We start from the raw sequence: 110,999 nt of genomic DNA on the forward strand, positions 1-110,999 counted from the left end.
ACCGAGGTTGACGCCCACGCGCAGGGCAATGAAGGCAACGATGTTGTGGCTGATGAACTTGAAACCGGAGATAAAGGACAGGGCCGCGTAGCCGATGACGAGCGGAACCTGGAAGCGCGCGCGTTTCCAGCCGCTTCCATATTTATCACTCATTGCGGCGCCCGGAATGGCCATGACGGCCAGAGCGAGCATGACCACGGAGGCAATGCCGCCCCATGCCTCGGGCGAGAGGTTGAAGGTCTCCGAGATGGTGGGGCCTAGGCGCAGGATGATTTCCCGGTCATAGGCGTTCAGGATCCAGATGAGCCAACACACCAGAAGGGATACCCAGGAGTATCTATGGACGGATTTCAGGGACAGGCGGGAGCGTTTTGGCGAGGAGGACACAGCGGGCTTTCTGCTCAGGCGCCGAAGCGCGGTTCGGGGAGCCCTTGGACGCCCAGGCCGGATACAGCAAAGAGTGAGCCGCGCTGCTGGCCGTCTTGGGGGAAGCGGGGAAGCGGCGGCCGCGCCATGGATGTGACGAACAGCGTGTCAAGATTGGGGCCGCCGAAGGCGAGGCTGGTGACCTTCAGGACCGGGGTTTGGATGACCCGGTCCACCGTGCCGTCAGGTGCGTACCGGATGATTTTTCCGCCGTAGACCAATGCCTGCCAGAGGTAGCCCTCGGCATCAACGGTTGCCCCGTCCGCGGCGCCGCCGCTGCTCGTGTCCACGGTGGCAAAGGTGCGCCGGTTGCTCGCCTGGCCGGTTGCCGGATCGTAGTCATAGGCCCGAATCAGACCGGTCCAGGTGTCGGCGAAGTACAGGATGCGCCCGTCCGGGCTGAAGCACGGACCGTTGGACACCACGATCCCGCTGTCCAGGATGTTGAGCTCCCCCTCCGGGGTGTAGCTGTACAACTTTCCGCTGGCCTGCTCCTCCAGCGTGTCCATCGAGCCGAAGACGAAGCGTCCCTGCCGGTCCACCTTTCCGTCGTTCAGCCTGTTGTCGGGGAGATCGGGTTCGGGGTTAATGATCAGTTCCTGCACGCCGTCCGCGACGCCGACCCGGTGGAGTCCACTCCTCAGCGCGGCCAGGAAGAAACTGTTGTCCCGGGAAACCGCCATGGAGCCGATGGGCTCCCCCACATCCCAGGAGCGGAGCTCCCTGCCGTCATGGGTGGCACGGAAAATACGCCCGTCGGCACTGTCGATCCAGTGCAACCGCTGGGACTCCGCATCCCAGATCGGGCCTTCGCCCAACGTGGTTTTTATGTCGAGCAGCACCTCAACGTGCGGTGATTGGAGCATGACAATATGGCCCTTCTGGGATCTGGGTGGTGCTGGAAAGGGTAATCGGCGCTGGGTGCGCGGTGGTGGCGTTACTGCCTACGTTGCCGGCGGGTCCGGCCGGCAGCCGCAGCTTGTCCCCAAGTGGAGATGGTGGTCGCACACCTCGTGGGCGTAGGTGCTGCGCGGGGTGGTGATCTGGTCCAGCAGCAGGTAAAAGGCCAGTTCGGCCATCTTTTTGACCGGCTGCACAATGGTGGTCAAACCGATCAGCCGGGAGCGGCTGTGGGGTAGTCCGTCACCGGCGGCCACAGCGAGGTCCTCCGGGATGCGAAGGCCCAGGGACAGTGCGTGTTCCATCACGCCAATGGCGATTTCATCTGAGCCGCACACAATCGCCCGCGGCGGAGCCGCTGAGTTGAGCAACTTTTCCGCTGCCACCAGCCCTCCTTCGGAATTGAGCCGGGTGCTGATTTTCCGGTCCCCGGAAATGGTGATGCCCGCTGCCGCTGCCGTACGGACAAACGCCTGTTCCCGGGCCAGCGATGCGGTGGAGAAGCGCGGACCAATGACAGTGGCAATTTCCGTGTAGCCATGGCCCAGGATATGGGACATCAGTTCGGAGGCAGCGGCGTCGTCGTCAATTCCCACGAAGTCGCCGGGACTGTGCTCAGAGCGCCGGGACAGATAAACGTAGGGAATGCGTTTCTGCCTCAGGGTGCGCAGCGCACGCGAGTCTTCGCGCAGCGCCGCAGTGATGATGACGCCGTCGACGTTGCGCGCCGCCAAGGTGGACGCAATCTGAGCAAGTGACTCCGGGTCATCCTGGGTGGTGGCAACAAAAACCTCGAAGCCCTCGGCCGCTGTGGCGGTGATGATGTGCTGGGCCCAGCCGGTATACATCTGGTTGACGATATTCGGAAGGATCAGACCCACAACTCGGGTGAGCAGCGGGTCGGGAAGATTGCCGTGGCCGGCAGGGCGAAAACCGAGTTCGTTGGCAATTTTGACAACGTGCCGCCGGGTTTCGGCCGAAACCCCGGGTCTGCCGTTCATCACGTAGCTGACGGTCGCCGGGGATACGCCGCAAGCACGCGCGACGGCGGCGGCGGAGATCTTGCTGATTCTCGCCGACGCCTCTGCCGATGTCTGGGCGGGCGCAGCGGCGGCGATTTCCCTGCCGGTCATGCTGCCTCCTCCGCGGCTCTGCGATCATCGATGTGACGGGCGCCACTGTGTCCATTAGAGGGCACGCAAGAGGGTTAAGCAACGTTAAGTAAATTCTTCAAGCCGACACACTTGGAGTTGTGCCGGCCGGCCGTGAGCCTGTGCAGTCCTGGCTCGGGTACCGCCAGGCTCGGGTCGGCGGTTAGTACTTCTTCGAATCGTCCAACAGCGCAGCGATCGCGTCGAGGGTTTCATTGTCCACATCGGCCAGCGTGCGGGTGGCGAATTCCTTGACCTTCGCCCGGCGCATGGCGGCCAGCAGTTCCAGTTCGTGCTGGATCCGTTCCGGGACCGCTCCGTCGGAGTTGAGCAGGTAGTCCGGATTGACCTGGAAGAATTCAGCCAGGGCAATGAGCACTTCCGGCGGCTGCCTGACGGTGGCGTCTCCGGTCTTAATATGATGCCACCGGGTCCGGGAGAGCTTTACGCCTTTTTCAAACAGGGCCGTCTGAATGTCCTGAAACTCATAGGGCCTGCCCTCGGCCGTCACCATCACATCGAGAAGCAGGTCGATTTTGCGGGCAAGAATCTGCGAATTCCTCAGGTTGCGCTGGGCAGCACCTTCAGCGGCCATGGTGTATTTCGCCTCCGAAACGTACGTCGATTAAGTCTTTGCCGGCATTCAGGCCCAGGGAACGGCACCAGACCTGGACTGATTGATTCCACAACTGCGGAGCGGCGTTCCACTCCAGGGTGTGGTGGGCGCCTTCAAACTCAACGAATCGCACAGGTTGGCTTTGCCTGGACACGAACATTCGGGAGAGCTCTACCGGAACGGATTTATCCTCCGTCCCATGCAAAATCATAGTAGGAATAGTTGAATGTTTTTGCATGTACGTGCCGGGCATCTCTTTCCACCGGATGACAGGGTCCCCCTGGGGCCGCAGCAGGTTCACTGTGTGCGGCAGCAGTTTGGCAATGATGCGCGGGCAACCCAGTCCCTGCAGCTGTGCAGAAATGATCGCCGGCCAGTCAAGCGCCGGTGAGACCAGGACAACTCCCGCCGTACTGTTGTCCGCAGCATGGGCAACGGTGCGGAGCACGATGGAGGCTCCGAGAGACCACCCGACAAACACGACGGCACGGGCCCCGCGGGCCAGCGCATAGCGTCTTGCGGCTTCGATATCCCGCCATTCGCTGATGCCCAGATGGCTGTGGTCCGGTTCCGGCGAGACATCCAGCGACGTGCGGTAGGACGGCAGCAGCGAGGTGCAGCCGAGGCCGGCAAAAGCTTCCACTCCGCGCAGGCACTGGCTGCGCGAACTGCCCAGCCCGTGGACGTGAATGACCCATACGCCGCTGCTGGCTTCCGGGGAACCGGGCGGAATGACCCAGGCCGGAAGCCCGGCAATCAGTGTTTCTTCATGCGGGTAGCCGAAATCGGCCGGGCTCTCGCCCAGATGGCCGCTGAGCTGCCCGCTGCCGTCCCGGAGAAGGTCAGAGGCGCTGCCTCGTTCCACGACCCGCCGCAGCCGGTCCCCGGCAATGGTTGCCGGGCCAAGAACCACGAGATCCCCTCCGGATGCAGCGCGCATGCTCAGCCGGCCCGGATGGGCGGCGAAACCGTCGGGTGAAAATTCCAGGTATTCCCGGCCTGCAGCCTGCCCGCTTCCCTGTATCGGGACCAGGCGCCTGCTGCGGCCGGCGTCGGTAATTTTGGCACGCAGCAGCGATCCGCCGAGGGCCGCAAGGGCGCCGGCTGCAACGGCCGCCACGGCGGCCACCCCCGCCACGGCGGCAGGGGCCGGCAGAACGATCCTGCCCATCAGAGCATGCGCCCCTGCTTCAGGCACAGCGCCTCCGCCTTGCGCAGGGCAGCTGCCTCATCCGGTGATAGTTCCGCGGATCCGGATACAGCCAGCCAGTCATGGATTTCAATGACCAGCCGGTGAATGACGTCGGTGGTCTCGCGCGCACTTTGCCGGGGAACGGCCACCGTGTCGGCCCCGGTTCCCATCAGGCTGACAGCCGGAGTCCGGGCAACCGTTCTGTTCCAGAGGGCCTTCAGCTGCGGCTCGAGTTCCCTGAGCTGCCGTCCCATAGTGATGTCGCTGATGATTCTCCCCAGCGGCGGAACAGCCAGGCCCACGGACAGCAGGACCACCGTCAGGGGATTAAGCACGTCATAGATGCCCCCGACGGACCTCATAACGCCCTCCTGCCCCGTCACATGCGTTACGTCCATGACAATGACGGATGAGCACAGCAACAGGCCGACGCCGCATCCCGCGCCGATGATGCTGAAGCCGGCCCGGAAACGCCTGCGCCTCATTTTGGGAACGTTCCCGACGCAGGTTCGCAGCGTCGCCGCCATCACGGCGAAGATGTACAGGTACTGGATCGCAGAGTAGAGGGCAGCGGCGGGCTGGTCTCCGTAGTCGAGCATGAATTGTGTGGAGGGTGCCGGGTTGTCGATCCGGGCGAAGCTCACCACCATGACGGCAATCGTGACCACGGCGCCGACCCGGCCCCATCTCCCTCCTCCGCCCCGGCTGCTGCCGGCGGTGGCGCCGAGGGTTATGGCGCGGGACAGGTAGAAAATACCAAGAATGAGCAGGATGTTGGAGACGAGGTCCAGTCCATTAGCCCAAGGGGAATGTTCCGCCGCCCACAGATACACCTCGTTGATGTTGGTGGTCAGCGACGCCGCGATGACCACCGCAGCCTTCAGCATGGAGTTGTCCCGGCGGGCACGGGCGCGGAGGGAAAGGGTCAGGACCAGCAACCACATGAAGGTCGCCACGAGCAGGCTCATCATTCGAAGTATGCCTCGTATCTGAAAATCTCTTGGGTGGATTCCCGGATTGCGGCCGCCAGGAGGTCGGCCAGATGTTCGGCAGTTGCTTCCAGATCGGACCGGAAATCGCCCCGGGCCAGGGCTTTGGCAACCACCTCGCCCGATAATTCCTGAAAAATCTTTATGCCCTGCCAGGTGGCACCTTCGTATTCATCGTGACGAAGGATCATGTGTGAAAGTTCGTGGAGAATCATCTGCTGCCGGTGCAGCATTCCCCTGGTGACCGAGTGGTAAACCACGTCCACCTGTTCCCGCGGAATCCAGAGGCCGCAGATTTTCTTTCCGGTGAGCTTTTCACTCTCGACTATCACTATTCTGCGTCCGCGGAGTTCTTCAACGTGCCGAATCAGCGATTCCAGGGTGATCCGCTCGGGCAATCGGAGACGGTCAAAGGCGTCTTTGGCGGTTTGGCGCAGCTGCTCATCCATGGGAATCCTCAATGTACCTGATTCCCCTCACCGGGCTAGTTCGGAACATGTTCCGATCATGTATTATGAAACGACCGGCCCGCGGCCGGGCATTGCGAAAGTTGGGGGACTTGCGAGAGTTTTCGCAGCTATGCCCGGCACGGGCCGGTTTCATTTCTCGGTGAATTGATCAGCCGCACTCACGGCTGCGGGGCTGATTGTCCTGTCTCAGTACAGCTAGTGGCTGAGTTTCAGTCCCACGACCCCGCCGACGATCATCATGAGGAACACGACCTTCAGCAAGGATGACGCCTCAGCACCGGTCACCATTGCATAAACAACGGTCAACGCTGCGCCAATTCCCACCCAGACCGCATAGGCCGTGCCGGTGGGCAGGTCCCTCATCGCATACGCAAGGCCGGCCATGCTGGCCAGCAGCGACGGGATGAACACCAAGGTCGGTCCGAGTTTGCTGAAGCCGTCGGATTTGCCCAGGGCAGTTGCCCAAACAGCTTCCAGCACACCGGATATGACAAGAATGATCCATGACATGGGAATCTCCAATGGGCCGTCTTGTCGCACACCGGGTACGGCACCCATCGTCCGGGAGGCTCACTGTTATAGCGAGGCTCTGCCTTAAAGCTCTCACGCCGCACGGCCCGGGTCGAATTTGGTGAGGTATCTGACCGTGGCTACGCTGATCGGACAGCGGGGAACGAGCAGACAAGGCTGGTGAGTGCAGTGGTGGCAGCAGGCCGTACATCAGGTGCCGCCGCAGCTACCCCGCGCGCCGTTTTGTCGCTCCTCGGTTTATCCGCCGTCATTGCCGGGCTCCTCACCATGCATATCTGGGTGGGCGGATTTGGAGCCTCTTCCCACCACGGGACTGTGGCGGTGGGCGGCACAGCAGCCGGACCTGCCGCGGCACCTCCGGGAACCGGGCACCTTCCGGCACCGGCCGCCCTCATCGGCGCCGCAGCCGCGGATCATGACTCCATGCCCGGCTGCGCAGGCAGCTGCGCCGACGAAGCGGCCTTCGGCATGTGCATGCTCGCACTGGTCATCATGGGTGCATTCGCACTGCGCACTCCTTCAGGGTGCGCGCCTGCCTTCTCGCTGGCCAACAGGGGTCCCCCCGCACTGCCCCGGGCGTTCCGCCCGGCCCCGTGCCCTTCACTCACTCAGCTCTGCATCAGCCGCACGTAAAATCCGCGTCCTTTGGACAGCGCACAGCAGCCAATGCACCCACAACCTGAGTATTGAAGGATTTATCCAATGAAACGCCATACATCCCAGCCCCCGCATGCCTTGTCCGCGCTCGCCCTCGCCGCCGCCCTGGTTCTGGCCGGATGCGGACAAAGCGGTACCGGTGACGCAGCCTCCGGAACAGCGGACTCCAGCGCAGCGGAAACCGCCGCTCCGGATTCCGCTGCCGCAAACCACAATGATGCCGACACGATGTTTGCTCAAATGATGATCCCGCACCATCAGCAGGCGGTCGAGATGAGCAACATGATGCTCGCCAAGGACGGCCTCAGCCCTGAGATCGTGGATCTGGCCAGCAGGATCAAGGACGCCCAGGGGCCGGAAATCGAGACAATGACCCGCTGGCTGGAGAGCTGGGGAGAACCCGCGGACCCGGCCGACGGCATGCAGGGGCACCAGCACACGGGGTCCGTGGACACCATGGAGGGAATGCTGAGTGAAGAGCAGCTGTCCCGACTCAAAGAGGCCCGGGGCGATGACGCATCGCGGATGTTCCTGGAGTCCATGACGGCCCACCACGAGGGCGCCGTCAGCATGGCCCGGGACGAGCTTGAGGGCGGCCGCAATCCGGAAGCCCTGGAGCTGGCCGGGACCGTAATCAGCACGCAGCAGGCCGAAATAACAGAAATGGGCAAGCTGCTCGCAGCCCTCTAGGCGCCGCCAACCGCTCGGGTTGGACGACTGACCCCTGCACCGGTGGGCGGCGGGGCCGGAGTTCCGGCCCCGCCGCCCATGGTGTTAAGGGGATGGTTCCCGGCGCGGATCCGGGCTAGGCAGGCGCCGGGCTAAACAGGCGCCGGGCTAAACAGGCGCCGGGCTAGGCAGATCCGGGCTAGGCGAGCGTGAGGAAGAGTTTTTCCATGTCGGCGCGGTCGGCCGTGGAGTCCTCGTTGGCGAGGCACTGCTCGAGACCGGTGGCAATGATGGAGAATCCCGCACGGTCAATGGCCTTGGACGCTGCCGCGAGCTGCGTAACCACGGCCTTGCAGTCGGTGCCCTCTTCCAGCATGCGGATGACGGCATTGAGCTGCCCGCTGGCCCGCTTGAGCCTGTTGATGGCTGGTTTCATGTCGTCTGACTCCAGGTGCACGGTGGCCCTCCTCGGTAGATGTTTCTCCAATGTTATACCCCAGGGGGTTTATTCAAGCACGGCAAAAGCCGATTTGAATACCCCCGGGGGTATGTGCCAGACTCGAAGCGGCGGATGAACGCCGCCAGCCACCTGCACCAGAGGAGAAACACATGTGCCGCGCAGTTCCCTGCCGCAAGTGCCGGAAGATGACGTGGGCCGGATGCGGACAGCATGTCCAGCAGGTCATGGCCCATATCCCCCGCGCCGAGCGCTGCACCTGCGATCCGAACGCGCCGAAGGCCTCCCCGTCAAAGGGCTGGCTGACGCGGCTTCTCGGTCGCTAACCGAAGTAGCCGTCATGCACCGGAGGCATGACGGCACAGGGAAACCCCGTACCCCTCCGGGTATCACTATTCGAATCCAAGGAGACAAATGCTTCTCGAACGCATCTATGACGAGGACCTCGCCCAGGCCAGCTACCTCATCGGCTGCCAGGCCAAGGGCGAAGCCCTGGTGGTGGACGCCCGCCGCGACATCGAGGTGTACCGCCGGCTCGCTGCCGCCAACGGCATGAAGATCGTTGCCGTCACTGAAACGCACATCCACGCCGACTACCTCTCCGGCACGCGTGAACTTGCCGCCGCCACCGGCGCGCAGATCTACGTTTCGGGCGCAGGCGGCGAAGACTGGCAGTACGGCTTCGACGGCGAGCGCCTCTTCGACCAGTCCGCGATCACGCTGGGCAACATCACCGTCAAGGCGCTGCACACCCCCGGGCACACGCCGGAACACCTGTCCTTCCTGATCACCGACGGTGCCTTCAGCGACAGCCCCGGCTACCTCCTCTCCGGAGACTTTGTATTCTCCGGAGATCTGGGCCGCCCCGACCTGCTGGACGAGGCCGCAGGCGGCGTCGACACCCGCTTCGACGGAGCTCACGATCTGTTCGTCTCCCTGAAAGAGAAGTTCCTGACCCTGCCTGACTATGTTCAGGTCTTCCCGGGCCACGGCTCGGGCAGTGCGTGCGGCAAGGCGCTGGGCGCCCTCCCCTCCTCCACCGTGGGCTACGAACGCAAGTTCGCCTGGTGGGGCCCGTTCCTTGCCGCAGACGACGAGGCAGGATTCATCGACGCACTGCTCGACGGACAGCCCGATGCACATGCCTACTTTGGCCGGATGAAGCGCCAGAACCGCCAGGGCCCCGCAGTGATGGGAGAGCGCACGCCGCTCGCCGAAATCCCGGTGAAAACAGTTGCCGCCCGTCTGGCAGCCAACGAAATCTCACTGGTGGACACCCGTTCCCACAACCTGGTCCATGAGGGCACGGTGCAGGGGGCTGTGAATATCCCCGCCGGCACCAAGTTCGCCAGCTTCGGGGCCTGGGCGCTGGACCCCGAACAGGATGACCGACCGGTGATCCTGCTGGCCGGGGACCGGGAAACAGCCATGGACATGTGGGACCACCTGGTCCGCGTAGGCATCGATGGGGTCACGGGATACCTGACCACACTCGACGGGCTGCCGGTCTCCACGCCCCGCACCATTTCCCCGGCGGAGCTGGAAAGCTTCGACGCGGCGCTGGTGCTGGACGTCCGCAACAAGACCGAACATGCCGCCGGCCATGTGCCCGGTTCCGCACAGCTCAGTGCCGGACGCGTGCTGTGGAACACCGACCAGCTGCCGGCAGACGGGACCATCGTCACCTACTGCCAGTCCGGTGTCCGCAACTCCGTGGCGGCCTCGGCCCTGCGCCGTGCCGGGTTCGACGTCGTCGAACTCGAAGGCAGCTACGCGGGCTGGGATACCTGGAACCGGCAGCAGAACGCCTAACCCGCCAATCCTCCGATAGAAAAGAACCCCATGAACAACACCCCGCAGACCGTAATCCCCGAAGACCTCAAGGGCTGGATCTCCTCCGGCGACGACGTCGTGGTGCTGGACGTCCGTTCCGCCGCCGAATTCGAGACGCTGCACATCAAGGGCTCCTACAATGTGCCGCTTCCCCTGCTGGCTGAACACACCGATGAACTCGCCGCGAAGCTGGACACCAAAGTGGTGCTCGTCTGCCAGTCAGGTGTCCGTGCCTCCGAAGCCAGGAAGAACCTCGCCGGCGTCGGCTTCAACGACGCCCACGTTCTGGTCGGCGGCGTGCCCGCGTTCCATCAGGCCGGAGGCGAGACCGTCGAAGGGACCAAGCGCTGGGACCTGGAGCGCCAGGTACGCATGGCGGCCGGCTCCCTCGTGATTGCGGGACTGGCGGGCGGAAAATTCCTGTCCCCGAAGATCCGCACCGTTGCCGGATTTGTCGGTGCCGGGCTGACCTTCTCCGCAGCCAGCAACACCTGCGCCATGGGCAAGGCACTGTCCGCGATGCCGTGGAACAAGACGGCCAACGAACCCACCCGTGAGTCCGTTATTGCCCAGCTGCCCGCCGTGAAGAGTTAGCCCCATGACCGCCACCCTCGTTGCGACCCTCCTGCTATCGGTACTCATCGGCCTCTCGCTCGGTCTGCTCGGCGGCGGCGGGTCCATTCTCACGGTTCCGATCCTGACCTACGTTGCGGGGATGAACCCCAAGGAGGCCATCGCCGCATCGCTCTTCGTTGTCGGCGTCACCTCCGCCGTCAGCGCCGTCACCCATGCCCGCAAGGGGCGCGTAAAGTGGCGCACCGGACTCATCTTCGGTGCCGCCGGCATGGCCGGTGCCTTTGGCGGCGGCCTCCTCGGCGGGCACATTCCCGGAACCATTCTGATGATCGCCTTCGCCCTGATGATGGTCGCCACCTCCCTGGCCATGATCCGCGGCCGCAAGGACGTGTCGGCGGCGGCCCACAACAATGACCTGCCCGTCGGCAAGGTCATCCTCGAAGGCCTCGTCGTTGGCCTCGTCACCGGGCTGGTCGGTGCCGGAGGCGGTTTCCTCGTAGTGCCCGCACTGGCGCTTCTCGGCGGCCTGTCCATGCCCGTTGCAGTGGGCACATCGCTGGTTGTCATCGCCATGAAGTCCTTCGCCGGGCTCGGCGGTTACCTCACCAGCGTCAGCCTCGACTGGGCACTTGTCGGCGGGGTCACCGCTGCCGCCATCCTCGGGTCGTTCATTGGAGCCCGCCTCGCCGGACGCATTCCCGAGGCAGCCCTGCGCAAGGGCTTCGGAATCTTTGTGCTGCTCATGGGCGTCTTTGTCCTGGTCCAGGAGCTGCCTTCCCCTGCCAACGCCGTGGTTGGGGTTGGCGCCGCAGTGATCGCCGCAGCCGCAGTGGTGTGCTGGTTCTTCGTTCCGGCCTGCCCGCTGCGCAAGGTGCTGGCTTCTCCGAAGGTCCCCAGCCCCGCCGAACGTACCTCAGAACAGGCCTCTTCCTAACAGGGAGTTCCGGCCGCAGATTGGAGCCCGCCCCGGCTATGCGGGGGCGGGCTTCGCTGTTCCCTCCCTTCTCCGGGCAGCGGCGACCAGCTCCCGCACCTGCGGCGCCACCTCACGCCCGAAGCGGGCCAGATCCTCCGCACTGTCGGTGCCGAGGAGAAACCCGGAAATGCCGTGCGCCAGGGCGATATCCGCCAATTCCCGCGCCCACTGACCGGGAGGGCCCTGGAGCAGGCCGCCACCGGCGGCGGAGAAGCTGCCGTTGATGTTCAGCAGCCGGCGCACGACGGCGGGATCCCTGCCTGCTGCTGCGGCGGCGTCGTCAATTGCCTCGTTCATCGCTGCCAAATCGGCCGGGCCGCCCGGCAAATAGCTCAGCGTCGGCACCCATCCGTCCCCCGTTTCCCCCGTAAGCCGGAGCATGCGGGGTTTGTAGGCGCCGATCCAGATGCCGACGCCGTGCGCCGGCGCCGGCCCGCGCTTGGCCCCGTGCGCCCGGTGAATCTTTCCGTCCACCCGCAGCGGGGTGCGTTCGGCCTCGTCCCAGATGCCCCGGATGATGCTGATCGCTTCCGCAAGTCCGGTGACGGCATCCCCGGGTTCCAGCCGCTCTCCCCCGACGGCCACAATGGCGTCCCAAAAAGCTCCGGCGCCGAGCCCCAGTTCAAACCTGCCGCCGCTGAGCAGGTCCAAGCTGGCGGCGCTGCGGGCCACAATCACGGGCTGGCGCAGCGGCAGGTTCAGCACGTTGGTGGCCAGCGTAATCCGCTCGGTGCGGGCAGCCGCATAGGACAGCAGAGTCCATGTGTCCAGGAACCGCGGCTGGTACGGGTGGTCCTGGAAGGTAGCCAGGTCCAACCCCGAAGACTCCGTTGCGACAGTCATTTCCACAGCCCGGCGGGGAGGGGCGGCCGCCGGCGTAATGAACGAACCAAACAGCAGGTCGCGGCCGTAGTCGGGCATGGTGTGCTCCTCGGAAGCTCGGCAGGTGGCGGCTGAGGGAGCCCAGTGTAAACCGCTGCGGCGGAGCTACACCGGGTGGGTCAGGAAGATCCATTCCGGGCAATCCGCGCTGACCGGACGCCGGTCCCAGTCGCCCCAGGTGCGGTCGACCGTCAGCCCTGCCGATTCCAGGCCCGTCAGGATGTCTTCCCGGGAAGGAAATCTCAGGGTTTCCGTTGTGGTCCGGGAGTTGCCGTCCCGGATCCAGTGGTCGGTGTGGGTGACCAGGTCACCGTCGCGGCGCACTTCCGTGCGGACCGTCCCCTGCCCGGTGCTCCGGCCCGCCGTCGTCCAGTTCCGCCAGGCTTCCGCCGCGGGATTGCGCGTTTCAAAGGCCAGCCGGCCGCCGGGCTTCAAGGCCCTTTTGGCGTGGGCAGCCGCAGTTGCCCACGCTGCGTCGTCCAGGAAGTACTGGGCAACGTGTCCCGTCATCAGGACCAGATCGGCCCACCCGGCCGGCAGCGTTTCGGCCGTTCCGTGCAGCCACGAAACGGCGGCCGCGTGTTCCTGCTGCTGCGCGAGCGCAAGCATGGTCCGTTCCGGCTCGACGCCGGTGACGTCGTGCCCCCGGCCAGCCAGCAGACTGCATAACAAACCCGTTCCGGCGCCGACGTCGGCCACCCGCACTGCACCCAGCCCTTCGGCCAGGTCCAGGTAGAAGTCCAGGTCGCGGCGGTCCCGGCTGTCGGCATCGTAACCGGCGGCGAGCTCCGGAATGGCGTAGTAGTTCCCCGGTTCCACGGCCTACCCCCGAACCAGGTTCTCGGCCAGGGACAGCCCGCGGCGGCCAAATGCGGAAAGCCGGGGAAGCAGCAGCGTGGCCATGCCGCATTCCGCTGCGGCGCCGTCGTGCGTTGACCGGTCTCCCACCATGAGCACCCGGTGCGCCGGCAATTCCAGACGTGCCAGCGCCAGCTCGAAGATCCGGGGGTCCGGCTTCTGGACTCCGTGTTCATAGGAAAGCACGTAGTCCTCAATGAGGGCGCCGGCGCCCTGTTCCTTCAGCAGCGGACGGATGTCGAAATGGATATCGCTTAGCACGGCGATGCGACATCCCAGCTCCCGGAGCTTTCCGAGCGTGGGCAGCGCATCCGGGTAGAGCGGGCGGAATCCGGAATACTCATCCACGTGCAGCAGGCTTTCGGCGAGCTCCTCGTCAACACCCGCACGTTGAAAGTGCAGTGCCTCGGCGGCGAAGTACCTGGCGCTGGAAGTGTCCGCATGAAGCTGCGCGGCGGCAACGTCCGGATCGTGTTCATGCCGGTTCAGGGCGGCGCAGATCCGGTCCGTTTCCGGGGAATCCGGGCGCCCCAGCCTGGTCCCGGCGGCCACGACCCGTTCACGGAGCGGCGGATCGTGCACCAGGGTGCCGCTCCAGTCGAAGATCACTGCATCAAAGGCCGTCATGCGGACAACCTATCCAAAGCTCAGGCCCAGCACCTTCCGCAGCCCGTCCGGGCGCAGGGCATCTTCCCTGTCCCGCAGGCCGATCTTCTCTGCAACGCGCCGGGAGGCCACATTGCCGGGATGAATGATGGCAACCAGCTGCTGAACCTGCAGCTCGTCCCGGGCGAAGTCCCGGCAGGCAGCCGCCGCTTCCGTTGCGTAGCCCCGCCCCTGCACTTCAGGGCGCATGTGGTACCCAACTTCCAGTTCAGCCCGGCCGTTAACGTCCTGCCAGGTCAGGCCGCAGTCCCCCAGGAAGGTGCCGTCGGAGCTTTCCACGATCCACAGCCCATGGCCGTGCTCCGCGTAGTTCTTCTCGTTCCAGGCGATCCAGCCCAGCGCTTCACTCCGGGTCTTGGGTGCCGGGTAGTAGGTCATCACGGCGGGATCACCAAGCAGCGCTGCCATATTGTCCAGATCAGCGGGGGACATTTCACGGAATCGAAGCCGGGAGGTGGGAGGGGGAAGCATCCCCACACCCTATGCCCCCGCACCGCGTTTCGTCTCCAGGCTGAAGACCTGCACCACTGACGGGCGCGGAACCCGGACGTCACCCGGCGCGGGCGTCCCGCCGTCGGCCACGTAATCCGGAAAATAGGAGGTATGCGCGCCGTAGCTGCCGTCCTCGCCCGGGTGCTGCACGGCCACGAACACCATGGATTCCTCATCGTGGATCACCGGTCCGCAGGTTTCACCGTCACGCGGCACGGACAGGAACTGCTCCACCCTGCCGCGGTCACTTCCGGAGAGCCCCACCTTGAACAGTCCGTCGTTATAGCCAATGCCCGACGGCGCGCCGTCGGTGGAGATCCACAGGTTGCCGGCTGAATCAAAGGCCAGATTGTCCGGGCAGGAGATGGGGCTAACCTTGTCCTGCGGATAGCCGCTGAAATAGGTGACGTCACCCTGGGCCGGGTCACCGCAGAGCATCAGCAGGTTCCAGCGGAAGTCGGTGGCCGTGGCGTCGTCGCGGGCCTCGGTGATCTCCACGATGTGTCCGTCGCGGTTTTCCCGCCGCGGGTTCACCTCGTCAGCGCGTGCACCGGCGTCGACGCCGCGCTTGGAGTTGTTGGTGCAGGCCACATAGACGCGCCCGGTGGCGGGGTTGGGTTCCACGTCCTCGCAACGGTCCATTTTGGTGGCCCCGGCCTTGTCCGCCGCGAGCCGGGTGTAAACCAGCACTTCCTCCACGCTCATCCCGGCCACCGCTGATTTGCCCCGCACCACCAGCGGCAGCCAGGTGCCCTGCCCGTCGAATCCGCCGTCTGCGGGAACCGCTCCGGTGCCGTCGATTTCCGACTCCGGTGAATTGCCGGCAAACCGTGCCACGTACAGGTCGCCTTCGCTGAGCAGCGTCATGTTGTGGCGCTTGTCGTTCTTCCGGTACTTGTTCTTCGAGACGAACTTGTAGAGGTAGTCGAAGCGCTCGTCGTCGCCGGAATAGGCCACGGCCTTTCCGTTGCGGGCAATGATGACGTTGGCGCCCTCGTGCTTGAACCGGCCCAGGCTGGTGTGCTTGCGCGGCACCGAATCCGGGTCCTCGGGGTCCAGCTCCACGATGTAGCCGAACCGGTTCGGCTCGTTCCGGGTTTCCGGGGTGCGGGCGTCAAACCGCGGGTCCTCCTGCTCCCAGCCCATGGCCGTGGGATCACTGCCCAGCCCATACCGCTTGTCCTCTGCACTGGTGCCCTCGGCGCGGAAGAAACCGTTGAAGTTCTCCTCTCCGGAGAGCACAGTTCCCCAGGGAGTGCTGCCGCCGGCGCAGTTGCCCAGTGTCCCGGCAACGTACCGCCCCTGCGGGTCGGCGGCGGTTTTCAGCAGATCGGAACCGGCTGCGGGTCCGGTGAGTTCAAAAACAGTGTCCAGGGTAATGCGGCGGTTCAGCCGGGCGCCGCGGACGTAGGACCAGGGCTTCCCGCGGTTGCTGCGTTCCAGTTCCACCACTGACATGCCGACGGCGTTGCGGAAGATGTTGCGCCGCTGCAGTTCCTCGGCGGCGGAAGCCGGAGCCGCGGGGAACATGATCTCCGGGTTGACGTACTCGTGGTTGCAGACGAGCAGCCCCTTCTTGCCGTTCGGCTGCCGAAGAATTTCCAGATAGTCGTTGTTGTAGCCGAACTGGCGGGCCTGCGCGGCGGGGGTCTGCCCGGCGAAGGCGAACTCGGGCGAGTCGTCGAAGAGCGGGTCTCCCCAGCGAAGCAGCGGTTCCCAGTCATACCCTGCAGGCACGTCGAAGCTGTCCGCTGCAGCGTCCACGGGTGCGATCGGAGTGAAGGCCAGGCGCCCCGCCTTCGGCCCGCGGCCGGGCGGTGCCGCTGCCGCCGGCGCCGCCGGGCTGCTCAGCGCCAGTACTGCCGCGCCCAGCACCCCGACCGCTCCGGCACCGAGTGCGGTCCGCCGGGAGAACTCCGCGGAGACGATGTCCCGGAAGTAACTGTTGGCGGAGGTGTTGCACACCGCCTTGCTGCAGGCGTTGTCGCATTTCAGGGCGCAAGTGACGGCGCTGCGCTTGCCTCTGGTGTGTCCCAGCATAGGCAGCAGCCGTTTCTTCGGGGCGGAACTGGCAGCGGCAGAGTCGGGGTTCAGCAAGTCGGTCAAGGTCGGGCCTTCCATCCGGCGGGTGTGTCGCTGCCCACGCTGACAGCGTTAGGTGACGCGAAGGAGACCGGCGGTTTAACCCGGGGTGAACAGAAAGTGCTGCCTGTTTTCCTTGAATCGGCCGAGTAGCAACCTAGGTTGACAGTCCGGAAGAGAGCAACGTAGGTTGACAGGCATGGAGTCATCCCGGACGGCGACTGTTGCCGCAGATACCAGCGATCCGCGTGCCGGACTGCGGGCCGTGGCAGCCCTGCGGGTACTCGCGGATACCCTCGAGCTGCGCCAGGTCGAGGCTGCCCTGCACGCCGGAATGAACTGGCAGGCCATTGCCGATGCCTTGGGTGTGACACGCCAGGCAGTGCATAAGAAGTACTCCAAGCGCGTTGACCCCTCGATCCTCAAGCCCAGGAGCCATGGATGAACAAGTTCACCCGCTATGCAACAACCAGTCAGACGCTCTCGCTGACGGCGATGGAGGAAGCCTCGCGGCGGGGTCTTCGGGAAGCCGACCTTGAGGACATGTTCCTGGCACTGGTACTCAATGACCAGCCCGCCGGCCAGGTCCTCCGTGACGCGGGTATCAGCATTCACTCGGCCCGGACGGCCGTCGAGGCATACCAGAAGGATCAGATTGCGTCCCTGGGCATCACCGCCGAGCTCCCGCCGCCGGGAGACATCGTCTTCCACGAAACCGGCGGGTACGCCTGGTCCAGGCGCGCTTCGGACCTGCTCGGCCGGGCAGGCCAGAAAGGACGCACGGGAGACGCTTCCGCAGTACTCCGCGAACTCCTGAACGAGCCCAGCGGACTAATCACCGGGGTGCTGCAGCGGCTCGGGACGGCACCGGCGAAGATTCTGGCGGAACTCGAGCGCACCGAATCATCCATTGAGTCACCGAAGAAACCGGCAGCAGGCAGCCGGGGCGAGGCCACCGGTTCGTTCGAGGCCTTTGTCCCGGCCCCCGTCGAGGATGTCTGGGCGCTGCTGTCCGATCCGGCCCGCATTCCGGAATGGGAACCGGGGATCGGCTCGGTGGAGGATACCGGCGGCCCCCTCCTGCCGGGCCACACGTGGACCGCGCACGCCACCCTGACCAGTCCGGACGGCAAACCCCTGAAGGTCCACGAGAAATTCCGGCACCGGGAAATCGAACTCCTGGAAGCTCGGCCGCCGGCACAGGTCACCTGGCACTTCACTTTTCCGGACACCCGCGCCAGCAGGCCCACGGTCATCTGTTTCGAGCTCGCCCCGGCTACGGGCGGAACCCAGGTCAGCATCACCTTGACCTGGTTCCGGCATCAGGGCTGGCGGGCAATGATCGGCACGCTTCTGGCTCCGCTGCAGCGCTTCCTCGTCTGGATCAAGCTGTCCCAGATCGGCAGCTCCGTCAGCCGTGTTTTCCGGCAGTCATAACCGGCTGGCTGGAACTATCGCCTGGCGGGGGATGTGCGGTAGAGGCGGCGCAGGTACCGCGTGTGGAGGAAATCCCGTTTCACCCATGTCCGATAGGAAAGCCCGGGCTCCAGATCAAGCTGCTGCCACAGTCTGCCACCGTACAGGACGGATCCCGCGGTGATGGCGATAAAAAAGAGAAAGGCTTCCGCCGCGGAAATTTCCCAGATAACCAGAAGCGCCGCATAGCTCCAGCCTGTCGCGACGCCCGTGCCCAGCCTGGGAATCCACTTCATCTCGGGGATGCGCGCCGGGCCGCCCGCGACGCCCAGGCTTAACCCGACAAGAATGATGACACTTAGCTGCAACGCATGCATGGTTCTGTCTCCCCGTGGATCGGCCGCGACTTTCCCCGAACTGCTTCGTAGGTGCGAGGCTACCAAACGCCCCTACTAGACAGGGGTAGGGCAGGGGCCGGGCCGGTTCAGAGCCGGGCGGGGTTTTCCGTGCACCTTGTATCTCGGCTCGCCGCGGGGTCAGCCTTAAGGAACCGTCACCGAAGTCCGCGGTCAAAGGAGCGAGCATGAAACCCATCCCAAAACTGCTTGCGGCCTCAGCGGCGCTTTGCCTCAGTCTTTCCGCCTGCACCACTGCCGGAAACGAAGCTGCTCCATCCCCCGAACCGACCACGACTCCTTCTTCATCACCCAGTTCTTCTTCATCACCGCCTACGTCTTCAACAGCGCCCGTGTCTCCTTCAGCCCCGTCTTTTTCATCGCCCAGTTCCTCTTCAGCACCGGCTGAGTCTTCTTCACCGCCTGCGTCTTCAACAGCGCCCGGGTCTCCTTCAGCACCCGCTTCCCCTTTACCGGCGACGCCGCCCGCCGGTACTTCGGGGACGGAAGGGAGCACCGCTCCGCCCCTTCCCACTGCCGGCCCCGGTGGAAAGTCTGCGCTCGAAATGACGCCGGAGGAGGCCGGCTATGCCGTCATGGCCGGGGTAATCACCCTGGGAGAGTACTGCGCGAGAGACACATTCTGGACGTCCGGAGACACCCAGATGTGCTATTACTACAACAACCCGGAGTTCCTGATGCCGCCGGACTACCGTGAAACGTCCTGGCGCGACAGCCCTACGCGGCATTGGTTCACCTACGACGAGGCGTACGAAGCTTGGCAGTCCGGGATGCCCTACTACGTGGCTTTCTGCCTCAGCTATGTGCCGGTGACAGCAGGCGGTGTTTCTCAGTGCGAGGGCATTCAGGCGGGAACTGTGGATGCCTATACCGGCGAGTACATAGGCCCTTAGAGCGAACCGGATTGCCAGGATGCAGCCCGGTGCTGGCTGAGAAACCCGCCATTCCTCCTCAGAATGCCGGCTTCCTGCGGGTCCCGGCGCACGCGTTCCCACTCTCTGTGGCGCATGTGCACTTCTGTGACCACAGCAGCCACGGGAGGCCACTTACGGTGGGAACCCGTGCGGTGCGGGGAATGAACTAATGGACCCCGGCGTCCCAGGACCGCCCGGACCGCCCGGACCGGCCGGAAGCTGCGCATAGACCCGCGCCAGCCTGTCCAGCCACCACCGGGTCACGTCCGGACCGGCGGCATACCGCTCCAGCAGCTCCTCCGACACAGGCACTTCACGCACCGCCAGCGCACCGCCGTCGGGCAGCAGCGGCTCCGCGGTGACATCGCCGTCCATCAGTGACAGAGTGCCCAGCCCGCAGGCATACGGCAGCTGTGGCAGGGAGGCGGCCAGCGCGACGCCGGCGCGGATGCCCACGGAGGTGTCAAGCGCCGAGCTGACGACGGCGGGCAGGCCGGCTGCCGCCACGATGGACAGGGCCCGGCGCACACCGCCCAGCGGCGCCACCTTGACCACGATCAAATCAGCAGCGTCTTCACGGGCCACCCGGAGGGGATCGGTTTCCTTGCGCACGCTTTCATCGGCGGCAATCAGCACCGGAACCCCGCGGCGCGCCAGCTCTTCCCGCACCGCACGCAGTCCGGCGATATCCGGAACAGGCTGCTCGGCGTATTCCAGCCCCGCCTCGGCCAGTGTTTCCAGGGCGCCGACGGCGGTGGGCACGTCCCAGCCCCCGTTGGCGTCCACCCGGATCCCGGCGCCGGGGAGCAGCCGCCGGACCTCGGCCACCCGCGCCAGGTCCTCGGCAACGGTTTGGCCGCGCTCGGCCACCTTCACCTTCACGGCGGACACGGCGCCGAACCGGGCCAGGACCGTTTCAACCTGATCCACGCCGACTGCGGGCACGGTGCCGTTAACCGGCACGGAGGTCCGGACCGGTTCGGGGTACCCCTCCCCCGCCGCCTCCAGGGCGGCCGCCAGCCAGGGAGCGGCTTCGGCGTCGTCGTATTCGGGGAACGGGGAAAACTCGCCCCAGCCAGCCGGGCCGGGGAGCAGCAGCGCCTCCCGGTGCAGGATGCCGCGGAATTTCACCCGCATGGGCACCGACACAACGCGGGCATCGGCGAGCAGTGCGGACAGGTCCGGACGGAAGCCGGTCACCGGGGGAAGATCAGGAGTAGCCACCCAGCCAGCCTAGTCCCGGCACCCGTCCGCAGGGTCATGACGGCGGTCACAGCGGTCGTTCAGCCAAGTGCCAAGTTCCAGTGGCAGACTAGGAGGCAATGAATACCCGCAATCTCCTGAACAGCCGCGCTCCGACCCGGCGACGGCCAGCCCACAACGCCGCTGTGTTCCTCTTCGGGGCACTGCTGTGCGCGGCCGCCGTGGCCGTGACCTACTGGGCGTTTGTCCGCACCACCACCGGCCAGCTGGCCGATGAGTCGGCCTGGCGCGAAGCCGAGGTGGCGATGCCCGCCTCGCCGCTTCCGGTCCTGGAATTCCTGGACAATTTGCCGCTGCTGTCGGTGTTCATTGCGGGTGCGGTGGTGCTGGCCGTGACGGTGCGACGGCGGCGGCTGGCCCCGGCGGTCATCGCCCTGAGCACCTTCGCGGCCGCGAACATCAGCAGCCAGCTGCTGAAGCGGCTCTTTTTTGACCGGCCCGACCGCGGGGTCATCACCCTGGACTTCAATTCGCTGCCCTCCGGCCACACCACGCTGGCTGCCTCTGCTGCCGCGGTGGTCTTCCTTCTCGCGTCCCCGCGCTGGCGCCCGGCCGTGGCAGCTGCGGGCGGCAGCTACGCCGTACTCGCCGGAGCGGCCACCTTTGTTAACCTCTGGCACCGCCCGGCCGACGTCGTTGCCTCCTTCCTGGTGGTGGGCACCTGGACGCTGATCGGCGGACTGGTCATGATGCGGACAACGCCGGACTGGAACTACTGGCCGCCCGGCGGCCGCAGCCGCGGCGGGTCCCCGGTGTTTACGGCCCTGTGCGCGGTTCCGGGCCTGCTCGCCCTGGTGCTCGCGGTGGGCGCCTACCTGTACGCCACCAGCGGCACCACGGTGCTGGGCAGCAGCGAATCCATGCTGCTGTACTTCTGGTCCGGGCTGAGCCTGATTGTCGGAGTGGGCTACGTTCTCAGCGCCCTGGCCTGCTGGTTGTTCTCTATGCAGGCGGGAGACCCGGCCCGCTGACAGGTCCTGCCGGTCCTGCCGGTTCGCCCGCCGGATTTCCGGCCGGCTGCCCGTAGCCTGGCCGACCCTTGGGCACCCACCGCCACAGCGCGGCGGCCCCCAGCAGGCCCAGCACAGCAGTGGCTCCGATGCCGGCCGAGAGACTCGCCAGCGCGGTGACCGCCGAGAGCAGCGCCGGTCCGGCCATCGTGCCGCTGTCAGCGAGCAGCCGCCAGATCCCCAGGAACTGCGGGCGTCCCGGGGAAGGCGAGAAGTCCGCGCCCAGCGTCATGACAATTCCGGATCCGATGCCGTTGCCGAATCCCAGGACCAGGGACACCAGCAGCAGGCCGGTGCCGCTGGCGGTCAGCGGCATCAAGGCCAGGCCCGCGGCCATGGTGAGCATGCACGGCACCGCCACCCAGCGCCGGCCCTTCAGGTCCATGACCTTGCCCGCGGGATAGAAAATCAGCATGTCGATGGCGCCGGAGACCCCGTAGATGAGGGCCGTCTGCGTGGGGTCCAGGCCAATGTGCTGGGCCCACAGGGGAATCACTGCCTGCCGGGAGGCCCGCACTGCGGCAATCAGCAGGATCCCGAGGCCCAGGGTCCGGAACACCCGCCCGTGGCTGTGCAGAACGGAGCGGACGGTGGGGGCCGGGGCCGGCGGCAGTGCGCCGGTGCCGGCACCCGTGCCGCCGCCGCGAGAACCTGCCCAGCCGCGAGAACCTGCCCCGCCGCCCGCGGTCCCGGCTGCCGGCAGGCGAAGTTCGGGAACCTTCAGGCTGATGACGCCCGCCAGCAGGGCGCCTGCGGCGCCCACCCAGTAGGCGCCGGGCGTGCCGGCAAAGTGAATGGCAGCGGCACCGGCAAACGGCCCGGCAAACACTCCTATCCGGTTCACTCCGCCCAGCGTGGACAAAGCCCGGGCCCGGAAATGCACCGGCACCGCCTCGGTCAGGTAACTCTGCCGTGCCAGCCCGAACACCGATCCGGCCATGCCCACCATGAACACGGCCAGGGCAAAGAGCCACAGCGCGGGCGCCAGGGCCGCGGTGACCATGGCAGCCGAGCACCACAGGGACGCGATAACCAGCGCCCACTTTTCCCCGAAACGGGTGGTGAGCACGGTGGCCGGAACATTGGTCAGCAGCGATCCGACCCCGGTCAGCGTGATGACCAGCGCCGCCAGCGCCACGGTGGCCCCAAGATCCCGCGCCGTCAGCGCGATAACCGGCAGGATGGCACCGGTGGCCACCCCGTACAGCAGCGTCGGCCCGAACGCGGGGACGGCTATGGTTTTGAGGCTGAAGGAATCGGCAGGCACCGATTCAGGGTACCGCCCTTACTGCTTGAGCCATTTCCACCGGGCCAGGGTGCGCAGCCGCAGAAGCAGGGCCCGCGACTGCTCCGGCCCGTACGGCAGGATCGGAATGGCCTTGGTCATGTCCACCGAAGCCTGGTCCATGGCGCTGCGGGTAACGGCGACGGCGGTGCGCATCTTGTTCATCTGGGTGGTCACAAAGTCCACGGTCACGGGCTCCCCGTGCCCGGGCACAAAGACGCGATAGAGGTCGTCAAGGGCCGTGATTTTGCCCAGCGTCCGGATCCATTCCTTGGGAAACGAATCCTCGAAGGACGGGTCCGCGCCCTGCTCCACCAGGTCTCCGGTGAACAGAACGTCGCCGGCTCCGACGAGCAGGTCATGGTCGGTGTGGCCGCGGCCCAGGTGGAACAGCGTCACGGAGATCCCGCCCAGATCCAGGTCCACCGGAGCTCCGTCCACGAGCCGGGTGGGCGCCAGGATTTCGGTATGGACGCCGGTGCCGGCTGCCATTTCCGCTTCCAGGGCGACGACGGCGGGACGCTGCGAGTCGCCGTGCTCGGTGATGGCGGCAGCGCAGCTGCTGGTGGCCCAGATGTCCTCCACCCCGTTGGCGGCGAGGACGGCGTTGCCGAAGTAATGGTCAAAGTGGGCGTGCGTATTGACGGCAATCAGCGGCAGGTCCGTGCGCTCCCGGACCGCCTCGAGGATGGCGCACCCCTGCCGCGGCCCGGCACCGGTGTCGATGATCAGCGCCCGCTCATCGCCGATCACCAGACCCGTGTTCATCCCGAACCCGGGGTTGGTGCGTACCAGCACCCGCGGAGCGACCTCCCGCCACGTTGCGGTGTCCTGTCCGGCTGCGTCCGTCATGGGTCCGTCCTTTTTGGTCCGTTGGCTGGATGTCGCCTCCAACCTACCGCGGCGGTGCTGCGGGGGCGGCGCGGAACGGCAAATGTTGCGTCCGCCCGCCCCGGGCCCGCTTACAGGTCTGCGAGCACGCTGCCCGGATTCTCGATGGCGTCGGCAACGTAGCGCAGGAAGCCTCCGGCGGTGCCGCCGTCGCACACCCGGTGGTCGAACACCAGGGTCAGTTCGGTCAGCTTCCGCACGGCCAGTGCTCCGTCCACCACCCATGGCTTGTCGATGATGCGGCCGATGCCCAGGATGGCCGATTCCGGATAGTTGATGATCGCGGCGCTGCCGTCCACCCCGAACACTCCGTAGTTGTTCAGCGTGAAGGTGCCCGAGGTCAGCTCGGCCGGCGTGGCCCTGCCCGCCCGCGCGGTGGCGGTGAGGCGGCGGATCTCGGCGTCCAGCTCCCGGGCGCTCATGGTGTCGGCCCGCCGGATGGAGGGGACCATGAGCCCGCGGTCGGTCTGCGCCGCGAAGCCCAGGTTCACGCCCTCGTAGGAGGTGAGCTGCGCGCCCTCCGCCGGGGAGGCCGCCGGATCAAACCGGGTGTTGAGTTCGGGGAACTTCGCCAGCCCGGCCAGGACAAACCGGGCGAGGAAGGCCATCAGGCCCGGAGTGGTGTCCGGATTGCGCCGCTTGAGGTCCGCACGCAGCTCAAGCAGGGCGGTTGCATCCACGTCCACCCAGACGGTGGCCTCGGGAATGCTGCTGCGGCTGGCGGTCAGGTTCGCGGCGACGGTCTTGCGCAGCCCGGTGACCGGGGTGCGCGAGGCGACGTTCAGCCCGGTGCGCGGGTCGACGGCGGTTGTGGCGGCGGGCTCGACGACGGCGGTCACGACGGCAGCGGCGCCGACGCCTGCTGTTCCGACGCCTGCTGTGCCCGCCACGGTCCCGTTGCTGCCGGCGGCCGCGAGGGCTGCCTCAACATCGGCGCGCAGGATCAGCTGATCCGGACCCGAACCGGAGATCTCGGCGAGCCGGAGGCCGCCGTCCCGGGCCAGCTTGCGCACCAGCGGAGAGATGCACCGCGGCGCCTGAGCGGGGTCTCCGGAAGCGGAAGCACGTGCCGGAGCGGCAGCGGCTTCGGCCGGCATCGCTTCGGTGAGGATTGCTTCAGCGGGGATTGTCTCAGCGAGGATTGCTTCTGCAGGAATAACCGCCGGTGCCGTCCGAGACCGCCGGGTCCGGCGCGCCACGGTGTGTCCGCCCGGGGTGCCATAGCCGATCAGCACGTTGCCCGATCCGGCCTTTTCCTCCTGCCGGTACGCTTCGCCGTCGGGATCGCTCTGTCCGGGGGCAGGGCTTGCCGGGGCAGCAGCAGGCGCCGGGGCCGCTTCGGCTGCGGCAACCGAAGCCGACGGCGACACCGAAATCAGGGGACGGCCAACGTCGAGTGTCTGCCCGGCTTCGCCGTGAAGCTGGGCAACGGTACCGGCGAACGGTGAAGGCACCTCGACCAGTGATTTGGCGGTCTCCACCTCGGCCACCGGCTGGTCAACCAGGATTTCATCGCCCACGGCCACCAGCCAGGTGACCAGTTCGGCTTCGGTCAGGCCTTCGCCCAGGTCCGGGAGCAGAAAGGTGCGCACGCTCATCGGTCCTCCCACTGAAGTTCGTCAACGGCGTCAAGAATCCGGTCCACGCTGGGCAGGAACCAGTGCTCCAGCTTGGGGGCCGGGTAGGGAATGTCGAATCCGGTGACGCGCAGCACGGGTGCCGCCAGCGAATGGAAGCAGCGTTCCTGCACCCGGGCCACGATTTCCGAGGCCACTGACGCAAAACCGGGAGCTTCCGAAATGACCACCGCGCGCCCGGTCCGGCGGACCGACGCAGTGACGGTCTCGTCGTCGAAGGGCACGATGGAGCGCAGGTCGATCACTTCCAGGGACCGGCCCTCAGCGGCAGCGGCCTCGGCGGCAGCGAGGGCGGTCGAGACGGACGGGCCGTAGGCAATCAGTGTTGCGTCGGTGCCGGCGCGGGCCACCGCGGCGGTGCCGATGGCGCCGGGCCGGGGGCCGCCGTCGTGCAGTGGAGCATCTGCTGCTGAACCGCCGGGAGCATCAAAGCGGCTGCGCAGGGCGGCCAGATCGACATCCTCCTTGGTCCAGTAGAGCTTCTTGGGTTCCAGGAACACCACGGGATCGTCCAGCCGGATCGCTTCACGCAGCAGGGTGTAGGCATCGGAAACCGTGGCGGGCGCGACGACGGTCAGGCCCGGCGTGTGGGCGTAGTAGGACTCGGAGGAGTCGCAGTGGTGTTCCACTCCCCCGATGCCGCCGGCGTAGGGAATCCGGATTACCAGCGGCAGCCGGACCTTGCCGCGGGTGCGGTTGGCCATTTTCGCGGCGTGGCTGACCACCTGTTCAAAGGCGGGGTAGGCGAAGGCATCGAACTGCATCTCGACCACGGGGCGCATGCCGTTCATTGCCATGCCCACCGCCATGCCCATGATGCCGGACTCGGCCAGCGGGGTGTCGAAGCAGCGTTCCTCCCCGAAGCGCGCCGTCAGCCCGTCGGTGATGCGGAAGACGCCGCCCAGCGGGCCCACGTCCTCGCCGAACATCAGCACTGAGGTGTCGGCGGCCATCTCGTCGGCCAGCGCGGTATTCAGCGCCTTGGCGAAGGTCAGGGACTCAGGTGCCGCGGCGGCGGGTGCGGGGGCTTCCGCGGTTTGGGGAACTGTCATGGTGCTCATCTTTCAGCCGTCCTGGCGCGAGAGTTCATCGCGCAGCTGGGCGGCCTGTTCCTCAAGCTGCGGTGTGCGGCGGGCATAAACATGGGCAAAAAGCTCCTGCGGATCGGGCTCGATTTCAGCGTTCAGTCCGTCGCGCATGTGGGCGGCCACGGTTTCGGCGTCTTCGGCGAAACGGGCTTCAGCGTCGTCGTCGAGCAGGTTCAGGTTCTGCAGGTAGGTGCGCATCCGGGTCATCGGGTCCCGGGGAACCCATTTCTCCACGTCCTCGCGGCTGCGGTAGCGGGTGGCGTCGTCGGCGTTGGTGTGTGCCTGCATCCGGTAGGTGTGCGCCTCCACCAGTGACGGACCGGAACCCTCGCGGGCCCGTTCCACCGCGGCACCGAGTACGGAGAGCAGCGCGGCCAGGTCATTGCCGTCCACCCGCTCGCCGGGCATGCCGTATCCAATGGCCTTGTGCGCCAGCGACGGCGCCACCGACTGGTTTTTCAGCGGAACGGAGATGGCGTATTCGTTGTTCTGCACAAAGAACACCACGGGCACGTGGAACACGGCCGCGAAGTTCAGGGCCTCGTGGAAGTCCCCCTCGCTGGTGGCGCCGTCGCCGCACATGGCTAGCACCACGGTGTCCTCGCCGCGGAGCTTGGCGGCGTGCGCAACCCCGACGGCGTGCAGCAGCTGCGTCGCCAGCGGCGTGGCCTGCGGTGCCGTGCGGTGCTCGTAGGGGTCGTAGCCGGAATGCCAGTCGCCGCGCAGCAGCGTGAGCACCTGCAGCGGCTCCACGCCGCGGGCAATCACGGCCACGGTGTCGCGGTAGGTCGGAAAGAGCCAGTCGGTCGATTCCAGAACGACGGCGGCGGCCACCTGGCAGGCTTCCTGACCGTGCGAGGAGGGATAGACGGCAAGCCGGCCCTGGCGCACGAGCGCGTTGGCCTGGTCATTGATGCGGCGTCCGGCAACCAGCCGGGCGTAGGCCTGCAGGAGGGTGTCGCCGTCGGGCAGCGGGTACCTGTCGTCGTGGCGGTGGTGGCCGTCCTGATCCACGAGCTGTACCGGAACCTCGGAGGGCAGCAGGTGGGAAGAGGTGTCGGTGCGGGCGTCGGAACGCGGGGAGTCCCGGCGGGGATCTTCCATGGCGCCTAGGGGCGGATTGCCCGTTGAAATAGTCATTTTGCCTCCGTCAGCGGCCATCCCCGGGCTTCTTTGCCGTGGATGTTCTGTTATCCCAGTATGCTGACGGACCCTGATTCGTATCCACACGGCGCCAAAACGGCAGATGATTCCTCTTCATACGGCTAGACTTGTGGACAGATTGCACATGTGAACTGGATTACAGGAGGGGTGCGTAGACACTATGCCGCGGGACACATCTGAACAGGCGCCGCTTCCCCGACTGGATGACATCGACCGGAACATCCTCGCCGAGCTCACCGGCAACGGCCGGGCCTCCGTGACCGCGGTGGCAGAGGCCGTGCACATCTCGCGGGCGCATGCCTACTCACGGATCGCGAGGCTGACCGAAACCGGCGTGCTCAGCCGCTTCACCGCCGTCGTCGATCCGGTCAAGGCGGGCCTGCGCTCCTCTGCCTACGTAACCCTGAAGGTCCGCCAGCATTCCTGGCGGGAACTGAAGGAGCAGTTGCGGGCGGTTCCGGAAATCCACCATATTGCCCTGGTGGGCGGCTCCTTCGACGTCATCCTCCTGGTGCGGGCCGAGGACAACATCCACCTTCGGCAAGTGATATTCGACCAGCTGCAGTCCATGCCGGGCGTCCTGGACACGCAGACCTTCCTGGTATTCGAGGACCTGGACTCGCGCTAGGGCCCGGCGGGCGGAACCGCACAGCACTCAAACACAGCGGCGGCCCCGCACCCGAAACCCGGGTGCGGGGCCGCCGCTTCAGCATTCAGGGGATCAATCTTCGTCGTGCCCCTGGTCCATGCTCATCTGGTCCTCAGCGGGAGGTGTCTCCCCCGGCGGAACTCCGCCGCCGGGCTCGAGACCGGTGATGTTGCCCGCGGCAGGATCAGGATTGGCGTGCTTGCCCTTTTCGGTGCTCGGCGCCGCATTGCCATTTCCTTCATGCGAGCTGTCCTGCAGGTTTTTCCCGGCGTCCTTGGGCTTGTCGGGGTTGGCCGGGTCATTATTCGGATCGTAACTGTCCGCCATCAGGGCCTCCGTCTGTTCAATGACGACCGCCCGCCGGCGGAACCCGGCGGGCGATCATCAGCATGCTGATCATTAGCTCCAACCTAGTCCCGGCCGGGCGATGAATCAACCCGGCGGACTTCCGTCAGGAGAACAGCTGCTCGCCGATAAACCCTCCTTCCCGTGCACCGGGAGGCACTGCAAATACGGCGGATCCCACCGGGACGGTCCACTCGTTGAGGATGTCCAGCTGGTCCAGCCGCTGCTGAATGGGCACAAACTGGCGGTCGACGTCAGCCTGGTAGGAGACGAAGATCTGCCCGGAATTCGAAATCCCGCCCTCTGTGCCATCCGCCGCGGTCGGAGCGTCGTCGTAGTTGTACGGCCGCCGGAAAATGCGCTGCCGCTCATCATCGGGCCTGGCCCGGCGAAGATGGGAGGAATCCGCAATTACCGGGAAGCCGAGCCTGCTGCGGGCGGTGAAATCCGGTTCGTCATGTTCCGAGCTACCGGTCAGCGGCGCACCGCTGGCCAGAGTGCGCCCAACGCTCTCTTCGCGTCCGCGTCGGTCCAGCTCATCCCAGGTGTCCAGGTTCATGGCAATGCGCCGGATGACCAGGGACGTTCCGTTCTCCAGCCAGGGTTTGACCGCCGCATCTCCCCACACGACACGTTCGAACTCCGCGCTTCCCACCCGCGGATTGCCGCTTCCGTCCTTCTGGCCGAAGAGGTTGCGCGGAGTTTCACCCGCCTGCCCCGAGCCGTAGGCGTGCAGAAATCCGGGCTGAACCCAGCGCAGGGCGGCGAAGGAACGGCTGTCCTTCAGCAGCATCCTGCGGGCGTGGGCCAGGGCCAGGGGATCATCGCCGCAGATCTGGATCAGCAGGTCCCCTCCGGAGTACTCCGGCTTCAACCGGTCAATGCCGAACGCGGGCAGCGGTTTCAGCCAGGGCGGTGACTTATCCGGTGCTGCCAGCGCCACCAGTGCCGGACCGAACGCGAAGGTGACAGTCAAACCCGCAGGTTGTACGGCCAGTTCCGGCTCGGTGTCGGCCAGTGCCGGGCGCCCCTGGGTCAGGGCGGCGGCATCCTCGGTGAGAAGCCGCAGCAGCGCAGCCAGCCGCTGCGCCGTCAGGCCCGGCTTCAAATCCAGCGCCAGGAACACGGCGTGGGCCTGCGCCGGCGTTTCAATACCCGCCTGCCGCGCTCCGTAAAAGGGCACCACCGTTGTGCCGTTGACTCCGGTTGCGTCGAGTCCGGAGTCCCGGCCCTCCGCTGCAAGCTGCCCGGCATCCCCTGCCTCCGCCCCTCCGGAAGCGGTGCGTTGGGAGCTGTCCCGCCCGCCGGAGAGCTTGATCCCCACAGCTGCCAGGGCACCGAGCCCGGTTGCCGCACCCCCGAGCAGCAGGTGCCGCCGCGTGGTGTTCGGTGCCTTCTCAGCCTCTCGTGGATCGGTCTCCCGCGGACGGGTATCCCCTGGATCGGTGTCGTCGCTGGTCACGGTTAGCCTCCGTGGTAGCTCTCGTTGGCTCCGGCGAAGTCCTTTGCGGGAGCCGTGAACTCGACAGTGCTGCCGTCGGAGAGCGTCAGCGTGAAGGGGATCTCCTCCCCTGCAAGCACCGGATTCTTAAGTCCCATCAGCATCAGGTGATTGGCTCCGGGTTCCAGCACGAAGGTTTCCCCGGCCGGGATGGTGAATCCGCCTCCGCTCTCAGCCATGACTGCGGTTCCGTCAGCCTGCTGCACCGTTTCGTGCGGCTCTACGGAGGCCGCTGCCGGTGACGCCGCGGCCACCACCTGCACTTCCTCGGTGCCGCTGTTGGCCAGGGTGCCGAAAGCACCGGTCATTCCGCCGTCTGCTGCCTTCACCCACGGGTGGGCCATGGTGAGGGGTGCCGCCGCGTCCGCAGCAGCATCCGGGGACCCGGCAGGCGCGGCCTCCGGGGCGGAGGCGGTGCCGGAAGGTGCGGCCGGAGCCGGATCGGACGTGTCTGCCGCGGACGTGCAGCCGCTCGTCAACCCTGCTCCGAGGAGGGCGGCGGAAAGGACCAGCAGCACAGAGCTGCGGGAAGAAGAAATGGACATGGTTTTGCTCCTGTGGTCGGGCGCGCCGGGTCGCCTGGCTGCCGGATACTTTTGGCCGGTCGAGCTGGCTCCGGATTATTTTGGGGCGCCGGAAGGTGGAGGAACGCCGCGTGGACGCCTCCGAAGATGTGGTCGAGAAGCTGCGCCTGTGATGCACAGCCGTAATGCGGCAGCACTGAAGCTGCCGGGAGGTACTCCGGGAGCAGCCCGGGGAGGTTGCTCCCGGGGCTGCCGGGAGGTTACTCGGTCCGGCCGCGGCGGCGGCGGGAAACCACCGCGTACACGGCGTAAATGAGCAGGCCCGTTACGCCGCCGAGGATGCCGGGAACCAGCCAGGCCGGGAGCCCGCCGTCGTTGGATGCATCAGCGCTCTCGCTGCCTTCAGCGCCTTCGGAGGCGCCGGCGTCGGGCGTCTCGTCCCGCTCCTCTGAGTCCTGGGAGTCGGACGGGAGCGCCGTGGCTGCTGATCCCGCCACCGCGTCGGCTCCGACAAGGAACTCATAGCTGCCGGTGATCGGGTGGCCGTCGGAGGACACGGCGCGCCAGCGCACCGAGTATTCCCCGTTGGGCATCTCACCGGGCAGCGGCTGGACGAGTGTTTCACGGTTCAGGACGGGGGCGCTTTCCGCCCAGTTCCGGCCATCGGCGTCCAGGACCTGGATCTGGTTGCCCAGGTCCATCAGGGCGGAGCTGAAGGTGAGCTCCAGTTCCGCCGGCGCTGCGTCCAGCCGCTCTCCGGCTGCGGGAATGGTGCTTACCAGCTCATCGTGGGCTGCGGCAGCCGGGGCGGTGGCCAGGGCGGTGCCGCCGCCGGCGAAGATCAGAGCTGCAAGGAACAGAGCCCGGACCATCAACGGCCGGCGGGCGGCGCGGACCTGGGGGGAGGATAAATACGAGGGGGACACTACGGGGGACGTTACAAGCGACATGGCTGCTTCCTGCGCCGGCTTTCTGCCGGCGTCTGCTGGTGGGAAAGCCCCGCACCAGGCAGGTGCGCGGCTAGAAGGACACAGCAGCAGCAGGCGGTCCCCGGTGCCTCATCGCCAGCAGTGGCACGCCGAGGTTCCGGAACGGCTCGGCCGGAATCAGCAGGGAAAGCTTGGGGATCCTCGGGCCGAGCGGCAGCGGGAGGAACAGCGGCAGGATGGCGGTGATGCGCAGCCGCATGGCCTCCAGGATGCGCAGCAGTGCGGCCTCGCCGTTCCGGATGAGGGCAACGGTGGCCGCGGCCGCCAGCAGGTGTCCGAGCCACATCAGCGCAGAGGAATGCCCGGCCGTTGCCACTCCGGCGCCGGTCTGCCCGGCATCGGCCAGTTGGCTGAGGGCCGCAGAGTCGCCATGGAAGGCATGGCCCGCATGGCCCGCGGCAGGGCTGGCGGCTGCGTCGGATGTACCGGCAGCTGCGGGAGGGAGCCCCGCACCGCCAACGGTGAACAGCAGGTGGAAAATGCCCTGGCTGGCCAGGACCGCCCCCGTGGTTCCCGGAAGGGACAGGGACCGCCCTGCCAGCGCACAGGAAACCATCGCCGACAGCGCCAGGCAGAACAGCACGATGGACGGGGGCGGGATGACTCCGCCGGCCAGGACATGGGAGGCAGCGGCAACGGCCGTGGCCGCTAGTGCTGCGGCCCAGCCGCGCACCAAGCGTGCGGCACGCGTGCTCATGATCCCTCCCGGATACGGCTCGGGCCGGTCGGCAGGTGCTTCTCCGGCTGCAAGACATTCTTCCCGTATTTCTACAGGTTGTCGAATATTGCGGCATCCGGTCCGCTTGCTGCATCCGCATCGCCGGAGCGGCACTCCGTTAGGGTGGGTCGCATTACCGGCAGAGCTCACATCACCGGAAGAGCAAGGAGCAGCGAATGAAACCCGGCATGAGGACAGTACTGGCCGTCGGCGTCCCGGTCCTGCTGCTGGCGACTGCGTGCGAAGCAGGGACGGCGGAAAGCCAGCCCCAACAGGAAGCACCAAGCTGGGCGGCCGAGATGCAGAAGCTGCAGTCCGAACTAGCGTCGTCGCATGAGGATGGCGCTCCTGAAGAGAAGCGCGCCGGCGGCGGGACGGCCGGTCCGGAGGCACCCAACCAGCTCAGGCTTGACCCCCTGCTTACCGGGCCGCTGGATGCACGGTTCATCTGCGATGCCGGCACCGCCGTCGTCTCCATCAGCGGCGGACCTGACACCGAGGTCCCCTGCGGACCGGTCAAGGTCATCAGCGGGATCAATCCGTACGAGGAAGGCACGGGCATCTCCATCGAGGTCCGCGCCGATCAGGAGCTGCACTGGGCCGTGGAGTTTTACTGAGTCAGTCCTGGAAGGCAGGTTTGCGCTTTTCCAGGAAGGCGGTAAACCCCTCGGCGTAGTCCCTGGTGCCGCTGAGGATGCCCTGGGCCTTGTTCTCTTCCTCCATGGCGGTCCACAGCCCAATCCGGGAGTCCCGGATTTCGGCCACGAGCGCCTTGGAGATCCGGTAGGCGCCGCCGGAGCCGGTGGCCACGCGTGCCACGATGTCGCGGGTGCGTTCCTGCAGCTGGTCTGCCGGGAAGGACCGGCTGAACAACCCGGCCGCCACCGCTTCGGAGCCGCTCATCAGGTCCCCGGTATAGATCAGGTCCAGGGCACGGTGGGTGCCGAGCCGTTCGGTGAAAAGCCAGTGTCCGCCGGAATCCAGGGCAGCTCCCAGGGCGGCGAACGGCGAGCCGATCTTCGCGTCCTCCGCCACATAGACAACATCGGTGGCCACCAGCAGACCGAGGCCGACGCCGAGGCAGGCCCCTTGAACGGCAGCGAACGTCGGGGCCGGAAAACCCGCCATCTTCTGCAGCAGCGGAGTGACCAGTTCTCCGAGATACTCATAGGCGTCGTCGTTGGCGGGGTCGACGGCGGAGATGTCCCGCCCGGCGCAGAAGGCCCTGCCTTCTCCGCGCAGCAGCAGCGCGCGCACCCCGGGGACGGCGGCGTCGTCGTACGCCTGTGACAGCTGTGCCAGCGCCTCCTCGTTCAGGGAGTTCAGCTTCCGCGGCGAGTTCAGGACAATTTCGGCGATGCCGTCGGTGATGCTCAGTTCGATCATGAGGATGCTCCGTTCCTTCAGAGACTAGGCGTCGTAGTCGACGGTGACGTCGGGGCTGGTGGGACGGCTTTGGCAGGTCAGGATGTAGCCCTTTTCCAGTTCGTCGGGTTCCAGCGCATAGTTCTCCTCCATCTCCACGGTGCCGGTGACCACCTTGGCCCGGCAGGTGCCGCAGACGCCGCCGGCGCACGCGAACGGAACGTCGGGACGGACCCGGAGCGCGGCATTGAGGATGGTTTCGCGGGCGTGGGTGGGGCTGGCAACCTTGCCCTGCAGACCGTCCAGCCGGAACGTGATGTTGTAATTGTCGGCGTTCGGGTCGGCGGTGACGGGCCGCCCGGACTGGCCTTCGGGCCGGTTGGGCTGGCCGGTGGTGAAGAGCTCAAAGCGGATCTTCTCGGCCTCGACGCCGCGGCTGGCCAGGGTATCGCGGCACATCTGCACCAGTTCGAAGGGCCCGCAGAGGAACCATTCGTCCACGTTTCGGGTGGGCAGGACCGAATCGATCAGGGTGGCCAGCTTCTCGGCGTCGATCCGCCCGGAGAGCAGGGGTGAGATGCGCTGTTCGCGGGAGAGCACATGGTGCAGGGCGAACCGGGACGGATACTTGTCCTTCAGGTCCGCCAGCTCCTCCAGGAACATGACGTCCATGGCAGCCTTGTTCGCGTAGACGAGGTCAAAGCGGACAGTGTCGGAGGCCGCCAGCACGGTGCGGGCAATCGAGATGACCGGGGTGATACCGGAGCCCGCGGCCACTGCCACAAAGACGTCCTCGCCGGTGAGGTCCATGTCCTCGGGGTGGTTCAGTTCGTTCATTGGATGCTTGGAAATAAAGCCGCCGGAGGGGCTCATGACGTCCAGCACGTCGCCGGCTTTGAGGAACTCATTGGCCCAGGTGGAGAACTTGCCGCCCAGGTCACGCTTGATCGCCACCCGGATTTCACCGGGCCTGGGTTCGGCGCAGATCGAGTAGCTGCGCCGGATTTCCTGGCCGTCCAGAGTAGTGCGCAGGGCAACGTACTGGCCGGGCAGGTAGTCGTAGGAGCCTTCGAGCGCCTCGGGCACGGCAAAGGTGACTTCCACGGCGTCGTTGGTCAGGCGCCGGACCTCTGAGACCGTCAGGGGATGGAAGGCGGTGCGGCGCGTCGGCGCCGGTGCCGCCGGCGCTGCGGCTGGAACGGAAGTTGTCATGGGTTAGAGCACCTTGAAGTAGTCGAAGGGTTCGCTGCAGTCCTGGCAGACGTAGAGGGCCTTGCAGGACGTGGAGCCAAAGCGGGTGAGTTCGCGGGTGTTGAGGGAGGAGCACTGCGGGCACTTCACGCTCAGGCCCAGCCGGACCGGACCGGCGGCGGCTTTGCCGGTGGGCGGGGCAATGCCGTAGGCGTTGAGCTTGGCCTTGCCGGCCTCGCTCATCCAGTCGGTGGTCCAGGCCGGCGCGAGGACCAAATCCACCCGGACCCGGCCGTAGCCTGCAGTGTTCAGCGCGGCGGTGACGTCCTCGCGGATGGCATCCATTGCCGGGCATCCCGAGTAGGTGGGGGTGATCGTCACGGTGACGGCATCCGGCCCGGTCAGTTCCACGCCGCGGAGGACGCCCAGGTCCTCGATGGTCAGCACCGGAATCTCGGGGTCGCACACGGTGGCGGCAATGTCCCAGGCCTGCGCGGCGGCCGGCTCGGCGGGACGGAGTTCCTCGACCGTGCTCTCCAGATCGGCCATGGCTGCTACCAGCTTGCGCCGGGATGCTCGCGGGCGAGGACCTGCATCTCGGCCAGCAGGTATCCCAGGTGTTCGCTGTGCTGTCCGCGGCGGCCGCCTCCCGGGGCAGCCGGAACCTGCGGCACCTCAAGATCGGCCTCGCGCAGGACGGCGCCGATGCCGGCGTCGAAGTTCGCACGGAGCGAGGACGGCAGGACCGCGGCACCGCTGCCGGCGAGGGCGCGCACGGCGTCGTCGTCCTCGAACAGCTCACCGACGTACGGCCAGGTCAGTTCCAGGGCCCGCGTGATGCGGCGCCGTGATTCCTCGGTGCCGCCGGCCAGGCGCAGGATCCACTGGGCGCTGTGGTCGCGGTGATAGCCGACCTCCTTGACCGCCTTGGCGGAGATGGCGGCCAGGGTGGCGTCGGTGGAGGACAGCAGCGCGCGGTAGAGCTCGAACTGGTAGAAGGAGACCACCAGCTGGCGGGCGATGGTCAGCCCGAAGTCGCCGTTGGGCTGCTCGAAAAGATGCGCGGAACGGAACTCCCCTTCGCGGCGCCAGTAGGCCAGATCATCTTCGGTCCGGCCGGTCGCCGAGCCGGCGTAGGTGAGGAAGGACCGGGCATGCCCGAGCAGGTCCAGGGCGATGTTGCCCAGGGCCACGTCCTCTTCCAGTTCGGGGGCGCGGGAGATCCACCAGCCGAGGCGCTGGGCCAGGATCAGGGAGTCGTCGCCCAGGCGCAGCGCATAATCGGCGACGTCGGCCGGCGCCTTGGTGCCGGAGGCGGCAATGTCCTCGGGCCGCAGGGCGTTGCCGGGGGTGATGCGGGTGGCGCTGTCCGAGCTCACAGGTGCTTCACCCCTTCGGACTTGGTGTAGTACGTGGCATGCCGGTAGTCCTTGCCCTGCGGGGATTCGAAGAACTGGCCCTTGGAGTCGGGGTCGGAGGCAATGATGGCCGACGCCGGCACCACCCAGAGCGATACGCCCTCGTTGCGGCGGGTGTACAGATCGCGGGCGTTACGGACCGCCATGTCAGCGTCGGGTGCGTGCAGCGAGCCGGCGTGGACATGGGACAGTCCGCGCGAGGAGCGGACAAAAACTTCCCACAGCGGCCAGGCCGCGCTCACGCCCGCAGCGGCATCTTCGGCCGCTGCCCCCGGCTCCGCGGAAGTCTGCGTGCCCACGGGCTTGGCGCCGTCGTCGCCCGTTGTTGAACCGGAAACCATGCTTATGCCACCTCGGTCTTTCGTGCCTGTTTTGCCGCGTATGCGGCTGCTGCTTCGCGCACCCAGGCGCCGTTTTCGTGTGCCTCGCGGCGGCGGGCCAGACGCTGCGCGTTGCAGGGTCCGCGGCCGGCGAGGACTTCCTTGAACTCATCCCAGTCCAGCGGAGCGTGCTCCCACTGCTTGGTGTCCTCGTTGTAGCGGATCTGGTCATCGGGCAGGGTCAGCCCGAGGACCTTGACCTGCTCCACGATCATTCCGACAAAGCGGGAGCGCAGTTCATCGTTGGAGAAACGCTTGATGTTCCAGGCCATGGACTGCTTGGAGTTGGGCGAATCGTCGTCGGGCGGGCCGAACATCATCAGCGACGGGGCGTACCAGCGGTTGATGGCGTCCTGCGCCATTTCCCGCTGCGCCTCGGTGCCGTTTGCCAGTTCCAGCAGGATCTCGAACCCCTGCCGCTGGTGGAAGGACTCTTCCTTGCAGACCCGCACCATGGCCCGGCCGTACGGGCCGTAGGACGCGCGGCACAGCGGCACCTGGTTGCAGATGGCGGCGCCGTCGACGAGCCAGCCGATGGCCCCCATGTCCGCCCAGCTCAGCGTGGGGTAGTTGAAGATCGAGGAGTAGCGCGCCTTGCCGGCGATCAGGTCCTCGGTCATCTTCTCCCGCGGAGTGCCCAGCGTCTCGGCCGCGGAGTAGAGGTAGAGCCCGTGGCCGGCCTCGTCCTGCACCTTCGCCATGAGGATGGCCTTGCGCTTGAGTGAGGGGGCGCGGGTAATCCAGTTGGCCTCCGGCTGCATGCCGATGATCTCGGAGTGCGCGTGCTGGGAAATCTGCCGTACCAGGGTCTTGCGGTAGGCCTCGGGCATCCAGTCCCGCGGTTCAACCCGGGAGTCCTCGGCCAGCAGCTGCTCGAAGTGTGCTTCGGGGCCGGAGGCAGGGGATCCGGAATCTTCGGACGGAACGGCCTGCAGGTTGGGAGAAGGATCGGTCTGCAACGACATTAGATGTCACCTCACTGTGCGGGATGAAAGCCGGATGCGAATGTGCCTTGGATATTTACCGACCGTTCGTTCAGGATATGCGTGTGACTGAGCGCACGTCAAGATGCGCGCTAGGTAGACAGCCAAACTAGTACATGTCAGTATCTAGTTGTGCACACGAATCCCTGGCCCAGCGACTGGATGCGGGCGACGCTCAGTCTCTGCGTCCTGAAGGCGCTCGACGGCGGCGCCACCTACGGATATGCCATCGCCTCCCTGCTGGAGGAACAGGGCTTCGGGAACGTCAAGGGCGGCACCCTGTATCCGCTGCTCACACGCTGTGAAGCCGCAGGCTGGGTCACCACCGCGTGGCGCGCCGGCGACGGCGGCCCCGGACGCAAGTACTTTTCCCTCACTTCCGCAGGCCGCCGGGAGCTTGAGGAGCAGTGCGAGATGTGGAACCGGTTTACCGGAACGGTGGGCGGGTTTCTGCGGAACCCCGGTGACCGGATCCCTGAAGACAACCGCATCCCTGAAGGGGGCACCCATGGAAACCCGTGACCACCGCAACGGCACCCCGCCGGAAAAGGCCACGCGCCGCTGGTTCGATGACTTCACCACAGAACTTCGCCTGCGGGACGTCCCGGGGAACGTCATCGGCGACGCCGTGGCGTCGGCCCGCGAGTTCCTGGCCGATTCCGGCGGCTCGCCCCGTGAGGTTTTTGGCGACCCCCGCGCCTATGCCGAAAACCTGGAGCTGCCCCGCAACCGCATGTCGCGGTCGGGCTGGGCCGCTTTGCTGGTGCCGAGCTGCCTGGGACTGCTCGGCTTCTTCACTGTGGCCGCAGCCGTCAGCTCCAGCGATGCAAGCGTTGCGGTCACACTGTCAGGCCTCCTGCTCGCCCTGACCGGGCTGGCGGGCGCAGCCTGCGCACCCCTGCTGCTGGGCTTCATTGTCCGGCGTCCAATGTGGCTGGTTGCCCTGGCCGGCGGGGCGTTCTTTTCCCTGCAGGTGGTGATCGCCGTACTTGCCAGCGACGTTGTGCTCTTCACGCTTCCGGCGGTTCCGTTGGCGCTGGCCGGCGGAGCCGTCCTGCTGGCCACGTCCCTCTGGGGGCAGTTCAGGAAGGGGGTCACCGACGAGCCGGTCGTGGAACCGCTGTCCGCCCCGCCGCACCCGTCCTTTGGCCTCACGCTGCTGGAAGTGCTGGGCAACTGGATGCTCTTCCTGGCCGCGGCCGCTCTGTCTGCCTGGTTCCTGCTGCGGCCCTGAAGCCGCCCTGGCAGTGCCCCGGGCCGGGCCCTCAGATGCCGGTGTTGGAGTCCGTGTTCGTGTTGTTGGAGTCGGTGTCCGTGTTGCTGGAGTCGGTGGTGTTCGTACTGGAGCCGGTCTCCGTGGTGGAGTCGGCCGAGTCCCCGGATTTCCCCTCAGGGTTCCCTGCTGCAGCCTCTGGATGCACGGCCAAAAAGATGGAGTAGCGGGTGCCGGCCTCCCCGGCTTCCCCAGACTCTCCGCTTTCCCCTGGCTCCCCGCCTTCCCCCGACTCCCCCGGATCCCCGGCGGAGAACTCATCGAGCAGCTCCGTCACGCGGTCCAGGAACCGGTCGTGTGCGGCCTTCGTGAGGCGGACGCCGCGGCGGGACATCGCCACCTCCGCGGATTCCGGAACCTGCCCCACTTCGGACACGAAAGCGCTGACCATGGCGCCGCGCAGCCCCATGTCACGGGTGTCCAGATTCAGGCGCGCCATCTTGCCTGTGGCCAGATACGGGACTTCGTACGCACCGCTCGGGCCGGACCGTGCCTGCTGCGCTTCGAGGAAGCCGGTGGCCACCAGCTTGCGGACATGAAAAAGCACCGTGGCGGGGTTCGCTCCCAGCCGGGTGGCAATCTCCTTATTGGTCAGCTGCTCACGCAGACACAGGCGGAGGATCCGAATCCGTGTCGACGAGGCGAGGGCCTTGGCCTCCTCCTCACTCGGTGACTGACGAGGGTCCGGGCCTCTCTCTTCTGTCATGCGTGCAGATTATCAGCCGCATGAAACCCATAATGCGGTTCCCGGTGGCGGGGCGCCCCGCCGGTAAGCCGCCAGCATAAACAGCGCGGGGCCCTTCGTCCCCCGGAGCAGGGTCGATATATTCGGGGCATGACTACTTCTCCCACTCCTCCCGTTGCCAAAAAGGTTCCCACCGAGCGCGTCCACCACGGAGACACCTTCGTTGACGAGTACGAGTGGCTGCGGGAGAAGGAAAACCCCGACGTCGTAGCCCACCTCAAGGCCGAGAACGCCTACATGGAAGAGGTCACTGCGCACCAGGAGAAGCTGCGGCAGGAGATCTTCGACGAGATCAAGAACCGCACCGAGGAAACCGACCTCTCCGTGCCGGCCCGCAAGAAGGGCTGGTGGTACTACTCCCGCACCGAAGAGGGCAAGCAGTACTCCATCCACTGCCGCACCGCAGCGCAGGACACCGGCGACCTGGACGCCGACTGGACGCCGCCCGTCGTCGAACCCGGCGTTCCGGTGCCCGGCGAGCAGATCCTGATTGACGGCAATGCCGAGGCCGAAGGCAAGCCCTTCTTCGCGCTCGGCGGGCTGGCCGTGACCGAAGACGGCAACCTGCTGGCTTACTCCGAGGACAACGCCGGCGACGAACGCTTCACCCTGCGGATCAAGGACCTGCGTACCGGAGAGCTGCTGCCGGACACCGTCACCAACGTTTTTTACTCGCTCGCTTTCTCCCCCGACGGCACCCGCGTGTTCTACACGGTGGTGGACGATTCCTGGCGTCCCTACCAGATCAAGGCCCACACGCTGGGCACCCCGGTGGAGGACGACGTCGTCATCTACCAGGAGGACGACGTCGCCATGTGGACCGGCTTTGACCTCTCCGCGGACCGGCAGCAGCTGCTGATCGGCATCAGCAACTCCGAATATTCCGAGTACCGGGTCCTGGACTTCGGGGATCCCGCCGGGGAGGTGCGCACCCTGATCCCGCGCAGCGAGCACATCCTCTACGAGGCCGAGCCCGTCACCCTTGCCGGCGAGCGCCATTACCTAATCACGCACAACAGGGACGCGCTGAACTCCATGCTCTCCCTCGTGGCCGAGACGGAGTTCGCGCTGCCGCTGGACGAGCAGCACTGGAACACCGTAGTGGCGCACGACGACGCCGTCCGCGTCAACGGTGCGGCTGTCACCAAGTCCCACGTCATCGTCTCGGTCCGCAAGGACACCACGGAGCGGGTCCAGGTCCTCCCGCTGGAGGGTCTCGGCACCGAGGTGCAGGGCGATCCGGTGGAGCCTGCCTTCGACGAGGAGCTGTACACGGCCAACCTGGCCAACGCCGAATACGATTCCCCGATCATCCGGCTCAGCTACACCTCCTTCCTGACTCCCCCGCGCGTCTACGACTACGTGCTGGCCACCGGTGAGCTGGAACTGCGGAAGGAGACACCGGTCAAGGGCGGCTACGACCCGGCTGAATACGTTGCCGAGCGCGCCTGGGCCACCGCAGGCGACGGTACCCGGATCCCCCTGTCGGTGCTGCGCCGCGCCGAGGTGAAGCAGGACGGCAGCAACCCCGCACTGGTTTACGCGTACGGCAGCTACGAAATCAGCATGGACCCCGCCTTCAGCGTGGCCCGGCTGTCCCTGTTGGACCGCGGCGTCATCTTCGTCGTCGCCCACATCCGCGGCGGCGGTGAAATGGGCCGGACCTGGTACGACCAGGGCAAGAAGCTGCAGAAGAAGAACACCTTCACCGACTTCGTGGCCGCCACCGACTACATTGCTTCCTCCGGATGGGTGGACCCGAACCGGATCGCCGCCATGGGCGGATCTGCCGGCGGACTGCTGATGGGTGCCGTGGCCAACCTGGCCCCCGAGAAGTACCGGGCGATCGTGGCGCAGGTGCCCTTCGTGGACGCCCTGACCACCATCCTGGATCCGGACCTGCCGCTGTCGGCTCTGGAGTGGGAGGAATGGGGCAACCCCATCACCGACCCCGAGGTTTACCGGTACATGAAGGAGTACACCCCGTACGAGAACATCCGGGCCGTGGACTACCCGCGCATTGCCGCGGTGACTTCCTTCAACGACACCCGCGTGCTGTACACCGAGCCCGCCAAGTGGGTCGCCAAACTGCGCGAGGTGACCACCGGTTCCGAACCGATCGTCATGAAGATTGAGATGGACGGCGGACACGGCGGAGCATCCGGCCGGTACGAGGCCTGGAAGGACCGGGCCTGGGACTATGCCTTTGTGCTGGACGCACTGGACGCCGTTGATCCGATCCCGGCTCACACCGCCGGAGAGTAATTTCGGGGCGTTTTCCGGCGGTAATTTCGGGGCGTTTTCCGGCGGTAATATCGGCCGGCGATTTCCGGCGGGACCGCCGGATAACGACTTCCCGCATTGTCGGCCTGGGCCGGGCGTTCAGTCGCCCGGCTCAGGCGCCGGCTTGTTCAGGGGCCGCTTGGGGGATTCCTTATTCGGCGATTGCTTGTTCGGCGATTGCTTGTTTGGCGACTGCTTGTTCCGGGAACGGTCCTTGGGAGCCGCCCGCTTGTTCTGCTGCAGCAGGGTGAGCGAAATGGTAGCCACGGTCAGCAGGACAACACCCACGATAATCAGGTCCAGATGGTCGCGGATGAACGGGAACCGGTCCCCGAGGACGTACCCCAGCAGCGTCAGCCCCATCCCCCACAGCAGGGCGCCGGCCGCGTCGAACATAACATAGGCGGAATAGCGCATCTTGCCCACGCCGGCCACCACCGGAGTGAAGGTCCGGACAATGCCGACGAAGCGGGCCAGCGTGATCGCCTTGCCGCCGTGCCGGGCGAAGAACACCTCGGCGCGGTCTACATTCTCGCTTCGGAAAAACCGGGAATCGGGCCGGGAAAACACCGCCGGCCCGGCCCGCCGGCCAATCCAGTAGCCCAGCTGATCCCCCGTAAACGCTGACAGGGAAATCAGCAGCCCCAGCAGCCAGACGTTGACGTCCACCGTTCCGGTGGCCACCAGGAGCCCTGCGGTGAACAGCAGCGTGTCTCCGGGCAGGAAAAACCCCACCAGCAGCCCTGTTTCGGCAAAAACAATGCCGCAGACCACCAGCACCATCCAGGGCCCCAATGCCGGATCCGCCAGAAAGACCTGCGGATCCAGCCATTCAGGGAGCACAGGCCACCACGGCCCCGCAGGCCGGTGCCCCAGCCGCGGATGCTGCCGCCGCCCCAGCCGCGCAGGCCGTTGCCCTAGCTCCGCAGGCCGTTGCCAGGGCCCCAGCCCCAACCCCGCAGGCCGCTGCCGCGGCGTCGAAAACTATCACCTCTTCAACGTACGGCACGGGCCTGTGCCGTGTCCCGGCCGCCCGGAAAAGGGCGTCCAGCCGCAGGAAGATGGCAGGAAGGCACCCGTCGCTTCCTGTAGCGAGGCTCTGATTGAGATCGTTGCCGTAGGTGAGAGCTTTGCCGTGAGTGAGAGCATTAGCGAATGGACACCCCTGACCTCCGCCGCCTTCCCGCCGGCCGGGTGGAACTGCACGACGCGAGGCGGAAGCGCCGGTGGAGCGTGAACCTCAAATCGTTTGAAATCAGCCCGGTACCCGTAACTGCGTTTCTGTACGCCGACGCTCCCGGAAGCAACAGTCAAGGTACGCGCGTGCCGGCAGTCGACGTCAGCTGGATCGACGCGGTTGCGTTCTGCAACAAGGCATCAGCATCTGCCGGCATCGACCCCGCCTACACCTTCCACGAGGGGGACGTCGTGTGGCACACGGACTCGGCGGGCTATCGCCTTCCAACGGAAGCGGAGTGGGAGTACGCCTGCCGTGCCGGTACATCAGGGCCGCACTACGGGCCGCTTGAGCTGGTGGCATGGACGGAGCATGACGGGGGAAAACGCCTGCAGGATGTGGGGCTGAAACGCCCGAACGGCTTCGGGTTGCACGACACTCTCGGCAACGTGTGGGAGTGGTGCTGGGACCTGCTCGACCCGGCCAGATACGGCGACTACCGGGTTTTCCGCGGCGGCGGTTTTGCTGACAAACCGTGGAATGTCCGTGCATCTGCACGCCGGGGCGGAGCACCCGGAATGAGCCATCCGGACCTTGGATTTCGCCTCGCCCGTGGAGCCTTTGCCCCCGCCCAAGAGACACAGGGCTGGTCCGGCCCTGCCGACAGGGAGCGCGGCGCATCAACGGAAGCTTGGCCTTCAGGCTGGACGCGCCGGAGGCTCTAGCTTCGGCTCGGCAGTTTATGACCTCGTTGGTACACCGCGAGCGGAACCTTTCACGGTCCGGCTTGACAGTGACAGCCCTCACAGGATTACCTAATGAACATTCGGTAAATAAAACGAGAGGGTCCCATGGCTGACATCGATGTCGCTGCGCAGGGCACGCTGATCCACCCCATCCTGGAGGACGACACCGTGGCCCGCTGGCTCGGACTCGCCGTCGAGCATCTGGCCCCGGGTGAGGCAACCATCAGCATGGAGCTCCGCGCCGATATGCTCAACGGCTTTAGCATCGCGCACGGCGGCATGGTCTTTGCCTTTGCCGACACGGCCTTCGCCCTGGCCTGCAATCCGGCGGACGCCGCCTCACTGGCGGACATGGAGCTGATTACCGTGGCGGCCGGCGCGGACATCAATTTCATCTCGTCGGCTCTGCCCGGGGAGACCCTTCGGGCCGTGGCCGTACACCGGGTTTCCGCCGGCCGCAGCGGCCTCTATGACATCGAAATCACGGCTTCGGGTCCTGAAGGCAGCCGTGTGGTTGCCGAATTCCGCGGCCGCTCCCGTTCCATCCCCAATCCCCGCCACCACTCCCGAGCCTGAGCTTCCGCCAGAACCCGACTCGCTCACCCTTCGTTCCCCCACTTCCGGTCCGCTATCCAAAGGGCATGCCTTGAAAACCACCGCCGCACCCGTGAAATCCACCGCCGCAGACCCGGCAACGCTCGATCCCGAAGAGCGGATGAGCCGCGACGAGATCGAGGCCCTTCAGCTCACCCGCCTGCAGCACACCGTGAAATATGCCTACGAGCGGGTACCGCTGTACACGCAGAAGTTCGACGACGCCGGTGTCCGTCCCGAGGACCTGAAGGAACTGTCGGACCTGGCCAAGTTCCCGTACACGACCAAGGAAGACCTGCGCCAGACCTACCCGTTCGGCATGTTTGCCGTTCCGCAGAATCAGGTGGCGCGGATCCATGCTTCTTCGGGAACCACCGGCCGCCCCACCGTCGTCGGTTACACCGCAGGCGACCTGGACCGGTGGGCCACACTGGTGGCGCGTTCACTGCGTGCCTCGGGTGTGAAGCCCAGCTACAAGGTGCACAACGCCTACGGCTACGGACTGTTCACCGGCGGCCTGGGCGCTCATGCCGGCGCGGAGAAGCTGGGCTGCACCGTGATTCCGATGTCCGGCGGACAGACCGAGCGGCAGATCCAGCTGATCCAGGACTTTGAGCCGGACACCATCCTGTGCACTCCCACTTATCTGCTGACGATTGCCGATGCCATGCGCACCGCCGGGATTGATCCGCGCTCCACTTCGCTGAAGAACGCCGTCCTGGGCGCCGAACCCTGGACCGAGGAAATGCGCCACGAGCTGGAAGTCCTGATGGACCTCGACGCCTGCGACATTTATGGCTTGTCCGAGGTGATGGGCCCAGGTGTTGCCGGTGAATGCGTGGAGACCAAGGACGGCACCCATATTTGGGAGGACCACTTCCGGCCGGAGATCATTGACCCGTTCGATGAGACCCGAGTGCTCGGCGACGGCGAACCAGGCGAACTGGTCTTCACCTCCCTGACCAAGGAAGCGCTGCCGATCATCCGTTACCGCACCCATGACCTGACCCGGCTGTTGCCCGGGACTGCCCGGCCCGGTATGCGCCGGATGGGCCGGATCACCGGACGCAGCGATGACATGATCATCCTGCGCGGCGTGAACCTGTTCCCCAGCCAGATCGAAGAAATCGCCCTCCGGATTCCTGCCCTGAGCCCGCACTTCCAGTTGGAAATCACCCGGCCGGACCGGATGGACGAGCTGACGGTCAAGATTGAACGCCGGGAAAACTCCAGTTCCGACGACTGCAGCAGCGCTGCTGCCGAGCTCAAGTCCCAGATCAAGATCCATATCGGGTCCTCCTGCACGGTCCATGTAGCCGAACCGGGGACCCTGGCGCGCTCCAGCGGCAAGCTGCGCCGGATCTATGACCTGCGCAGCAAGGACGCCGGACTCGTCCAAAGCTGACCGGCCATCCGAACGTTCATGAGAAAATAGGATCCATGCCTTCCACTCCAGCCACAGCTGCCGGCCCGGCCGCCGCCGGGAACCGCCGCGGCCGTCCCGGATACGATCAGCAGTCGATCCTGACCATCGCCGTCGACGTGTTCAACAAACACGGCTATGAGGCCACCTCCATGGGCATTCTGGCGGAAAACCTGGGCATTACGAAGTCCGCGATTTACCACCACGTCCCGTCCAAGGGCGATCTGCTGCGGCTGGCCCTGGACAATGCGCTGGGCGGACTGGAGGCCGTGCTCGATGATGCTCGTGCCTCCAACGGTCCGGCGGACGAGCAGCTGGAGTTCGTGCTGCGCGGCACCATCAAGGTCCTTACCGAACGGCTGCCGTTTGTGACGCTCCTGCTGCGGCTGCGGGGCAATACGGAGATCGAACGCGACGCGCTGGCCCGGCGCCGGGAGTTCGACCACCGCGTCGCGAAGCTCGTGGACGCTGCCCGGAGCGAGGGATCGCTGCGCAGCGACATCGACCCGCGCACCACCACGCGGCTGCTGTTCGGCACGATCAACTCCATAGTGGAGTGGTACAAGCCGGGCGGCCCGATTTCGCCGGACCAGCTGGCCGACGACATCATCTCCATGGTTTTCCACGGACTGCACCGCAGCTAGCTGATTTCCTCCGCCGACCGCATTTCCACTGGCATCCCTCCCCGGCTGCCTTAGAACGGCGGCGGGTCATCCCCGTAGTCATCCGCGCTGCTGCCTGCCCGCGTGTCCGTGGCCGTGACCGTCCGGGAATCTACGTGGGGCACGGTCCGGGAATCTGCACGGACAGCCGCGGCGGACCGGTCCCCAGCACCGTCCGGGCCGGTTCCCTGCATGACCGGAGCAAGAGCCAGGTGCGGTTCGGTACGGTAAGTTCGTCCTCCCGGCGATGTCCACTCAATGACCCCGGCCGCCGGCTGGCAGGCCTTCCAAAACCCCTTGGTTTTGAACATGTGGTGCCTCCGGCACAAATGCTCGAGGTTGTCATGATCCGTGGCCCCGCCCTGCACCCACGGCTTGGTGTGATCGATCTCGGAAATCACCGCATTCGTCCGGCACCCCGGGAACCGGCAGGTCCCGTCCCGGGCCCGCAGCCACCGTTGAAGTCCGGCCCGGACTTTCCTTCGGCGTCCCACCCGCACGATTTCCTCAGTGTCCGGATCCCGCTCCACCGGCGTCCATTTCCCTGCCTCCCGGGCCATCCGGCGGGCGGCTTCCGGACTGATCGGCCCGTAACCATGCAACTCCGCCGGCTGATCGTCCGCGCCGAAGAGGGTTTCAGCGCTGATCAGCACCAGAATCTCCGCCCTAGCCCCAGCCCTGGCCCTGGCCCTGGCCCTGGCCCGGGCCCGGGCATCGGTGCTGGCATCACTGCCACAACCGGCGCCGGTGCCAATGCCGGCGGCGGTGCCGGATGCACCCGCGCCGGCGTCCTGCCCGGTGCTGAACGGGTCCCCCGCGGTGCCAGAACGGCCACCGGGGCGAACACCGGATAAGTCCGCGCCCGCCGATCCCTGCCCACCACAGGGGTGACCGCCGCCGGACATAAGCAGGTCCTGAAGGATGTCCGCCCGCAACTCATCCACCCTGCGGGGATCACCATCAGCCTGCTCACCCCGGGCAGCCCTGCTCAGCTGAGTGAAGATCGACTGCGCGTTCTCCGCCGGCAGGAACGCCGAGAGCCAGGACATTCCATCCGCCGCAGGCTCCAGACACACCTTGCGCTTCTCCAACGCACTCAGCTGGCGCTGGACAATGCCCTGCGGATACTGGTTTTCCCGCAACCGCCGCGCCCGCACCCGGAACTGAGCCGCAGTCTGACCCGCTGCAGCCTCCAGCAACTTTGCCTCGAACCCCGGAAGCCCCACAGCTTCGATGTCCTGGCACTGATCCAACACCGTCTGAGCATGACCGTAACTGATCCCGCCCTGCTCCAGATTGCCCAGAGTCACGGCATGAACGCCGCAGAGACTGCCCGCCTCAGACATCAACCGCTGCCCGGTACTCTGCGGCACGCAAAGGATCGCTGCTGCCTCCGACGCCGCAAGACTGAACGCCATACCCGGATCAGGCTTTCCGGACGGGAAATGCATCTCGTCCCGGTAAATACTCTCCATCCGGTGCAGGACCTTAGCCTGCTGCGCCTGCGCCCACCGCATCAGATGATCCAGGCGGGAGAGCACAGCACCGGCAGTCTGCTCATCCAGCGCATCCGCGCCCTGCAGAACCAGAGAACCGGATAACCCGTGTTGGCAGGCACTCCCGGCCGCATCACCGGAAACAACAGTGTCGTCGGAAGCAGTAGTGGTGGCGCTGGCGCTGAAAGCAGTGTCGCCGGAAGCCGGGGGCGAATCGGAACGACCCGGAGCAGCAGCCAAAGAGGTAGCAGAAGAGGAGGCACCGACAGCAGCTGATACGGCGTGGAAAACCGAGTAACCGGGCGGTGCAGCGGCCTCCCCGCCGGCGGTGGGGCCGACGCCGAGGGCGGTGCCGGCAGCCTGCTCGCCGAACCGCTCGGAACCGGGAAAAGTCCTGTGCTGATCCATGCCTTCAGGCTTTCACCTGCCTCTGACATTTCCGCCGCCAAAAGAGCCCCCAACAGCCCAAAACAGGCCCTATTTCGGCACCCCAAATACCCGACTTTTTTGGCCGACTACCTGCTTGAGTTTCGAACGGGCCATACGGGCGGGTCAGTGGGGAAACGGCGGGAAATGACCCGCGGCCGGACCCCCAAGGGCCCGGCCGCGGTTCAGCAGCGTTTCAGCAAAGGGTCAGCCGTGATTCACCGCGATCCCCGCGGTCAGTCGCGACTCAGCGACTCAGCGCCCAGCGACCAGCGACCAGCGACCAGCGACCAGCGACCAGCGACCAGCGACCAGCGACCAGCGACCAGCGACCAAATGCTAGCTGCGCTTCTTTTCGACGAGGGTCAGAACGTCGTAGGTCGCGACAATCTCGTCATTCTGGTTGGTCAGCAGCGCGTCCCAGGCCACCTCGCCGTACTCGTCGGTCTCGCGCGGAGTGATCTTCTTGGCGGTAAGAGTGACCCGGATGGAATCGCCCGCCGCAACGGGTGTGATGAAGCGCAGGTTTTCCAGTCCGTAGTTGGCCAGCACCGGTCCCGGAGCAGGTTCCACAAACAGTCCGGCAGCCCAGGACAGCAGCAGGTAGCCGTGGGCCACGATGCCGGGGAAGAACGGATTGGCTTCAGCCGCTTCCTGGTTGGTGTGCGCGTAGAAGGTATCGCCGGTGCTGTTGGCGAAGGCAGTGATGTCTTCCAAGCTGACCTCACGCAGGTCCGAGCGGACAGCGTCGCCAATTTTCAGTTCCGAAAGGTCCTTGCGGAACGGGTGGGTGCCGTCGAAGTTGCGGTCCGCACCGGTATGCCAGATCCCGGTCAGGGCGGTGAGCATGTTCGGAGAGCCCTGAACCGCGGTGCGCTGCATGTGGTGAAGCACGGAACGCATGCCGCCGAGCTCTTCACCGCCGCCGGCACGTCCGGGTCCGCCGTGAACCAGATGCGGGACCGGAGAACCGTGACCGGTGGAGGTGCGGGCGTCTTCCCGGTTCAGGATGAGCACGCGTCCGTGATGGGCGGCAATGCCCAGGGTCAGTTCACGTGCGATGGCCGGATCGTTGGTGCAGACCGTGGCTACCAGCGACCCGCTGCCCAGGGCAGCCAGGCGCACGGCGTCCGCGGCGTCGTCGTACCCGATCACCGAAGCCACCGGACCGAAAGCTTCCACCGAGTGCAGTGCCTCCGCACTGTTGTCCGGCCAGGTCAGCAGGATCGGAGCCAGGAACGCGCCGTCGGCCGCAACCCCGCGGCTTCCGTCCGCGAGGACAACTTCCGGAGCATCCAGCGAGCCGTAGGCAAGGGTGGCACCTGCGTCCAGCAGGGTCTGGACCGAGGAGCGCACACCTTCGAGCTGTTCGGTGGAGGCCAGGGCACCCATGGTGACGCCCTCGGCGCGGGGGTCACCCAGGACCACGCGCTCGTCGATGCGCTGGCCCGCTGCGGCGACGACGTCGTCCACCAGGGCCGCCGGCACAATGGCACGGCGGATGCTGGTGCACTTTTGGCCCGCTTTGACGGTGATTTCCGTGACGAGGGACTTCACGAAGGCATCAAATTCCGGTGTTCCGGGGACGGCGTCGGGTCCCAGAATGGCTGCGTTCAGGGAGTCGGTTTCGCAGGTGAAGCGGACTCCGCCCTCTGCCACGTTGGGGTGGGCCTTCAACAGCTTCGAGGTGGAGGCGGAGCCGGTGAAGGAGACGTAGTCGCGGTAGTCCAAATGATCGAGCAGGTCGCGGGCGGACCCGGAGATCAGCTGGAGGGACCCCGCAGGCAGGATCCCGGAATCCACAATCAGTTTCACTGCCTCGGCGGTCAGGTATCCGGTGGGCGTGGCCGGTTTGACGATGCTGGGCACCCCGGCGATGAAAGCGGGTGCAAGCTTTTCCAGCATGCCCCAGACGGGGAAGTTGAAGGCATTGATTTGCACCGCGACGCCGGGCAGGGAGGTGAAGATGTGTTCGCCCAGGAACGACCCGTCCTTGGAGAGGATCTCGGCGGGACCGTCCACCAGCACGGTGGAATTGGGAAGTTCCCGCCGGCCCTTCGAGCCGAAGGTGAACAGCACCCCAATGCCGCCGTCAATATCCACCAGGGAATCCTTGCGGGTGGCGCCGCTGCGGGCGGAGACCTCGTACAGTTCGTCCCGGTGCGCGTTCAGGTAGGTCGCGAGTTCCTTGAGCTTCAAGGCGCGCTGGTGGAAGGTGAGCTGCTGCAAACCGCGGCGGCCGACGGTGCGGCCGTGTTCGACGGCGGCAGCCAGGTCCAGCCCGGCGGTGCTGACGAGTGCCAGCGGCTCTCCGGTGCTGGCATCACGGACTTCAGCAGGCTCGGCGGCGGTCAGCTCGGAGCGGTCCGGTGTCCACCAGGAATCGCGGACGTAGCTGGGAACGATTTGGACGTCTATGGCAGTGGATGTCATCTTCGACTGGCCCTTTCAAACATTGATCCTGGCCGCGGCGGGCGGTCCCGTCTGCGGCAGCACCGAGCGGAAGAAGGCCCGCAGGATAAACTGACCGGACGGTCGGTAATGAAATCAGCGTACAGGAAACTGTGCCCTGAAACACAGCAGGCAACGGGAAATGTACTCGATTCCGCGGTCCGGAGGGGTGCTTCTGCTGTCCCCGGCAGCGCACGGGGCTACTTTGGTGGGACCCGATCTTTGGTGGGACCCCATCGCAAAGGAGCGACCATGCGCGAGCTTGAAGCCTTGACCAACCGAAGCAACCCGGACGCCGGCCGTCCGTTTCTTCCGCATTCCCCACGGCTGCGGCGCGCGGGAGTCATCGGCGCCCTGGCGCTGGGCCTGACGGCGGCCCTCCCCGGCACGGCCGTAGCAGCTCCGGGTGAAATGCCGGGTGCGGCGCCTGATTCCGCCTCGGCTTCGGGATGGGAGTCCGGACACGGCATCGACGGCGGAAGGGGCGGCGGGCACGGCGGCGGTCACGGCAACGGGCACGGCGGCGGTCACGGCAACGGCAACGGGGGCGGCGGGCACGGCAAGGGCCGCACCGTGGATTACGTTGCCTTCGGGGATTCCTACGCGTCGGGTTTCGGCGGCGGACCGGTGCTGGACACCTGCGGCCGCACCGCCGAGGGCTATCCCACGCTGCTGGATGCCCTTCCGCGCGTGGAACTGGACAGCTTCCAGGCCTGCGGCGGCGCCACGGCCCTCACCACAGAACCTGCTCCTCCAGCCGGGCCCGTGGACCTGCCCGAGCAGATTTCCACCGCTGTCTCAGCCAATCTGCTGAACCGGCAGACCGATCTGGTCACCGTCACGATTGGAGGCAATGACGTGCAGTTCGGGTCCGTCGTCGCTGCCTGCCTCGGAGCGGAGCTGCCGGAAACCTGCGCTCCCGCAATAGCCGCGGCGCAGAGCTACGCCGAAACCGCCGTCGTGCCCCAGCTGCAGGCCAGCTTTGCCGCTATCCGGGAGGCCGCACCGCGGGCCGAACTCGTGGTGGCCGGTTATCCGCACCTGTTCGAAGGGACCGTTCCGGGAGCTTTGAGCGTTGAGGCGCAGAACCTGTTCAACGCCGGCACCGACGCGCTCAATGCCGTGGTCGCCGCACAGGTTGGCGAGGACGGCACCTTCGTGGATGTCACCGAGGTGTTTGCCGGCCATGGCATCGGTTCCGCCGATCCCTGGATCCTTTCCCTGAACGAACCCTTTTCCCTGCATCCCAACGCCGCGGGATACCGGGAGGGCTACTTCGCGGCCATCACGGAGTCCGTTGAGCTGCTGAACCCTGATCGGCACGGCGGAGGCTGCCGCGGCGGCCGGGGCTAGCGCGCACGGCCGTGCACCGGCCTGGCATTCGGCGGAGGCTCTCCGACCTCGTGGACGGCATGGCCGCTGCACGCCGTGTTGGTTACGCTGGCCCGCTCGATGCGCGACACGGTGAACCATCGCATTGCGTTTCGCAGCAGGCACCACCCAATCAAGTACCACTGACCGTTCGTCGAGGCGAACAGCACGGGTTCGACGTCGCGGGTTGTCGTGGTCCCGTCTCTCGATGTGTAGCAAATACGGACTACCCGCTGCTCGGCCATCGCCTCCTCCAGCGCAGACCTGACGATGCGTGACGAGGACGCAATTGGATTGACCCAGACGCGGCCGGCCAGCTCTTCGGCTCTTGCCCGGGTTTTGGGATCGAGGACGTCCAGGATCTTCTGGATGCCGGCTGCTGCCAGATCGGCGTAGGGGGCATCGGGTGCAGCGGACACGGCCGCCATGAGCGCCACGGCTTGGGCCGGGGACAGGCTGACAGGCGGCAGGGACGCGCCTGCGGCCAGTCCGTAGCCGCCGCCCGGGCCCGGGCGCGACCATACGGGCGCGCCGCTGTTCTCCAGCGCGGCGAGGTCCCGCTTGACTGTGCGTACTGACACGCCGAACTCTCCAGCCAGCCGCTCGGCGGAGCAGCCCCGTGATCCGTTCCGGCGCAGCATCTCGGACAGGGCATGGAGCCGTTCTGCCCGCTTCACTGTTGAGTCCGCATCACTGTTCAGTGCGCTTTAAATCCATGCCACAAATAGTGACATACCGCTGCCCGCATTGCCTACGAATGTAGTGACATGACAACTACTACGAGCAATCCCGCCATCGTTCTCATCGCCGGCCACTGGCTGGGCGCTTGGGCGTGGGATGAAGTCCTTGATCATCTGACTGCCAGCCACTCAGTCGCCGTGACACTGCCCGGACTCGACGGCGACGATCCGCACCGTGCGGCTAAGACTCTCGATGACCAGGTTGCAGCGGTCCTGGAAGTCTTCGCCCGGCTCGGGGTCTCCGAAGGCCAGCCCGCGGTCATCGTCGCCCACAGCGGGGCGAACTTCCCCGTCAGCCTTGTCCTTGACCGGCACCCGGGGCTTGTTCAACGGGTAGTGTGGGTTGACTCGGGCCCGGTGTCGGCGGGCAGCGCCTTTGCCCCGGACTTCCCCGACGGGGTGGAGGGGCTTCCGCTGCCGTCCTTCGACGTCCTCGCACAGCAGGCGAGCCTCGAAGGCTTGAGCGCAGAGGCCCTCGAGCGATTCCGCGCCCGGGCCGTGCCTCAGCCCGGCCCTGTGCTTCGCCAGCCAGTCGAGCTCATGAACGATGCCCGCCGCAAGGTCCGCACCACCCTGGTCTGCTGCTCAATCCCGGGCGCGCAGGTGATGGAGCTGGCCCGCGCAGGCCATGCCGTGTTTGCCGAAGTCACCAACATCGAGCACCTCGACGTCGTCGACCTCCCGACGGGGCACTGGCCCATGTGGAGCCGCCCGCGCGACCTCGCCGAGGCCATACAAACAGCGGCTTCCCGGCTCAGCTGAACAGCACGCACACCGCGCGGGGCAAGTACGCCTAGGCGTCGGCGGGAACCGTCAGCACCTCGGCCAGGTCGAATTTCACCGGTTCCTCGAGCTGGCCGTAGGTGCAGGACTCGGGAGTGCGGTCCGGACGCCAGCGCAGGAACTGGGCGGTATGACGGAAGCGTTCGCCTTCCATGTGGTCGTACTTGACCTCCACCACGCGTTCGGGCCGCAGCGGCACAAAGGACAGGTCCTTGTTCCCGCTCCAGCGGCTGCCCTCCGAGTTCCGCGGCGTCCGGGTTCCGGCGTCCTGCTTGTCCGCCGTCCAGGGGTGGTCCGCGGAGTCGCTGATCAGCGGCTGGAGTTCGGAGAACAGCTCCTTCCGCCGGGCCATCGTGAAGGCTCCCGCGACGCCCACGTTGGTGAGTTCGCCGTCGTCGTTATAGATTCCCAGCAGCAGCGAGCCCACCGCATCCGGCCCGCTCTTATGCACCCGGTAGCCGGCCAGCACGCAGTCCGCAGTCCGCTCGTGCTTGAACTTGGCCATGGTCCGCTTGCCGGGCTGATAGGGATCGTTCAGCGGCTTGGCCACGATGCCGTCCAGTCCGGCGCCCTCAAACTCGCCGAACCAGCGCTGCGCGGTCTCCGGATCGGTGGTGGCAGCCGTCAGGTACACCGGCGCCTTCGCTTCCGCCAGAGCCTCTTCCAGCGCTGCCCGGCGTTCGGCGTACGGCCGCTCAAGGTAACTGGTGTCATCCAGTGCCAGCAGGTCAAAGGCGGCGAAGGCCGCCGGGGTCTGCTCTGCGAGGAGCTTCACCCGGCTGGCCGCGGGATGGATGCGCTGCTGCAGCACTTCAAAATCCAGCCGTTCACCGGAGGCGCTGATCAGGATAATTTCGCCGTCCACCACGCAGCGCTCCGGCAGGTTGTCCTTCAATGCCTGAACGAGTTCGGGAAAGTAGCGGGTCATCGGTTTTTCATTGCGGCTGCCGATCTCCAGATCATCTCCGTCCCGGAAGATGATGGAGCGGAAGCCGTCCCACTTCGGCTCGTAGGAGTACTCCCCCTCGGGCAGGGCGGTGACGGCTTTGGCCAGCATGGGGGCCACGGGCGGCAGGTCCGGAAGTTTCATGGGCCCATTCTTACCCGGAGAAGACGGCCGTGCCCAGACCCGCAGCGAACGCGGTGAGCAGGTCCCGCCCCTGCTGCCAGTCCCCTATCCCGCTCTCATCATTGATGTGGGCCAAAGCCCCGGCATCCACCAGAGGCACACCCCACGCACCGGCCAGAAGCCGTGCTCCCGGCAGGGTGCAGTACGGATCATTTTCACTCGCCACCAGGAGCCCCGGCACCGGAAGCGGCTGAAGCCTCGGGTCCCGGAAGGAGCCTGCGGTGTCGGGAAACGCCGGTTCGGCCGGGTCCGGCGGCGCCACCAGGAGCACGCCCCGGGCCCCGCCGGGATTGCGCAGCAGCCATTCGGCGGACGCCAGACACCCCAGGCTGTGAGCCACCAGGATGGTGTCGCCTTCGCGGCTGCCGGCGGCGTCGTCGAGCGCGTCCAGCCAGTTTTCCAGGTTCGGGTCATCCCACGACGACGGCGAAATCCGGGACATCTCCGGCCCGCCGTCCTGCCACAGGCTCTGCCAGTGCGCGTTGTTGGATCCGCCGATCCCGGGAACCATGGTCAGGTGCATGCGTTTGCCTCGCTTCTGGGGAATTATCCGGGGAATATCTCTGCGAAAACCGGCGCTGTGCCTGAACATGAAGAACATCGGTTTCCTGTCCTTTGGACATTACCGGGATGTAGAAGGATCTTTCGTGCGCACAGCCCGGGACGCCCTGCTGCAGACTATCGATCTGGCGGTCGCAGCGGAGGAACTGGGCGTGAACGGAGCCTACCTGCGGGTGCACCATTTCGCCCCGCAGTTCGCCGCGCCGTTCCCGCTGCTCTCCGCCATGGCCGCACGCACCAGCACGCTGGAACTGGGCACCGCAGTGATCGACATGCGCTATGAAAACCCCCTCTACATGGCTGAGGAAGCAGCTGCGGCGGACCTGATCAGCGGCGGACGGCTGCAGCTGGGCCTGAGCCGGGGATCACCCGAGCCGGCCCTGCGCGGCTACGAGGCGTTCGGATATGTTCCGGCCGACGGCAGCACCGACGCCGATGAAGCGCGCAAACACACCCTCGTGTTCCGCGCAGCCATCGCCGGCGCCGGGCTGGCGGCAGCCGATCCGGTCATGACCGGCACCTCCGGAACCCTTGCCGTAGAGCCGCAGTCCCCCGGACTCAGCAACCGGATCTGGTGGGGTTCCGGCACCCGCGCCACGGCCAAATGGACCGGACAGCAGGGCATGAACCTGATGAGCTCCACCCTGCTGACCGAGGACACCGGCGTGCCCTTCGACCAGCTGCAGGCCGAGCAAATAGCGCTGTTCCGCTCCGCCTGGGCCGATTCCGGACACGAGGGCACACCCCGGGTCTCCGTGAGCCGCAGCGTCATTCCGCTGGTCACCGATGAGGACCGGCGGTACTTTGGCCTGCGCGCCCTGGCCGACACCCGCGACCAGGTGGGAACGCTGGACGGCGGTTTGGCCCGCTTCGGCAAGAGCTACATCGGCGAACCGGATGTGATCGCTGAACAGCTCGCCGCGGATGCCGCGGTGCAGGACGCGGACACGGTCCTGGTCACCGTGCCCAATCAACTGGGCGTGGAGTACAACACGCAGCTGCTGGAAAACATCGTGAAGCATGTGGCTCCGGCAGCCGGCTGGCGCTGACTCCCCGCCATGGATGCAGAACGCACGACGGCGGACGGTTCCCAGTGTCGGCGGCGTGCGCTAGTGTTGTGTCAGCTTCACGAGAGGTGGCCGACGGCCGGACAAGTTCCGGCCGGAAAAGCTCCGACTGGCCTCACACCAACCCCACTGTTCGGCGGGTGGTTCGGATGACGAAGCGGTCTGCCGCCGCCCGGCGCAGGCAAGGACAAACCGTAAAGGAAAACACTGTGAGCATTTCCAGTGACGCCCGCTGCACCAGTTTCAAGCCCGGCCACAACGTTCATCTCATCCATGCCAAACTGCTGGCCGGCTTCGATGACTGGGTGGACGCGCAGGCGTACGTTGATCTCGACCTGGACCTGATCCAGCTGGTGGTGGACGGTCAGCAGCAGCTGATGTGGTTCCACGACCTGCCGGCCCTGGCGCAGGCCCTGGCCGGTTCGGACGGGCAGGCGCAGTGGTGCGCACGGCATTCGTCGCTGCTGGTTCCCGGCGGCTTCGTCACTGCGGCCAAGCGTTCTTTTTTCTACTTGGCGACGCCGGAAAGGGTGCTTCCCTGTAACCGGGTCAGCGCAGGCGACGCCGAAGCCGCGCGATCTCGTCAAGGCTAAGTCCCGCTGAGAGCAGGTACTGTTCCGCGTCAAAACCGTCCAGGGCGCGGAGCAGTTCCTTCCGGCTGTCGGCCGCCCGCTCCCGGAGCTGGTCCTCGGTGAGCGGTTTTTCCCGCGGGTGCAGCTGGGTGGCGTGGAAGGCGTTGATGCCGCGGACCGCCTGCTCGTAGTCCTCGGCAATGGCTTCGGGTTCCGCACCGGCCAGCGCCAGCGCCAGCATGGCGATCAGGCCGGTGCGGTCCCGGCCGGCGGAACAATGCATGACGACGGCACCGTCGCGGGCCTCGGCTACGGCACGCATGACGGCGGCGATCTTCTGCGGCCAGCGGCGCAGGTTTTCCCGGTAGAAGCGCGGCGAGTCCATGTAGGGGCCGGTCAAGGCGGTGAACTCCGGATCCCTCGCCTCCTGGGTGGGCCGGTTCAGGAACACAATGTCCCGGGCCGCCGACGGCGCCACCTCCGGATCGGTACCCCGGCGGCCGATCTCGGAGTCGTTGCGCAGGTCGACGACGGTGCGCACGCCGTCGTCGTATGCCTGCCGCCAGCCGTTCTCCGTCAGCCATTCCGAGCGGCCCATCCGGAAAATCCGGCCCGGCGCCACCTTCCCGCCGCCGGCAAGGGGAATGCCGCCGAGGTCGCGGGCATTGGCGGCGCCCTCCCACTCCACGCCGCGGTCAGTGCGGTTGTCCATGCTTCCACCCTAGGCCGAGTCCGGCGGGGATGCTTCCACTGGGTCGGAGGCGTGAGGTGTGTCCGGCGCGAGGTCGAGGAGGAACAGCGCACGGCTGCCCTAGGCTCATCGGTGTGGAATGCAGGCTCCCCTCATCGAAAAGGAACGTGCCATGTCACCGATCGAAGTTGTCCAGAAATCCCTTCCCGCCGTTCGTCTTGCCGCCCGCACCGCGGTGGTGTCCGACCAGCCCGCTCTGCGGGGTGCATCTCGGGGCCATGGACCGCATCGCCGAGAGCTGGCAGGCTCTCCACGCCGAGATTATTGCCCGCGGATTTGCGCCTTCCGGTCCCTGCCGGGAGCTGTACATGCGTGCGGTGTCCGAGGACCAGTCGGATTGGGTGACCGAACTGCAGCAGCCGGTCACCCGCGCCTGACTCACTGCCAGTCGAAGAAGCCCCTGCCGGATTTTCGGCCGAGCTCGCCGCGGGCCACTTTGTCCCTCAGGATCTGCGGCGGCTCGAACCGGGGCCCCAGCGTGGAGGCCAGGTACTCGGCAATGCCCAGCCGGACGTCCAGGCCCACTATGTCGGTGGTCCGCAGCGGGCCGGTGGGGTGCTTGTAGCCCAGCACCATGGCGGCGTCGATGTCCTCGGCCGACGCGACGCCGTCCTCCACCATCCGCATGGCCTCCAGGGCTATGGCCACTCCGAGCCGCGAGCTGGCAAAGCCGGGGGCATCCTGAACGACGACGGGTGTTTTCCCCAGGTCCTGCACCCAGGTCCGGGCGGTGTCGGCCAGCTCCGCGGAGGTCTGCGGCCCGAGCACCACCTCGATCAGTTCGGAGGCCGGCACCGGGTTGAAGAAGTGCAGGCCGCAGAAGCGGTCCGGGCGCTCGAGTTTTCCGGCCAGTTCGGCGATGGACAGCGAGGAGGTATTGGAGGCCAGCCAGGCGCCGGGAGCCAGCTGTTCCTCCACGGCGGCCAGGGCTGCGGCCTTGAGGCTGAAGTCCTCGGGCACGGCCTCGACCACGAGTCCGCAGCGGGCGAAGTCGGCGTAGTCGGTGGAGACGGAGAGGCGGGCGGTAAGGTCCTCGAGGGATTCGGTAACCGTTCCCCGCTCCACGCTTTTGGCCAGGTTGGCGGCAACCCGGTCGTAGGCGGCGGAGGCGGCGTCATCGTCGCGCTCCACCACCACCACACCGGCCCCCGCCGTGCAGAAGGCGTGGGCGATGCCCGCGCCCATCCGTCCGCCGCCGAGAACTCCTACCGTGGAGGGAACTGCCATTATTTTTTCTTCCTCTCGAGGAATGCTGCCATGCGGTCGAATTTGGCCTCGGATTCGAACAGAATCCCCTGGGCCAGGGTGTCAATAACGGGGTGGGCCTCTGCCGGAGCCGCAAACACGGCCTTTGTAATCCGTACCGCCAGCGGGTCCTGGCGGGCAATGCGGTCGGCCAGGGCGTGGGCGGCGTTGAGCAGCTGCTCGGGGTCCGCCAGCTCGGTGACCAGGCGCACTGCCAGTGCCTCGTCGCCGGTGAGGATCCGCCCGGCGAGGAGGATTTCCTTGGCCAGCGGCTCCCCCACGAGCTCCTTAAGCCGCCAGGTGGCGCCGGCGGCGGCCAGAATGCCGAGGGAGGTTTCCGGGTTGCCGATCTTCAGCCGCGGGGTGCCGATGCGGAAGTCGGCGGCGAAGGCCAGTTCCGCTCCCCCGCCCAGGGCATAGCCGTCCAGGGCTGCGATGACGGGCATCGGCAGCTTGGCGATCCGGGCAAAAACGCTGGAGTTGATGCCGCGCAGGGCGTCGTCGCGGCGGCGTTCACGGAGCTGGGCGATGTCCGCTCCGGAGGCAAACACGCCGCTGCTGCCGGCCAGGATCAGGATCCGGGGGTTTTCCTCCAGCTCCGCGCACAGCTGGTGCAGCTCATCGACCATGGCCTGGTCGATGGCGTTGCGGACCTCGGGCCGGTTCAGGACGGCGGTGATCCGCCCTTCGCCCTCGGTGACCTGCAGCGTGGTGAACGACCTGTAGTCAGCGCCCACTTAGACGGCCTCGATGAGCATGGCCGTACCCTGGCCCACGCCTACGCACATGGTGGCGATGCCGCGGGAAGCGCCCTCGCGTTCCATCCGGTTCAGCAGCGTGATGGCAATCCGTGAGCCGGATGAGCCGAGCGGATGGCCCAGGGCAATAGCACCGCCGTCGTTGTTCACGATGTCCTCGTTCACGCCGAGCCGGCGGATGCAGGCCAGTGACTGGGTGGCGAAGGCTTCGTTCAGTTCAAAAGCCCCGACGTCGGCGAGCTTTACGCCGCTGCGGGCGAGCACCTTCTGAGTGGCCGGGACGGGGCCGATGCCCATGATTTCCGGCGGAACTCCGGCGGAAGCGCCGTCGACAATCCGGGCACGGGCGGTGAGTCCGTATTCGCGGATGGCCCGCTCCGAAGCGACGATGACAGCGGATGCTCCGTCATTCAGCGAACTGGCGTTTCCGGCGGTGACGATGCCGCCCGGCTTGACCACCGGACGCAGCTTGGCCAGGACCTCGGCGGTGGTGCCCTCGCGCGGGCCCTCGTCGGCGTCCACCACGGTGTCGCCCTTGCGGCCGGGAACCGTGACCGGAACAATTTCATCCTTGAAGCGCCCGGCAGCGATGGCGGCGATGGCGTTCTCGTGCGAGCGGACGGCGAAGGCGTCGGCGTCTTCGCGGGAAATGCCGTCCACCGCGGCGAGTTCCTCCGCGGTTTCCGGCATCGAGTAGGTCATCTTGCCGTCGCGAGAGAGCTCTCCCGAGGTGAAGCGTTCATTGACGAAGCGCCAGCCGATGGAGGTGTCGAAGGTATCCCCCGGCTTGGCGAAGGCCTTGGTGGGCTTCTCAGTGACCCAGGGGGCACGGCTCATGGACTCGGTGCCGCCGGCAATGACGATGTCCGCGGCACCGGACTTGATCATGTGCGAGGCCATGATGATCGCGGAGAGGCCCGAGGCGCACAGCCGGTTCACGGTAATGCCGGGAACGTCCGAGGGGAAGCCCGCCAGCAGGGCAGCCATGCGCGCAACGTTGCGGTTCTCCTCGCCGGCACCGTTGGCGTTGCCCAGGATCACTTCGTCGACGACGGCGGGGTCCAGTCCCTCGCGGGCCACCAGTTCCTGCAGCGTCAGTGCTGCGAGGTCATCGGGACGGACGCTTGAGAGCCCGCCGCCGTAGCGGCCTACCGGAGTCCGTACTCCGCCCACGAGAAATGCTTCAGCCATGTCCGTCTGCTCCCACCGTCTGTGTTGCTGTGTTGCCTGCTGTGTGTGCAAGGCGCGCCAATTACTGAACGTTCGTTCTGTAAACAATCTCATGTTGGCGCACTCCGGTCAATGTCTGCGCAGGGAGACACCGTAACAAGCTGCCCCTGCGGACAGCAGCTGACCGCAGTACCGGGCCGCCGAAGGGTTCCCTCTGGTTAGCTCCTGATCATGACCTTCAATATTCAGATTTGTGTTGACTGCGCGGATGCCCATTCCCAGGCTGACTGGTGGGCCGAAACCCTGGGCTGGGTCCTTGAACCCCTGGACCAGGCGTTCATTGATTCGCTGCTGGAACAGGGAGCCATCGGTCCGGACGATGTGGTCGAACACAACGGGCAGCGCAGATGGCGCGACGGTGCCGCCATCTGCCGGGAGAGCGAAGCGCACTCCCCCGAACGCCTGCGCATCCTGTTCCAGCCCGTGCCCGAACCGAAGACGGCGAAGGACCGCATCCATCTGGACATCCACCTCAACGGGGCTGACAAGGACGCGAAGCGCGCGGAACTGGAGGCACGGGGCGCCACCTTCCTTTACGCGGCCGAGCAGGGCCCGTCCTCCTGGTACACCATGGCGGATCCCGAGGGCAACGAATTCTGCATTGCCTAGCATGACGCAGTGCCTGGGGGCGGGCCTGGGGTACGGGCCTGGGGCACAGGCCTGGGGTACAGGCCTGGGGGCCAGACACGGGGGCACACATGGTTGGGACGCGCGGTTCCCGCGACCGGCAGGGAGTTCGGTTACTGGAGCAGCTCGGCCGGAATGGCGTAGGTCAGCAGGACGGCTAGGAGGTTCTTCGCGGCATGGACGCCGTAGGAGAGCATGAAGTTGTTCCCCGCCCAGACGTATAGCCCCACCAGCACCGCTCCCATCACCAGGTACGGAAGCAGCACGGGAAGCGCCAAGGCTTCTTTGCCCGCAAGGTGGATCCCGGCAAACAGCACTATGGAGATCAGGCAGCAGATCCAGATGTTGAGGTATTTGCTGAGCTTGCCGATCAGCAGGTGGCGGAAGATGTACTCCTCCACAAACGGCGCAATGACCACGAGCAGGGGAATGATCAGCAGCGGCGGCAGGGAGACAACCAGCCCCTGGACGGCTTCCTGGTTGACTGCTGTTTCCGGCGGCCCGGTCACGAGCCCGGCAATGACGCTGAGCAGCAGCATTGCGAAGACACCGCCGGGAATGATCGCCAGGGTCAGCCACGGGCGGGTGGCCAGGATCCGGGTTTCCCGCACCGCGTACCGCCAGGACGCCCAGGCAGCCAGCGCCCCGGCACTGAGGTAGAACGCCAGGTTCACCGCGTAGCCGGCCAGCACCGGATCGGGAATCAGCCGGGTCAGGCCCGGGATGCCCAGCCCGGGCGCATAGCTGAAAATGAGGACAAACAGGACGTAGAAACCGGCGGCAATACCGTCCCGGCGCGTGAACCTGTAGGGCAGCGGCGCAATAGCCGGCCGGTGCTGGTTCGCCACCCTAGACCGTCAGTTCAGCCATGACGCGGGGCATGGCTTCGAGCAGTTCCCCGGCCAGGAAACTCAGCGGCCCCTGGGCCGCGGAGAGCCGGTCACCGGCGGTGGAGTGCAGGTAGGTGCCCCAGCATCCGGCCTGCTCGGGTGAGGCCCGGCGGGCCAGGAAACCGCTGATGGCACCGGCGAGCACGTCGCCGGAGCCGGAGGTTCCCAATCCGGAGTTGCCGGCCGGAATCTCCCAGCGGCGGCCGTCCGGAGCGGCCACCACCCCGTGCAGGGCCACTACGGCCTGGTATTTGGCGGCGATGTCGACCGCTGCCTGCTCGGTCTCGAGGTCCGCCTCCGGGTCCGCGTCCAGCAGCCGGGCTGCTTCCTTCCGGTTCGGGGTCAGGACCAGTCGCCCGGCCCAGCGTTCGTAAACCTCCGGCAGCCCGCCCAGCACTCCCAGTGCATAGGCATCCAGGACGACGGCGGCGGAATCGTTCAGGAGCGGGCCTATCCCGCGCAGCAGCTCCTCGGTTTGTCCGGCGTCGTCCAGCCCTGGTCCGAGCAGCAGCACATCCGTGGTTTCCAGGTCCGGGGCCAGCACCTTCGCGGCTCGGCCGCCGGAGATCTCGCCGTCGTCTTCGGGCAGGGCGACAGAGCCTGATTCCGGCACCGCCACTGACACGGCAATCGCGGCGGACTCCGTGACGGCCAGGGTCAGCTTCCCCGCACCTACCCGCAGAGCAGCGCGCCCGGCGAGCAGCGCGGCTCCCGGAGAACGCCGCGCCCCGCCAACCACCAGGACAGTGCCGCGGTCCGATTTATCCGATGCATCCCGGTTGACCTGCCAGTTTTTCAGCAGGGCCGGCGTGACGATTTCAGCGGGGGTGGACATGGTCTTCATCTCCTGCGTGCTCGGTGACGGGGGCACCGCCGGATTCCAAATGATCAACGCTGTTGAAACTCTCCAAGGTCCAGCGTCCCTGTCCGGACGGCCGCACCAGCCGCGTGATGGACGCGTTGCGCACGCTCGTGCTTGCGGCGATGTCCAGCAGTTCCTGCTCGCTGAGGCGTTCACAGACATAGCGGATCAGCATGATGACCGCGTCGTGGCAGACCACCGCCACGCGCTTGCCGTCCTCGTCGTCGTCCAGGTCCCGCAGCACCGAGCGCAGCCGCAGCGCGACGTCGGCCCAGGACTCCCCTCCCGGCGGGCGGTAGGAGAACTTGCCCAGCCAGTTGCGGCGCTGCGCTTCCTCCGGGAACCGGGCTGCGACGCCCGCGGATGTCAGCAGGTCCAGGATGCCCAGCTCGCGGTCGCGCAGGCGCTCGTCGATGCGCAGATCCTGCGGCGTACCGGGATCCTGCATGGTGGTGAGCTCGGCGGTCTGGCGGGCCCGCAGGTACGGCGAGCACCACACGGATTCCGGATGCTGGTCCGGCGGCAGATTGGCCAGCCAGCGGCCCAGCGCCCGGGCCTGCTCCACGCCGGCCTCGCTGAGCGGGACGTCGGGGTCCCGCAGGCCAATGTCTATGACTTCGGCACCGGAGCGCTGCGCTGCCGTGGCGGCAACATTCCCCGCGCTTTCACCGTGCCGAATGAGGATCAGTTCGATTGCACCCATTCTCCGACTCTACCCCGGGGTAATTCACGGCGCAGGGATCCGGCGCGGAGGGGCTCCGCCGAAGGGCAGTTCGGCTGCCTGAGAAAGTCCCGAAATTGAATCCGCCGGCTTTTTATTTCTGAATGGAAAACGCTCGAAGGGATTTCCACCGACTTTGGAAAAGCCTTGATTTCACCGCACCGCCTGTGTTTAGGGTCAAAGATGAAAAACGCCCGCAAAGCACATTCAAAGGAAAAAGCACCTGCGCCTCGTATCCCGCAGCGCTTCAGCGGCTGCTCCCGTTTTCGTACCGGGGCAGCCGTGCTGGCCTGCACGGCCGCACTGGCACTCTCCTCCTGTTCAACAGGTCAGGCGGGAAACAAGACGGAAAGCGCCGAATCTCCAAAAACCAGCATGCCGGCTGCGTCCCCGTCCACTTCCGTTACTGCCGGGGAATCGGATGTGCAGGAGCCCCTTGTGCCGCAGATTGATGTGGACGGCGTTTCTCCATCCGGCGTTAAGGTTCTGTCAGAGCAGGGCACGGGCACCGGAACCTACACGGTGAAGGGCGGCTTGGAAGCGGGACAGGTCCTCAGTCTCTCTGCCTCCTGCACCCCGGGGGACTCGGTCCGCATCCACCGAGGCATGGCAAGCTACAAAGTTGCCTGCACCAGCCCCGGCTCGTCATTATTCTTCGATGCTCCGGCCGGCGAGCCGGTTTCAGACCTTGAGGTCATGGTGGAAACCGCCGGCGGCTCACCCTACTGGCTGGCGGGATGGGTCCACGACGCGCAGTAGAAGCTGGTCAAGGCCGCCGGGGACCGCCGTCCTGCCCGGTGGACTCAGGTACGGGTTCGTTCATCCGCTTTGCCGCCGTTGCGGACCGTAAAGGTCAGCAGGAAGGCGACGGCGGCGAAGGCCGCCAGCAACATGAGCCCCACAAAATAGCTGCGGTTGGCGGGATCATAGGTGGCCCCCATGACCAGCGGCGGAAAGTAGCCGCCGAGCCCGCCGGCCGCGGCAATGATCCCGCCGATCGTTCCCACGTCCTGTGCCGGGGCAGCGCGCCCCACCCACGCGAACACGCCGCCGGTGCCCAGGCCCAGGAAGAGCGCCATCAGGATGAAGGCAGTGCCGTAGACCCGTTCCTCCTCGGGACGGAGGGCAACGATCACGGCCAGCACCACGGTGCCGGCAAGGGAGGCCAGGGTGACCAGCTTTGGTCCGACCTTGTCCGCAATGGTTCCGCCGATGGGACGCGCTATAACGGCGGCGACGGCGAAGCCCGCGGTCCGGGTGCCGGCGGCGGTCGCGTCATAGTCATAGACGTTGCCCAGATAGGTGGGCAGGTAGTTGGAGAAGGCCACAAAGGCACCGAAGACGACCCCGTAGAGGAAACACAGCTGCCAGGTGACCCGCAGCGTGAAGGCGTGGGTAATTTTCGGGAGCACCGGCTGCGTGGGGGCGTTCCAGGCCGGAGACTCGCGCAGGATCAGCCAGCTGAGCAGCGCCATCACGGCCACGACGACGGCGATGATGATGTGGGCGCCCATGTAGCCGGCCGCGTTGACCAGCCGCGGTGTGAAGAAGGCCGACACCGCAGTGCCCACCATGCCGGCGCCGAAAACACCGGTGGCAAAGCCCTTGCGGGTGCGGTCATACCAGGCCGAGCAGAACGGGATGCCGATCGCAAAGACCGTCCCGGCGATGCCCAGGAAGAACGCGATCACCACCAGGAAGGGGAAGTTCTCCAGCTGTCCCACAATGCCCGTCAGCAGCACCAGCGGGGCGGTGATGCCCAGGATGACGGTGAACATGATCCGCCCGCCGTACCGGTCGGTCAGCGCACCCACGGGGATACGGGCCACCGAGCCCACCAGGATCGGCATGGCCACCAGGATCGAGGTTTGTCCGGCCCCGAGCTCCATGCCCGCCGCATACCGGCTGGAAAGCGGGCCAATGATGGTCCAGGCCCAGAACCCCACCGTCGAGGCGACGGTGGCGACAATGAGATTTCGGAGCTGACCGGATTTCAGGTTCACGGCGGATGCCGGGGTCTGCGCTGATGCTGGCATGGCGTCGGTCCTTACTCGCGGTCCTGCTCGGGCAGGGTGTCAGGGTCAGGGGCGGGGTCAGGGGCGGGGAGTGCCTTTGCGGTCGCGGTCCGGAGTTCCGACCGGTGCCCAGCTGCCGCGCGGCGTCGCACCCCCGCTCACGGGGCGCTTTCCCCGTGAGCGGTAAACGATGTAGGGGCGGAACAGGTACTGCAGCGGAGCGGTGAAGGCGTGCACCAGCCGGGTGAAGGGCCACAGCGCGAAGAGCGCCAGGCCCCACAGGGTGTGGATCTTGAACGAGAGGGAAGCTGCGGTCATCGCGGTGATGTCCGGCTGGAAAATGAAGATCGACCGGAACCAGGGCCCCACGGTGTCCCGGTAGTTCACGATCCCGTGGTCGAAAACGGAGAAGACCGTCGTGGCCAGGCCCGTCAGGATGGCGGCGAGCAGAAAAAGGTACATGGCCTTGTCATTGCGCGTGGTGGCCATGAACACCGGTCCCGTGGTGCGCCTGCGGTAAATGAGCAGCACGATTCCCACCAGTGTGGCGAGCCCGGCTATTGAACCCACCGAGAGGGCAAAGAAGTGGTATCTGTCCTCGTTGATGCCAATGTCATCCATCCAGGTCTTGGGAAGCACCAGCCCCATGAAGTGCCCCGCGATCACTGCCAGGATCCCAAAGTGGAACAGCGGAGAGGCGATGCGCAGCAGCCGGGACTCATACAGCTGGGAGGAACGCGTGGTCCAGCCGAATTGGTCATAGCGGTACCGCCAGATGGAGCCGAGGATCAGCACGGCGAGCACCACATAGGGCAGGACTCCCCACAGCATCACGTCATCCAGGCCCACCTGCACGTTGGCCGGCGGGGGGACATCCAGGGGAACGTCGCGGGGAACATCCAGGGGAACGTCGGCACGCCTCACGGGGAATTCCTTTCAGAAATCGGCAGCAGCCGCGAACTGTACGGCTCCAGGCCCACCGTCTCCGTGGGCGGGCCGTAGCCTGCGGTCTGCATGACGGTCTGCCGGTCCTCGGGGGAAACGCCGGGCAGTGTGGAACAGACCAGGGCAAGCGCCCCTGCGTGGGGCAGTCCGTCGTCGCGCAGGGCCAGCCGCAGCAGTTCCAGCGAAGGGCGGTAGCGCTGCAGCAGTTCGTAGCCGTCCGCAGCGGACACCTTTGCCGCGAACTCCAGCACCAAAGGCAGGTAGTCGGGAAGTTCCGTTCCCTCGGGCAGCGCCCCGTGCGCCCGGTAGATCTCCTTGAATGCCGCCAAGGCCTCACCGCGGCGCCGGGTGTCGCCGTCGGTCCAATAGGTCAAATGCAGGCTGTGCCGCTTGGACAGGTCGAATTCCTGGACGTACTCCGACTGCACCTCGTGCAGGGGACGGTCCGTCAGTGAAGCGAAGAGCTCCTCCACGGGCCCCGTGTCTGCTCCCGCTTCCGCGAGCGCCTCCTTCAGGGCCGGGACAAGGTCAACCAGCGTCTCGTCGGGATACTCGAGCAGCAGCCCCGCAGCCTGCCGGACTACAGCGCTGCGCCGGGGGTGGGCGTCGCGGTACGGCTCCGGATCGAAAGTACCCTTACCTGCCTTGCCCAGCAGCTTCTCCAACAGGCTCACGCTGCTCCCCCTCCCCCGGCGGGCCCGTCTTCGCGGCCGCGGTCGGACTGCGGCCCGTCCCCCTCGGCCTGGTCATACACAGCCCCCTTGCCGTCCCCGGTCGATCCCGGGCTCCCGCCAACAGTGCCGGGGGCACCGCGGTTGTTATCCGCCGGGAAAAGGCCCTTGGGCGAGCCTCGGCCGTCCCAGTTGAGCAGATTCACCCGCCCGCCCAGGTCACCGTTGCCGGTGGGGTCCTCACCGCGCTGGCGAGCCTGCAGAGCAGCGAAGTTCTCTGCGGCCACCGGCATCGGCCGCCCGGACGCCTCACCGAAGACTCCGGTTTGCCCCATTCCGGGCCCGCCCTCCACATCAAGGGAGCAGCCGATCTCCTCCAGGTTGTGGGCGTCCTCCAGATGGGCGCTGGGGATAACATAGCGTTCCTCGTACTTCGCCACGGCCATGAGCCGGTACATGGCGACGATCTGCTCGCCGGTCATCCCGACGTCGGACGCGATCTTCTCGTCCGGCAGGTCGCCGAGGGTGATGCTGCGCATGTAGGCCCGCATCGCGGCGAGCTTGCGCAGCACCCCCGTGACCAGGTCCGTGTCACCGGCGGTGAAGAGCTCCGCCAGGTACTCGACCGGGATCCGCAGTGCCTCGATGGCACCGAAGAGGTTGTCGGCGCTCTCGCCGTCGTGCCCCTGCTCCTTGAGTACGTCCACAATGGGTGACAGTGGCGGGACGTACCAGACCATGGGCATGGTCCGGTATTCGGGGTGCAGCGGCAGGGCCACCCGGAACTCCTTGGCCAGGGCGTACACCGGCGAGCGCCGGGCCGCGTCCAGCCAGTCCTCCGGAATTCCCTCGGCCCGGGCAGCGGCGATGACGTCCGGATCGTTCGGGTCCATCATCAGATCCAGCTGGGCCTCGTACAGGTCCTGCTCGTTTGGAACGGACGCGGCGGCGGTGACCCTGTCGGCGTCGTACAGGAAGATGCCGATGTAGCGCAGCCGGCCCACGCACGTTTCGGCGCAGACCGTGGGGATGCCCACCTCGATGCGCGGGTAGCAGAAGGTGCACTTCTCCGCCTTGCCGGACCGGTGGTTGAAATACATCTTCTTGTAGGGGCAGCCGGTGACACATTGCCGCCATCCGCGGCAGCGGTCCTGGTCCACCAGCACAATGCCGTCCTCCTCCCGCTTGTAGATGGCGCCCGAGGGGCAGGACGCCATGCAGGAGGGATTCAGGCAGTGCTCGCAGATTCGGGGCAGATAGAACATGAAGGTGGAGTCGAACTCCAGCTTTACCTTCTCTTCCGATTCCCGGCGCATCTTCTCCAGCACCGGATCCTGGAGTTCGGTCCGCTCCGATCCGCCCAGGTTGTCATCCCAGTTGGCGGACCACGTGATTTTCATGTCCTCGCCGGTAATCAGGGACTTGGGCTTTGCGACCGGGAAATCGTTGCCGGCGGGGGCATTGATCAGGTTTTCGTAGTCGTAGGTCCAGGGTTCGTAGTAGTCGTTCAGTTCGGGCTGGACGGGGCTGGCGAAGATGCCGAACAGTTTGGCGAGGCGTCCGCCGGCCTTCAGCTTCAGCTTGCCGCGGCTGTTCAGCTCCCAGCCGCCCTTCCACTTTTCCTGGTCCTCATAGCGCCGGGGATAGCCCTGCCCGGGCCGGGTTTCCACGTTGTTGAACCACACGTACTCGGTTCCGGCGCGGTTGGTCCAGGCCTGTTTGCAGGTCACCGAACAGGTGTGGCAGCCGATGCACTTGTCCAGTGCCATCACCATTGCCGTTTGTGCCATGATTCGCATCAGTACCGCACCTCCTGGGAGCGTTTGCGCACTACGGTGACAATGTCGCGCTGGTTGCCGGTGGGCCCGAGGTAGTTGAAGGCCCAGGACAGCTGCGCGTAGCCGCCGATCATGTGGGTCGGCTTGACCAGGATCCTGGTCACCGAATTGTGGATACCGCCGCGCCGTCCGGTGGCCTCCGACTTGGGAACGTCGATAATCCGCTCCTGCGCGTGGTGCACGTACAGGACCCCGGCCGGCATCCTGCTGCTCACGATGGCCCGGCCCACCAGCACCCCGTTGGTGGAGACGCATTCCACCCAGTCGTTGTCCTTTACTTCGATCAGCGCCGCATCCTCCGTGCTCATCCACACCGCCGTCCCGCCGCGGGCAAGCGAGAGCATCAGCAGGTTGTCCTGGTACTCGGAGTGGATCGACCACTTGTTGTGCGGGGTCAGGTAGCGCACCGCCACGGAGAGTTCCCCGCGGGTGCCCAGCGCCGGCTCTCCGAACAGACGGTGCATGTCCAGCGGCGGCCGGTAGATCGGCAGCGCCTCTCCCATGTCCTGCAGCCAGTCGTGGTCCAGGAAGAAATGCATCCGCCCGGTCAGGGTGTGGAAGGGCTTGAGCCGCTCAATGTTGATGGTGAAGGGCGCGTACCGCCGGCCGCCGGTCTCGGAGCCGGACCATTCCGGGGACGTGTTCACCGGCGTCGGCCGGTCCTGCGTGTCGCGGAAGGTGATCTGCTTGTCCTCCGCCCCCTCGGCCAGGTCCGCCAGCGGCACGCCGGTGCGCTTCTCCAGCGTCTTGAAGCCCTGCACGGCCAGCGCGCCGTTGGTGGTGCCGGAGAACAGCAGAATCGCTTCGGCCATCTTGGCGTCGGTGTCCACCGCCGGGCGGCCGGCTGCCGCGCCGCGGTCAAACACTCCGTTCTTGCGCGCCAGCTGGGCCAGCGGCTTGGACACGTCGTACTTCACGTACTTGGTGGTGAATCCGACTTTCTCCGCCAGCGGACCCACAGCAACGAATTTCTCCCCGATGGCCGTGTAATCCCGTTCCACCACTTTGAGCTCGGGCAGGTTCTTTCCCGGGACTGCGGGAATGTCCGTTCCCTTCCAGTCCGGGGCATGCCCGCCGGGCTGCGCAATTTCACCCGGTGTGTCGTGCGTCAGGGCGGTGGCCACCAGATCCCTGCGCACCCCCAGATGGGTTGCGGACTGGCGGGAGAACTCCTCGGCGAGCAGCCGGAACAGGTCGTAGTCGGTCTTGGCCTCCCACGGCGGTGAGATGGCCGGAGTGAACGCATGGATGTAGGGATGCATGTCCGTGGTGTTGAGGTCGTTCTTCTCGTACCAGGTGGCGGCCGGGAACACGACGTCGGACAGCAGGGTGGAACTGGTCATCCGGAAGTCCGCCGAAACGAGCAGATCCAGCTTTCCCTGCGGCGCGTTTTCGTGCCAGACGACGTCGGCGGGCCGGGCTTCACTGTGGTCCTTGCCCATCACGTTGTTCAGGGTGCCCAGCAGGTGCTTCTGGAAATATTCCTCGCCCTTGGCCGAGGATCCCAGCAGGTTGGAGCGCCACAGGATAAGGGTCCGGGGCCAGTTCTCCGGGGCGTCCACGTCCTCCACGGCGAACCGCAGCCTCCCGTCCTTGAGCCGCCGCGCCACCCAGCTCGCTTCATCCGCGGCCTCCCCCCTGGCCACGCCCGCGGCCGCCTCGTCCGCGATGTCCAGGGAGTTCTTCTTATCGAACTGCGGATAAAACGGCATCCAGCCCATCCGGGTGGACTTCGCGATGACGTCCGCCGTGTGCAAACCGCGTAAATGCCCCTGCGCCAGCGGAGACTGCATGGAATCCGAAGAATAGCCGTCAGAGCGGAACTGGTCGGTGTGCATGTACCAAAACGCGGTGCCGATCATGAACCGGGGCGGGCGGTTCCAGTCACCGGCCGAGGCCATGGCTGCCCAGCCGGTGATTGGACGGCACTTTTCCTGCCCCACGTAGTGCGCCCAGCCGCCGCCGTTGCGGCCCTCGCAACCGGTCAGCATCAGCATGGCCAGGATTGCCCGGTAGGTCACGTCGCCGTGGTACCACTGGCAGATGCCGGCGCCGAGGATGATCATTGACCGGCCCTTGGACTTCTCCGCGTTGGCGGCGAACTCCCGGGCCGTGCGAAGCACTGCGTCCGGCCGGACGTTGGTGATCTCTTCCTGCCAGGCCGGGGTGTAGGGGGTGCCGGCGTCGTCGTAGCCCGCCGCCCACTCCCCCGGCAGTCCGTCTCCGCCCAGGCCGGGCCGCGGCACTCCGTACTGCGCGAGCATCAGGTCAAAGACGGTGGTCACCGTGCGGCCCGCCACCGTCGTCACCGGCACGCCGCGGTGCAGGACGGAGCCGACGCCGGTCGGTTCGGTGAACGCCGGCAGCTCCACCCTGGACGTTTCGCGTCCCCACGACGGTGCGTCGGCAATGGACAGGGCCGGCACCACGCCCTGCAGGTCAAGGTTCCATTTGCCTGCGTCGTCGTCGTTGTACCGGAAACCCACCGAGCCGTTGGGCACCACCGGGGTGCCGGCGTCGCGGTCCAGGAGCACCGTCTTGAAGGCCGCGTCGGAGGCCTTGGCCTCGCTGTGGCCCAGATCGGCGGCGGTGAGGAATTTGCCCGGCACCACGCTGCCGTCGCTGCGCTTCTCCAGGGTGACCAGGAACGGCAGGTCGGTGAACTGCCGGACATAGTCCTCGAAGAACGGCACCCGCCGCTCCACGAAGTTCTCCTTCAGGATCACGTGCCCCATGGCCATGGCGAGCGCGCCGTCCGAACCGGCCTGCGCCGGCAGCCATTCGTCGGCAAACTTGGTGTTGTCGGCGTAGTCCGGGCTGACCGAAACCACCTTGGTGCCGCGGTACCGCCCCTCCACCATCCAGTGCGCATCGGGGGTGCGGGTCACCGGAATATTGGACCCCCACATCATCAGGTACGTGGCGTCCCACCAGTCACCGGATTCCGGCACATCGGTCTGATCACCGAAAACCTGCGGGCTGGCCACGGGCAGGTCCGCGTACCAGTCGTAGAAGCTGTTCATCACCCCGCCGATCAGGTTGATGAACCGCGCTCCGGCCGCGTGCGAAACCATGGACATCGCCGGGATCGGTGAGAACCCGGTGCAGCGGTCCGGCCCGTAATTCCTGATCGTGGAGACATGGGCGGCTGCCGTCATTTCCAGCGCTTCGGCCCAGCTGGAGCGCACCAGCCCGCCCTTGCCGCGGGCCTGCTGGTAGGTCCGGCGCCGCTCGGGGTTGTTAATGATGGATTCCCAGGCCAGCACGGGGTCGCCGGTCTCGCGTTTGGCCGCCCGGTACATTTCCAGCAGCACGCCGCGGATATACGGGTAGCGGACACGGGTGGGCGAATAGGTGTACCAGGAGAAGGCGGCCCCGCGCGGGCAACCGCGGGGCTCGTATTCGGGCCGGTCCGGACCGACCGTCGGATAGTCGGTTTCCTGCGCTTCCCAGGTGATGATCCCGTCCTTGACGTAGACCTTCCAGGAGCACGAACCCGTGCAGTTCACTCCGTGCGTGGAGCGCACCACTTTGTCGTGGCTCCACCGGTTGCGGTAGAAGGAATCCCCCTTCCGCCCGCCTTCACGGAAAACCGCCCTGCCGTCAGCGGTTTCATCCCAGCGGGTGAAGAACCTGCCGAGCTTGAGCATTGCATCGGATGCGGGGCCATCGATCCCCGGTGCGGAGCCAGCCATGGTGCCAACGTATTCCAGAGCCGCGGTGCGGTGACAGTACCTGAGGCCAAAATGCCTCCCTCACGGCCGGTTTGGGGCGGAGCGATAAACTCGGAACTGTGAGCACAGAACTTCCAAAACAGGTGTCCGATATTTTCGACCCGCAGCAGTGGCGTCTTGTCTCAGGATTTGAGGACCTGCAGGACATGACCTACCACCGCCAAGTGGAGCGCACAGCCGACGGCGGCATCGTGCGCGACCTGCCGACGGTGCGCATCGCGTTCAACCGTCCGGAAGTCCGCAACGCTTTCCGCCCGGGCACCGTGGATGAGCTGTACCGGGCCATGGACCACGCACGCATGACCCCCGACGTCGCCACTGTCCTGCTCACCGGCAACGGCCCCTCGCCAAGGGACGGCGGCCATTCCTTCTGCTCCGGCGGCGACCAGCGGATCCGCGGCCGCGACGGATACCGGTATGCCGAGGGCGAGACGAAGGAGACCATTGATCCGGCCCGCGCCGGACGCCTGCACATCCTGGAAGTCCAGCGCCTGATGCGGACCATGCCCAAGGTGGTCATTGCGGTCGTTAACGGGTGGGCTGCCGGCGGCGGCCACAGCCTGCACGTGGTCTCGGACCTGACCATCGCCTCGCGGCAGCACGGAAAGTTCAAGCAGACCGACGCCACCGTGGGCAGTTTTGACGCCGGCTACGGTTCGGCCCTGCTGGCCCGGCAGATCGGACAGAAGAAGGCCCGCGAGATTTTCTTCCTCGCCCGTGAATATTCCGCCGAGGACATGGTGGCCATGGGCGCCGTGAACGAAGCGGTGGACCACGAGAACCTGGAAAAGGTTGCCCTGGAGTATGCTGCCGACATTGCCCGGCAGTCCCCGCAGGCCATCCGCATGCTGAAGTTCGCCTTCAACCTCGCGGACGACGGCCTGGCCGGACAGCAGGTGTTTGCCGGGGAAGCCACCAGGCTGGCCTACATGACCGATGAAGCTGTGGAGGGCAAGGAAGCCTTCCTCGAAAAACGGGATCCCGACTGGTCCTCCTTCCCCTACTACTTCTAGGCCCGCCATGGAACTGCTGACCGTCCATACTCCCGCAGGCTTCAACGCCGAAACGCTTCTGGCTCCGCTGGCCGCCGCCCTCGCCGGCGAGGGCCCCGCCGTCGCCCCGCACGCGAACCCGGACCAGACCTTCTCCGGTGAGCTGCCCAACGATGACATAGCCCTGGTGATCAGCACCTCCGGGTCCACGGGCGCACCCAAACAGACCATGCTCACCACTGATGCCCTCGCAGCCTCGTCCATGGCCACGGCCATGGCGCTGCATGCCGACGGGCAATGGCTGATGGCACTGCCGGCGCATTACATTGCCGGGGTCCAGGTGCTCATCCGCTCCCTGTATGCCGGAACGCACCCCGTCTTTATGGACACGTCGGGATCCTTCAGCGCGGCGCGGTTCACGCAGGCCGCCGCCGAAATGACCGACCGCAACCGTTTCACGTCGCTGGTTCCCACCCAGCTGCACCGGCTGCTGACCAACCCGGAACCCGAGACCCTGCGCGTGCTGCGCCGTTTCAACGCTATCCTCCTCGGCGGAGCACCTGCCGGTGCCGGGCTGCTGGCCGACGCCGCGGCCCAGGGCCTGAACGTCGTCACCACCTACGGAATGAGCGAAACCTGTGGCGGCTGCGTGTACGACGGCGTTCCGCTGCCGGGCGTCGATGTCGTTGTGGAGTCCGGATCCCTGTGGATTGCCGGGGACGTCCTGGCCGAAGGCTACATGGGCCGGCCGGAGCTGACCGCTGAACGGTTCCGCTTCAATTCCGGAAAACGCTGGTACCGCACCGACGACGCCGGCAGCGTGCAGAACGGTCTGGTCACCGTCTCCGGGCGGCTCGATGACGTGATTGTCACCGGAGGCATCAAAGTTTCAGCCGCCGCCGTCGCAGCCTCCATCGAGCAGCTGCCCGAAGTTTCCGAAGCCGTGGTCCTGGGCCTGGACAGCCCGGAATGGGGCAGCCTGGTGGGTGCCGCCGTCGTCGGCTCCGTAGATCCCGAAAAGGTGAAGGACGCTGTCCGCTCCTCGCTCGGCAAGCCCGCGGTGCCCAAAGTGGTCCTGCTGCTGGAGGCCCTTCCCCTGCTGCCCAACGGCAAAACGGACCGGATGGGCCTTCGCCTGCTGCTGGATGCCGCGGGGCACACCCACCCCTGAGCTGCAGTGCCCCTGCCCGGGGAACTTCCGCGCTCCACGGCTGCGGAAGAATAGAACGTTGAACATCACTCAAGTAAAAGGACGTTGATTGTGGCTACAGCCGCGCAGTGGTTAGAAGGAGCCCGCCCCCGCACCCTGCCGATGGCGGTGGCGCCGGTCATTATCGGAACGGCGGCAGCATACGACCTGGGTTCCTTCAAACCCCTGCACGCAGTGCTGGCCGCACTGGTGGCCGTGCTGCTCCAGGTGGGCGTGAACTACGCCAACGACTACTCGGACGGCATCCGCGGCACCGACGACAACCGGGTGGGCCCGCTGCGGCTGACCGGTTCCGGCGCAGCACCCGCCAAGCAGGTCAAGTACGCCGCCTTTGCGTGCTTCGGCGCCGCGATGCTTGCCGGGCTGGCCCTGATCGTCCTCTCCTCCACCTGGTTCCTGATCCTGGTGGGCCTGGGCTGCGTCGCCGCGGCCTGGGGCTACACGGGCGGCCGGAACCCCTACGGCTACATGGGCCTGGGCGATCTCTTCGTGTTTGTCTTCTTCGGCCTCGTGGCCACCCTGGGAACCACCTACACCCAGGCCGGCCAGATCAGCCTCCCGTCGGTGCTCGGCGCCGTGGGAACCGGGCTGATCGCCATGGCCCTGCTGATGGCCAACAACGTGCGGGATATCCCGACGGACCGTGAAGCCGGCAAACGGACCCTGGCCGTGCGCCTGGGCGATGAGGCCGCCCGGATCAGCTATGTCATGATGCTGGCGCTGGCCATCCTGCTGCCGCTGTTCATCGCCGCGGACTACCCCTGGGTGCTGCTGGTACTGCTGCTCATCCCGGCCTGCCTGATGCCGAGCTGGCTCATGCTCAAGGGCAAGAAGCGCCGGAGCCTGATCCCGGTCCTGCAGCAGACCGGACTGATCAACCTGGGCTTCTCCCTGTTGTTCAGCCTCGGACTCGTCCTGACCCGGCTGCTGGCCTAGGGCTTACTAGCCGGGCTTGCCTCCGGGGCCTGCCTGCGGGGACCTGCTTGCCCGCTTGGGGGCCTACTTGCCGCGGGGCTTGCGGTCGTTGTCGATCTGCACGTCCGGATGGGCGTCAAGCAGGCTGTCTTCCGCGCCGGCGTCGTCCAGTTCCGCCTTGTTGCGCGAGGGCGGCGCATCGCCGCGGAAGCGATGCTGCACGCTGCGGGCCGCGGCGTCGCGCATCTCGCGGAAGAAGAGGTAGGTGACGCACCAGGCGAGCACGGCGCCGACAATCGCAGACAACACCAGGCCAAGGCCCAGCCAGACGCATGCAGCAAAGAAGAGGGCCACCAAACCAAGGCGGAGAGCGGTAAATTTCCAGAAAGCCACAGGCCCATTCTAGGCGCTCCCGTGCCTTTGCGCGTCTTCGCCGGGCTCTTGGACCGGTTACCGACCCGCCCGGCTCCGGTCGGGAGGACACAGCTGTGGCCTGCTCCACTACAATTGATACATGCCTCGCCTCGTGCTTTTCGGTGTCATCATTGTCGCCGCCGTCATTATTTATGCCATCATCGACTGCGTCATGTCGCGGGCACAGGAGGTGCGCAGCATCTCCAAGACTGCGTGGCTCTTCACGATCGTGCTGCTGCCCGTGCTCGGCGCGCTTTTGTGGTTCCTGTTCGGCCGCCCCAAAAGCGGACCGGAGCCGAAGAACCGCAAGCCCCGCCGCCCCACCGCGCCCGATGACGATCCGGACTTCCTGCGCAACCTCGAGCTCCGGCGCCGCCAGCAGGCGAAAGAAGCCGAGCTCAAGCGCCGCGAGGCCGAGCTGCGCGAGCGGGAGAAACAGGCCGGACAGAAGAAGAACGACGATGAGAAGCCGAGCAGCTAGCAGCCGGCCCACTACCTGACCTCCAGGAAACCCGCTCCCGCACTCCGGGGGCGGGTTTCTTTGTAATGCGGCGGGCACGGCGGCGGGTTGTCAGGGGGCCGGGCACGGCGGCGGGGCCGGGCGTCCATCCGCACAGGTTCCCACTCTCTGAGTTCTCGCGTGCCAGGAGTTGCCCCACCAGCCCCCTCAGCCACGAAGAGTGGGAACCCGTGCGGCGAAGCTCCTCCCAGCCCCTCCCAGCCCCTCCCCGCCCCTTCACGGCTAATGGCTCCCGCTCAGCGGCCCTCCGTGACGACTGGCGGCCCCTCCGTACCGGCGGCGCGGGCGGGGGCAGCAAAAAACCCGCCTCCCGGCGAACCGGGAGGCGGGCTTGGGGCTGCGGACAATCCGTCCGCCGGCGCTTGGCTAGACGCCGGAGTAGCTGTGCAGGCCGGCGAAGTAGACGTTCACAATGGTGAAGTTGAAGATCACGCACAGGTAGCCGACGATCGACAGCCACGCGGCACGGGTACCGGTCCAGCCGCGGGTGGCGCGGGCGTGCAGGTAGCCGGCGTAGACCACCCAGATCACGAAGGTCCACACTTCCTTGGTGTCCCAGCCCCAGTACCGGCCCCAGGCCTGCTCGGCCCAGACCGAACCGGCCATCAGGGTGAAGGTCCAGAGGACGAAGGCGACGGCGTTGATCCGGTAGGAGAAGTTCTCCAGGCTCTGTGCGGACGGGACGATCCGCAGGAAGCCCAGCTTGGACGTTCCGCCGGCGCGGATTTTCGTCTCGCGGTCGGCCTGGAGCAGCTGCAGCACGGACATGGCGAAGGTGAGGGTAAACAGAGCGGAGGCAATGACGGCCACGGAAACGTGGATGATGAGCCAGTAGCTCTGCAGGGCCGGAATCAGGTGCGCCACCGGCGTCGGGAAGCCGATGGTGGCAACCATCATCATGATCAGGACCAGGGCCAGCACCAGGGTGCCGAGGAAGCGAAGGTCGCGCTTGAGCAGGACCAGCAGGAACACAACGGCCACCACCAGGGCGCCGGTGGTGCAGAACTCGTACATGTTGCCCCAGGGCACCCGATGCGCTGCGAGCCCGCGGGAGACGACGGCGGCGGTGTGGATCAGGGCGCCCAGGACGGTCAGTGCGACGGCGACGCGCGCACTGTTCCGGCGCGCTCCGACGTACCCCATGGAGGCGTCGGCGGTCTGCGCAACGGGCTCGCCGTCGGCATCCCAGCCGCGGACATTGCCGTCCGCGAGGTAGCTGTCCGATCCGGAAGATCCCGCGCGGGCGGAACCGGAGGTGCGGGCGGATGCGCCGGAGAGTGCTTCAGCCTTCGCCGGAACCGCAGCGCCCTGCTGCGCCACCCTGCTCTCCACCGCCTTGATGGTCCTGCTGCTCTGTGCGAGGTCCCATGTGAAGGCCAGGAACGCCACCGTATAGGCGAACGCCGCCAACAGCATGAACAGCTCGCTGTACTCAGCGAGGGTGTAGTCAATGGAGGGCATTACGAGTCCTTACCTGTTTCCTTCTCCTGAGCGGCATTGCTGTCCGCCGCTGATGCTTCGGGCTTTGCGTCCCGGTGTGTGCTGTGCGCTCCGGAGCCCGAAGCGGATGTGTCCCCCGCGCCATTGTCCTCCACGGCGCCGCTGCCCGCCAACCACTGCTTCTCCAGCAGCGTCCGGACTGCGGCCGCCTCGCTGGACAACCGCTGGTCTTCGCCGCGGGCCAGCAGCCCGTATTCAACCATGATGCGCCCGTCGGCATGGGTACCGGAGCGGATCCAGACGCGGCGGCGCGCAAGGAACAGCGAAGCGGCCAGGCCGGCCAGCGACAGGGTGGCGAAACCGAGGACCCAGACCTTGGCCGGGTCGTAGTGGATGTCCAGTGCGGCGTACCGCTTGATGCCGTCGAAGGTAATGGAACCCTTCCCTTCGGGCAGCTCGTACGTCTGGTTGGCGCCCAGGACGATGCCGCCGTCGTCCAGGTTCCGGCTGTTGATCTCGGTCAGGTTTTCGGTGTCGAGCACGTAGACGTTGCTCGGCACTCCCTCGTCCAGGCCCAGATCGCCGTAGTAGGCGTTCAGGTTCAGCTGGGGGTTGAACGGATCCGGATCACCGGAGTAGGACACGCCCTGGTCGTCAAGCATGGCCGTGGGCAGGAAGAAGCCCACAAAGCCGAGCTGGTCCGGCTTGGCGTCGGGAGCCTTGATCACCATCAGGGAGGTGTACATGCCGTCGCTGGGGACGGAGACAACCGGGCCCTGCAGCGCAATGTTGCCCTCGCCGTCGCGCACCGTGACCACGGGGGCGTAACCGTTGCCGACGAGGTAGATGCGGCTGCCGCCGATGGTGAGCGGTGCGTTGACCTTCAGGGTTTCCGTGTGCTCTTCGGCGTCCGGGCTGTCCTTCACCGTCATGGTTGCGGCGAAGTCCAGCGGCTGGCCGTAGTGGGTCTGCGACTCACGGTCGAATTCGACATCGAATTTGTCCAGCGTGAGCGAGTAGGGAGCCAGCTGCTCCTCGGTGAAGCTGGTGCCGGGGGTGAAGGAGTCGTAGCCAACCAGGGTGTTAACGAAGGACTCTCCCTCCACCACAATCTTCTGGCCGCTGTAGCCAAACAGCCCGCCGACGGCGATGGAGACCAGGACCCCGATCAGGGCGGTGTGGAACACGAGGTTCCCCACTTCCTTGGCGAAGCCCCGTTCGGCGCCCACTGACGGACGGTCGCCGTCGAGGTCGCGGACGTCCACCCGGTAGCCGCGCTTGCGCAGCATCTGCGCTGCCTGCTCGACGGCGGACGCTGCGGTGAGGCCCGACGACGCCGGGATGGCCAGGGTCCCGTATTCCGGCAGCCGGGACAGGCGCTTGGGGGTGCGCGGGGGCTTTGAGCGCATGGCCCGGTAGTGGGCCTTGGCCCGCGGGATGACGCAGCCGATCAGGGACACGAACAGCAGAAGGTAAATGGCCGAGAACCAGACGGAGGAGTACACGTCGAACAGCTGGAACCGGTCCAGCCAGGGCCCGGTGTCCGGGTTGTCCTCCAGATACTGGGTGACCACGGCGGGGTTGGCCGGACGCTGCGGAAACAGCGAGCCCGGCACTGCCGCCACGGCCAGCAGCAGGAGCAGGAACAGCGCCGTCCGCATGCTGGTCAGCTGGGTCCAGGCCCAGCGGAGCAGACCCAGCGGGCCGAGCGAGGGCAGCTGGACATCGCCGCCGCGGCCGCCGTTTTTGCCGCCCTTGCCGCCCTTTCCGGGCACGGCTGCGGTGCTGCCGCCGTTTTTCTCGGCTTCGGTCAAAACATCCGGTTCACGGTTCAACTGGTTCTCATAGTTCTGTGGAGGGTTCGTGCTGGGCAGGAGCTGCGGCAGGTGGGTGCCGCGCTCATCAGATCGGCAGGGTCACACTATCCAACCAACCTTGGAGATCGTTGATCCAGATGTTCCACACACCTGTGAGCATCAGGATGCCCAGGACAATCAGCATGCCGCCGCCGAACCGCTGCATCGCGAGCCGGTGCCGGCGGAAAACGCTCAGCGCACCCATCCCCCGCCGGAAGCCCAGCGCGATCAGCAGGAACGGAAGTCCCAGGCCAAGGCAGTAAATGAAGGTCAGGAAGGCACCCTTCGCGGCGGTGGCGTCGTCACCGGAGAAGGAGAGCAGCTGCACGGCGGACAGGGTCGGTCCGAGGCACGGCGCCCAGCCCAGCCCGAAGGTGATGCCAAGCAGCGGCGCACCCCAGAGCCCGGCCGGCGGCCTGGCGGCGATCTTCCGGTCCCGCTGGAACCAGCTCAGTCCGCCCATGAAGACGATGCCGAGGACAATGATGGCCGCACCCAAAACCTGCGGAATCCAGGCCTGGTCGGCACCGCGCAGCCAGCCGCCGAGCTGTCCGACGCCTGCGCCGATGATGACAAAAACGGCGGAGAATCCGAGGACGAACAGCCCGATTCCGGCCAGCATCCGTCCGCGGCGCTGCTTCTGCAGATCGACGCCGGTAAGCCCGGTGACGTAGCCCAGGTAGCCCGGCACCAGCGGCAGAACGCACGGCGAGAGGAAGGACACGAGGCCGGCCAGAGCCGCCACCGGGATGGCCAGGAGCATGGATCCGTTGAGGATGGTCTCGGCGAAGACGTTCGCGGCCGGCAGCGCTGCTGCGGGGACGGCGGTTACGGCTGTGACGGCGGAAGGAAACATGCCGGCTAAGCTGCCAGCGCGTCAGATATCAGGGCCTTCAGGGTGCTCTTGTCCGCCAGCCCGAGAATCCGGGCGGCAACGCGGCCCTCACGGTCCAGAACCAGGGTGGTGGGAACGGCCGACGGCGGCACGAACTGCGTCATGGCCAGCAGGATCCCGCCGTCCTTGTCCTGGTAGCTGGGATAGGGAATGGCGAAGGAACGCTCAAAGGCTTCAGCGGTGCTGCGTTCGTCCCGGATGTTCACGCCGTAAAAGCGCGCTCCCTCGGGCTCAAACATCTCGTGCAGTTCCACCAGGTCCGGGGCTTCCTTGCGGCACGGGGCACAGGCCGCGTACCAAAAGTTCAGCACAACCACGTCGCCGGCGAAGTCCGAGGAGGGGACGGTTGTGCCGTCAAAGAGAGTGCCGGAGAATTTCACCGGCTCCCCGCGCTGGTCGGAGGCGTATTCGGTGACGGACCCGTCGCCGGCGATGTAGTTCTTGTTGTCCCCCGCTTTGGCCTGTGCTGCCAGGGGATCCTCGACGGCGCAGCCGGCCGCTGCCGTCACCAGGGGTACGCCAAGGGCCAGACCGGCTCCGAACTTCAGGAAGGAGCGGCGGCGCATGGCATCCGGCTGGGGAATGCTCTGAGGATTTTTCAACTATTTCCAGCTTTCATCGCGGCGGGGGCTGCCACTTCTACAACGCGTAGTAATTCTATTATGCTCCCGGAATATTCGCAGCCCCGGGCAGCAGGTCTGCGGACGGCTCCGCGTAGCGGACGCCGATCAGCGTGTCACCGTCAAAATCCAGCGTAGTAACGGAGGTCAGGGTGCACTGGCGGTTGCGCGGATCATGCCAGAGCTTACGGCCCTCGGCGGCGAGCCGGGTGACCCAGATGGGCAGCTGGTGGCTGACCAGCACGGCTTCGGCCTTGTCTCCGCCCAGCTCCAACGCCTGAACCCGGGCGTCCTGGACGGCGGCCATCACGCGTTCCACCTGGGCTGCATAGGGCTCGCCCCAGGAGGGCTTGAGCGGGTTGTACATCAGCGGCCAGTACCGGGGGTTGCGCAGCCGGCTGGTGACGCCGGAAAGGCCTTCGAAGCGGTTGGTTGCCTCAAGGATGCGTTCGTCGGTGGTGATTTCCAGGCCCAGGGCGGCGGCGATCGGCGCAGCGGTCTCCTGCGCCCGGGTCAGCGGCGAGGCCACCAGGTGCACCAGCTTCGCGCCGTCGTTCCTGCGGGTTTCAAAGTGACCGGCGACGCGGCGGGCCATCTCCTGCCCCAGGTCGGACAAATGGAATTCCGGCAGGCGCCCGTAGAGGACTCCGTTCGGGTTGAAGACTTCTCCATGGCGGACGAGGTGGATCGAGGCACGGGACATGCAACAAGTTTCGCAGAGGAAGCGCCGTGAACTAAATCTGGAAAATACTTGAAGCTTGAATGAATCTGTGCGAGAATAGATGCAAATGCATCGACATGCATCGGGGCGGCGCCCCGACACCCACCAGCAACAGGAGAACACCATGATCCCCAGCGGACTTTCCACCGGCACCTGGACCCTTGACGGCTCGCACAGCGAGGTGGGCTTCACAGTCCGCCACGCCGGAATCAGCAAGGTGCGCGGCAACTTCGACGATGTCAGCGCGGTCATGGAAGTTGGACCGTCCCTCGAAGAGTCGACCATCAACGCAGTGATCAAGTCCGCCTCGTTCAACTCGAACGACGCCAACCGCGACGGGCACGTCAAGGGAGCCGATTTCTTCGACGTCGAGCAGTTCCCCGAACTGACGTTCGCCGTCACCGGCGTAGAAGGCTCCGGCGAGACCTACAAGGTTTCCGGTGACCTGACGATCAAGGGCACCACCCTTCCGGTGGTCCTGGACACCGAATTCAACGGTGTAGCCGTGGACCCCTTCGGCGCCACGCGCGCCGGATTCTCCGGCTCCACCGTCATCAGCCGCAAGGACTTCGGCCTGACCTGGAACGCCGCCCTGGAAACCGGCGGCGTCCTGGTGGGCGACAAAGTGACCATCTCAGTGGATGCAGCCTTCGTGGCGGCATCCTGATCCTGCCTGTCCTGACCGGACCCGGGGTACCGCACCCGAGGCACCGCGCCTGACGAGGCTTCATCCAGGAACACCCCGGCCAGCGGCCGGGGTGTTCCTGTATTTCCGGGCCGCGTGTTTCCGGGCTGTGTGTTTCCGGGCTGTGTGTTTCCGGGTCCTCCCCGGAGCCGGGAGAGGCGGCCCGATGTTCGGGAACCCGCGACGGACGGCTGAGGCCGCGATAGGCTGGGGGAATCCGATTGCGTTCCCCGGCGCCCCGGCGCCATGACCGGCCCCGGTTCGCACGGTGTGCCCGAGGGCACTGCACAGCATCCGACAGCACCCGCAGAACGACTGCTGCATCGAAAAGACCCGGCGTCTGCCCGAGCAGCTCCCTGCACCAACCAGCAAGTAGGCGGCAATGAGCACACCTCCGAATACTCCGGACCCCCGCGACCCGAACCAGCCACGAGATCCCGGCCCCGCCGCCGACGACGGACCCAGGTACGGCCAGCGCCTCCCCCAGCCGCCCCAGCACGGCCAGAACCAGCCGGGGCAGGCCGACCAGCCCTACACTCCGTACGGGCAGCCGGGACCGGCGCAGTCTTCCGGTCAGCAGTCCTCCCCCTACGGCCAGCCCTACAACCAGTCCCCGTACGGCCAGCAGCCCTACGGCCAGCAGCCGCAGAGCCCGTACGGCTATCAGTCCGCCCAGCCTTCCGGTTACGCCTACCCTGAGTCCGGGCAAATGCCCGGCGGCAAGGGTGCGCCGCCGCGTGAGGTCATGACCGGATTCTGGCTGATTCTGGCCGGCGGGATCCTGACCCTGATCTACATGATCGCTTCATCCCTTTCCATCTCGGCGGAGGACATTTTCGGATCGCTGTCCGCCGAGGACCGGCAGGTGTTTGACGAAGCCGGCATGACGGAAGAAACGGTGCAGAGCTTTGCCGCCACCACCGGGGTCGTCATGTCCCTGATTGTGCTGGCCGTCTATGTGCTGATTGCTTTCCTGATCCGCAGCGGCAAGAACTGGGCACGGATCATCGGAACGGTTTTCGCCTCGCTGTCCGCCGTCGGGGTGCTGCTCTCCCTGGTGACCGGTCTCGCGTTCTCCTCCCCCATGGAACTGGTCTCGCTGCTCGCTTCGCTTGCCGGGATCGCCGGAATCGTCATGCTGTACCGCCCGCAGGCGCAGCCGTACTTCCAGAAGCGGCCCCGCTTCGGTCCCTACTACTAAACCCGAGCGCTGCTCAACCTGCACAAAAGGTTCCGCACAAAGGGCCGGCCCGGAATGGGGCCGGCCCTTTTTGGTGCCCCGCATGCCTCAAACCGCTGACGCTGGTCACACCGCGGAAGAAGCGCTGTAGCGTTTGATGACCCGCCGGGACCGCAGCGATTGCCTGGCGCGGAGCGTATCCCTTTTTTTGCAAAGGCGGCACCCGAAGATGAGTTCACTTCCTGCTTCCCCCAACCCTCAAAAGCGCCGTGTATTTGGCCTCGGCCGAAAGGCCCCGGGCTCGCCGGGCGTCCGGCTTCCTGCTGCACACCGGCGCGCGGCTGCACCATCGGCAGCAGTGCCGTTATCAGCAGCAGCCCCGCCGGCGCCGCCGGCACCACCCGTCCCGGAAGAGACCGCCGCGGTGGAACAGCCCGCCGGCACCGGCGCTCTGTCAATCCCGGACCCGCCGGCCGCTGCCCCTGCGCCGGCTGTCCCGGCCCGGATTCCCTACAGCGAGTGGAAGGGCCCGCGGCCACGGATCGTGGGTTTCGCGTTCGTCCTGATTCTGGCTGCCGGCGTCATCAGTCTCTGGGGAGGGGTCCGGGCCAGCCGCAGCCCCGTGACCGAGCTGCCGTCCAACGCGGCCCAGCTTGAGAAACTCGGCGTGGATGCCGGCGAGTATGCCGCTGCCCTGCAGGTGGTCACTCTCGCGTCCTCGATCGTGGTTTTCGGCATCTATCTGCTGGTCGCCGTGCTGGTCAGGGAAGGCAGGAACTGGGCACGCATTGGCGGCTCGGTCCTAGCCGCCGCGGGTCTGGCGGGCGCGGCAGCTGCCGGCTCCGTTTTCCAGGCCCTTGCCGTGCTGGCAGCAGCCGGCGGCCTCGGGCTGCTCTACCGGGGTGACTGCAGCAGGTACTTCCGCCCCAGGCGCAGCCAGTACCTGAGCATGTCCTGACGGTTCAGCCGGCTCCCGGACCTCCGGCTGAGAGCTATGTTGCCAACCGGGCCCGGGCCTTGGAGGCGATGTCCGAGACCTGGGCCCGCTGCGCATGGTAGGCCAGGATCTGCAGTTCGGTGGCCAGGTCAACCTTCCGCACCTGGACGTGGTCCGGGACCTGCAGCAGCACGGGCGCAAAGCTCAGGATGCTGGTGACGCCGCACGCAACGAGGCGGTCGCACAGGTCCTGGGCCACCTCCGCGGGAACGGACAGGACGGCCATATTGGTCCGGGTCCGCTCCAGCACGCTCTCCATGGACTCGACCGAGCTGACGCGCAGCCAGCCGACTTCCTGGCCGATCAGCAGCTGGTCCGCGTCGAGCAGGGCCACCACTTCGAACCCGCGGGAGCCGAATCCCGGGTAGCCGGCCAGCGCCCTGCCGAGGTTTCCGGCCCCGACAATGGCTACCCGCCAGCTGCGGGTCAGGCCCAGCGCGGAGGCGATCTGTTCGCTGAGGTAGGACACGTCGTAGCCGACGCCGCGGGTGCCGTATGAGCCCAGGTAGGACAGGTCCTTGCGGAGCTTCGGGGAATTAACACCCGCCGCTTCCGCCAGTTCATCTGAGGACACACGCTCGTTCCCCTCGGCCAGCATGCCGCTCAGCGCCCTGAGGTAAATGGTCAGGCGGGCGAGCGAGGCAGGCGGAATGTGCCGGGCGGCTGCACCGGCAGACCGGTCGGATTCCTCGGAGGTGCTCACATGTGCCTATCGGTTGTCGGTGCTGTCCGGATTTCCCACTCTAAGCCCGCGGCCGGAGGGGACAAAGCTTCCGCCGCTAGGCACCCAGAAGACGTCGAAGACGGGTTTCGTCCAGCTGCCAGAAATCGCGCTGGATGCCGTCGATCAGGAGCACGGGTATCTCTTCACCGAAACGGGAGGTCAGGTCCGCGTCCCCTTCGATGGATTGTTCGCGCCAGCCGATGCCCAGGTCAGAGCGGATCCTCTCGAGAACCTCGCGGGCTCCTTCGCACAGGTGGCAGCCCGGCCGGGTGAGCAGGAGGAGATCAGGATGCGCATCTGTTGAGGTCATACCTCTAAAATAACCGCCCCGTCCGGTTTCCCCGGAACCCGCAAGGGGCGACGGTGCCCCGGAGGACTTTTTGCGTAGACTCAGTGGTATGCCCAGAACCACCGCAGTACGAGCCGCCGAGCCTCTGGCTCCGGCGGTCAAACCCGGCGAGGCTGCGTTTTTCGACGTCGACAACACCCTGATGCGCGGAGCCAGCCTGTTCCACGTGGGCCGCAAAATGTACCAGCGCAAGGTATTCACGCTCCGGGAGGCCTTCGGCTTCGCCCGTAAGCAGGCCAGGTTTATGCTGCAGGGCGAGAACCTCAAGGACGTGCACTCCGTGCGCGACGCCGCCCTGACGCTGGCCACCGGCCTGGCAGCCGCAGATATCCGGGTCCTGGGCGAAGAAGTGTATGACGAGATGATCGAGTCCAAGATCTGGCCGGGCACCCGGGCCCTCACGGAACAGCACATGAAATCCGGGCGGCCCGTCTGGCTGGTCACCGGCACGCCCGTGGAAGTCGCCTCGGTGATCGCGGACCGCCTGCACCTCACCGGTGCGCTGGGAACGGTCAGCGAAATTGACGAAGGGCTCTACACCGGCCGCCTGGTGGGCGAGTTCCTGCACGGTCCGGCGAAGGCCGAAGGCGTCAAGGTCCTGGCGAAGAAGGAAGGCCTCGACCTCGACCGCTGCTGGGCCTACAGCGATTCCTACAACGATGTTCCGCTGCTCAGCCTGGTGGGACATCCCGTGGCGATCAATCCGGACGCCCGCCTGCGCCGGCACGCCAGGGACCGCAACTGGCCCATCTACGATTTCCGGTCCGGACGCCGCGCGGCCACCCTGGGCCTGAAGGGTGCCACGGTGGCCGGGGGCGCCTACGGCCTGTGGCGGGGCTTCTCCTGGGTCCGGTCCCGCTAGGACCGTCGCCGGCCTTGCGGCAGCCAACCAGCCTTAAACAACAAACCCGCCGGGCCCCGAAGGGCACGGCGGGTTTGGCCAGAAAATTCCTGGTTACTTCTTGTTGCGACGCTGGTGGCGGGTCTTGCGAAGCAGCTTACGATGCTTCTTCTTTGCCATACGCTTGCGGCGCTTCTTGATAACTGAACCCACAGAGTCCTCACAAACTTGAAATAGTCAGACGCCGGCTCCAACGCTTCGGCACCGTTGGCACCCGCGCATTGACACCGGCAGATAGTTGCCACGATGTAAAACGTTCTTTAACAGGGTACCGCCTCGCCGCGGTATCCAGTGACAGTACTAGGCAGTGTCTGAACGGCGGTCAATGACGGCGTTTTTCAGCACCTGCTGGACGGCTGATTCCGGCACGCGGTACGAGCGCCCGAAACGGACGGCGGGAAGCTCGCCCGAGTGCACCAGCCGGTACACGGTCATTTTGGACACCCGCATGACATCCGCAACCTCTGACACGGTCAGAAACCTCACGTCCGAGAAATTTCCCTCGTCTGCCATTTGCCTTGAGTCCTTTAATGATGCTCAACAACCGGCTGCACTGCAGCATCGGCGTGAACGCGGTGACTGCCACTGGGACTGCTTTGCGGACCGTTAGTGATTAACCGTCCGGTCTTCCACTCTAGTGTCTGAGGTCACGATAGTGGAAGTTCACCGGCCATCTTCGCGCCGTCTGCGGGCCGCATCGGCAAGGGACCGCAGGACGGGCACAGTGACGTCCCATCCCATGCAGGCGTCGGTGATGCTCTGCCCGTACGCCAGCCGTCCGGGGGCGGATTCTTCCAGTTTCTGGGCTCCGGCAACCAGGAAGCTCTCCAGCATCACGCCGGCCACGGCGGACGACGTCGTTCCGCCGCTCCCCAGCCTGGCCGCCAGTTCCAGTGCAACCTCCGCCTGGCGAACATGGCTTTTGCCGCTGTTGGCGTGGCTGGCGTCGATGATGAGCCTGGGGTTGAGGCCCCTGGCCGCCAGGGCATCGGTTGCCGCAGCCACGTCCGCCGGGGAGAAGTTTGGCCCGGCTGCCCCTCCGCGCAGAATCAGATGCGTGTCCGGGTTCCCTGCGGTGCTGACCACGGAGGCCCGGCCGTCGTCGTCGATGCCCAGGAAGCTTTGCGGCGCCGAGGCTGCCCGGCAGGCATCCAAGGCAACGTCCAGTGAGCCGTCGGTTCCGTTCTTGAACCCCACCGGCATCGGCAGGCCCGACGCCAGCTGGCGGTGGACCTGGCTCTCGGTGGTCCGCGCTCCCACGGCGCCCCAGCTCACCAGGTCCGCCAGGTACCGCGCGCTGACCGGTTCCAGGAACTCCGTGGCGACCGGCAGGCCCAGGTTCCCGGCTTCAAGGAGGAACCGCCGGGCGGCACGCAGGCCTTCGGCGATGTCGTGGGATCCGTCCAGGCGCGGATCGTTGATCAGGCCCTTCCAGCCGACGGTGGTACGGGGCTTTTCGAAGTAGGCCCGCATCACGATCAGGAGGTCCTCCCGGTGCTCGCGGGCTGCCGCCGCCAGCCGCCGGGCGTAGTCGAGTCCTGCCGCCGGATCATGGATGGAACACGGGCCGGCAATGACCAGCAGCCGGTCATCCGCGCCGTTCAGGACGGCGCGGATTTCTGCCCGGGACCGGTCAATGCTGCGGATCAGACCGGAGGCGGGAGCCAGTTCCTGCCGCAGTTGCCGGGGAGCCGGCAGCGGGCTGAACCCGGTGGTCCGGGGATTGGAGTGGGCCGGTTCACGGCCGGCGGCGCCGGGCGCAGCCGGTCCGGTCAGGGGTCCGGTCAGGGGTCCGGAGGTAACAGTCATGGTCTTTCCCGTTCGGCAGGTTGCGGACCGGCGGGGAGACTCCTCAAAGCCCGCCGGATATGGCGAAGGGCAGGGAATCATCCCTGCCCCGGTGGCTCTGAAGGTTGGCGTCAGCGTATTACCGCGCAGGCTCCTCCAGAGCCAACGGAAAATACGCATACCAACGCTTTGTCATGCCTCCGACCGTAAACCCGGCCCGTGCGAACCCGCAAATTCTGTGCCGTGGCTAACGTTATGTGTCGCCGTTTTACCTGTTTGGATGACGCCCTGTTTAGATGACGCCCTGGGCGAGCATGGCGTCGGCCACCCGGACGAACCCGTTGATGTTGGCGCCCACCACATAGTTGCCGGGCGAGCCGTATTCCTCGGCCGTGCGGGCGCAGCTGTCATGGATATTGACCATGATTTCCGTGAGCCGGCGCTCGGTGTGTTCAAAGGACCACGAATCGCGGCTGGCGTTCTGCTGCATTTCCAGTGCAGAGGTGGCCACCCCGCCCGCGTTCGCGGCCTTGCCCGGTCCGAAGAGCACTCCGGCTTCCTGGAAGGCTTCGATGGCTTTCGGCGTGCAGGGCATGTTCGCCCCTTCCGCCACCGCAACCACACCGGACCTGATCAGGGCGGCGGCGTCGGCTTCGTCGAGCTCGTTTTGCGTGGCGCAGGGAAGCGCCACGGTGGCTCCGGCGTCCCAGATGGAACGGCCCGGCACATAGGTGGCGGAGCTGCCGCGGCGCTTGGCGTAGTCGGTCATGCGTCCGCGCTCGACTTCCTTGACCTCGCGCAGCAGCGATACGTCAATGCCCGTCTCGTCCACCACGTACCCCTGGGAGTCGGAGCAAGCCACCACGTTTGCCCCGAGTGACTGGGCCTTGGCGATGGCGTTGATGGCCACGTTGCCGGATCCGGAAACAATGACGCGCTGTCCGTCCAGGCTCAGGTTGCGGGTCTTGAGCATTTCTTCCACGAAGAGCACCACGCCGTACCCCGTGGCCTCGGGCCGGACCAGGGAGCCGCCCCAGCTGACACCCTTGCCGGTCAGCACGCCGGATTCGTAGCGGTTGGTGATCCGCTTGTACTGGCCGAACAGGTAGCCGATCTCCCGTCCGCCAACGCCGATGTCGCCGGCGGGGACATCGGTGTATTCACCGATGTGGCGGTAGAGCTCGGTCATGAAGGACTGGCAGAAGCGCATAACTTCGGCGTCGGACTTGCCGCGCGGATCGAAGTCGGAGCCGCCCTTGCCGCCGCCGATGGGCATGCCCGTCAGCGCATTCTTGAAAATCTGTTCAAACCCGAGGAACTTCACGATGCCCAGATACACCGAGGGGTGGAACCGCAGCCCGCCCTTGTAAGGTCCCAGGGCCGAGTTGAACTCCACCCGGAAGCCCCGGTTGATCTGCACCTGCCCGTGGTCATCCACCCACGGCACCCGGAAAATGATCTGCCGTTCCGGTTCGCAGATCCGCTGCAGAATGGCAGCCTCGCCGAACTCGGGATGCTTGCGGAGCACCGGTTCCAGCGTGTCGAAGACTTCGACTACCGCCTGATGGAATTCGGTTTCACCCGGGTTGCGGCGGAAAACGTCGTCGCGCACGCTGATGAGTGTTGGGTCCATAGTTGTGATTGCTCCTTCGGTATTCCCCACCTACTACGCTAGCGTTCACCTGCCGTGGCTGCGATGTGTGACGGGGGAAGACGCCCTAGGAGCGGCGACGCCGGAACTTCGGGAACTGTCCCAGCAGATCGGCGGCGCGTTCAGCGGCCCTGCCGACGGTACGCCCCAGGTGCTGCGCGGCGGCGGGATCCGCTCCTGCCGGCTGCGCTTCAACGCTTCCCGGTTCCAGCTCGGCTGACGCAGCTGCCGCTGCTGAGCGGGGGTCCGACGACGCCGGACGGCCGGCAAACAGCCGTCCCGTTCGGGCTGCGGCCGGGGCGGCCGCTGCAGCGCCGGCACCTGCCGGGGTGCCTGCCGCACTGCCCGCCGTGCTGAGGGCGGCGAGCCGCGCGTCGGGCCCTTTTGCCTCCTGCAGGGAAGGAAGGTTGAATGCCTTGAGCCACAGCACGATCTCCTCCAGCGGAGCCGACTGCAGGGAGTAGTAGCGTTTCTGGCCCTCGGCGCGCATGCTGACCAGCCCGGCCTCGCGCAGGACCTTCAGGTGCTTCGAGACGGTGGGCTGGCTGACTTCCAGTTCCTCCACGAGCGCGCCTACGGATTTATCCCCGCTGCGCAGCGCACCCAGAAGTTCACGGCGGGTGCCCTCCGCAATGACGGCAAAAACATCATCGATGACCATGACACCCACTTTATCCGTTTCCGGGACAAAGGCCGGTTCCGCTGTCGGCCCGTCGGTGCGGGACATGCGTGGTATCCGGAACGGCTAGTCGAACCAGGAACGCTAGTCGAACCAGGGATCCAGCCCGTGCAGCGGAAAGACTTCCTTGCGGGTGGCCATGACCGTACGGTCAATCTCGTCGTTGGGGTCGTATCCGACCTCCCAGGACCTCCACCACAGTTCCACGCCGTCGCCCATCAGCGGCTGGGTATCCTCCCCGTACTTGTCCTTGACGTACTCGCGCCAGGACAAGGGCACCGGTGTATTGCACCTGATCCGGCCGTTAGCCGCCACGGACATCAGCAGGCTCCAGGAGCGCGGCACCACGGACACAACGTTGTAGCCGCCGCCGCCGGTGGCGATCCATCTGCCGCCGCAGAGGTTGGCGGCGAGGTCCGCGATCGACAGGGCTGCCTGCCGCTGCGTTTCCACGCTGAGCCGGAGGTTGGTCAGGGGGTCATCCAGGTGGCTGTCGCAGCCGTGCTGGCTCACAATAACGTCCGGAGCGAACGCCTCCGCGAGCTGCGGGACCACGGCGTGGAAGGCCCGCAGCCAGCCGGCGTCGGACGTCCTGGGCGGCAGCGCCACGTTGACGGCGGTTCCTTCGGCCCCGGGGCCGCCGGTCTCGTTGGCAAAGCCGGTGCCCGGAAAGAGCGTCAGCCCGGTTTCATGCAGGGAAATGGTCATGACGCGCGGGTCATCCCAGAAGATGCTCTGGGTCCCGTCGCCGTGATGGGCGTCGACGTCGATATAGAGCACCTTGCCGACGCCGCCGGCCAGCAGCCGGGCGACGGCGGCCGCGGCGTCGTTGTAGATGCAGAAACCCGAGGCGCGTTCGGCTGCCGCATGGTGCATTCCGCCGCCGAAGTTCACCGCGTGGAGCACTTCCCCGGAGAGGACGGCGTCGGCAGCGGCCAGCGAACCGCCGACCAGCCGGGCGCTGGCGTCATGCATCCCGGCGAAGGCCGGGTTGTCCTCGGTGCCCAGGCCGAATTTCTCCTGGCTTGACCGCGGGTTCTCACTGACGCTGCGGACCCCGGCGATGTACTCGCTGCCGTGCACGGTTCCGAGTTCCTCGTCGGTGGCGACGTACGGCTTGCCCAGGGACACGCCGGGCAGGTCGAAAATCCCGAGGTCCCGGGCCAGCCTGGCGGTGAGGTCCAGCCGCAGGGGACTCATGGGGTGGCCGACGCCAAAGTTGTAGTCCAGCATGGACTCGTGCCAGATGATGCGGGTCGGCATGACCGGAAGACTGAGTCCGCGGTTGATCATGCTGAACAGGCTACGCGATGTGCGCAATACTGGGAGACTGAGCCGCGGCATACCGCCGGACCGCTGCGGAGAGCTGCATCGGTGATTTACTACTGTGCAGAGCCTCCGCGCCCCACTTGGAACCAAGGAACAAGCACGATTATGGCAACCAACCCGCAGCCCCGGCTGCAGCTGCGGCAGCTTCGCCCCCTCCACGCATTCTCCGCGCTGCGTGACTTTGTGGATTCCTTGGCCGCCAGCTCCCCGGCGCGGCTGGCGCTGATTGTCTTCGGGCTGGTCATCCTGCTGTTCACCGCGCTGCTGTCGCTGCCGGCCTCGTCAAGCAGCGGCGAGGTCACCCCCCTGTACGACGCTTTCTTCACCGCCGTTTCGGCCGTGTGCGTCACCGGGCTGACAGTCGTTTCCACCGCCACCCACTGGTCCGGATTCGGCCAGGTCCTGATCTTGATCGCCATCCAGGTGGGCGGCCTGGGCATTTTGACCATGGCCTCGCTGCTCGCCCTGGCGGTGAACCGCCGGCTCGGTGTCCGGGGAAAGCTGATCGCCCAGGAAGGCATGAACACGGGCCGGCTGGGTGAAGTCGGCTCCCTGCTGCGCATCGTGGTGACCACCACGGTGGTCATCGAACTCATCCTGGCGCTGGTGATGGCCCCGCGGTTCATTATTCTGGGTGAGTCCCCCGGCCAGGCGCTCTGGCATGCAGTGTTCTATGCCGTGTCGGCGTTCAACAACGCCGGCTTCACCCCGCACTCCGACGGGCTGGTCCCCTATGACGAGGACCTGTGGATCCTGGGGCCGCTGATGGCCGGGGTCTTCATCGGCAGCCTCGGCTTCCCGGTGATCATGGTCCTGCTGCAGAGCAGGCTTAACATCCGCAGATGGAACCTGCACACCAAGCTCACCCTTTTGGTGACCACCATCCTGCTGGTGGGCGGCAGCATCCTCTGGGGTGCCTTCGAGTGGTTCAACACCAAAACCATCGGTGAGATGAGTGTGGCGGACCGGATCCTGCACTCGGTGTTTGCGTCCGTCATGACGCGGTCCGGCGGCTTCAACCTCGTGGACATGTCGGACCTGGATTCCAGCACCCTGGTGATCACCGACATGCTCATGTTCGCCGGCGGCGGCTCGGCGTCCACGGCCGGCGGCATCAAGGTCACCACCCTCGCCGTCATCTTCCTGGCAATCGTGGCGGAGGCCCGAGGTGACTCGGATGTCCGGGCGTTTGGCCGGACCATCGCCTTCGGCGCGATGCGGGTGGCCATTTCGGTTGTTGTCCTGGGCGCCACCCTCGTGGCCGTGTCCACGGTGGCCCTGCTCGCCATCACCCAGGAAACCCTGGAACCGGTGCTCTTCGAGGTGATTTCCGCCTTTGCCACGGTTGGGCTGAGTATAGGACTGAGTGAAGAACTGCCGCCGGCCGGAAAATACGTGCTCTCCGCCCTCATGTTTGCCGGCCGGGTGGGTACCATCACCCTGGCTGCGGCTCTGGCCACACGCCAGCGCAACACGCTGTACCACTTCCCTGAAGAGAGGCCCATCATTGGCTGACAGACCAGCTCATAACGCCCCCGTCCTGGTAATCGGGCTGGGACGCTTTGGCTCCGCCACCGCCGAACAGCTGGTCAAGCAGGGCCGCGAGGTGCTGGCGATCGAGCGGGATCCGAACCTGGTCCAGAAGGCATCCACCCTCCTCACCCATGTGGTGCAGGCGGATGCCACGAACATTGACGCCCTCAAACAGCTGGGCGCACAGGACTTCTCCTCCGCCGTCGTCGGCGTGGGAACCTCGATTGAGTCGAGCGTCCTGATCACCGTGAACCTGGTGGACCTGGGGATCGAACACCTCTGGGTCAAGGCGATCACCTCCGCCCACGGCAAGATCCTGACCCGGATCGGCGCCAACCACGTGATCTATCCGGAAGCCGACGCCGGCCGCCGGGCAGCGCACCTGGTGGGCGGCCGGATGCTGGACTTCATTGAGTTCGACGACGACTTCGCGATCGTGAAGATGTATCCGCCGCGCGAAACCCAGGGATTCACGCTGGGCGAATCCAACGTGCGGTCCAAGTACGGGGTGACGGTGGTGGGAGTGAAGTCACCCGGCGAGGACTTCACCTATGCCCGGGCGGACACCAAGGTCTCGTCCCGCGACATGCTCATCGTTTCCGGGCACGTGGACCTGCTCGAGCGGTTCGCCGCCAGGCCGTAGCCCGTAGCCGGGGAAGCGCCGCGGCGGAGGATCATGCAGGGGCCCGGATGCAGCCGGGCATCCCAAGGCCCGTCATCTGCACGATAGATCCGGGCCCGGCCGGCTACTTGGCCGAAAGCTCCGCCGTGATCCTGGCAGCACGTTCAGCTGCGGCACGCGCTCCCCGGGCGATGATGCCGGGAAGCCCCTGCTCGTCGAAGCTGCGGATGGCGGCTTCGGTGGTGCCGTTGGGGCTGGTGACGGCACGGCGCAGCCCGGCAGCGTCAGCGCCGGGTTCGGCCAGCATGTAGCCGGCACCGGCAACGGTGTCGCGGGCGAGCACAGCGGAAAGCTCGGGATCCAGGCCCAGCTCCTCACCGGCGCGGGCCATGGCCTCGGCCAGATAGAAGGCGTAGGCCGGTCCGGAGCCGCTCACGGCCGACACGGCGTCGACCTGATCTTCCGGAACCTGGACCACCCGTCCGGTGGCGGAGAACAGCTCGGCGGCCAGGGCCATGGTTGCTTCGGTGGCGCTGGTTCCGGCGGAAATGGAAATCACTCCGCGGCCCAGGCGGGAGGGCGTATTGGGCATGGAGCGGATAACGGGCTGGCCCTCCGGAAGCCCGGCTTCCAGCATCTCGATCGAGACGGCGGCGGCGACACTGATGACCACGGTCCCCGGATGCAGGACGGGCGCAATCTCCGCGAGCAGCGCCGCAACACCCACCGGCTTGACCCCGAGGACGACGACGTCGGCAGCAGCCGCCGCAGTGCGGTTGGCTTCCGGATCTTCGTTCCCGGCCAGCACGGTGAGGCCGGCATAGCGGCTGCGCAGTTCCTCGGCGCGCTCCGGGCGCCGCACCGTGGCGCTCACCTGGTCCGCGGGCATTCCGCCGGCAAGGATTCCGCCGAGAATGGCTTCATTCATTGAGCCGCAGCCCAGAAAGGTCAGATGCAGAGTTCCGGTATCCATGCCCCCGATTCTGTCACGGCCTGCACTCGCGCCCTCCATCGGGCCCAGGGCAGCGGACCGGGGTGCGCCTCTACTCGGAGATCTGGCCCAGATTCATGCGGGCGAAGTCCAGCGTCTGCTTCAGCTGGTCCTCCCGTTCTCCGGCGCCCTTGACCTTGCGGGTGCTCACTTCGATCGCCACCACGCCCGTATATCCCGACTCGGCCAGGTACTGCATCGCTTCGGCGCAGCGCTGGGTCCCTTCACCGGGCAGCATGTGCTCGTCACGCCCGTTGGGCGTGCCGTCCGTCAGGTGCACATGGTGCAGGCGGCTGCCGAGCTTGCGCAGTTCCTCGTAGGAGTCCATGCCGGCGATGGCCGCGTGCGAGAAGTCCCAGGTGACGTGCTCGTAGGGTTCCGTCACCGGATTCCAGTGCGGCAGGTAGGCCTTCGCTTCCCGTCCGCGGACCCGCCACGGGTACATGTTCTCCACGGCGATAGTCACCCCGTACTGTTCGGAAATGTGCCGGACGCCGTCGGCGAAGTTCTCGGCGTACCCTGACTGCCAGCGGAACGGCGGATGCGCCACCACGGTTTTGGCGCCCACCTCCGCGGCCATGGCGGCGGAGAGCTCAATCTTGGTCCAGGCCTTGCCCCACACCTGCTGGGTCAGCAGCAGGGTTGGTGCGTGGATGGCCATGATCGGCTGCGAGTACCGCTCGCTGAGCGCGTTCAGGGTCTGCGGGTTCTGGCTGTCGTTGCTGCCCGTGACCATGACCTCGACGCCGTCGTACCCCAGGTCGTGGGCGACGGCGAAGGTGTCGTGCACGCTCAGCGGATAAACGGAGGCGCTGGACAGGGCCACCGGTATGAACGGTGTGCTGTTGTCCTCCGCCCGGGAGATCTTGGATGGAATGGTCATTCAGCTGGACTTTCGTAGAAGGTGCCGGGAACGGTTGCCATCGCCGGCTCAAGCGGAGCTTCCGCCGGCGGGCTGTCCGGGAGCGGGCCCTCGGATTCAAAGCGCAGGGTGTCAAAACGCTGGAGGAGCAGGCCCTCGCGCAGCGCCCAGGGACAGATTTCGAGCACGGGCAGGTCGAAGGCCTCCATAGCGGCGTACGCCGTCATGGCTCCGGCCAACACCTGCGAAGCCCGGATCGGCGACACCCCGCCGAGGTTGCTGCGGTCGTCGATGCTCATGGTTTCCAGGCGCTTGGTCCACAATCCCAGATCGGTGCGCAGCAGCTGGCGGCGGACGTAGGGTCCGGCGGCCGACGGCGCGGCGCCGGCTATGCGGGCCAGCGACCGGAAGGTCTTGGACGTCCCCACGGCGAGGTTCGGTTTGCCGCAGGCTGCGAATTCCGCTGCAGCTTCCTCGACCGAGGCCCGGATGTGCTTGCGCAGTTTCTTGATGCTCTTGGCCGTGGGCGGATCACCGGCAAGCCAGTCCCGCGTCAGCCGGCCGGCGCCCAGCGGCAGGGACAGGGCGGTTTCCGGAAGCTCGTCGGCGCCCTGCGCCATCTCGAACGATCCGCCGCCAATGTCCAGGTCCAGCAGGGTGCCTGCTCCCCAGCCGTACCAGCGGCGGACGGCGAGGAACGTCAGCGACGCCTCATCGGTGCCGCTGAGTTCCTTCAGCCGGACCGTCGTCTCGGCCTCCACCCGGGCGAGGACGGCCTCACCGTTGGCCGCCTCGCGAATGGCGGACGTGCAGAAGGCCAGGAGGTCCTGGGCACGGTGGCGCCGGGCGAATTCGCCAGCCTCGGCGACGAACCCGGTCAGCTCGCGCTGCCCCGCTTCGGTGATGGCGCCGTCATCGTCCAAATACGCGATCAGCGACAACGGCCGCTTGTGCGAGGCAAACGGCACCGGCCGGGCACCCGGATGGGCGTCCACCAGCAGGAGGTGGACGGTGTTGGACCCGATGTCGAGGACGCCTAAACGCATGACACCATTATCCCGCGCCGGGACCGGGCTTCCGTACACGGAAGGCCGCTCCCGGCGGACACGGGCATGGCCGGGGCCAGGCGGCGCCCTACTTCTTCGCCGGTGCGCGCTTGCGCGCAGCGGGCTTGCGGGCGGCAGGCTTCTTGGCCGGGCCCTTTTCGCGCTTCTCCGCCAGCAGGTCAATGGCCTGTTCGCGGGTCAGCTCTTCAATGGCCGTGGACCGCGGCACCGTGATGTTCGTGATGCCGTCGGTGATGTACGGACCGAACCGGCCGTCCTTGACGACAATGGGCTTTTCGGAAACCGGGTCGGTGCCGAACTCGGCCAGCGGAGCCGCAGCCTGCCGGCCGCCGCGCTGCTTGGGCTGGGAGTAGATCTCCAGTGCCTGTTCCAGCGTGATCGTGAAGATTTCCTCTTCCGAGCCGATGGACCGCGAGTCCGTCCCCTTCTTCAGGTACGGTCCGAAGCGCCCGTTCTGCACGGTGATCTCGTTGCCCTCGGCGTCGGTGCCCAGGACGCGCGGGAGCTTCATCAGCTTCAGTGCTTCCTCGAGCGTGACGGTCTCCACGCTCATGGACTTGAAGAGCGAACCGGTGCGCGGCTTCTGCTTGACCGGCTTCTTCGGGGGCTTGGGCTTGCCGTTCTTGTAGTACTCCACCGGCTGGTTGGCCAGTTCCTCTTCGGTGGGCTCCGGGATCAGTTCGATCACGTACGGACCGTAGCGGCCGTTGCGGGCCACGATGGTGCGTCCGGTTTCCGGATCCTCGCCCAGCACGCGCTCTTCCGGCCCGGCAGTTTCCATCAGCTCGATCGCCTTTTCGGCGGTCAGCTCATCGGGTGCCAGGTCCTCCGGAACGTTGGCGCGCTCGGGTTCGGTCCCCTCCGGAGCATCCGCCGGCAGCGGGCGCTCCAGGTACGGGCCGAACTTGCCCACGCGCAGCGTGATGCCCGGGGCAATCTCGATCGAGTTGATCGCCTTGGCGTCGATTTCGCCGAGGTCGTTCACGATCGTGTGCAGCCCGGTGTCCACGCGGTCGCCGTAGTAGAACTGGTTCAGCCATTCCACGCGGCCGGCTTCGCCGCGGGCAATACGGTCCAGGTCCTCTTCAAGCTCGGCGGTGAAGTCGTAGTCCACGTAGTTCGTGAAGTGCTCTTCCAGCAGCCGCACCACGGAGAACGCAATCCAGCTCGGCACCAGGGCCTGGCCGCGGTTGGTGACATACCCGCGGTCCATGATGGTGGAGATGGTCGCGGCGTACGTGGACGGCCGGCCGATGCCGAGCTCTTCGAGCACCTTCACCAGCGAGGCTTCGGTGTAGCGCGGCGGCGGGGAGGTCTCGTGCCCGACGGCGTTCAGTTCAGCGGCCGTGAGCGTGTCGTCGGCCTTCAAAACGGGCAGCCGTGCACCCTCGGTGCCTTCGGCGTCGTCGTCGCGGGCGGCGTCGCGGCCTTCTTCGTAGGCGGCCATGAAGCCGCGGAACGTGATGACGGTGCCGGAGGCCGAGAACTCGGCGTCGCGGCCGTCGGAGGCCACCGCACCCAGGCGGACGGACGCCGTCGAGCCCTTCGCATCGGCCATTTGCGAGGCGACAGTGCGCTTCCAGATCAGTTCGTAGAGCTTGAATTCGTCTCCGCGCAGCGAGGAGGCAACCTGTGCCGGGGTGCGGAAGGAGTCACCGGCGGGGCGGATGGCCTCGTGGGCTTCCTGCGCATTCTTGGACTTGCCCTTGTACACGCGGCGCGCTTCGGGCACGTATTCCGGCCCGTACAGTTCCGAGGCCTGCCGGCGGGCGGCATTGATCGCCTGGTCCGACAGCGCCGGGGAGTCGGTACGCATATAGGTGATGTAGCCGTTTTCATACAGCCGCTGCGCCACCTGCATGGTCACCTTCGAGGAGTAGCGCAGCTTGCGGCCGGCTTCCTGCTGAAGGGTGGAGGTGGTGAACGGCGCGGCCGGGCGGCGGGTGTACGGCTTGGTGTCCACCGAGCGGACGGAGAACGACGCCGATTCCAGGTTCGCGGCGAGCGAGGTGGCTGCCGCTTCATCCAGATGGGCCACGGACTTGGACTTGAGCTGGCCCAGGTCGCTGAAGTCCTTGCCGGTGGCAACGCGGGCACCGTCCACGGAGACCAGCTTGGCCTTGAAGGACTCGGCAGCACCGGTGGCGAAGGTGCCCAGCAGGTCCCAGTAGGAGGCGGGGCGGAAGGCCATGCGCTCGCGTTCGCGCTCAACCACCAACCGGGTGGCGACGGACTGCACGCGGCCGGCAGACAGGCCGCGGGCAACCTTGCGCCACAGCACCGGGGAGATCTCGTAGCCGTACAGGCGGTCCAGGATGCGGCGGGTTTCCTGCGCATCCACCATGGCGACGTCGACGTCGCGCATTTCCAGCAGGGCGCGCTGGATGGCTTCCTTGGTGATTTCGGGGAAGGTCAGGCGGTGCACCGGAACCTTGGGCTTGAGCACCTGGAGCAGGTGCCAGGCGATGGCTTCACCTTCGCGGTCACCGTCAGTTGCGAGGTAGAGTTCGTCGGCGTCCTTGAGGGCAGCCTTGAGCTCGGCTACCTTCTTCTTCTTGTCCGAGGACACGACGTAGTACGGCTCGAAGTCGTTGTCGAGGTCCACGGCGAACTTGCCGACGGCAGTCTTCTTCAGCTCGGCCGGCAGGTCCGACGGCTGCGGAAGGTCGCGGATGTGACCCATGGAGGCCGTCACCTCGAAGCCCTCGCCCAAATACGCGGCAATGGTCTTGCCCTTGGCGGGAGACTCGACAATGACTAACTTCTTGCCGGTCTTCTTGTCCGTCGCCTTAACTGGCACTGTTCTCCTACGTAACGAAGGTGGTTCAAAGGGTTAGGGGCCGCGGCCGGGCTCTGGTGCCAGGCCCGGTTCATCCTCAGACAGTATGCGGGATGCCCCAGCACTAGGGTAACTGCATTGAATGGGAGTTGCTGACTCCCCTCCCAAAACAGCGGACGGCCCTAGCGGGATGCGGGGACCAGGAATCCGTCCAGCACCAGGTTGCGGACCTCGGCTTCCAGGCCGCGGGAAAAGTCGGGGTCCGGGCGCCCGAGCAGGGCCGCGAGGGCGCCGATGATCTGCCCCACTGACAGTTCACCGTCGCTGGCGGACACAAAGCCGGTCAGCTCGGTGCTCATCAGGTTGGTCCGCCGCAGGCCCGCGCCCTGGCGCAGCAGAATCACCCCCGGGTGCTCCGCGCCGGGGCGGGCGTGGCGCTCCTCCGTGACGTCGTCGGCCGCTTCCAGGTGTTCTTCGAGCAGCGAGGGACGCGCCGCGAGCCAGTCAAAGCGCTCGACGGCGGCGCCGAGGTGCGGTCCCACGGGCTGTTCCAGGGCGTGGGTAATCTCCTCGAACCGGCGCAGCGGCGCGGACGCGGGGTCGGCGCGCCGGCGCAGGAACAGGGACCCGAAGCCGACGGCGGCCACGTCCCGGGACGCGAAATCCGCCAGGTACGCAGCGTAGGAGGCCAGATACTCGGTGCGGTCCCGGTTTTCGGCCGCGTCCCGCAGCCACATTTCCGCGTACTCGGCCGGTTCCAGAACTTCCCGCTGGATAACCCAGGCGTCGGTTTCCGGCGGCAGCCACGACTCGATGCGCGCGGACCACCGGGGTGACCCCCCGCTCCCGGTTTCCGGCTCCGCAGTGTCGGCAACATCACTGTCCTGAATCTCCCAGTTGCCCAGCATCTGAGCCGTGCCGCCGGGAACCAGCACCCGGTGCAGGGTCCGTACGAGCGTGGCGACAATCTCGTCACCGGCCATTCCGCCGTCGCGGTAGGTAAAGCGGTCTTCCGGGTCATCCCCGGCGCCGCGGGGAGTAATCACAAACGGCGGGTTGGACACCACCAGGTCAAACTGCTTACCGGAGACCGGCTCCAGCAGGCTGCCCAGGCGCAGCGACACGCGGTCCTCCAGCTGCTGCGGATCCAGGTCCAGCGCCTTGGCGTTGAGCAGCAGATTAAAGCGGGTGAAAGCGAGCGCCCGCTCGGAGATGTCCGTGGCCGTAACGTGCCGGGCATGCCGGAGCAGATGGAATGCCTGGATCCCGCAGCCGGTGCCCAGATCCAGCGCGCGGTCCACGTCCCGGCGGACGGTCAGCTGGGCCAGGCTCAGCGAGGCCTGCCCGATGCCCAGCGCATGGTCGTGCCGCAGCACTCCCGGGCGCTGGTGGGCACCGAGGTCGCTGGCCACCCAGAGGTTGCCGTTTGCGCCGGCGGCGTGGGCGCCTTCGGTGCCGTTCCCGCCCCCGGAAGGTTCAGCGTCGGTGACGCCGTACGGCCGCAGGTCAACGGCTGCCCGGAATCGTCCGGAGGTACGGGCATCTCCGGCGGCTTCTTCCGGAGCCGCGGACTCAAGCAGCCCCAGCGCGAGCAGTCCCTCGGTGCGGGTCCGGGGAAAGGCCGTGTCCAACAGTTCACGGTCCATGTCCTCACCGGCCAGCCAGAGCAGAATCATCACGCGGACCGGCGCCGGACTGCCCTGCTGCGCCTCTTCCCGGCAGCGCAGGAGCGCCGGAACGAGCTGGTCGCGGCCGAGCGCGGCGGCGGCGGACTCCCCCAGGAAGTCGGCCACGCCGTCCACGGTGTAGCGGGCGTCCGCCAGGTCCGCGGCAAGAGCCTCGAGCAGCGGAAGGTCGGAACTCTGGGGTGCATCGGGAACACCGGCGAAATCAGTCACCGTTCCAGTTTATGGCTGGCGGCGGCGGTCTCCGTTCCGGTGCTGCCCGGCGCGCACCCGTCCTAGACCACCTGCCGGTCCCCTGATCCGGAAGTCCGGCCCGCCGCATGCCGTGCGCCCAGGTAGCCGAACACCACGGCCGGAGCGATGGTGGCTCCGGCGCCGGGATAGGTCCGGCCCATTACCGAAGCCGTGGTGTTGCCGGCAGCGTACAGGCCTTCGATGACCGATCCGTCCTCGCGCAGCACCCGGGCGTCCGGGTCCGTCACCAGTCCGCCCTTGGTGCCCAGGTCTCCGGGGTACAGCCGCACCGCGGTGAACGGACCCTTTTCCAGGGCGCCGAGGTTGGGGTTGGGCTTCACCCCCGGATCTCCGTAGTAATTGTCGTAAGCGGTGTTGCCCCGGCCAAAGTCCGCGTCCACGCCCGTGCGGGCAAAGCCGTTGAACCTCTGCACGGTGGACACCAGGCCGGCCGCGGGGACGCCCATCTTTTCGGCCAGTTCGGCCACGGTGTCCGCCTGCACCAGCAGGCCTTCCGCCGCCCACTTCTTACGTCCGACCATGATCGCCGAGAACAGGTAGCGCCGGCGGTGCCGGGCTTCCATCACCAGCCAGGACGGAGTGGCCGGCACCGTTTGGTTGCGTTCGAGCATGTGGTGCCCGAAGTCCACGTAGGACTCGGACTCGTTCAGGTACCGGGCTCCGGAGGAATCAACCACCAGGGAATGCGGCATGGAGCGTTCGGCCAGCGAGAAGGCGACGCCGCCGCCTGGCGCCACCGTGGACGGGCCCCACCAGGCGTCGTCCATCAGGGCCAGCGCTCCGCCGCGCTGGGCCACCAGGTCAATCACGTCCCCCTGATCCCCTTCGGGGGCAGAGGAGTATTCCTGGTCCAGCCCGTGGTATTTCTTGCGCCACTGAGCGTTCCGGGCGAACCCGCCGGCGCCCAGCACCACGCCCTTCCGGGTCCGGATCCGCACCCTGCGCCCGCGGTGGACGACGACGGCGCCCACCACCGCGCCGTCGTCGTCCTGGATCAGGTCCGTCAGCGGCGAAGACAGCCAGACCGGAGTCTGCTGCTGGCGCACAATGTGCATCAGTGAGGAGGAAAGGGCGCCTCCCAGCCCGTACAGCCGCTTGCCGCGGACAAGGCCGCCGAGGGTGCGGAAGACGAAGCGCGCGCCGCGGATGAATCCGCTCGGGCTGGACCAGGCGCGGGACAATTCGAAGACGTCGTCGGTCGCCAGGGGTACGGGAATGCCGGATTTGGCGGCCCGGGAGGATTTGAACCAGGTGCCCAGTTCCTTCGTGTCGAAAGCCCTGACCTCCAGCGACCGGCCGATCATGCCGCCGGGCTTGTCCGGGTAGTAATCCGGGTAGTCCTTGGAACGCATCCAGCGGACACCCAGCGATGCGAGCAGAGTGACGACGTCGGGAACGGCATTCAGGAAGGCCAGCTTGCGCTCGCGGGAGGAGACCGGGCCGACGTCGGCGATCACCGTTTCCATGTAGGTGAGGGCCTTTTCGGTGCTGTCCGGCACCCCGGCCGCGGCCATCAGCGGATTGTTCGGCATCCACAGCCCGCCGCCGGAGACGGACGTGGTGCCTCCCCAGACGTCGGTGCTTTCCACCACGAGGACGTCCTGCTCCTCCTCGGCTGCCGCTATTGCCGCTGTGAGGGCCGCGGCGCCGGTGCCGACCACGAGGACGTCGACGATGCGGTCCCAGTCCTCGATGACGTCGGCTGCGGCGTCCGCTTCGGCACTCCCGCTGCGGCTGGTCTCTCCCGTAATGTCCGCATATTCCTGCGTCATGGCTGGCCCCCTGTGATCGGTATGCCCGGACGGCGGCGTCCGGTGCTGCCGCGAATGCTACATGCCCCGGAGGCGGCGCACACGGGAAGCGCGGATGAGGAACGGTACACCGGGCAGCCCGTGAAATCTCAGCCAAGCAGACGCTTGTTGCCTACGTCACATTTGTGAACTAGAGTCCAGCTTCAGTTTATGTTCTTCCGACGGACGTCGACCGGGCCCCGGCCCGGACGCGAACGTCCATGACATTGGAGTCATTACATGGCGCTAGCCCTCACCGAAGAGCACACGGATCTGTGTGCCGCGGCATCCGACTTTGCCTCGCGCTTCGCCAGCACTTTGACCACGCGCGAGCAGCTGCCGGCCTACGGCGCCGGCGGACGGGCGCCGTACTGGGACGAGCTCGTGAAGAACGGCCTGCACGCGCTGCACATCGGCGAAGAGCACGGCGGGCAGGGCGGTACCGTCGCCGACACCGCGATTGTGGTGGAAGAGTTCGCCCGCCGCCTGGTTCCGGGCCCTTACCTGTCAACGGTCCTTGCCGGCGCCGCCGTTGCGGCAGCTGGAGACTGCAAGGCCGGTGCCCGCGGCCTGGCCGGCTTTGCGGAAGGAGCCCCCGGCGCACTGGTGCTTCCGGCCGGAACCATTAAGGCCGCCCCGGCGGCCGGCGGCGGGTGGGTGCTGCAGGGCAGGGCCGAGGTTCTCTCGCTGCTGTCCGCCGAACTCCTGGTCATCGGATTCACCGCCGACGGCGCCACGCTGTTTGCGCTGGTAGACGCCGGGAGCGCCGGACTCACCCGCACCGCAGCTGCCTGCACCGACCTCACGCGCGACGCCGGCATCCTCGAACTTTCCGGCGTTGTGGTGGGCTCAGATGCGATCCTCGAAGGCCTGGACCCCGTCCACGTCGAAACCCTCCAGGCCGCTCTGCTCGCCGCTGAAGCCGCCGGCATCATGCGCTGGGCGGTCGAAGCATCCACCGAGTACGCCAAAATGCGCGAACAGTTCGGCGCACCGATCGGATCCTTCCAGGCCATCAAGCACAAATGCGCCAACCTGCTCATCAGCGCCGAACTCGCCACCGCAGCAGCCTGGTCGGCCCTTGTATCCCTGGACCAGGACCGGGATCAGCAGAAGCTCGCTGCCGGAGCCGCCGTCGCCGCAGCCATTGTTCCCTCCGTGGAAGCCGTCACCGAAGCCGTCACCATTTTCGGCGGGATTGGCTTCACCTGGGAGCACGACGCCCACCTGTTCTGGCGCCGCGCCATGACCCTCGCTGCCCAGGTGGCGCCGGTGAGCACACGCCTGGCCGGGCTGGGCCAAACCGCCCTGGAGCTGGACCGCCGCATTGACATTGAGTTGCCCGATGAAGATCCCGCTTTCCGGGCCCGCATCGGCCGGCTGCTGGACACTGCACAAACGCTGGCCAACGAGCACGACGGCGGGCGCTGGTATTCGCGCGGATCGCAGCGGTCCTTCCTCGCCGGGGAAGGGCTTGCGGCCCCGCACTGGCCCGCCCCCTACGGGCTGGGCGCCACTCCCGCCCAGCAGGTGGTCATCTCCCAGGAATACGCCCGCCGCGGGCTGACCCAGCCGTCGTCGGTCATCGGTGAGTGGGCCATGCCCACCATCCTGGCGTACGGCAGCGACGAGGTTAAGGAACAGTTCGCGCTGCCGACGCTGCGCGGCGAACTGATCTGGTGCCAGCTCTTCTCCGAACCCGGCGCCGGCTCCGACCTGGCCGGCCTGGCTACCCGGGCCGTCAAGGTTGAGGGCGGCTGGGAACTGAAGGGGCAGAAAGTGTGGACTTCCGGCGCGCACGAGGCCGACTGGGGCATCTGCCTGGCCCGGACGGATAAGGACGTGCCCAAGCACAAGGGACTGAGCTACTTCCTCGTGGATATGCGCAGCACCGGAGTGGAGGTCCGTCCGCTGAAGCAGTCAACCGGCGACGCCGAGTTCAACGAGGTCTTCCTCGACTCCGTCTTTGTGCCTGATGCCTATCTGCTGGGCGAACCGGGCCAGGGCTGGCGCATCACCGCCACCACGCTGCAGAACGAGCGAACCCAGATCTCCGCGGGAGTGTCGGTGGGAACCGAGGAAGCGCTGCGCACCATGATCAGCCAGGGCAGCTACACCGGGAGTGAAAGCGAAGCTTTTGCCTCGCTGGGGCACGTCGCCGCGCTCAGCTCCGCCATCGGGGCGCTGAACCTGCGCGAGACCCTGCGCCGGGTCAACGGCATGAACCCGGGGGCCGGTTCCTCGCTGGCCAAGGTTGCCCACGCCCGGCTCACCCGCGAAGCCGCCTCCCGCGTCCTCGCACTGGCCGGACCGGGCGCGCTCTTTGCCTCCGCCCCGGGCGACGCCGTCACGGGGCAGCTCACCGTGCCTCAGGTCCTGATCGGCGGCGGAACGGTTGAAATCCAGCTCAATGTCATTGCCGAACGCATTCTTGGCCTCCCCCGCACCTAAGCACCGCCTCTCCGGCGCCGGCCCCGGCTTCGGGGCAACCACACCCATGCTTTACCGAAAGGAGCGTTTCGCATGACAGCGTTGACGAGCGAAACAGACAGCACCCGGATCCTCGATTCCGCCCGGCTGAAAGAACTTCTCGAACCGAAGTCCATTGTTATTGTCGGTGCCAACACCAGGTCCACCTGGTCGCATTTCACCTACAGCAACCTGGTGGACGGCGGCTTCGACGGCAAGCTCTATCTGGTGAACCGCCGGGGCGAGGACTGCCACGGCCAGCCCAGCTTCCCGTCGATCTCGGATCTGCCCGAAGCTCCGGACCTGGCCATCGTGCTGACCGGCACCAACTCACTCGAAGAGATTCTTGAGGAAGCCCGGGTCAAGGGCATCCGCAACCTGGTCCTGCTGGCGGCCGGACTGGGCGAGGCCGGAGCGGAAGGCGCTGCCCTGCAGGCCCGGCTCGTCGAGCGCGCCCGTGCAGCCGACCAGCTGATCCTGGGTCCGAACAATCTCGGATTCATCAATTCCCATGCCAAAGTTGCGGCCTTCAGCCACATGACGCAGATGCCCATGATCAGCGGCGGTGTGGGCATAGCGAGCCAGTCCGGCGCCCTGGCCATCTACCTGCTGCCGTACATGGCCTCCCGCGGCGTGGGCTGCTCCACTTCGGTGACTGTCGGCAACGAGGCCATGATCTCCGCGATTGATGTCATGAGCGTGCTGGTGGATGATCCCAACACGAAGGTCATTGCCGCCTATCTGGAACAGATTTCGGAGCCGGCGCAGTTCCTCGACGTCGCAGACCGCGCCCGCGCCGCCGGCAAGCCGATCGTCATTTTCAAGGCCGGACGCAGTGAAGCATCCGCCCGGGTGGCGGCCGCGCACACCGGGTCCCTGGTAGGGGACGACACAGTCATCGACGCCGCCTGCCGGCAGTACGGAGTCATCCGGGTCGAGAACATCGAAGACCTGGTCGCCACGGCGGGCCTGATTGAAGCCTACGGTACCCTTCCCGGCCCCCGGATGGGCGTTGTCACCGGCTCCGGCGCCATGTGCGCCCTGGTGGCTGACAAGGCCGACGCCGCCGGGCTGGAACTGCCGTCGCCGTCCCCGGACACGGTGCAGGGCCTGCATAACGCCGGGCTGCCCGTCTTCTCCACGGTCAACAACCCGATGGACACCACCGGCTACGTGTCGATCGATCCCACCATCCTCACCAAGGCCGCCCAGTGCTTCATCGATGACCCGAACTATGACTTCGTCGTGGTCAACGGCTCCTGGCCGGCCACCCAGGCGATGGCGGACATGAGCCGGGCAACCCAGGATGAAATGCTGCGCCAGCTCACCTCCTCCTCCAAACCGGTTATTGCGATGAGCTTCCTGCCGACCGAGGTCACTGAATTCGGCCGGGCCTTCGCCGCTGAGCACGGCTTCCCGCACGCGTCGGATTCGTTTGACCGGGGCATTCCGGCCGCTGCCCGCAGCGCCTGGTGGGGACAGCGCGCCGCCGAACTTGCTGGCGACGGCAAGCTGCCCGCGGCACCCGCCATCGCCAGGCCGGACGGTGCGGAACGATGGACCGAGGTGCAGAGCGGGGAGTTCCTGCGCAGCCACGGAATCCCGTACATTCCCGCTGCCGTTGCTGTTTCCGCCGAAGAGGCCGTGTCCGCCGCCGAGTCGCTGGGCTACCCGGTGGTGCTGAAAATTGCGTCCGAGGACATTGCCCACAAAACCGAGGTAGGCGGCGTCCGGCTGATGCTGCAGGACGCCGATGCGGTGGCCGAGGCCTACCGCTTCATCCGCGACTCGGTGGCCAGGCACGCCCCGGAGGCCCGGATCCAGGGCGTCGCCGTTTCACCGATGCGCCCCGCCGGCACGGAACTGCTGGTCGGCGTCGTCCGGGATCCGCGGTGGGGGCTGGTGCTCGCAGTCGGTTTCGGCGGCGTCATGGTGGAGCTGCTCAAGGATTCTGCGGTCCGCCTGCTCCCGGTGGGGCCGGCGGAAATCCGGCGGATGCTCGAGTCCCTGATGGGGATTGACCTGCTGACCGGGTTCCGCGGCGGCGAGCCCACCGACCTGGATGAACTGGCAGCGGTCATTTTTTCCATCGCCCAGGTGGCCGAGGGTCTCGGCGACGAACTCGAGGAGCTTGAAATCAACCCGCTGAGGGTTGCCGGGAACCAGATCGAAGCGCTGGACGCATTGATCCGCTGGAAGGACCGGTAGCGCGGTGGAGAGGGCTCAGGGGTGCCCGGAGGCGGTGGTAGCTTTGGGTTTTCACCGGATATCCACGCAGGAGGCACTTCATGGTTGGGCAACTGACGCGCGACACCACGGAGCTGCCTGCCTATCAGGTGGAACGCCGGCAGAGGATTCTGGATGCAGCAAAAACGCTGCTGCGCTCAACCGACTTCGAATCTATCCAGATCCGCGACGTCGCCTCGACGGCGAACGTCGCGCTGGGCACCCTGTACCGGTATTTTTCCTCCAAGGAACATCTGTACGCGAACGTCCTCTACGACTGGAGCGTGCCGTTCTACTCGGCGGACCAGTCCTGGGCGAACGGCCTGGAAACCACCGAGCGGGTTGCCCGGCGCCTGCGCAATGCCTTGGCAGCCTTCGAAAAAAAGCCGCACTTCTACCAGACCATCCTCATCCTGCGGACGTCCTCGGATCCGGATGTCCGCGAACTCATGCAGCAGCTGGTGCTGGTGCTCGAGGAGCCGTTTCGCTCCGATTTCTCGGCGCTGCCGCCGGACGAAGCCGCGGATGTCACTGCCATGGTGTGGGCCGTCCTGATGGACCTGGTCGGCCGTCTGCTGTCGGGCAACAAGACGCTGCCCGAAGCGGCGAGAGTGCTGGACCGGTTTGTGGCAATGATCGGACTCCGGCTCGACCAAACGCAAGCCCGGGAGCACTAGCCCCCGTTTTCCTGCGGGCGGCCGCATGAGCGCCCACGAGCTGGACCACGTCGCGTTTGCCGTTCCCGCCTGGAGTTCCGCCGGGGAGCTGCTGCACAGGGAGCTCGGCGCACGCTTCGCCAGCGGTTTCAGCCTGCCGGCCTTCAGCCCCTGCCAGGTTGCCCTGGCGGAGGACATGCGGCTGGAATTGCTGGAACCGGGCAGCTCCCCCGCGTCCTTCATCAGGCGTTTCCTCGCTGACAACGGCGGCAATGCGGCGCCGCACCACATCACGTTCAAGGTGCACGATATTTCCGCCGCCATGGCCGCCGCCCGGGCAGCGGGCGTCAACCCGATCCTCGTGAACACCGAACATCCGCTGTGGCAGGAAGCCTTCCTGCATCCGCGGGACACCGGACTCGGTTTCCTGGTGCAGATGGTCCACACCCCGCAGTCCCTGGAACAGATCACCGCTGACAACGACGAGTTCACCATTCCCTGCCCCTGGCCGGAAACCGAAGTCCCCCGGGCCCGGCTGCCGGTGGTCTTCGGGCTGGTTAGGGATCTGGAACGTGCGGGCCGGGTGCTGCGCAGCGTCCTGGGAGCCACCGGATTCCCGCTGCCCGCCCTCCCCCGCGGCGAGCCGGCGGCCGCAGGTTTTCGATGGCCGCAGGGCGCGGACCTGATCCTGCAGGAGAGCGCTGATTCGCCCGGCGTTTCCGGCCTCCGGGCCCTGGGGTATGCGGCTGCCGGCGAACCCGCGCTGGGACCCGAGTGCCCCGGACTGCTGGAAGCACTTGTTGCGGGGCCGTTTGTTCCGGAGCTGGGCATCCGGATCTCGT

Annotated in this window: 111 protein-coding genes and 2 riboswitches (2 of these 113 cut by a window edge); of the genes, 39 read left to right on the forward strand and 72 right to left on the reverse strand. The window is 66.5% G+C overall.

The window, feature by feature from the left end; translation table 11 throughout:
- From M1D40_RS15335 to M1D40_RS15370, 8 genes are all read right to left on the reverse strand, one after another.
- Positions 1–315, reverse strand: partial view of an MFS transporter gene (locus tag M1D40_RS15335; protein WP_461169385.1) — the 5' portion only. It extends 966 nt beyond the left edge of the window; the window shows 315 of its 1,281 coding nt (coding positions 1–315); the start codon lies at positions 313–315; the stop codon falls past the left edge of the window.
- An 86-nt stretch (positions 316–401) separates the two neighbouring features.
- Positions 402–1,292: an SMP-30/gluconolactonase/LRE family protein gene (locus tag M1D40_RS15340; RefSeq protein ID WP_461169386.1), complete on the reverse strand. Its 891-nt coding sequence runs from the start codon at positions 1,290–1,292 to the stop codon at positions 402–404.
- A 78-nt stretch (positions 1,293–1,370) separates the two neighbouring features.
- Complete coding sequence (locus M1D40_RS15345) at positions 1,371–2,459, reverse strand: LacI family DNA-binding transcriptional regulator (RefSeq protein ID WP_461169387.1); 1,089 nt, start codon at positions 2,457–2,459, stop codon at positions 1,371–1,373.
- Between the two features lie 181 nt (positions 2,460–2,640).
- Positions 2,641–3,072, reverse strand: a complete 432-nt coding sequence (locus M1D40_RS15350; RefSeq protein WP_461169388.1) for a hypothetical protein — start codon at positions 3,070–3,072, stop codon at positions 2,641–2,643.
- Complete coding sequence (locus M1D40_RS15355; protein ID WP_461169389.1) at positions 3,062–4,264, reverse strand: alpha/beta hydrolase family protein; 1,203 nt, start codon at positions 4,262–4,264, stop codon at positions 3,062–3,064. Before M1D40_RS15355 ends, M1D40_RS15350 begins: the two co-directional genes overlap by 11 nt.
- Positions 4,264–5,256, reverse strand: coding sequence for a hypothetical protein (locus tag M1D40_RS15360; protein ID WP_461169390.1), 993 nt, complete (start codon positions 5,254–5,256; stop codon positions 4,264–4,266). Before M1D40_RS15360 ends, M1D40_RS15355 begins: the two co-directional genes overlap by 1 nt.
- A complete protein-coding gene (locus M1D40_RS15365; RefSeq protein ID WP_341393237.1) occupies positions 5,253–5,723 on the reverse strand; it encodes a hypothetical protein in 471 nt (156 codons plus the stop codon). The genes M1D40_RS15360 and M1D40_RS15365 overlap by 4 nt, the downstream gene beginning before the upstream one ends.
- A gap of 216 nt (positions 5,724–5,939) precedes the next feature.
- Positions 5,940–6,254: a DMT family transporter gene (locus M1D40_RS15370; protein WP_461169391.1), complete on the reverse strand. Its 315-nt coding sequence runs from the start codon at positions 6,252–6,254 to the stop codon at positions 5,940–5,942.
- Between the two features lie 10 nt (positions 6,255–6,264).
- A riboswitch (guanidine-III (ykkC-III) riboswitch) is annotated at positions 6,265–6,335 on the reverse strand.
- A gap of 99 nt (positions 6,336–6,434) precedes the next feature.
- Here M1D40_RS15370 and M1D40_RS15375 point away from each other — a divergent pair.
- Positions 6,435–6,908 (forward strand): hypothetical protein, encoded by a 474-nt coding sequence (locus tag M1D40_RS15375; protein ID WP_461169392.1) that lies wholly within the window; start codon positions 6,435–6,437, stop codon positions 6,906–6,908.
- Between the two features lie 69 nt (positions 6,909–6,977).
- Entirely contained in the window at positions 6,978–7,622 is a 645-nt protein-coding gene (locus M1D40_RS15380; protein WP_461169393.1) for a DUF305 domain-containing protein, read from the forward strand.
- Between the two features lie 178 nt (positions 7,623–7,800).
- Here the strand turns inward: M1D40_RS15380 and M1D40_RS15385 are convergent, their stop codons facing one another.
- Complete coding sequence (locus M1D40_RS15385; RefSeq protein ID WP_445818879.1) at positions 7,801–8,037, reverse strand: metal-sensitive transcriptional regulator; 237 nt, start codon at positions 8,035–8,037, stop codon at positions 7,801–7,803.
- Positions 8,038–8,472: 435 nt separating this feature from the next.
- On the opposite strand from M1D40_RS15385, the gene M1D40_RS15390 reads away from it, so the two are divergent.
- From M1D40_RS15390 to M1D40_RS15400, 3 genes are read left to right on the forward strand one after another with little or no spacing between them, the layout of a single operon-like run.
- Complete coding sequence (locus M1D40_RS15390; RefSeq protein WP_461169394.1) at positions 8,473–9,870, forward strand: MBL fold metallo-hydrolase; 1,398 nt, start codon at positions 8,473–8,475, stop codon at positions 9,868–9,870.
- Positions 9,871–9,900: 30 nt separating this feature from the next.
- A complete protein-coding gene (locus M1D40_RS15395) occupies positions 9,901–10,485 on the forward strand; it encodes a rhodanese-like domain-containing protein (protein ID WP_461169395.1) in 585 nt (194 codons plus the stop codon).
- A 4-nt stretch (positions 10,486–10,489) separates the two neighbouring features.
- On the forward strand, positions 10,490–11,401 hold the full coding sequence (locus M1D40_RS15400) for a sulfite exporter TauE/SafE family protein (RefSeq protein WP_461169396.1): 912 nt from the start codon (positions 10,490–10,492) through the stop codon (positions 11,399–11,401).
- 36 nt (positions 11,402–11,437) lie between these two features.
- Here the strand turns inward: M1D40_RS15400 and M1D40_RS15405 are convergent, their stop codons facing one another.
- From M1D40_RS15405 to M1D40_RS15425, 5 genes are all read right to left on the reverse strand, one after another.
- Positions 11,438–12,364 (reverse strand): LLM class flavin-dependent oxidoreductase, encoded by a 927-nt coding sequence (locus M1D40_RS15405; RefSeq protein ID WP_461169397.1) that lies wholly within the window; start codon positions 12,362–12,364, stop codon positions 11,438–11,440.
- Positions 12,365–12,430: 66 nt separating this feature from the next.
- Entirely contained in the window at positions 12,431–13,144 is a 714-nt protein-coding gene (locus M1D40_RS15410; RefSeq protein WP_461169398.1) for a class I SAM-dependent methyltransferase, read from the reverse strand.
- A 3-nt stretch (positions 13,145–13,147) separates the two neighbouring features.
- Positions 13,148–13,810 (reverse strand): HAD family hydrolase, encoded by a 663-nt coding sequence (locus M1D40_RS15415; protein ID WP_461169399.1) that lies wholly within the window; start codon positions 13,808–13,810, stop codon positions 13,148–13,150.
- 9 nt (positions 13,811–13,819) lie between these two features.
- A complete protein-coding gene (locus M1D40_RS15420) occupies positions 13,820–14,320 on the reverse strand; it encodes a GNAT family N-acetyltransferase (RefSeq protein WP_341393227.1) in 501 nt (166 codons plus the stop codon).
- A 9-nt stretch (positions 14,321–14,329) separates the two neighbouring features.
- The gene (locus M1D40_RS15425) at positions 14,330–16,381 is read right to left on the reverse strand and encodes a PhoX family protein (RefSeq protein ID WP_461171068.1); all 2,052 of its coding nucleotides are present in this window, start codon (positions 16,379–16,381) and stop codon (positions 14,330–14,332) included.
- 241 nt (positions 16,382–16,622) lie between these two features.
- On the opposite strand from M1D40_RS15425, the gene M1D40_RS15430 reads away from it, so the two are divergent.
- Together M1D40_RS15430 and M1D40_RS15435 are read left to right on the forward strand one after the other, a co-directional pair.
- Positions 16,623–16,868, forward strand: a complete 246-nt coding sequence (locus M1D40_RS15430) for a hypothetical protein (protein ID WP_461169400.1) — start codon at positions 16,623–16,625, stop codon at positions 16,866–16,868.
- Positions 16,865–17,860 carry an SRPBCC family protein gene (locus tag M1D40_RS15435; protein WP_461169401.1) on the forward strand — a complete coding sequence of 332 codons (996 nt, stop codon included), beginning with the start codon at positions 16,865–16,867 and terminating at the stop codon, positions 17,858–17,860. The genes M1D40_RS15430 and M1D40_RS15435 overlap by 4 nt, the downstream gene beginning before the upstream one ends.
- A gap of 14 nt (positions 17,861–17,874) precedes the next feature.
- Here M1D40_RS15435 and M1D40_RS15440 read toward each other — a convergent pair whose 3' ends face one another.
- Positions 17,875–18,216: a hypothetical protein gene (locus tag M1D40_RS15440; RefSeq protein ID WP_461169402.1), complete on the reverse strand. Its 342-nt coding sequence runs from the start codon at positions 18,214–18,216 to the stop codon at positions 17,875–17,877.
- Positions 18,217–18,567: 351 nt separating this feature from the next.
- Positions 18,568–18,693 (reverse strand): hypothetical protein, encoded by a 126-nt coding sequence (locus tag M1D40_RS15445; protein ID WP_461169403.1) that lies wholly within the window; start codon positions 18,691–18,693, stop codon positions 18,568–18,570.
- 107 nt (positions 18,694–18,800) lie between these two features.
- Between M1D40_RS15445 and M1D40_RS15450 the strand changes: the two genes are divergently transcribed.
- Positions 18,801–19,148, forward strand: coding sequence for a hypothetical protein (locus M1D40_RS15450; protein WP_341393221.1), 348 nt, complete (start codon positions 18,801–18,803; stop codon positions 19,146–19,148).
- Positions 19,149–19,301: 153 nt separating this feature from the next.
- On the opposite strand, the gene M1D40_RS15455 is transcribed toward M1D40_RS15450, so the two are convergent.
- The gene (locus tag M1D40_RS15455) at positions 19,302–20,306 is read right to left on the reverse strand and encodes an o-succinylbenzoate synthase (RefSeq protein WP_461171069.1); all 1,005 of its coding nucleotides are present in this window, start codon (positions 20,304–20,306) and stop codon (positions 19,302–19,304) included.
- Between the two features lie 185 nt (positions 20,307–20,491).
- On the opposite strand from M1D40_RS15455, the gene M1D40_RS15460 reads away from it, so the two are divergent.
- Positions 20,492–21,403 (forward strand): phosphatase PAP2 family protein, encoded by a 912-nt coding sequence (locus M1D40_RS15460; RefSeq protein WP_461169404.1) that lies wholly within the window; start codon positions 20,492–20,494, stop codon positions 21,401–21,403.
- Here M1D40_RS15460 and M1D40_RS15465 read toward each other — a convergent pair.
- From M1D40_RS15465 to pdhA, 5 genes are all read right to left on the reverse strand, one after another.
- Entirely contained in the window at positions 21,375–22,709 is a 1,335-nt protein-coding gene (locus M1D40_RS15465) for an MFS transporter (protein ID WP_461169405.1), read from the reverse strand. The genes M1D40_RS15460 and M1D40_RS15465 overlap by 29 nt on opposite strands.
- Before the next feature lie 18 nt (positions 22,710–22,727).
- Positions 22,728–23,579, reverse strand: a complete 852-nt coding sequence (locus M1D40_RS15470) for an MBL fold metallo-hydrolase (protein ID WP_461169406.1) — start codon at positions 23,577–23,579, stop codon at positions 22,728–22,730.
- 110 nt (positions 23,580–23,689) lie between these two features.
- Entirely contained in the window at positions 23,690–25,216 is a 1,527-nt protein-coding gene (locus M1D40_RS15475; RefSeq protein WP_461169407.1) for a dihydrolipoamide acetyltransferase family protein, read from the reverse strand.
- Positions 25,213–26,307, reverse strand: a complete 1,095-nt coding sequence (locus tag M1D40_RS15480; protein WP_461169408.1) for an alpha-ketoacid dehydrogenase subunit beta — start codon at positions 26,305–26,307, stop codon at positions 25,213–25,215. Before M1D40_RS15480 ends, M1D40_RS15475 begins: the two co-directional genes overlap by 4 nt.
- A 12-nt stretch (positions 26,308–26,319) precedes the next feature.
- Entirely contained in the window at positions 26,320–27,447 is a 1,128-nt protein-coding gene (pdhA, locus tag M1D40_RS15485; RefSeq protein WP_461171070.1) for a pyruvate dehydrogenase (acetyl-transferring) E1 component subunit alpha, read from the reverse strand.
- A gap of 220 nt (positions 27,448–27,667) precedes the next feature.
- Between pdhA and M1D40_RS15490 the strand changes: the two genes are divergently transcribed.
- On the forward strand, positions 27,668–28,135 hold the full coding sequence (locus tag M1D40_RS15490) for an Lrp/AsnC family transcriptional regulator (protein ID WP_341393214.1): 468 nt from the start codon (positions 27,668–27,670) through the stop codon (positions 28,133–28,135).
- Between the two features lie 93 nt (positions 28,136–28,228).
- Here the strand turns inward: M1D40_RS15490 and M1D40_RS15495 are convergent, their stop codons facing one another.
- From M1D40_RS15495 to M1D40_RS15515, 5 genes are all read right to left on the reverse strand, one after another.
- Positions 28,229–28,483 carry a DUF6480 family protein gene (locus M1D40_RS15495; protein WP_341395301.1) on the reverse strand — a complete coding sequence of 85 codons (255 nt, stop codon included), beginning with the start codon at positions 28,481–28,483 and terminating at the stop codon, positions 28,229–28,231.
- 124 nt (positions 28,484–28,607) lie between these two features.
- Positions 28,608–29,963, reverse strand: coding sequence for a Dyp-type peroxidase (locus M1D40_RS15500; RefSeq protein WP_461169409.1), 1,356 nt, complete (start codon positions 29,961–29,963; stop codon positions 28,608–28,610).
- 2 nt (positions 29,964–29,965) lie between these two features.
- Positions 29,966–30,547, reverse strand: a complete 582-nt coding sequence (locus M1D40_RS15505) for a copper chaperone PCu(A)C (protein WP_461169410.1) — start codon at positions 30,545–30,547, stop codon at positions 29,966–29,968.
- 239 nt (positions 30,548–30,786) lie between these two features.
- Positions 30,787–31,476 (reverse strand): copper resistance CopC family protein, encoded by a 690-nt coding sequence (locus M1D40_RS15510; protein WP_461169411.1) that lies wholly within the window; start codon positions 31,474–31,476, stop codon positions 30,787–30,789.
- A 70-nt stretch (positions 31,477–31,546) separates the two neighbouring features.
- Positions 31,547–32,212, reverse strand: coding sequence for a hypothetical protein (locus M1D40_RS15515; RefSeq protein ID WP_461169412.1), 666 nt, complete (start codon positions 32,210–32,212; stop codon positions 31,547–31,549).
- A 197-nt stretch (positions 32,213–32,409) separates the two neighbouring features.
- Between M1D40_RS15515 and M1D40_RS15520 the strand changes: the two genes are divergently transcribed.
- A complete protein-coding gene (locus M1D40_RS15520) occupies positions 32,410–32,850 on the forward strand; it encodes a hypothetical protein (protein ID WP_461169413.1) in 441 nt (146 codons plus the stop codon).
- A 1-nt stretch (position 32,851) separates the two neighbouring features.
- Here the strand turns inward: M1D40_RS15520 and M1D40_RS15525 are convergent, their stop codons facing one another.
- Genes M1D40_RS15525 through paaA form a run of 6 tightly spaced genes read right to left on the reverse strand, consistent with a single transcriptional unit; the run spans position 32,852 to position 37,552 of the window.
- A complete protein-coding gene (locus tag M1D40_RS15525) occupies positions 32,852–33,619 on the reverse strand; it encodes an enoyl-CoA hydratase/isomerase family protein (RefSeq protein WP_461169414.1) in 768 nt (255 codons plus the stop codon).
- Between the two features lie 24 nt (positions 33,620–33,643).
- The gene (gene paaE / locus M1D40_RS15530) at positions 33,644–34,810 is read right to left on the reverse strand and encodes a 1,2-phenylacetyl-CoA epoxidase subunit PaaE (protein WP_461169415.1); all 1,167 of its coding nucleotides are present in this window, start codon (positions 34,808–34,810) and stop codon (positions 33,644–33,646) included.
- Positions 34,811–34,813: 3 nt separating this feature from the next.
- Positions 34,814–35,338 (reverse strand): 1,2-phenylacetyl-CoA epoxidase subunit PaaD, encoded by a 525-nt coding sequence (gene paaD / locus M1D40_RS15535; protein WP_461169416.1) that lies wholly within the window; start codon positions 35,336–35,338, stop codon positions 34,814–34,816.
- A 5-nt stretch (positions 35,339–35,343) separates the two neighbouring features.
- Entirely contained in the window at positions 35,344–36,168 is an 825-nt protein-coding gene (gene paaC, locus M1D40_RS15540) for a 1,2-phenylacetyl-CoA epoxidase subunit PaaC (RefSeq protein WP_461169417.1), read from the reverse strand.
- Positions 36,165–36,548: a 1,2-phenylacetyl-CoA epoxidase subunit PaaB gene (paaB, locus tag M1D40_RS15545; RefSeq protein ID WP_341395292.1), complete on the reverse strand. Its 384-nt coding sequence runs from the start codon at positions 36,546–36,548 to the stop codon at positions 36,165–36,167. The genes paaC and paaB overlap by 4 nt, the downstream gene beginning before the upstream one ends.
- Before the next feature lie 2 nt (positions 36,549–36,550).
- Positions 36,551–37,552: a 1,2-phenylacetyl-CoA epoxidase subunit PaaA gene (paaA, locus tag M1D40_RS15550; RefSeq protein WP_461169418.1), complete on the reverse strand. Its 1,002-nt coding sequence runs from the start codon at positions 37,550–37,552 to the stop codon at positions 36,551–36,553.
- Positions 37,553–37,702: 150 nt separating this feature from the next.
- Here paaA and M1D40_RS15555 point away from each other — a divergent pair, with 150 nt between their 5' ends.
- Entirely contained in the window at positions 37,703–38,092 is a 390-nt protein-coding gene (locus tag M1D40_RS15555; protein ID WP_461169419.1) for a PadR family transcriptional regulator, read from the forward strand.
- Positions 38,079–38,804: a hypothetical protein gene (locus M1D40_RS15560; protein ID WP_461169420.1), complete on the forward strand. Its 726-nt coding sequence runs from the start codon at positions 38,079–38,081 to the stop codon at positions 38,802–38,804. Before M1D40_RS15555 ends, M1D40_RS15560 begins: the two co-directional genes overlap by 14 nt.
- A 31-nt stretch (positions 38,805–38,835) precedes the next feature.
- On the opposite strand, the gene M1D40_RS15565 is transcribed toward M1D40_RS15560, so the two are convergent.
- Entirely contained in the window at positions 38,836–39,549 is a 714-nt protein-coding gene (locus M1D40_RS15565; protein WP_461169421.1) for an ArsR/SmtB family transcription factor, read from the reverse strand.
- Between the two features lie 129 nt (positions 39,550–39,678).
- Between M1D40_RS15565 and M1D40_RS15570 the strand changes: the two genes are divergently transcribed.
- Positions 39,679–41,853, forward strand: coding sequence for a S9 family peptidase (locus M1D40_RS15570; RefSeq protein ID WP_461169422.1), 2,175 nt, complete (start codon positions 39,679–39,681; stop codon positions 41,851–41,853).
- A 117-nt stretch (positions 41,854–41,970) separates the two neighbouring features.
- On the opposite strand, the gene M1D40_RS15575 is transcribed toward M1D40_RS15570, so the two are convergent.
- Positions 41,971–42,714 (reverse strand): DedA family protein, encoded by a 744-nt coding sequence (locus M1D40_RS15575; protein ID WP_461169423.1) that lies wholly within the window; start codon positions 42,712–42,714, stop codon positions 41,971–41,973.
- Between the two features lie 312 nt (positions 42,715–43,026).
- Between M1D40_RS15575 and M1D40_RS15580 the strand changes: the two genes are divergently transcribed.
- From M1D40_RS15580 to M1D40_RS15595, 4 genes are all read left to right on the forward strand, one after another.
- Positions 43,027–43,773 (forward strand): formylglycine-generating enzyme family protein, encoded by a 747-nt coding sequence (locus tag M1D40_RS15580; protein WP_461169424.1) that lies wholly within the window; start codon positions 43,027–43,029, stop codon positions 43,771–43,773.
- A 126-nt stretch (positions 43,774–43,899) separates the two neighbouring features.
- The gene (locus M1D40_RS15585) at positions 43,900–44,370 is read left to right on the forward strand and encodes a hotdog fold thioesterase (protein ID WP_341395285.1); all 471 of its coding nucleotides are present in this window, start codon (positions 43,900–43,902) and stop codon (positions 44,368–44,370) included.
- Positions 44,371–44,509: 139 nt separating this feature from the next.
- Positions 44,510–45,793 (forward strand): phenylacetate--CoA ligase PaaK, encoded by a 1,284-nt coding sequence (paaK, locus tag M1D40_RS15590; protein ID WP_341395317.1) that lies wholly within the window; start codon positions 44,510–44,512, stop codon positions 45,791–45,793.
- 35 nt (positions 45,794–45,828) lie between these two features.
- Complete coding sequence (locus M1D40_RS15595; protein WP_461169425.1) at positions 45,829–46,455, forward strand: TetR/AcrR family transcriptional regulator; 627 nt, start codon at positions 45,829–45,831, stop codon at positions 46,453–46,455.
- 50 nt (positions 46,456–46,505) lie between these two features.
- Here the strand turns inward: M1D40_RS15595 and M1D40_RS15600 are convergent, their stop codons facing one another.
- Together M1D40_RS15600 and paaZ are read right to left on the reverse strand one after the other, a co-directional pair.
- On the reverse strand, positions 46,506–48,377 hold the full coding sequence (locus M1D40_RS15600) for an HNH endonuclease signature motif containing protein (protein WP_461169426.1): 1,872 nt from the start codon (positions 48,375–48,377) through the stop codon (positions 46,506–46,508).
- A gap of 357 nt (positions 48,378–48,734) precedes the next feature.
- Positions 48,735–50,828, reverse strand: a complete 2,094-nt coding sequence (gene paaZ, locus M1D40_RS15605; protein ID WP_461169427.1) for a phenylacetic acid degradation bifunctional protein PaaZ — start codon at positions 50,826–50,828, stop codon at positions 48,735–48,737.
- Between the two features lie 270 nt (positions 50,829–51,098).
- Between paaZ and M1D40_RS15610 the strand changes: the two genes are divergently transcribed.
- The gene (locus M1D40_RS15610; RefSeq protein ID WP_461169428.1) at positions 51,099–52,199 is read left to right on the forward strand and encodes an SGNH/GDSL hydrolase family protein; all 1,101 of its coding nucleotides are present in this window, start codon (positions 51,099–51,101) and stop codon (positions 52,197–52,199) included.
- On the opposite strand, the gene M1D40_RS15615 is transcribed toward M1D40_RS15610, so the two are convergent.
- Positions 52,196–52,858 carry a helix-turn-helix transcriptional regulator gene (locus tag M1D40_RS15615; RefSeq protein ID WP_461171071.1) on the reverse strand — a complete coding sequence of 221 codons (663 nt, stop codon included), beginning with the start codon at positions 52,856–52,858 and terminating at the stop codon, positions 52,196–52,198. The two genes, M1D40_RS15610 and M1D40_RS15615, sit on opposite strands and share 4 nt — an antisense overlap.
- Before the next feature lie 126 nt (positions 52,859–52,984).
- Here M1D40_RS15615 and M1D40_RS15620 point away from each other — a divergent pair, with 126 nt between their 5' ends.
- Positions 52,985–53,719: an alpha/beta fold hydrolase gene (locus tag M1D40_RS15620; RefSeq protein WP_461169429.1), complete on the forward strand. Its 735-nt coding sequence runs from the start codon at positions 52,985–52,987 to the stop codon at positions 53,717–53,719.
- Between the two features lie 31 nt (positions 53,720–53,750).
- Here the strand turns inward: M1D40_RS15620 and M1D40_RS15625 are convergent, their stop codons facing one another.
- Together M1D40_RS15625 and M1D40_RS15630 are read right to left on the reverse strand one after the other, a co-directional pair.
- On the reverse strand, positions 53,751–54,830 hold the full coding sequence (locus M1D40_RS15625) for an ATP-dependent DNA ligase (protein WP_461169430.1): 1,080 nt from the start codon (positions 54,828–54,830) through the stop codon (positions 53,751–53,753).
- A gap of 10 nt (positions 54,831–54,840) precedes the next feature.
- Positions 54,841–55,392: an RBBP9/YdeN family alpha/beta hydrolase gene (locus M1D40_RS15630; protein ID WP_461169431.1), complete on the reverse strand. Its 552-nt coding sequence runs from the start codon at positions 55,390–55,392 to the stop codon at positions 54,841–54,843.
- A 67-nt stretch (positions 55,393–55,459) separates the two neighbouring features.
- Here M1D40_RS15630 and M1D40_RS15635 point away from each other — a divergent pair, with 67 nt between their 5' ends.
- A complete protein-coding gene (locus tag M1D40_RS15635) occupies positions 55,460–56,479 on the forward strand; it encodes an LLM class flavin-dependent oxidoreductase (protein WP_461171072.1) in 1,020 nt (339 codons plus the stop codon).
- 75 nt (positions 56,480–56,554) lie between these two features.
- Positions 56,555–56,691: riboswitch (SAM riboswitch) on the forward strand.
- A 15-nt stretch (positions 56,692–56,706) separates the two neighbouring features.
- The gene (locus M1D40_RS15640; protein WP_341395275.1) at positions 56,707–57,090 is read left to right on the forward strand and encodes a hypothetical protein; all 384 of its coding nucleotides are present in this window, start codon (positions 56,707–56,709) and stop codon (positions 57,088–57,090) included.
- On the opposite strand, the gene M1D40_RS15645 is transcribed toward M1D40_RS15640, so the two are convergent.
- Positions 57,047–57,781 (reverse strand): tyrosine-protein phosphatase, encoded by a 735-nt coding sequence (locus M1D40_RS15645; protein WP_461169432.1) that lies wholly within the window; start codon positions 57,779–57,781, stop codon positions 57,047–57,049. The two genes, M1D40_RS15640 and M1D40_RS15645, sit on opposite strands and share 44 nt — an antisense overlap.
- 257 nt (positions 57,782–58,038) lie before the next feature.
- On the opposite strand from M1D40_RS15645, the gene M1D40_RS15650 reads away from it, so the two are divergent.
- A complete protein-coding gene (locus tag M1D40_RS15650; protein ID WP_341395273.1) occupies positions 58,039–58,197 on the forward strand; it encodes a GyrI-like domain-containing protein in 159 nt (52 codons plus the stop codon).
- Between the two features lies 1 nt (position 58,198).
- Here the strand turns inward: M1D40_RS15650 and M1D40_RS15655 are convergent, their stop codons facing one another.
- The 3 genes from M1D40_RS15655 to M1D40_RS15665 are packed head-to-tail and all read right to left on the reverse strand — an operon-like array spanning position 58,199 to position 61,014.
- On the reverse strand, positions 58,199–59,047 hold the full coding sequence (locus M1D40_RS15655; RefSeq protein WP_461169433.1) for a 3-hydroxyacyl-CoA dehydrogenase family protein: 849 nt from the start codon (positions 59,045–59,047) through the stop codon (positions 58,199–58,201).
- Positions 59,047–59,802 (reverse strand): enoyl-CoA hydratase/isomerase family protein, encoded by a 756-nt coding sequence (locus M1D40_RS15660; protein WP_461169434.1) that lies wholly within the window; start codon positions 59,800–59,802, stop codon positions 59,047–59,049. The genes M1D40_RS15655 and M1D40_RS15660 overlap by 1 nt, the downstream gene beginning before the upstream one ends.
- Complete coding sequence (locus M1D40_RS15665) at positions 59,803–61,014, reverse strand: thiolase family protein (RefSeq protein WP_461169435.1); 1,212 nt, start codon at positions 61,012–61,014, stop codon at positions 59,803–59,805.
- A gap of 210 nt (positions 61,015–61,224) precedes the next feature.
- Between M1D40_RS15665 and M1D40_RS15670 the strand changes: the two genes are divergently transcribed.
- Positions 61,225–61,662 carry a VOC family protein gene (locus tag M1D40_RS15670; protein ID WP_341395269.1) on the forward strand — a complete coding sequence of 146 codons (438 nt, stop codon included), beginning with the start codon at positions 61,225–61,227 and terminating at the stop codon, positions 61,660–61,662.
- A 131-nt stretch (positions 61,663–61,793) separates the two neighbouring features.
- Here the strand turns inward: M1D40_RS15670 and M1D40_RS15675 are convergent, their stop codons facing one another.
- Genes M1D40_RS15675 through M1D40_RS15685 form a run of 3 tightly spaced genes read right to left on the reverse strand, consistent with a single transcriptional unit; the run spans position 61,794 to position 64,135 of the window.
- Positions 61,794–62,528: a CPBP family intramembrane glutamic endopeptidase gene (locus tag M1D40_RS15675; protein WP_341395268.1), complete on the reverse strand. Its 735-nt coding sequence runs from the start codon at positions 62,526–62,528 to the stop codon at positions 61,794–61,796.
- A gap of 1 nt (position 62,529) precedes the next feature.
- Positions 62,530–63,405, reverse strand: a complete 876-nt coding sequence (locus M1D40_RS15680) for an NAD(P)H-hydrate dehydratase (RefSeq protein ID WP_461169436.1) — start codon at positions 63,403–63,405, stop codon at positions 62,530–62,532.
- Positions 63,389–64,135 carry a histidine phosphatase family protein gene (locus M1D40_RS15685; protein ID WP_461169437.1) on the reverse strand — a complete coding sequence of 249 codons (747 nt, stop codon included), beginning with the start codon at positions 64,133–64,135 and terminating at the stop codon, positions 63,389–63,391. The genes M1D40_RS15680 and M1D40_RS15685 overlap by 17 nt, the downstream gene beginning before the upstream one ends.
- 456 nt (positions 64,136–64,591) lie before the next feature.
- On the opposite strand from M1D40_RS15685, the gene M1D40_RS15690 reads away from it, so the two are divergent.
- The gene (locus M1D40_RS15690; RefSeq protein WP_461169438.1) at positions 64,592–64,912 is read left to right on the forward strand and encodes a hypothetical protein; all 321 of its coding nucleotides are present in this window, start codon (positions 64,592–64,594) and stop codon (positions 64,910–64,912) included.
- A 44-nt stretch (positions 64,913–64,956) separates the two neighbouring features.
- Here the strand turns inward: M1D40_RS15690 and M1D40_RS15695 are convergent, their stop codons facing one another.
- The 5 genes from M1D40_RS15695 to M1D40_RS15715 all read right to left on the reverse strand — a co-directional run bounded on the left by M1D40_RS15695 (position 64,957) and on the right by M1D40_RS15715 (position 73,317).
- Entirely contained in the window at positions 64,957–66,189 is a 1,233-nt protein-coding gene (locus M1D40_RS15695; protein WP_461169439.1) for an MFS transporter, read from the reverse strand.
- Positions 66,190–66,246: 57 nt separating this feature from the next.
- A complete protein-coding gene (gene narI, locus M1D40_RS15700) occupies positions 66,247–66,999 on the reverse strand; it encodes a respiratory nitrate reductase subunit gamma (protein WP_341395316.1) in 753 nt (250 codons plus the stop codon).
- An 89-nt stretch (positions 67,000–67,088) separates the two neighbouring features.
- The gene (gene narJ / locus M1D40_RS15705; RefSeq protein ID WP_341395263.1) at positions 67,089–67,787 is read right to left on the reverse strand and encodes a nitrate reductase molybdenum cofactor assembly chaperone; all 699 of its coding nucleotides are present in this window, start codon (positions 67,785–67,787) and stop codon (positions 67,089–67,091) included.
- A complete protein-coding gene (narH, locus tag M1D40_RS15710; RefSeq protein WP_341395262.1) occupies positions 67,784–69,583 on the reverse strand; it encodes a nitrate reductase subunit beta in 1,800 nt (599 codons plus the stop codon). Before narH ends, narJ begins: the two co-directional genes overlap by 4 nt.
- Positions 69,583–73,317, reverse strand: a complete 3,735-nt coding sequence (locus M1D40_RS15715) for a nitrate reductase subunit alpha (RefSeq protein ID WP_461169440.1) — start codon at positions 73,315–73,317, stop codon at positions 69,583–69,585. Before M1D40_RS15715 ends, narH begins: the two co-directional genes overlap by 1 nt.
- Before the next feature lie 98 nt (positions 73,318–73,415).
- Between M1D40_RS15715 and M1D40_RS15720 the strand changes: the two genes are divergently transcribed.
- From M1D40_RS15720 to M1D40_RS15730, 3 genes are all read left to right on the forward strand, one after another.
- Positions 73,416–74,369 (forward strand): 1,4-dihydroxy-2-naphthoyl-CoA synthase, encoded by a 954-nt coding sequence (locus M1D40_RS15720; protein WP_461169441.1) that lies wholly within the window; start codon positions 73,416–73,418, stop codon positions 74,367–74,369.
- A 7-nt stretch (positions 74,370–74,376) separates the two neighbouring features.
- Positions 74,377–75,519, forward strand: a complete 1,143-nt coding sequence (locus M1D40_RS15725) for an AMP-binding protein (RefSeq protein WP_341395259.1) — start codon at positions 74,377–74,379, stop codon at positions 75,517–75,519.
- Positions 75,520–75,609: 90 nt separating this feature from the next.
- A complete protein-coding gene (locus M1D40_RS15730; RefSeq protein WP_341395258.1) occupies positions 75,610–76,494 on the forward strand; it encodes a 1,4-dihydroxy-2-naphthoate polyprenyltransferase in 885 nt (294 codons plus the stop codon).
- Positions 76,495–76,557: 63 nt separating this feature from the next.
- Here M1D40_RS15730 and M1D40_RS15735 read toward each other — a convergent pair whose 3' ends face one another.
- Positions 76,558–76,866 (reverse strand): DUF4229 domain-containing protein, encoded by a 309-nt coding sequence (locus M1D40_RS15735; RefSeq protein ID WP_341395257.1) that lies wholly within the window; start codon positions 76,864–76,866, stop codon positions 76,558–76,560.
- 121 nt (positions 76,867–76,987) lie between these two features.
- Between M1D40_RS15735 and M1D40_RS15740 the strand changes: the two genes are divergently transcribed.
- Positions 76,988–77,368, forward strand: a complete 381-nt coding sequence (locus M1D40_RS15740) for a PLD nuclease N-terminal domain-containing protein (protein WP_341395256.1) — start codon at positions 76,988–76,990, stop codon at positions 77,366–77,368.
- Between the two features lie 405 nt (positions 77,369–77,773).
- Here the strand turns inward: M1D40_RS15740 and ccsB are convergent, their stop codons facing one another.
- From ccsB to M1D40_RS15765, 5 genes are all read right to left on the reverse strand, one after another.
- Positions 77,774–78,868: a c-type cytochrome biogenesis protein CcsB gene (gene ccsB, locus M1D40_RS15745; protein ID WP_461169442.1), complete on the reverse strand. Its 1,095-nt coding sequence runs from the start codon at positions 78,866–78,868 to the stop codon at positions 77,774–77,776.
- Positions 78,868–80,622, reverse strand: coding sequence for a cytochrome c biogenesis protein ResB (gene resB / locus M1D40_RS15750; protein WP_461171073.1), 1,755 nt, complete (start codon positions 80,620–80,622; stop codon positions 78,868–78,870). The genes ccsB and resB overlap by 1 nt, the downstream gene beginning before the upstream one ends.
- Before the next feature lie 127 nt (positions 80,623–80,749).
- Complete coding sequence (locus M1D40_RS15755; RefSeq protein WP_341395314.1) at positions 80,750–81,466, reverse strand: cytochrome c biogenesis CcdA family protein; 717 nt, start codon at positions 81,464–81,466, stop codon at positions 80,750–80,752.
- Between the two features lie 98 nt (positions 81,467–81,564).
- Positions 81,565–82,164: a TlpA family protein disulfide reductase gene (locus tag M1D40_RS15760; RefSeq protein ID WP_461171074.1), complete on the reverse strand. Its 600-nt coding sequence runs from the start codon at positions 82,162–82,164 to the stop codon at positions 81,565–81,567.
- A 94-nt stretch (positions 82,165–82,258) separates the two neighbouring features.
- The gene (locus M1D40_RS15765; RefSeq protein WP_461169443.1) at positions 82,259–82,921 is read right to left on the reverse strand and encodes a histidine phosphatase family protein; all 663 of its coding nucleotides are present in this window, start codon (positions 82,919–82,921) and stop codon (positions 82,259–82,261) included.
- Between the two features lie 142 nt (positions 82,922–83,063).
- Here M1D40_RS15765 and M1D40_RS15770 point away from each other — a divergent pair, with 142 nt between their 5' ends.
- The 3 genes from M1D40_RS15770 to M1D40_RS15780 all read left to right on the forward strand — a co-directional run bounded on the left by M1D40_RS15770 (position 83,064) and on the right by M1D40_RS15780 (position 85,762).
- Positions 83,064–83,606 (forward strand): YceI family protein, encoded by a 543-nt coding sequence (locus M1D40_RS15770; RefSeq protein ID WP_341395312.1) that lies wholly within the window; start codon positions 83,064–83,066, stop codon positions 83,604–83,606.
- A gap of 400 nt (positions 83,607–84,006) precedes the next feature.
- A complete protein-coding gene (locus M1D40_RS15775) occupies positions 84,007–84,825 on the forward strand; it encodes a hypothetical protein (RefSeq protein ID WP_341395253.1) in 819 nt (272 codons plus the stop codon).
- A gap of 403 nt (positions 84,826–85,228) precedes the next feature.
- Complete coding sequence (locus M1D40_RS15780) at positions 85,229–85,762, forward strand: hypothetical protein (protein WP_461169444.1); 534 nt, start codon at positions 85,229–85,231, stop codon at positions 85,760–85,762.
- A gap of 34 nt (positions 85,763–85,796) precedes the next feature.
- Here M1D40_RS15780 and M1D40_RS15785 read toward each other — a convergent pair whose 3' ends face one another.
- Both M1D40_RS15785 and M1D40_RS15790 read right to left on the reverse strand, forming a co-directional pair.
- Entirely contained in the window at positions 85,797–86,504 is a 708-nt protein-coding gene (locus M1D40_RS15785; protein WP_341395251.1) for a redox-sensing transcriptional repressor Rex, read from the reverse strand.
- A 76-nt stretch (positions 86,505–86,580) separates the two neighbouring features.
- On the reverse strand, positions 86,581–86,835 hold the full coding sequence (locus M1D40_RS15790; protein WP_341395250.1) for a glutaredoxin family protein: 255 nt from the start codon (positions 86,833–86,835) through the stop codon (positions 86,581–86,583).
- An 88-nt stretch (positions 86,836–86,923) separates the two neighbouring features.
- On the opposite strand from M1D40_RS15790, the gene M1D40_RS15795 reads away from it, so the two are divergent.
- The gene (locus tag M1D40_RS15795) at positions 86,924–87,736 is read left to right on the forward strand and encodes an HAD family hydrolase (RefSeq protein WP_341395249.1); all 813 of its coding nucleotides are present in this window, start codon (positions 86,924–86,926) and stop codon (positions 87,734–87,736) included.
- A gap of 93 nt (positions 87,737–87,829) precedes the next feature.
- Here the strand turns inward: M1D40_RS15795 and M1D40_RS15800 are convergent, their stop codons facing one another.
- From M1D40_RS15800 to M1D40_RS15825, 6 genes are all read right to left on the reverse strand, one after another.
- Complete coding sequence (locus tag M1D40_RS15800; protein WP_003792170.1) at positions 87,830–87,928, reverse strand: 30S ribosomal protein bS22; 99 nt, start codon at positions 87,926–87,928, stop codon at positions 87,830–87,832.
- Between the two features lie 147 nt (positions 87,929–88,075).
- Entirely contained in the window at positions 88,076–88,288 is a 213-nt protein-coding gene (locus M1D40_RS15805; RefSeq protein WP_210227694.1) for a helix-turn-helix domain-containing protein, read from the reverse strand.
- Positions 88,289–88,438: 150 nt separating this feature from the next.
- Positions 88,439–89,584: a 3-deoxy-7-phosphoheptulonate synthase gene (locus M1D40_RS15810; protein WP_461169445.1), complete on the reverse strand. Its 1,146-nt coding sequence runs from the start codon at positions 89,582–89,584 to the stop codon at positions 88,439–88,441.
- Positions 89,585–89,855: 271 nt separating this feature from the next.
- Positions 89,856–91,196, reverse strand: coding sequence for an NADP-specific glutamate dehydrogenase (gene gdhA / locus M1D40_RS15815; protein WP_341395247.1), 1,341 nt, complete (start codon positions 91,194–91,196; stop codon positions 89,856–89,858).
- Between the two features lie 85 nt (positions 91,197–91,281).
- Entirely contained in the window at positions 91,282–91,941 is a 660-nt protein-coding gene (locus M1D40_RS15820; RefSeq protein WP_461169446.1) for an ArsR/SmtB family transcription factor, read from the reverse strand.
- A 36-nt stretch (positions 91,942–91,977) separates the two neighbouring features.
- Positions 91,978–93,186, reverse strand: a complete 1,209-nt coding sequence (locus M1D40_RS15825; protein ID WP_445818931.1) for an acetoin utilization protein AcuC — start codon at positions 93,184–93,186, stop codon at positions 91,978–91,980.
- Between the two features lie 141 nt (positions 93,187–93,327).
- Here M1D40_RS15825 and M1D40_RS15830 point away from each other — a divergent pair, with 141 nt between their 5' ends.
- Positions 93,328–94,737, forward strand: a complete 1,410-nt coding sequence (locus M1D40_RS15830) for a TrkH family potassium uptake protein (protein WP_341395245.1) — start codon at positions 93,328–93,330, stop codon at positions 94,735–94,737.
- Positions 94,730–95,398 (forward strand): potassium channel family protein, encoded by a 669-nt coding sequence (locus M1D40_RS15835; protein ID WP_341395244.1) that lies wholly within the window; start codon positions 94,730–94,732, stop codon positions 95,396–95,398. The genes M1D40_RS15830 and M1D40_RS15835 overlap by 8 nt, the downstream gene beginning before the upstream one ends.
- Positions 95,399–95,501: 103 nt before the next feature.
- Here M1D40_RS15835 and proC read toward each other — a convergent pair whose 3' ends face one another.
- The 6 genes from proC to M1D40_RS15865 form a co-directional block, all read right to left on the reverse strand.
- Entirely contained in the window at positions 95,502–96,350 is an 849-nt protein-coding gene (gene proC, locus M1D40_RS15840) for a pyrroline-5-carboxylate reductase (RefSeq protein ID WP_341395243.1), read from the reverse strand.
- A 70-nt stretch (positions 96,351–96,420) separates the two neighbouring features.
- Positions 96,421–97,251, reverse strand: a complete 831-nt coding sequence (locus M1D40_RS15845) for a sugar phosphate isomerase/epimerase family protein (protein ID WP_341395242.1) — start codon at positions 97,249–97,251, stop codon at positions 96,421–96,423.
- On the reverse strand, positions 97,248–98,276 hold the full coding sequence (locus tag M1D40_RS15850) for a Ppx/GppA phosphatase family protein (RefSeq protein ID WP_341395241.1): 1,029 nt from the start codon (positions 98,274–98,276) through the stop codon (positions 97,248–97,250). The genes M1D40_RS15845 and M1D40_RS15850 overlap by 4 nt, the downstream gene beginning before the upstream one ends.
- Before the next feature lie 88 nt (positions 98,277–98,364).
- Positions 98,365–101,097, reverse strand: coding sequence for a type I DNA topoisomerase (topA, locus tag M1D40_RS15855; RefSeq protein WP_461169447.1), 2,733 nt, complete (start codon positions 101,095–101,097; stop codon positions 98,365–98,367).
- 161 nt (positions 101,098–101,258) lie between these two features.
- On the reverse strand, positions 101,259–102,974 hold the full coding sequence (locus tag M1D40_RS15860; RefSeq protein WP_461169448.1) for a DUF7059 domain-containing protein: 1,716 nt from the start codon (positions 102,972–102,974) through the stop codon (positions 101,259–101,261).
- A gap of 62 nt (positions 102,975–103,036) precedes the next feature.
- Positions 103,037–104,788 carry an FAD-binding protein gene (locus M1D40_RS15865; RefSeq protein WP_341395238.1) on the reverse strand — a complete coding sequence of 584 codons (1,752 nt, stop codon included), beginning with the start codon at positions 104,786–104,788 and terminating at the stop codon, positions 103,037–103,039.
- A 258-nt stretch (positions 104,789–105,046) separates the two neighbouring features.
- Between M1D40_RS15865 and M1D40_RS15870 the strand changes: the two genes are divergently transcribed.
- From M1D40_RS15870 to M1D40_RS15885, 4 genes are all read left to right on the forward strand, one after another.
- Positions 105,047–107,257: an acyl-CoA dehydrogenase gene (locus M1D40_RS15870; protein ID WP_461169449.1), complete on the forward strand. Its 2,211-nt coding sequence runs from the start codon at positions 105,047–105,049 to the stop codon at positions 107,255–107,257.
- Between the two features lie 72 nt (positions 107,258–107,329).
- A complete protein-coding gene (locus M1D40_RS15875) occupies positions 107,330–109,483 on the forward strand; it encodes an acetate--CoA ligase family protein (RefSeq protein ID WP_461169450.1) in 2,154 nt (717 codons plus the stop codon).
- Positions 109,484–109,563: 80 nt separating this feature from the next.
- Complete coding sequence (locus M1D40_RS15880) at positions 109,564–110,178, forward strand: TetR/AcrR family transcriptional regulator (protein WP_461169451.1); 615 nt, start codon at positions 109,564–109,566, stop codon at positions 110,176–110,178.
- Between the two features lie 25 nt (positions 110,179–110,203).
- Positions 110,204–110,999, forward strand: partial view of a VOC family protein gene (locus M1D40_RS15885; RefSeq protein WP_461169452.1) — the 5' portion only. 62 nt of this gene lie beyond the right edge of the window; 796 of the gene's 858 nt are visible here — the first part of the coding sequence; it begins with the start codon at positions 110,204–110,206; its stop codon lies beyond the right edge, outside the window.

It is taken from the genome of Arthrobacter sp. Z1-15 (assembly GCF_054792395.1).

Excerpts from the sequence above, each read along its gene's own strand:
- gdhA (WP_341395247.1), bottom strand. The coding sequence starts at position 91,196 with ATGGACCCAACACTCATCAGCGTGCGCGACGACGTTTTCCGCCGCAAC.
- M1D40_RS15520 (WP_461169413.1), top strand. The coding sequence starts at position 32,410 with ATGAAACCCGGCATGAGGACAGTACTGGCCGTCGGCGTCCCGGTCCTG.
- paaA (WP_461169418.1), bottom strand. The coding sequence starts at position 37,552 with ATGTCGTTGCAGACCGATCCTTCTCCCAACCTGCAGGCCGTTCCGTCC.
- M1D40_RS15715 (WP_461169440.1), bottom strand. The coding sequence starts at position 73,317 with ATGGCTGGCTCCGCACCGGGGATCGATGGCCCCGCATCCGATGCAATG.
- M1D40_RS15385 (WP_445818879.1), bottom strand. The coding sequence starts at position 8,037 with ATGAAACCAGCCATCAACAGGCTCAAGCGGGCCAGCGGGCAGCTCAAT.
- paaB (WP_341395292.1), bottom strand. The coding sequence starts at position 36,548 with ATGGTTTCCGGTTCAACAACGGGCGACGACGGCGCCAAGCCCGTGGGC.
- M1D40_RS15765 (WP_461169443.1), bottom strand. The coding sequence starts at position 82,921 with ATGTCCCGTGCCTCGATCCACCTCGTCCGCCATGGAGAAGTCTTCAAC.
- M1D40_RS15845 (WP_341395242.1), bottom strand. The coding sequence starts at position 97,251 with ATGACCATTCCATCCAAGATCTCCCGGGCGGAGGACAACAGCACACCG.
- M1D40_RS15565 (WP_461169421.1), bottom strand. The coding sequence starts at position 39,549 with ATGACAGAAGAGAGAGGCCCGGACCCTCGTCAGTCACCGAGTGAGGAG.
- M1D40_RS15635 (WP_461171072.1), top strand. The coding sequence starts at position 55,460 with ATGAAGAACATCGGTTTCCTGTCCTTTGGACATTACCGGGATGTAGAA.
- M1D40_RS15595 (WP_461169425.1), top strand. The coding sequence starts at position 45,829 with ATGCCTTCCACTCCAGCCACAGCTGCCGGCCCGGCCGCCGCCGGGAAC.
- M1D40_RS15360 (WP_461169390.1), bottom strand. The coding sequence starts at position 5,256 with ATGATGAGCCTGCTCGTGGCGACCTTCATGTGGTTGCTGGTCCTGACC.
- M1D40_RS15395 (WP_461169395.1), top strand. The coding sequence starts at position 9,901 with ATGAACAACACCCCGCAGACCGTAATCCCCGAAGACCTCAAGGGCTGG.
- M1D40_RS15820 (WP_461169446.1), bottom strand. The coding sequence starts at position 91,941 with ATGTCCCGCACCGACGGGCCGACAGCGGAACCGGCCTTTGTCCCGGAA.
- M1D40_RS15355 (WP_461169389.1), bottom strand. The coding sequence starts at position 4,264 with ATGGGCAGGATCGTTCTGCCGGCCCCTGCCGCCGTGGCGGGGGTGGCC.
- narI (WP_341395316.1), bottom strand. The coding sequence starts at position 66,999 with ATGCTGTGGGGAGTCCTGCCCTATGTGGTGCTCGCCGTGCTGATCCTC.
- M1D40_RS15610 (WP_461169428.1), top strand. The coding sequence starts at position 51,099 with ATGCGCGAGCTTGAAGCCTTGACCAACCGAAGCAACCCGGACGCCGGC.
- paaZ (WP_461169427.1), bottom strand. The coding sequence starts at position 50,828 with ATGACATCCACTGCCATAGACGTCCAAATCGTTCCCAGCTACGTCCGC.
- M1D40_RS15825 (WP_445818931.1), bottom strand. The coding sequence starts at position 93,186 with ATGATCAACCGCGGACTCAGTCTTCCGGTCATGCCGACCCGCATCATC.
- M1D40_RS15480 (WP_461169408.1), bottom strand. The coding sequence starts at position 26,307 with ATGACAGTTCCCCAAACCGCGGAAGCCCCCGCACCCGCCGCCGCGGCA.
- M1D40_RS15870 (WP_461169449.1), top strand. The coding sequence starts at position 105,047 with ATGGCGCTAGCCCTCACCGAAGAGCACACGGATCTGTGTGCCGCGGCA.
- paaK (WP_341395317.1), top strand. The coding sequence starts at position 44,510 with ATGAGCCGCGACGAGATCGAGGCCCTTCAGCTCACCCGCCTGCAGCAC.
- paaE (WP_461169415.1), bottom strand. The coding sequence starts at position 34,810 with ATGACAACTTCCGTTCCAGCCGCAGCGCCGGCGGCACCGGCGCCGACG.
- M1D40_RS15430 (WP_461169400.1), top strand. The coding sequence starts at position 16,623 with ATGGAGTCATCCCGGACGGCGACTGTTGCCGCAGATACCAGCGATCCG.
- M1D40_RS15495 (WP_341395301.1), bottom strand. The coding sequence starts at position 28,483 with ATGGCGGACAGTTACGATCCGAATAATGACCCGGCCAACCCCGACAAG.
- M1D40_RS15365 (WP_341393237.1), bottom strand. The coding sequence starts at position 5,723 with ATGGATGAGCAGCTGCGCCAAACCGCCAAAGACGCCTTTGACCGTCTC.
- M1D40_RS15665 (WP_461169435.1), bottom strand. The coding sequence starts at position 61,014 with ATGGCTGAAGCATTTCTCGTGGGCGGAGTACGGACTCCGGTAGGCCGC.
- M1D40_RS15570 (WP_461169422.1), top strand. The coding sequence starts at position 39,679 with ATGACTACTTCTCCCACTCCTCCCGTTGCCAAAAAGGTTCCCACCGAG.
- M1D40_RS15625 (WP_461169430.1), bottom strand. The coding sequence starts at position 54,830 with ATGAAACTTCCGGACCTGCCGCCCGTGGCCCCCATGCTGGCCAAAGCC.
- proC (WP_341395243.1), bottom strand. The coding sequence starts at position 96,350 with ATGGATACCGGAACTCTGCATCTGACCTTTCTGGGCTGCGGCTCAATG.
- M1D40_RS15740 (WP_341395256.1), top strand. The coding sequence starts at position 76,988 with ATGCCTCGCCTCGTGCTTTTCGGTGTCATCATTGTCGCCGCCGTCATT.
- M1D40_RS15600 (WP_461169426.1), bottom strand. The coding sequence starts at position 48,377 with ATGGATCAGCACAGGACTTTTCCCGGTTCCGAGCGGTTCGGCGAGCAG.
- M1D40_RS15850 (WP_341395241.1), bottom strand. The coding sequence starts at position 98,276 with ATGCGTTTAGGCGTCCTCGACATCGGGTCCAACACCGTCCACCTCCTG.
- narH (WP_341395262.1), bottom strand. The coding sequence starts at position 69,583 with ATGCGAATCATGGCACAAACGGCAATGGTGATGGCACTGGACAAGTGC.
- M1D40_RS15505 (WP_461169410.1), bottom strand. The coding sequence starts at position 30,547 with ATGTCCATTTCTTCTTCCCGCAGCTCTGTGCTGCTGGTCCTTTCCGCC.
- M1D40_RS15830 (WP_341395245.1), top strand. The coding sequence starts at position 93,328 with ATGGCAACCAACCCGCAGCCCCGGCTGCAGCTGCGGCAGCTTCGCCCC.
- M1D40_RS15350 (WP_461169388.1), bottom strand. The coding sequence starts at position 3,072 with ATGGCCGCTGAAGGTGCTGCCCAGCGCAACCTGAGGAATTCGCAGATT.
- M1D40_RS15460 (WP_461169404.1), top strand. The coding sequence starts at position 20,492 with ATGAATACCCGCAATCTCCTGAACAGCCGCGCTCCGACCCGGCGACGG.
- M1D40_RS15655 (WP_461169433.1), bottom strand. The coding sequence starts at position 59,047 with ATGGCAGTTCCCTCCACGGTAGGAGTTCTCGGCGGCGGACGGATGGGC.
- M1D40_RS15875 (WP_461169450.1), top strand. The coding sequence starts at position 107,330 with ATGACAGCGTTGACGAGCGAAACAGACAGCACCCGGATCCTCGATTCC.
- ccsB (WP_461169442.1), bottom strand. The coding sequence starts at position 78,868 with ATGCCCTCCATTGACTACACCCTCGCTGAGTACAGCGAGCTGTTCATG.
- M1D40_RS15515 (WP_461169412.1), bottom strand. The coding sequence starts at position 32,212 with ATGAGCACGCGTGCCGCACGCTTGGTGCGCGGCTGGGCCGCAGCACTA.
- M1D40_RS15455 (WP_461171069.1), bottom strand. The coding sequence starts at position 20,306 with ATGCGGGTGAAATTCCGCGGCATCCTGCACCGGGAGGCGCTGCTGCTC.
- M1D40_RS15680 (WP_461169436.1), bottom strand. The coding sequence starts at position 63,405 with ATGTCCACCCCCGCTGAAATCGTCACGCCGGCCCTGCTGAAAAACTGG.
- M1D40_RS15470 (WP_461169406.1), bottom strand. The coding sequence starts at position 23,579 with ATGACGGACGCAGCCGGACAGGACACCGCAACGTGGCGGGAGGTCGCT.
- M1D40_RS15435 (WP_461169401.1), top strand. The coding sequence starts at position 16,865 with ATGAACAAGTTCACCCGCTATGCAACAACCAGTCAGACGCTCTCGCTG.
- M1D40_RS15380 (WP_461169393.1), top strand. The coding sequence starts at position 6,978 with ATGAAACGCCATACATCCCAGCCCCCGCATGCCTTGTCCGCGCTCGCC.
- M1D40_RS15760 (WP_461171074.1), bottom strand. The coding sequence starts at position 82,164 with ATGCGCCGCCGCTCCTTCCTGAAGTTCGGAGCCGGTCTGGCCCTTGGC.
- M1D40_RS15775 (WP_341395253.1), top strand. The coding sequence starts at position 84,007 with ATGAGCACACCTCCGAATACTCCGGACCCCCGCGACCCGAACCAGCCA.
- M1D40_RS15620 (WP_461169429.1), top strand. The coding sequence starts at position 52,985 with ATGACAACTACTACGAGCAATCCCGCCATCGTTCTCATCGCCGGCCAC.
- pdhA (WP_461171070.1), bottom strand. The coding sequence starts at position 27,447 with ATGGAAGATCCCCGCCGGGACTCCCCGCGTTCCGACGCCCGCACCGAC.
- M1D40_RS15645 (WP_461169432.1), bottom strand. The coding sequence starts at position 57,781 with ATGGACAACCGCACTGACCGCGGCGTGGAGTGGGAGGGCGCCGCCAAT.
- M1D40_RS15695 (WP_461169439.1), bottom strand. The coding sequence starts at position 66,189 with ATGCCAGCATCAGCGCAGACCCCGGCATCCGCCGTGAACCTGAAATCC.
- M1D40_RS15805 (WP_210227694.1), bottom strand. The coding sequence starts at position 88,288 with ATGGCAGACGAGGGAAATTTCTCGGACGTGAGGTTTCTGACCGTGTCA.
- M1D40_RS15630 (WP_461169431.1), bottom strand. The coding sequence starts at position 55,392 with ATGCACCTGACCATGGTTCCCGGGATCGGCGGATCCAACAACGCGCAC.
- M1D40_RS15415 (WP_461169399.1), bottom strand. The coding sequence starts at position 13,810 with ATGACGGCCTTTGATGCAGTGATCTTCGACTGGAGCGGCACCCTGGTG.
- M1D40_RS15650 (WP_341395273.1), top strand. The coding sequence starts at position 58,039 with ATGGACCGCATCGCCGAGAGCTGGCAGGCTCTCCACGCCGAGATTATT.
- M1D40_RS15755 (WP_341395314.1), bottom strand. The coding sequence starts at position 81,466 with ATGCTCCTGGCCATCCCGGTGGCGGCTCTGGCCGGCCTCGTGTCCTTC.
- M1D40_RS15340 (WP_461169386.1), bottom strand. The coding sequence starts at position 1,292 with ATGCTCCAATCACCGCACGTTGAGGTGCTGCTCGACATAAAAACCACG.
- M1D40_RS15370 (WP_461169391.1), bottom strand. The coding sequence starts at position 6,254 with ATGTCATGGATCATTCTTGTCATATCCGGTGTGCTGGAAGCTGTTTGG.
- M1D40_RS15525 (WP_461169414.1), bottom strand. The coding sequence starts at position 33,619 with ATGATCGAACTGAGCATCACCGACGGCATCGCCGAAATTGTCCTGAAC.
- M1D40_RS15615 (WP_461171071.1), bottom strand. The coding sequence starts at position 52,858 with ATGCTGCGCCGGAACGGATCACGGGGCTGCTCCGCCGAGCGGCTGGCT.
- paaD (WP_461169416.1), bottom strand. The coding sequence starts at position 35,338 with ATGGCCGATCTGGAGAGCACGGTCGAGGAACTCCGTCCCGCCGAGCCG.
- M1D40_RS15405 (WP_461169397.1), bottom strand. The coding sequence starts at position 12,364 with ATGCCCGACTACGGCCGCGACCTGCTGTTTGGTTCGTTCATTACGCCG.
- M1D40_RS15560 (WP_461169420.1), top strand. The coding sequence starts at position 38,079 with ATGGAAACCCGTGACCACCGCAACGGCACCCCGCCGGAAAAGGCCACG.
- M1D40_RS15490 (WP_341393214.1), top strand. The coding sequence starts at position 27,668 with ATGCCGCGGGACACATCTGAACAGGCGCCGCTTCCCCGACTGGATGAC.
- M1D40_RS15425 (WP_461171068.1), bottom strand. The coding sequence starts at position 16,381 with ATGCTGGGACACACCAGAGGCAAGCGCAGCGCCGTCACTTGCGCCCTG.
- M1D40_RS15685 (WP_461169437.1), bottom strand. The coding sequence starts at position 64,135 with ATGGGTGCAATCGAACTGATCCTCATTCGGCACGGTGAAAGCGCGGGG.
- M1D40_RS15440 (WP_461169402.1), bottom strand. The coding sequence starts at position 18,216 with ATGCATGCGTTGCAGCTAAGTGTCATCATTCTTGTCGGGTTAAGCCTG.
- M1D40_RS15345 (WP_461169387.1), bottom strand. The coding sequence starts at position 2,459 with ATGACCGGCAGGGAAATCGCCGCCGCTGCGCCCGCCCAGACATCGGCA.
- M1D40_RS15475 (WP_461169407.1), bottom strand. The coding sequence starts at position 25,216 with ATGAGCGTGCGCACCTTTCTGCTCCCGGACCTGGGCGAAGGCCTGACC.
- M1D40_RS15585 (WP_341395285.1), top strand. The coding sequence starts at position 43,900 with ATGGCTGACATCGATGTCGCTGCGCAGGGCACGCTGATCCACCCCATC.
- M1D40_RS15725 (WP_341395259.1), top strand. The coding sequence starts at position 74,377 with ATGGAACTGCTGACCGTCCATACTCCCGCAGGCTTCAACGCCGAAACG.
- M1D40_RS15810 (WP_461169445.1), bottom strand. The coding sequence starts at position 89,584 with ATGACTGTTACCTCCGGACCCCTGACCGGACCCCTGACCGGACCGGCT.
- M1D40_RS15670 (WP_341395269.1), top strand. The coding sequence starts at position 61,225 with ATGACCTTCAATATTCAGATTTGTGTTGACTGCGCGGATGCCCATTCC.
- M1D40_RS15880 (WP_461169451.1), top strand. The coding sequence starts at position 109,564 with ATGGTTGGGCAACTGACGCGCGACACCACGGAGCTGCCTGCCTATCAG.
- M1D40_RS15400 (WP_461169396.1), top strand. The coding sequence starts at position 10,490 with ATGACCGCCACCCTCGTTGCGACCCTCCTGCTATCGGTACTCATCGGC.
- M1D40_RS15865 (WP_341395238.1), bottom strand. The coding sequence starts at position 104,788 with ATGACGCAGGAATATGCGGACATTACGGGAGAGACCAGCCGCAGCGGG.
- M1D40_RS15790 (WP_341395250.1), bottom strand. The coding sequence starts at position 86,835 with ATGACCTCAACAGATGCGCATCCTGATCTCCTCCTGCTCACCCGGCCG.
- M1D40_RS15770 (WP_341395312.1), top strand. The coding sequence starts at position 83,064 with ATGATCCCCAGCGGACTTTCCACCGGCACCTGGACCCTTGACGGCTCG.
- M1D40_RS15450 (WP_341393221.1), top strand. The coding sequence starts at position 18,801 with ATGACGCCGGAGGAGGCCGGCTATGCCGTCATGGCCGGGGTAATCACC.
- M1D40_RS15795 (WP_341395249.1), top strand. The coding sequence starts at position 86,924 with ATGCCCAGAACCACCGCAGTACGAGCCGCCGAGCCTCTGGCTCCGGCG.
- M1D40_RS15580 (WP_461169424.1), top strand. The coding sequence starts at position 43,027 with ATGGACACCCCTGACCTCCGCCGCCTTCCCGCCGGCCGGGTGGAACTG.
- M1D40_RS15420 (WP_341393227.1), bottom strand. The coding sequence starts at position 14,320 with ATGCTTCCCCCTCCCACCTCCCGGCTTCGATTCCGTGAAATGTCCCCC.
- M1D40_RS15390 (WP_461169394.1), top strand. The coding sequence starts at position 8,473 with ATGCTTCTCGAACGCATCTATGACGAGGACCTCGCCCAGGCCAGCTAC.
- M1D40_RS15510 (WP_461169411.1), bottom strand. The coding sequence starts at position 31,476 with ATGTCGCTTGTAACGTCCCCCGTAGTGTCCCCCTCGTATTTATCCTCC.